The organism is Streptomyces sp. NPDC002573 (assembly GCF_042889625.1).
In the GTDB taxonomy this organism is placed as follows: Bacteria; Actinomycetota; Actinomycetes; order Streptomycetales; family Streptomycetaceae; genus Streptomyces; species Streptomyces gibsoniae.
The window spans coordinates 1-81,492 of the sequence record NZ_JBIARC010000039.1 but is presented as its reverse complement, the minus strand read 5'-3'; the positions used below and the strand labels follow the sequence as shown (position 1 = coordinate 81,492).

The 81,492-nt window shown below is 66.7% G+C and carries 48 protein-coding genes and 6 pseudogenes; 23 read left to right on the top strand and 31 right to left on the bottom strand.

Annotated elements, in window-relative coordinates:
* Window positions 1-330 precede the first annotated feature (330 nt).
* A complete protein-coding gene (locus tag ACFYX0_RS30545; protein ID WP_388974827.1) occupies window positions 331-684 on the bottom strand; it encodes a hypothetical protein in 354 nt (117 codons plus the stop codon).
* A 340-nt stretch (window positions 685-1,024) separates the two neighbouring features.
* Window positions 1,025-1,432: an isochorismatase family cysteine hydrolase gene (locus ACFYX0_RS30540; RefSeq protein WP_388974837.1), complete on the bottom strand. Its 408-nt coding sequence runs from the start codon at window positions 1,430-1,432 to the stop codon at window positions 1,025-1,027.
* 736 nt (window positions 1,433-2,168) lie between these two features.
* On the opposite strand from ACFYX0_RS30540, the gene ACFYX0_RS30535 reads away from it, so the two are divergent.
* Window positions 2,169-3,419, top strand: a complete 1,251-nt coding sequence (locus tag ACFYX0_RS30535; RefSeq protein WP_388974825.1) for a S8 family serine peptidase — start codon at window positions 2,169-2,171, stop codon at window positions 3,417-3,419.
* Window positions 3,420-3,466: 47 nt separating this feature from the next.
* Here the strand turns inward: ACFYX0_RS30535 and ACFYX0_RS30530 are convergent.
* Window positions 3,467-3,595: pseudogene (locus tag ACFYX0_RS30530) on the bottom strand (transposase); the annotation flags it as partial.
* Between the two features lie 751 nt (window positions 3,596-4,346).
* On the opposite strand from ACFYX0_RS30530, the gene ACFYX0_RS30525 reads away from it, so the two are divergent.
* From ACFYX0_RS30525 to ACFYX0_RS30515, 3 genes are all read left to right on the top strand, one after another.
* Window positions 4,347-5,027 carry a TetR/AcrR family transcriptional regulator gene (locus ACFYX0_RS30525; protein ID WP_388974823.1) on the top strand — a complete coding sequence of 227 codons (681 nt, stop codon included), beginning with the start codon at window positions 4,347-4,349 and terminating at the stop codon, window positions 5,025-5,027.
* Between the two features lie 272 nt (window positions 5,028-5,299).
* Complete coding sequence (locus tag ACFYX0_RS30520; protein WP_388974821.1) at window positions 5,300-6,787, top strand: APC family permease; 1,488 nt, start codon at window positions 5,300-5,302, stop codon at window positions 6,785-6,787.
* Between the two features lie 110 nt (window positions 6,788-6,897).
* Window positions 6,898-9,063, top strand: a complete 2,166-nt coding sequence (locus tag ACFYX0_RS30515) for an AMP-binding protein (RefSeq protein ID WP_388974819.1) — start codon at window positions 6,898-6,900, stop codon at window positions 9,061-9,063.
* A 484-nt stretch (window positions 9,064-9,547) separates the two neighbouring features.
* On the opposite strand, the gene ACFYX0_RS30510 is transcribed toward ACFYX0_RS30515, so the two are convergent.
* Complete coding sequence (locus ACFYX0_RS30510; RefSeq protein ID WP_388974835.1) at window positions 9,548-9,784, bottom strand: transposase family protein; 237 nt, start codon at window positions 9,782-9,784, stop codon at window positions 9,548-9,550.
* Window positions 9,785-10,006: 222 nt separating this feature from the next.
* Between ACFYX0_RS30510 and ACFYX0_RS30505 the strand changes: the two are divergent.
* From ACFYX0_RS30505 to ACFYX0_RS30495, 3 genes and pseudogenes are all read left to right on the top strand, one after another.
* Window positions 10,007-10,376: pseudogene (locus ACFYX0_RS30505) on the top strand (transposase); the annotation flags it as partial.
* A 597-nt stretch (window positions 10,377-10,973) separates the two neighbouring features.
* Window positions 10,974-12,293: a hypothetical protein gene (locus ACFYX0_RS30500; RefSeq protein WP_388974817.1), complete on the top strand. Its 1,320-nt coding sequence runs from the start codon at window positions 10,974-10,976 to the stop codon at window positions 12,291-12,293.
* A gap of 156 nt (window positions 12,294-12,449) precedes the next feature.
* A pseudogene (locus ACFYX0_RS30495) lies at window positions 12,450-13,657 on the top strand (transposase).
* A 190-nt stretch (window positions 13,658-13,847) separates the two neighbouring features.
* Here ACFYX0_RS30495 and ACFYX0_RS30490 read toward each other — a convergent pair.
* Window positions 13,848-14,540 carry a response regulator gene (locus ACFYX0_RS30490; protein ID WP_388974815.1) on the bottom strand — a complete coding sequence of 231 codons (693 nt, stop codon included), beginning with the start codon at window positions 14,538-14,540 and terminating at the stop codon, window positions 13,848-13,850.
* 409 nt (window positions 14,541-14,949) lie between these two features.
* On the opposite strand from ACFYX0_RS30490, the gene ACFYX0_RS30485 reads away from it, so the two are divergent.
* Together ACFYX0_RS30485 and ACFYX0_RS30480 are read left to right on the top strand one after the other, a co-directional pair.
* On the top strand, window positions 14,950-15,270 hold the full coding sequence (locus ACFYX0_RS30485; RefSeq protein WP_388974813.1) for a hypothetical protein: 321 nt from the start codon (window positions 14,950-14,952) through the stop codon (window positions 15,268-15,270).
* A gap of 103 nt (window positions 15,271-15,373) precedes the next feature.
* Window positions 15,374-16,169: pseudogene (locus tag ACFYX0_RS30480) on the top strand (transposase family protein).
* Between the two features lie 63 nt (window positions 16,170-16,232).
* Here ACFYX0_RS30480 and ACFYX0_RS30475 read toward each other — a convergent pair.
* From ACFYX0_RS30475 to eccD, 11 genes are all read right to left on the bottom strand, one after another.
* Complete coding sequence (locus ACFYX0_RS30475; RefSeq protein ID WP_388974811.1) at window positions 16,233-19,643, bottom strand: right-handed parallel beta-helix repeat-containing protein; 3,411 nt, start codon at window positions 19,641-19,643, stop codon at window positions 16,233-16,235.
* A 114-nt stretch (window positions 19,644-19,757) separates the two neighbouring features.
* The gene (locus ACFYX0_RS30470; RefSeq protein WP_388974809.1) at window positions 19,758-20,819 is read right to left on the bottom strand and encodes a hypothetical protein; all 1,062 of its coding nucleotides are present in this window, start codon (window positions 20,817-20,819) and stop codon (window positions 19,758-19,760) included.
* Between the two features lie 55 nt (window positions 20,820-20,874).
* Window positions 20,875-36,234 carry a hypothetical protein gene (locus tag ACFYX0_RS30465; RefSeq protein WP_388974807.1) on the bottom strand — a complete coding sequence of 5,120 codons (15,360 nt, stop codon included), beginning with the start codon at window positions 36,232-36,234 and terminating at the stop codon, window positions 20,875-20,877.
* 9 nt (window positions 36,235-36,243) lie between these two features.
* Complete coding sequence (locus ACFYX0_RS30460; RefSeq protein WP_388974806.1) at window positions 36,244-36,546, bottom strand: WXG100 family type VII secretion target; 303 nt, start codon at window positions 36,544-36,546, stop codon at window positions 36,244-36,246.
* Between the two features lie 182 nt (window positions 36,547-36,728).
* On the bottom strand, window positions 36,729-37,163 hold the full coding sequence (locus ACFYX0_RS30455) for a YbaB/EbfC family nucleoid-associated protein (protein WP_388974804.1): 435 nt from the start codon (window positions 37,161-37,163) through the stop codon (window positions 36,729-36,731).
* Window positions 37,164-37,190: 27 nt separating this feature from the next.
* On the bottom strand, window positions 37,191-38,963 hold the full coding sequence (locus tag ACFYX0_RS30450) for a hypothetical protein (RefSeq protein WP_388974802.1): 1,773 nt from the start codon (window positions 38,961-38,963) through the stop codon (window positions 37,191-37,193).
* A gap of 122 nt (window positions 38,964-39,085) precedes the next feature.
* Window positions 39,086-39,661, bottom strand: coding sequence for a hypothetical protein (locus ACFYX0_RS30445; protein WP_388974800.1), 576 nt, complete (start codon window positions 39,659-39,661; stop codon window positions 39,086-39,088).
* A 94-nt stretch (window positions 39,662-39,755) separates the two neighbouring features.
* Window positions 39,756-40,055, bottom strand: coding sequence for a WXG100 family type VII secretion target (locus ACFYX0_RS30440; protein WP_388974799.1), 300 nt, complete (start codon window positions 40,053-40,055; stop codon window positions 39,756-39,758).
* 7 nt (window positions 40,056-40,062) lie between these two features.
* Complete coding sequence (locus ACFYX0_RS30435; RefSeq protein ID WP_388974797.1) at window positions 40,063-40,416, bottom strand: WXG100 family type VII secretion target; 354 nt, start codon at window positions 40,414-40,416, stop codon at window positions 40,063-40,065.
* Window positions 40,417-40,559: 143 nt separating this feature from the next.
* Window positions 40,560-41,972: a type VII secretion protein EccB gene (gene eccB / locus ACFYX0_RS30430; protein ID WP_388974795.1), complete on the bottom strand. Its 1,413-nt coding sequence runs from the start codon at window positions 41,970-41,972 to the stop codon at window positions 40,560-40,562.
* A 54-nt stretch (window positions 41,973-42,026) separates the two neighbouring features.
* Entirely contained in the window at window positions 42,027-43,394 is a 1,368-nt protein-coding gene (gene eccD, locus ACFYX0_RS30425; protein WP_388974833.1) for a type VII secretion integral membrane protein EccD, read from the bottom strand.
* 157 nt (window positions 43,395-43,551) lie between these two features.
* Between eccD and eccCa the strand changes: the two genes are divergently transcribed.
* The 7 genes from eccCa to ACFYX0_RS30390 all read left to right on the top strand — a co-directional run bounded on the left by eccCa (window position 43,552) and on the right by ACFYX0_RS30390 (window position 54,120).
* Complete coding sequence (eccCa, locus tag ACFYX0_RS30420; RefSeq protein ID WP_388974793.1) at window positions 43,552-47,532, top strand: type VII secretion protein EccCa; 3,981 nt, start codon at window positions 43,552-43,554, stop codon at window positions 47,530-47,532.
* Between the two features lie 748 nt (window positions 47,533-48,280).
* The gene (locus ACFYX0_RS30415) at window positions 48,281-49,783 is read left to right on the top strand and encodes a hypothetical protein (protein WP_388974791.1); all 1,503 of its coding nucleotides are present in this window, start codon (window positions 48,281-48,283) and stop codon (window positions 49,781-49,783) included.
* Between the two features lie 722 nt (window positions 49,784-50,505).
* Window positions 50,506-52,182 (top strand): ATP-binding protein, encoded by a 1,677-nt coding sequence (locus ACFYX0_RS30410; protein WP_388974789.1) that lies wholly within the window; start codon window positions 50,506-50,508, stop codon window positions 52,180-52,182.
* Window positions 52,182-52,595 (top strand): roadblock/LC7 domain-containing protein, encoded by a 414-nt coding sequence (locus ACFYX0_RS30405; protein WP_388974787.1) that lies wholly within the window; start codon window positions 52,182-52,184, stop codon window positions 52,593-52,595. The genes ACFYX0_RS30410 and ACFYX0_RS30405 overlap by 1 nt, the downstream gene beginning before the upstream one ends.
* On the top strand, window positions 52,592-52,963 hold the full coding sequence (locus ACFYX0_RS30400; RefSeq protein WP_388974786.1) for a DUF742 domain-containing protein: 372 nt from the start codon (window positions 52,592-52,594) through the stop codon (window positions 52,961-52,963). Before ACFYX0_RS30405 ends, ACFYX0_RS30400 begins: the two co-directional genes overlap by 4 nt.
* On the top strand, window positions 52,941-53,564 hold the full coding sequence (locus ACFYX0_RS30395; RefSeq protein ID WP_388974784.1) for an ATP/GTP-binding protein: 624 nt from the start codon (window positions 52,941-52,943) through the stop codon (window positions 53,562-53,564). The genes ACFYX0_RS30400 and ACFYX0_RS30395 overlap by 23 nt, the downstream gene beginning before the upstream one ends.
* Window positions 53,557-54,120, top strand: coding sequence for a GAF domain-containing protein (locus ACFYX0_RS30390; RefSeq protein WP_388974782.1), 564 nt, complete (start codon window positions 53,557-53,559; stop codon window positions 54,118-54,120). The genes ACFYX0_RS30395 and ACFYX0_RS30390 overlap by 8 nt, the downstream gene beginning before the upstream one ends.
* Here ACFYX0_RS30390 and ACFYX0_RS30385 read toward each other — a convergent pair.
* A complete protein-coding gene (locus tag ACFYX0_RS30385; protein ID WP_388974780.1) occupies window positions 54,059-55,333 on the bottom strand; it encodes an acyl-CoA dehydrogenase family protein in 1,275 nt (424 codons plus the stop codon). The genes ACFYX0_RS30390 and ACFYX0_RS30385 overlap by 62 nt on opposite strands.
* 329 nt (window positions 55,334-55,662) lie before the next feature.
* Here ACFYX0_RS30385 and ACFYX0_RS30380 point away from each other — a divergent pair, with 329 nt between their 5' ends.
* Together ACFYX0_RS30380 and ACFYX0_RS30375 are read left to right on the top strand one after the other, a co-directional pair.
* A complete protein-coding gene (locus ACFYX0_RS30380) occupies window positions 55,663-55,806 on the top strand; it encodes a DUF6221 family protein (RefSeq protein WP_388974831.1) in 144 nt (47 codons plus the stop codon).
* A 786-nt stretch (window positions 55,807-56,592) separates the two neighbouring features.
* Window positions 56,593-58,992 carry a hypothetical protein gene (locus tag ACFYX0_RS30375; protein WP_388974778.1) on the top strand — a complete coding sequence of 800 codons (2,400 nt, stop codon included), beginning with the start codon at window positions 56,593-56,595 and terminating at the stop codon, window positions 58,990-58,992.
* Window positions 58,993-59,211: 219 nt separating this feature from the next.
* Here ACFYX0_RS30375 and ACFYX0_RS30370 read toward each other — a convergent pair whose 3' ends face one another.
* Together ACFYX0_RS30370 and ACFYX0_RS30365 are read right to left on the bottom strand one after the other, a co-directional pair.
* The gene (locus ACFYX0_RS30370) at window positions 59,212-59,805 is read right to left on the bottom strand and encodes a transposase (RefSeq protein ID WP_388974776.1); all 594 of its coding nucleotides are present in this window, start codon (window positions 59,803-59,805) and stop codon (window positions 59,212-59,214) included.
* A gap of 92 nt (window positions 59,806-59,897) precedes the next feature.
* Window positions 59,898-60,224, bottom strand: a complete 327-nt coding sequence (locus ACFYX0_RS30365; protein ID WP_388974774.1) for a hypothetical protein — start codon at window positions 60,222-60,224, stop codon at window positions 59,898-59,900.
* 119 nt (window positions 60,225-60,343) lie between these two features.
* On the opposite strand from ACFYX0_RS30365, the gene ACFYX0_RS30360 reads away from it, so the two are divergent.
* Entirely contained in the window at window positions 60,344-61,993 is a 1,650-nt protein-coding gene (locus ACFYX0_RS30360) for a helix-turn-helix domain-containing protein (protein ID WP_388974772.1), read from the top strand.
* Window positions 61,994-62,705: 712 nt separating this feature from the next.
* Entirely contained in the window at window positions 62,706-63,398 is a 693-nt protein-coding gene (locus ACFYX0_RS30355; protein WP_388974770.1) for a LuxR C-terminal-related transcriptional regulator, read from the top strand.
* 577 nt (window positions 63,399-63,975) lie between these two features.
* Here the strand turns inward: ACFYX0_RS30355 and ACFYX0_RS30350 are convergent.
* Window positions 63,976-64,383: pseudogene (locus ACFYX0_RS30350) on the bottom strand (transposase); the annotation flags it as partial.
* A 359-nt stretch (window positions 64,384-64,742) separates the two neighbouring features.
* Between ACFYX0_RS30350 and ACFYX0_RS30345 the strand changes: the two are divergent.
* Entirely contained in the window at window positions 64,743-64,961 is a 219-nt protein-coding gene (locus ACFYX0_RS30345) for a hypothetical protein (protein WP_388974768.1), read from the top strand.
* A gap of 117 nt (window positions 64,962-65,078) precedes the next feature.
* On the opposite strand, the gene ACFYX0_RS30340 is transcribed toward ACFYX0_RS30345, so the two are convergent.
* From ACFYX0_RS30340 to ACFYX0_RS30330, 3 genes are all read right to left on the bottom strand, one after another.
* A complete protein-coding gene (locus ACFYX0_RS30340; RefSeq protein WP_388974766.1) occupies window positions 65,079-65,267 on the bottom strand; it encodes an ATP-binding protein in 189 nt (62 codons plus the stop codon).
* A 45-nt stretch (window positions 65,268-65,312) separates the two neighbouring features.
* Complete coding sequence (locus tag ACFYX0_RS30335) at window positions 65,313-65,807, bottom strand: SpoIIE family protein phosphatase (RefSeq protein WP_388974764.1); 495 nt, start codon at window positions 65,805-65,807, stop codon at window positions 65,313-65,315.
* A 93-nt stretch (window positions 65,808-65,900) separates the two neighbouring features.
* Window positions 65,901-66,131, bottom strand: coding sequence for an EamA family transporter (locus ACFYX0_RS30330; RefSeq protein ID WP_388974762.1), 231 nt, complete (start codon window positions 66,129-66,131; stop codon window positions 65,901-65,903).
* A 234-nt stretch (window positions 66,132-66,365) separates the two neighbouring features.
* On the opposite strand from ACFYX0_RS30330, the gene ACFYX0_RS30325 reads away from it, so the two are divergent.
* Entirely contained in the window at window positions 66,366-67,631 is a 1,266-nt protein-coding gene (locus ACFYX0_RS30325) for an IS701 family transposase (RefSeq protein ID WP_388974760.1), read from the top strand.
* 266 nt (window positions 67,632-67,897) lie between these two features.
* Window positions 67,898-68,050, top strand: a complete 153-nt coding sequence (locus ACFYX0_RS30320; protein ID WP_388974829.1) for an IS3 family transposase — start codon at window positions 67,898-67,900, stop codon at window positions 68,048-68,050.
* A 595-nt stretch (window positions 68,051-68,645) separates the two neighbouring features.
* On the opposite strand, the gene ACFYX0_RS30315 is transcribed toward ACFYX0_RS30320, so the two are convergent.
* From ACFYX0_RS30315 to ACFYX0_RS30280, 8 genes and pseudogenes are all read right to left on the bottom strand, one after another.
* A complete protein-coding gene (locus ACFYX0_RS30315) occupies window positions 68,646-69,272 on the bottom strand; it encodes a sigma-70 family RNA polymerase sigma factor (protein WP_388974758.1) in 627 nt (208 codons plus the stop codon).
* Window positions 69,273-70,545: 1,273 nt separating this feature from the next.
* Window positions 70,546-72,411: an APC family permease gene (locus ACFYX0_RS30310; protein WP_388974756.1), complete on the bottom strand. Its 1,866-nt coding sequence runs from the start codon at window positions 72,409-72,411 to the stop codon at window positions 70,546-70,548.
* An 859-nt stretch (window positions 72,412-73,270) separates the two neighbouring features.
* Window positions 73,271-74,209, bottom strand: a complete 939-nt coding sequence (locus ACFYX0_RS30305) for a hypothetical protein (RefSeq protein ID WP_388974754.1) — start codon at window positions 74,207-74,209, stop codon at window positions 73,271-73,273.
* A gap of 82 nt (window positions 74,210-74,291) precedes the next feature.
* Window positions 74,292-75,737 (bottom strand): APC family permease, encoded by a 1,446-nt coding sequence (locus tag ACFYX0_RS30300; protein WP_388974752.1) that lies wholly within the window; start codon window positions 75,735-75,737, stop codon window positions 74,292-74,294.
* A gap of 171 nt (window positions 75,738-75,908) precedes the next feature.
* On the bottom strand, window positions 75,909-76,484 hold the full coding sequence (locus ACFYX0_RS30295; protein WP_388974839.1) for a hypothetical protein: 576 nt from the start codon (window positions 76,482-76,484) through the stop codon (window positions 75,909-75,911).
* Window positions 76,485-78,740: 2,256 nt separating this feature from the next.
* Window positions 78,741-79,052, bottom strand: a pseudogene (locus ACFYX0_RS30290) (ricin-type beta-trefoil lectin domain protein); the annotation flags it as partial.
* 799 nt (window positions 79,053-79,851) lie between these two features.
* On the bottom strand, window positions 79,852-79,989 hold the full coding sequence (locus ACFYX0_RS30285) for a hypothetical protein (RefSeq protein WP_388974750.1): 138 nt from the start codon (window positions 79,987-79,989) through the stop codon (window positions 79,852-79,854).
* Window positions 79,990-81,252: 1,263 nt separating this feature from the next.
* Window positions 81,253-81,492, bottom strand: a 240-nt coding sequence (locus tag ACFYX0_RS30280; RefSeq protein ID WP_388974748.1) for a glutaminase, incomplete at its 5' end; no start/stop codon positions are given.

Sequence of the window (81,492 nt, the reverse complement as noted above, 5' to 3'; positions counted from 1 at the left end):
CGTTCCGCATGAGAGCCCAGATCACGCTCGCGCCACCTCCACGCCGGACACCACCTGGGCAGTCGACAGGCACCCCCCAGACTGATCCCGGAGCAAACCCACCCCGGTTTTGATGTCATCGAGTTCTCTTACGACGCGTCATCAGTGGTTCGCTTCCGCTCGCCTTCGTGACCCATACCTGACGCGCTCATCGGCACGCCGTTTCCGCAACGCTCACCACCCCGGCTCATTCACCGACGCAGCTTGCGGTGGTTTGAAGCCCCCTCCTGCAAGGCGACTCCGGAGGACCTACCTCCATCTCTCACACAGCATCGCTCCAGCGGCATCGCTCTACATCCGCGCACCGCCTTCACGTTCGTGGCACACCGGCATCGAGAAGTTGTTGATCACGATGCGGCCGGTGCGACGCTCCAGGATCGGCAGGAGTTCCACGGCGGTGGCGTGGTCGCTCGCCTCGGCGTGGACGCTGGCCGACAGCTGGCTCCTGAAGGCGCGTGCCACCTCGCGGAGTCGGTCCAGTCCGGTCAGCCGTACCAGCAGGATGAAGGGACCGAACACCTCTTCGCGCATGGCCGGTTCGGCCAGCATCTGCTCGCCGGTGACCTCGTATACCAGGGACTGGCCCTCCCATGCGGCGGTCGGAGCCGTTTCGGCGCCGATCCGGGTGGCGCCGTTGTCCTGCATCCGCCGCACTTGCCCGTGTAGGCGTCGTGGATGCCAGGCGTGAGCATGGTCCGTGCGTCGGTCTTCGCCACCTCGGCCGTTACCCCGTCCCGCAGTTCGTCGAAGCCGGGCCCGTCGATGGCGATGAGGACGGCCGGCTTCGCGGCCCGCTCGGCCAGTCCGGTATGGCTGAAACTGTCGAACGCCTCGTCGGCCAGGCGGACCGCGCGGTCGACCTCGGCCGCGCCCCCGAACGCGAACTCCGGCTCGATGACCTCGCCGGTGGCGGGGTTGAGCGCCTTCATCGTGCCCACCGTGGCGGCCACATCGGCCGGCCCGATCAGCAGTTCTCCAGTCAGTGTCATGACTGCGCGCCCTTGAACGCGGCGGTGACTTCGTCCGTCGTGACGATGGCATGGGCGAAGGTGGGGCCGTTCAGTTCGTGAGCGGCGTGCATCATCTCGGGGCCAAGGGCCGCGGTGGCGTCACGGACCAGCGTCACGTGGTACCCGAGCTCCTGGGCGAAACGCGCGGTGGCCTCGATGCAGGTGTTGGCCAGCAGGCCCACGATCACCACGTGGGTGATGCCGTGCTGCTTGAGCTGGAAGTCCAGGTCGGTGTTGGCGAACCCGCTCGACCCCCAGTGCTCGTGGACCACCACCTCGCCCGGCTGCGGCTGGAAGTCGTCGTGGAACGACCCGCCCCAGGAGCCCCGGCGAAGTGATGCATCTTCTGGATCTTGCGCTGCGAGGGGCTCGGAAAGTCCCAGTTGTCGTAGTCGCCCGGCTCCCAGCGACGGTGCGGCACGAACATCACGCGGCGACGCCCGTCAGGTGCGAAAGGGGAGTCTGATGCCTCAGGAGTGACATGTTGTGTCATGGCTCCTGTGGCGGTTGCAGATACCGTCGGTGGTCGGGCTGCTGGAACAGCGGGAGGTGGCTGCTCTCCGTCGGGTGGACGACTTGAGGGAGGAAGTCCACTGTATCCACGCGGAGTTGGCGGCGGCCGAGCGCGAATGGCAGGAGTGGGCCATCGCCCGCTCGCGGTTCGGCGTGGTGCTGGGCCCGGCGGACGAGACCGGGCAGGGCCATCTCCAGTATGTCGGGCTGGTGGCCGACGGGGGGCGGGCGGGAAGTTGCCGTCAGCCCCGGAGGCGGCGAAGGCGAAGTCGCAGGTGCCCCTGTGACGCGAGGGGCTTGCCTGGTCAGTGATGCTTACCCGTGATCTTGGAGACTCGATGCTTACGCCACGGGGGCGTGTTCTTGTTCGAGGCGCTGCCGGGTCTTCAGCGCGGTGAGTAGCCCCAGCGTGGATGGCGTCCGTAGGCGCCGTCGGTTGTAGAACATCTCGACGAATCGGACCTGATCAGTCACCACAACGCAGCCGCCGGACGAGCAGGATTGGGCCCACGGCACCATACTGCTGCCAATTTATTGAAGGTACGCTCCGGTGCATTCCAAGCGGGTGGCCAACACCCGTAATTTGCCCGCCTCCTAGGAGGAAAGTTGCGCAGACGCATTCTGTGCAGGGCCGCCGCCACACTCGTCCCCGCGCTAGCACTGATCACCCTGCCCTCTGCCCCGGCCGCGCCAGCCTCGGCCGTCGCCCCGGCCACTGCGAACCACGCCGCCAAGCAGATGTGCCCAGACCTGAAAACCAGGAAGTGGACCTGCGACATCCGCGCAGTGACCGACGAGACGTCGAAGGTGCGGGCCACCCCCGATTTCAGTGGGGGCGGTCTCACCCCTCTCCAACTGCGCAGCGCCTACAAGCTGCCCTACAACGGAGGAAAGGGTCAGACTGTCGTCATCATCTCGGACGGACATAGCCCGACCGCCGAATCCGATCTGGCCGTCTACCGGGAACAGTTCGGCCTGCCGTCCTGCACCACGACCAACGGCTGCTTCCGAGTGGTCGACAAGGACTACCAGACTCCGGTCACCAATCCGGGGACGTCACGGACCACTACCATCGAGACCGCCCTGGACGTGGACGCGGTCTCCGCTACCTGCCCGCTGTGCAAGATCGTCGTCGTCGAAACAGACGCGGCCGACCAGCAGAGCGCGCTCCCGATGTTCGACGGGAACTACAACGCGATCCACACGGGCGGCGCCAAGTACATCTCCAACAGCTGGACACTCGGTTCCGAATACCCACAGGAAGTCGGCGACAACGCGGCCTGGGACAACCCGGGAGGGGCTGTCACGTTCGCCACCGGTGACTGGGGATTTGCCGGAATCGGCGGTGCGGGCGTCGGTTATCCAGCGACGGCATCCAACGTCGTTGCCGTTGGCGGGACCAGCCTCTATCCCGCCTCAAATCAGCGGGGCTGGACCGAGTCGGCCTGGTCCGGCTCAGGAAGCGGTTGCTCCGCCTATGAGCCAGCCCCCGCCTGGCAGGAGGCCGAGTCACAGGCTGCCGGCTGCAACGGCCATCGCGTGGAAGCCGACATGGCGGTTGCGGCCGACCCTGACCACGGAGGCCTGGCCATCTACAGCAGCGCCAATGGCGGCTGGCTTCAAGTGGGAGGTACCAGCGAGGCCGCTCCGATCGCCGCCACCATGTTCGCGATGGCCGGTACCTCCGATCCCGACGGCGCAGCGTCCCGGCTCTACAGCCGCCCATGGGCGGTCAATGATGTCACCACCGGCAGCACCGGCACCTGTACCCCGGTCATCCTGTGCACAGCAGGACCCGGCTGGGACGGCCCAACCGGCGTCGGCTCGCCGACGAGCCTCGCCCTTTTCAACCAGTGATCCAGCGCTGATGGGCTGTCATGCACCACGTTGGTGATAGGAACTGGCTTCCCGGTCGAGTCCAGGCTCATCAAGGCGATATGCCCTGACTTGCGAGCGGCGGCCTCGATCGGGAAGTGGCCGCGGGCCTGGACGGCCTTGCGGATCCGGGCATTGACGGACTCGATGGCGCGGGTACCCCGGTATGAAGATTGGTGGAGGCCCGTTCCGGTTTCGGCAGAGACAGAGCTGGGCTCTGGTCGTACCCGCGACCGTCCGAGCCAGGGGCATCGCAGGCAGCTCTTGCACGATGGGCTGCGCGTCCGAGTTGGAAGTTCGGCCGCCGGAGCACACGGTCCCATGCCGGGAAGCGTATCTCAGCCGTCTGATCCATACAGAGGTCGCGAGAGGGTGCAGACGCTCGCTCGCGGGAGGCATCCGGCACTGTGGCCGGGGGCTTGACACGCGACCAAGCAGGCACTAGACAGATGAAAGCAAGTAATTGCTTGGAGAATACGCTTGCACACGACGCCGTTCCATGGGGTTCCTGATCGTGCTTGCGGCTCTGCAAACCCACGGGGAACCTGCTGGAGGCGAGCGCAGGGCCTAGCGTCTGCCGCTCTTCGCCGGCCACCAGTGGCGATGTAGCACCCCGAACCAATGACCGTCCCAGGCTGTTCACTCGTTGCCGATCCGAAAGGGCCGTGCCATGCACCCGTCAGCGACTTGGTCCAAAGGTCCTCGCCCGAGACGGCGGGACGCAGGTGCGAACCGGGCTCGGTATCCGCCGACCTTCGGACTCCGCTCAGGCTGTTCTCATGCACACGACGCATGAGATCTGACCCGGTGCGAACACAACAGGGCCGGAGCTGGAGGGTGGCTCCGCACATGACCGGCCGACATAGCGGGCACCTGCGAGTGGATCGGAGTTTCGACAATATGGTGGGCATGTCTGGCGATCAGTCCTCAAGCTCAGCGCCGAGCGCATCGCGAGAGCGACGCCGTGCTCCTGTGCAGGCGCGGGCACACCGGACAGTCGAGAAGATCCTCACCGCGGCGACCGAAATCCTCATCGAATCAGGCCTGCCGTCGTTGAACACCAACGCCATCGCCGCGCGGGCACAGGTGAACGTATCGACGCTCTACTCCTACTTCCCCGACAAGATCTCGATTATTCGGGAACTCTTCGAGCGGTTCGAGGATTTGCGTGGGGAGTACGTTCAGGGGAAATCGCGAGCTTTCGAGGTCGCGCCGGATTGGCATTCGACAGTCGACGAGGTCATTCACGGGTTGATGGACATGCGGAGAACGGTACCGGGGGGTGCGGCACTCCGGGCAGCCCTGCAGGTCGTGCCCGAATTGGAGGAACTCGACCACCAATCGACCCTGCGCACCGCCGGCAGATTGGCGCACTCGCTGCGGGTCCGGAATCCCAAGCTGGGCCGGGAGCGTGCCGAAGTCGTCGCGCTCACCGTCTCGGAGACGGTGACCCGGATGCTCGACCTGGCGCAGCGTGCGCCTGGTGATGAGGCCATCATCGATGAGCTGTCGCTGATGATCAGGAATTATCTGGCGGCCTATCTGGGCCTTGCGGACGCGTCTGAATCAGGGCCCGCGCAGCACGGCTGAGGGTTCACCGCCGGGCCCTCCGACCGGGTGGCGTCAGTGGAAGGTCGTGCGGCTCCTAGCGGCCATCACATGTCACCCTGATTTCCCTTCTGCGTCATTGAGCGCCTTCTGCGCATCCCGAGAGGGCCCCGACCGGCGACCGGGTACCGCAAACAACGCTCCGGGCAGCTCCCTTCGGCCCGTCTGCGAATCATGCGCGGCCCCTGATCGGGGCCGCCGGAACAGTTCGCCACACAGCCATCGGACATCCGACTCCGCCAGGAGGTCAGACCATGTTCCACCGGACCTCGCAAGCCTCGTTCGCCACAAACCGCCCACCGACCGAACTGCACGGCAGCCTGTCCACGCTCAAGGTGGCGGCCCTCTCGCTGGCCGCAGCCGCCCCACTCATCGGGATCGCCGGGACGGTTCCGCTGTCGATGTCTATCGGTAATGGTGCCGGAGCCCCCGGCGCCTACCTCATAGCCACCGCCACGCTGTTGTGCTTCGCCGTCGGCTATGCGGCGATCAGTCGCCGCGTGACCTCCACCGGCGGCTTCTACACGTACGTCGCCAGGTCGCTGGGACGCCCCTCGGCTGCGGCATCAGGCACGCTGGCCCTCCTTGCCTACAACGCGATGGTCGTCGCGCTGGCCGGCGGCATTGGCTACTTCGCCCGGCTCGTGGGCCAGCTGCTGCTCAATGCGGACCTGCCCTGGTGGGGCTTCAGCGTCGGATTCGTCGCGCTGATGGGCATCTGCGGCTACCGGAAAATCGACATCTCGGGGCGCATCCTCACCGTGCTCATGGCGCTCGAGTTCTCCGTACTGACCCTGCTCACGGTGGCTATCATCCTCATCAAAGGCACGGCTGCCTTCCCCGCTGCTGCGTTCTCCCCGCATACAGTGTTCTCCGGGGCGCCCAGCGTCGCGATCATGTTCGCGTTCGGTTCGTTCTGCGGTTTCGAGGCCGTGGCTGTCTACGCTCTCGAGACCAGAATGCCGAAGCGGACCCTCCCTCGGGCCATGTACATCGCCGTGGTGACGGTCGGGTTCTTCTTCTGCCTGAGTTCCTGGACGCTAGTCGGCGCCCTCGGAGTCGACCAGGTGCGGAACATCGCCGGCAAAGAGCAGGGCATGATGGTCTTGGGGGTGGCGGGTGACTTCCTCGGCCCCGCTATGGTCGCGCTGATCGCCATCCTGATCATCACTTCGGCCTTCGCCTGCCTGCTGGCCTCACACAACGCCGCCTCGCGCTACCTCTACGCACTCGGCCATGAACGCCTCATGCCCCAGGCTGTCGGACGCACGCACCCCGTCCATCAGGCCCCGTACGTGGCCAGCCTCACCCAGACTGGACTCTGCCTGCTGATCGTGACTGTGTACGCGGCAGCGGGACTCGATCCCTACCGCAACCTGACGACGACTATGAGCGGGATCTCCACCCTGGGGATCATGCTGCTGGAAGCGACGGTCTGCGTGGCGGTCATGGTCTACTTCCGAAAGGATCCGGACTGGCATTGGTGGCGCACTCTGCTCGCACCCGCGATCGCCTTCCTCGGCCTGCTCGCCTCCACCGTTGTGGTCTGGATCAACTTCAACACCCTCACAGGTTCCGATTCCCCCATCGTCAATAGCCTTCCCTGGCTCGTGGCCGCCCTCCCGCTACTCGCCGCTGCCCGCCCACTGTGGCTGCGCTCCCGCGATCCGAACGCCACTGCTGACCTCGGTACCCAGAACGACCAGGCACCGGGGGGCCCGACGCCCGTCTCAACCCTCTGAGCTCGAAGTTCGGGGCCGTGCCCGACTGTTCGTCCCCATCCGCTTGAACGATTGCCACGGTGACCGACGCCTGCTAGGGCATCGGTTGACCAGACGAGAGGACCCGATCCATGTCAATTTCGGTCACCCTGGCTTCGCTGAAGCGCTTGACAGGACAAGTGCTCTTCGTCAGTGACTGGGTCACAATGAACCGAAAGTCCGAGCATGCGTTCCAGCATTCGACGCTTCTACACGAGGACTACCTCGGCTTCCCCTCCAGTAACGGGGATCCCTGGGGTGAGGACTTGATCTCGGGGTTCCTGCTTCTCTCAATGATCATTTCCTTCCACAAGAAGTACCTGCGGATCGACCTCGCTGGAGGTTATGGCCTCAACTACGGAGTCGACAGGGTGAGGTTCGTGCAGCCCGTGCTGGTCGGCGCACGGGTGCGGCTGCGCGCAGAGCTGCTACAGCTGGAGGAACAGGGACCTGGGCGGTTCCGATGCGTCACACGCAACACCCTGGAGGTGGAGGGCTCCGACAGGCCGGCAATGGTCGCCGACTGGATCTACCTGCTGATCCTCCCTCAGTCCGGTACGGCCGAAACTCCCATGTCCACTCCTGAAGCCGTCGACCCCAGCACTCCGGAGGTTCCACAGGTGGAACGTCCGGTGGACTTCCTGCAGCACTGGGCACGGATCACCCCTGATGCCGAACTGGACGTCTTGGGGTCAGCCCGGCGTACCTACGCGCAGGGTGCCCAGGACGTACACAACTGTGCCGCGGCCCTAATCCAGTCTGGGGTACGACGAGGCGACCGGGTCGCTGTGCTCATAACTCCGCGACCCGAGTTCCTCACAATTTTCTTCGCCCTCTCAGAGATCGGGGCAGTCTGGGTTGGGCTCAACCCTCGCCACACCGTACGCGAGTTGCTCCATGTGGTCGCTGACAGCGGAGCTTCCTTCCTGTTCACCCTCACCGAGCACCAGGGCCGCAGCTATCGGACGACCGCTCGCGTACTGTCGGACCGCGTTCCGGGAATGCGCCGGGTTGTCACAATCGGGGACGGCAAGCCTGCAGGGCTCGCACAGGCCCTGACGCCCGACGGCGCCGCTGAGCCCGCTGCCAGCCCTGCCTCTCTTGCTGCGGTCCCCTTTGAGACATTCCTCACGGAGGGGGCACAGGCTCCTGCGGCCGAGTTGGCCGAGGCCCGCCTGGCCTGTCGTCCGGACGACGTGGCCGCGCTCGTCTACACCTCGGGTACCAGCGGTCAGCCGAAGGGCGTGATGCTCTCCGCCGAGGCCCTCACCCGCGGTTGCCTGCTGCAGGCCGCCTGGTCTCCGACACCGCAATGTCGTGCCCTCGCCTATCTGCCGGTGAACCACGTCGGAGGGATCATGGACCTCGGCCTGCTGCCGGTGGCCCAGGGCGGCTGCCTGGTGTACCAGGAGCACTTCGACCCTGATGCGACGCTCGACATACTCCAGCGTGAACGGATCACCCTATGGGGCGGGATTCCCACCATGTTCCAACTCGTCGCCGCCCGACCCGGATTCGAATCCGCCGACCTCGGCGCCCTCCAACGGATTGCCTGGGGCGGTGCACCCATGCCGGCCGAGCTGGTCGCCCGGCTACGCCGCACCGGCGCCCAGCTCGGCATGGTCTACGGACTCACCGAGGCATGCGTGTCCCTGTGCAACCCGGATGCCGACGCCGATGACGAGACACTGGCCACCACCATCGGCAGGCCCGACCCCCGGTTGGACTTCCGAATTGCGGACGCCGAAGACCGACCAGTGGCAGTCGGCCAGACCGGTGAGATACAGACCCGTCATGCCTGCCTCATGCAGGGGTACTACGGCAGCCCCGAGGCAACGGAAGCTGCGTTTACGGCAGACGGCTTCCTGCATACCGGTGACCTCGCGATCTGGCTCCCAGACGGCAACGTGCGACTCATTGGGCGGATCTCAGAGATGTACAAATCCGGTGGGTACAGCGTCTACCCACGCGAGGTGGAGATGGCGCTCGAACGCCACCCCGCAGTGGCGGCTGCGGCAGTGGTGGCCGTGCCCGACCCTCTCTACCACGAGGTCGGGATCGCCTTTGTGAACCCCCACCCGGACTGGTCCGTGGAGTCCCACGAGCTCGAAATCCTCTGCAGGCAGGTGCTGGCAGACTACAAGTGCCCCAAGAGCTTCGAGATTGTGGCCGCGCTTCCCATGCTTCCCAACGGGAAGATCGACAAGCTGACTCTCGCGGCACAAGCACGGGACCTGCGCCTGCCGGGCCGCGATTGACTCTGCTGCTTCGCCGACAGGGGCAGTGAAGAGCCCCGCGTTCTTGGATAGGGAGCCATACGACGAGGCGCAGATCTTCGAATTCGGCGTGAACCTCGCGCAGTAGGCGGCGTGCCCCGCCCGCAGACGTCGAGCAGCGAGGCACCCGGCGCCGGCGGCGTAAGCCAGATGTCGTCGCTGGTCGGTGGGACGGCCGGTACGGTGTTCTCGAACCCGGTCCGGACGCAGGCGTGGTGGGCGGAGACGGTCTTTTCCACTGCCTCGCCGAGGTTGTGCCAGATGCCAAGCGTCGGCGACCTGCACCGAGTCGCCCTTGCGCAGCGCGAAATCGTCGACCCCGAGCACGCGGATCTGTCCGACGGGTTCTTCCGGTGCGGCGCGGACCAGGCGTAACAGGGTGTCCTCCGCGACGCGCAGGCCCAGCATCCCGGCCAGGCGGGCACCCGCGCGGCCGGCCAGTGCGAGAGCGATCGAGGTCAACCGCTCACGACCCAGTGGCGTGTAGCGGGCATGCGGGCTCGAGCCCCGCGATCTGCTCGGCGAACGTCACCGCCGGGCATGCCTGGTTTGGGCACTTGAACCGCCGCACGAGCAGCTCGATCACCACTCTGGCGCCACCCGAGGAGTCCGCGAGCCGTCGCCAGTACCGGCCGTGCACCCGGCCCGACGCACTGCCGCAGTGCGGACAGTCCGCGCCCGCCGAGGGGGACCGCGCATGCATCGTCACTCCGGCCACAGCTTGCTCGACCAACTCCACCACGACACCGGCCAGATGAGGGAACAACACCTCGAGACTCCGCGAAGAACACGCGCACCGTGATCACGGCCGCCACTGAAACCGACAGCGTCACAAGATCAGCGCCAGAGCCGAATTTCGTAATCGCCTACACGGTGACGCCGAGCAGGGTGTGTTCGGCCCGGTGACCTCTGACCCGACCGTCACGACACCGCCGGCCGTCCAATCGCGAAACTGGAACTACCGCACCGACAGCGCGCACGCGCCGAGGGCCTCATCCACGCCGCCCGCGCCACCGGCCTGCGCAACGTGTTCCTCCACCGCACCGCAAGAAGCAGATCTGGCTGGAGACCATCCAGGCCACGCTCGAACTGCTGACCTGGATGCCCATGCTCGCCCTTCCCGGATCCGCCCATCGCTGAGAGCCCAAAGGCCTCCGGCTCCGCCTGTTCTCCGCGGCCGCCCAGCTGGTCACCACCGGCCGTCGCCGCTTCCTCCACCTCGCCTGTCACTCACGTGGGTCACCGTGATCACCTACGATCTCAGCCGGCTCCACTCTCTACCGGTCCCCGGCTGAAGAACGACAACAAGGCGCACCGCTCAAATCGAAGACCTCCTATGGCTCCGACAGTCCGGATAACCCCGAATAGGACAAGCGCGAGAACAACGTCCCCTTCCCCGGGGTAGGGAAATGGGGCCCTAGACCCATTATCACGGCCTGAATCATGCACTATTCTCGCTCTAGCTAGGCGTACCTGATACACCGACGCAGCACCGGCGAAAACCATCTCCATGGCGGGCGCATTCTATGACAACCGTGGTGCGGTCACTGAAGAACTCAACGCGAATTCTGGTCGCCTTGAATTGAGCCGCTCAACGCTCATGTCCACGCGATGGTGGAGGTGGCGATTCCTTGGGCGCATTGACTTCCCCGTCGACGACGCCTGAAAGTTAAGTTCCCTCGATTCCCGCCAACCAAGAATACGCACTTCAGGAGGAATTGATGAATCCTTCCAGACGCAATTTTCTGGCCCTCGGGGCAGCTTCGTCCGCTGCGATTCTCCTGAGCTCAGGCCCCGCATGGGGAAGTTCTGCCGGCGTCCTGGCTGCGCCCACGTCAGCTTACCCGCTGAGCGGGTGCCAGGCCCCTGACCTGTGGGATGATCTGAACACGATGGTGAACTTCGGTCCCAGGCTCACGGGTTCGCCAGCACACCACAACTACATCAACTGGCTCGCGGAAGGTATGCAGCAAGCAGGACTCTGCCCCCAGCGCACCACTCAGTACTTCACCCGGTGGGCATATGGTAACGCCGCGCTGATCATCAACGACGGCGTCACTCCCGGAGCGATCAATGTCGGCGACTTCTACCCCTACTCCGGCCAGACCCCGCAGGGCGGAGTCACCGGCCAGCTCGTCTACGTCAACGCCGGATCGTCGCAGGATCTGTCCGCAGTGAACCTGCAAGGCAAGATTGCCGTTTTCGAAATCGGACCGCTCACCGTCTACCCCCTTGCCGCCTTCGATCAACAGATCGTGAGCACGTACGACCCCGACAAGACTCTGCAGCCCACCGAACCGATCAGCTTCGCCTGGGCTACACCGTTCCCGCTCCTGAACGCAATCCAACAGGCTGGTGCCATTGGAGCAATCATGCTCGTGGACAGCTGCCCCGGATTTGTGGCCAACCAGTGGATTCCCTCCAGCCTTCCTATCCAGGGCACCCCCGCAATCACCCTCGACCGTGACGCGGGAGTGGCGGTGCGCAACGCGGCAGTAGCAGGCGGCGTCCACGCCACGTTGACTCTGACCGCCAACGAGAGCTCCGAGAGCACCGACATGCTCGTGACGGTGATCCCCGGCGCAAGCGACGAGGTCGTCATCCTCAACACGCACACCGACGGCCAGAACGCTATCGAAGAGAGCGGCGGCGTCATCCTGCGCTCCATCGCGTGCGACCTGGCCAAGATCCCCAGGAGCCACTTGCCGCGGACGTACGTCATCGTCCACGCCACCGGTCACTACCTGACGGGCGCCGGCGGCCTGAAGAGCACCCAGCTGTTTATCGACACCCGGCCCGACCTCATGGCCAAGGCGGTCGCTGCCTTCACCGTCGAACACATCGGGGCCCGTCAGTGGATAGAGCAGGGCGACGACTATGTCAGCACGGGACTCACCGAACCGCACGTACATGTCACCACACCCGTACCCGCATTGCAGAGCCTTTGCGCCAAAGCTTCACGGGACGCTGACTTCCGGCGGACCATGGTCTTGACGCCCGGAAGCGGCGGCGACCTCTACGGAGAAGGCACCGCCCTGAACCAGGCTGGCGTCCCCACGATCCAGACAATTTGCTCTCCCCACCGCCTGGTCCAGGTGGACCAGCAAAGCGTCGTCAGCAACGAGATCGATCAGACCCAGTGGCAGCGCGGCGTCAGGTTCGCCTACGAGGTCGCCGGAGCCCTCTCTGTCATTCCCGCCACTCAGCTCTAGCCTCCCGCTTTCACTTGGGAGAGGGCGATCACCGTGCCGTGAACGCGAAAGTGCCTTCCGACCAGGGACGATGAGACTTGTCTAGAGTCGCTGCTGTCACGGTTGGAAGGCACTCTCTGCGTGAAGGCTATCGGTTCGCGTCCCAAAGTCCTTGTCATGGCGAATGGTTCGGGGGCGGTGGGGCATGCCGGTGCACGGAGGCTCGCGGATCTTGCCGAGGCAACCGGGCTGACGTCCGCGTACGACGGATGAGCTCCAGCCTCTGCGGCCACGTGGGACCGGGCACGATCCCGGCCGCATCGCCGTGGACCTCACGGTGATGATCGCCGACGGCGGCGAGACCATCACCGATCTTGCGGTGCTGCGGGACCAGGGCTAGGTGTTCGGGCCGGTGGTCTCCACGGCCACCGCCTGGCGGCTGCTCGCCGAGATCGACGACACGGCGCTCGCCCGGGCTGCACTCCGCCCGGGCTGAGGCTCGGGAGGTGGCCTGGCTGCAGGCCGCCGAGAAGGGCAAGGGCATACCCACGGTGCGGGGAGGCGGTCGCGAGGTGCCCGGTCTCGTGCTGGACCTCGACGGCACTCTGCTGACCTGCCATTCCGAGAAGGAGTCTGCCGCGCCAACCTACAAGGGCGGATTCGGCTACCACCCGCTGCTGTGCTTCCTCGTCAACACCGGCGAAAGCCCTGGCCGGTAGGCTGCGTCCCGGCAACGCCGGGCGAACACCGCGAGCGATCAGATCACCCTGCTGGGCGACGCCCTTGCCCAGATGCCCGACGCCCACCGCCACGGCACCGACATCCTCATCCGCACCGACAGCGCCGGATGCTCCAAGCTGTTCCTCGCCCACATCCGAAGCCTGCACGAGCGCGGGATCCACTCGTACTTCTCGGTCGGCCATGCGGTCGCCGACCCGGTCCGCCGGGCGATCCCTGCCGTTCCCGACCGGTTGTGGCGCCCGGCCCCCGACCAGGACAGCACCCTGCGCGAAGGCGCCGAGGTCGCCGAGGTCGCCGAGCTGACTGGCATGGTCGACCTCGCGGGCTACCCGGCCGGAACCCGGATTATCGTCCGCCGCGCGGGATCGGAGGCTTCCCCTCCCGCCAGTTCACCATCAACATGGTCTGGCTCGAGCTCGCCCTGACCGCCGACGATCTGATCGCCTGGACACAGTTCCTGCTGCTGACGGTGACCTCGCAGCCGCCGAGCTGAAGAAACCGCGCTACCGGATCCTCCACGTCGCCGCCCGCCTCTCCCGCGGCGGCCGCCGCATCCACCTGTGGATCTCTTAAACCTGCCCTGGAGAAACGGACTTGCCGCTGCCTACCACCATCTCGCCGCATTGCCCCGACCCGCTGGCTGACCTGCACATCCCTGACCACCCACGATTCGAATGACCTCGGAGACCCCCGGCCACCACGCCGGTCCCTCAGCACGCCCAGCTCGCAAATCGCGGCTCAGACACCGGCAAATTGACGATCAACAAAGGCGGCGCCGCGAGGCGGGCCGGGTGGGTCCCGAAGTGGCAGCGGCTGGCGCCGGGGAGGCGCAGATCAGCCGACCTCGGTGACATCCGCTCCCAGCCACAGGGCTACCGCCGCGGCTCGGGTCCGAACCTGGAGTTTTGCGTAGATCCGATTCACATGATTCTTGACGGTCTTCTCGCTGAGGAACAGTATGCGGGCTATCTCAGGGTTGCTCATCCCTCGAGCTATGTGCTCCATGATCTCCAACTCACGCCTGGAGAGTTCCTTTCCCCGGTCACCCCCGGATACGCCAACACAAGTGGACCGCATGGAACGGAGATTGTCCGCTAGCGCATTGATAGCACTGGGCGACAAGTGAGCCCGTCCTGTCGCCGTAGCAAGGACACTGGCGACCAACTCAGCGGCATTGAACTGGCGGTGCACCAGATAGCCCCTCGCGCCGGCCCGGAGCGCCTGGTCGACGACGAGGGGTGCGTCATTGTTGGTGAGCATGAGAACTTTGCAGATCTTGGAGAGTTCCGGGAGGGCGTACAGGCCGTCATACAGGGGCATGTTCAGATCCAGCAGCGCGACATCGGGCGTGTGCTCGTGGGCCAAGTCGAGGGCGTGGCTCCCGTCCCGGGCCTCACCGACCACGACGATTCGCCCGTCGTCGGTGGTCAGAAGGCTGGCGAGTCCCTTGCGTACGACGAGGTCGTCGTCGACCACCAACACCCTTACCGGTGCTCCCCCTCCCTTAACTTGCATGTCACTGGTCATCGATTCGCCTATTGAGCTTTCTTCTGGCGTGCGAGGGGACGCAGACCGCGCAGGCGGCTGCGCTCGGGCAGAGTTTCAGCGTGCCCTCGGCGGAGCAGCGAATGATCTGCCAAGCGGCCAGATCCGAGGCTCTCGCACACCGTGGAACGTCACTCTTTGCCTGCCAGCCAACCCTGGGCCAATGACCTTGGAAAATCAAGCCACAGAAGGCGAAATCCTTAGTATCTTCGATCAATTAGGCCTCTGGGCCTATCAATCTGGGCCCTACTGGGCCCTACTGGGCCTGCTGACAGCTCAACCCAAGCACCAGAATGGGACACGAGCTGCACTGCCACCCACACGGCAAAACAGACATATAGTCAGATCGCCTGTGAAGCTTGTATTGAGCAGCAATCAGGAAAGGGCATCGATGTCGAACTACACCACGGTCGACCCCGCGCATCTGGAACAACTCGCCCGACAATTTCTCGAGGCAGGCCGGGATCTGTCCGCGCGCATCGACCGGTATTCGGCGCAGTGCCCGGATGCGTCAGGCAGCTACGGCACTCTGCCTCCGGCGGCGGCCGCCGAGGAGCAGCACGACGCCAATACCCAGGACATGGTCGCTGCGCTGCGCCGGTTGCGGGATTACTACGACCGTTACGCCGAAGACCTGCTGGCGTCAGCCGCGCGCTGCCGGGCGACCGACGAGGCGAACGCAACCGCAGTGACCAGCCTGCATCGCAGCTGACTGAGCCTTTCCCGGTAACCGGCGGTCGCTGAGCGGGATCGCGTCCGCGTGTCTCGTGGTGCACTCCCAACTCCGGGCAGGAACCAGTGTCACATACAGCGCCGTGCTCGACGTCCGGCGCTCTACCGCCGAGCACCTGGCCCTGCGAAGCCACCGAGCCGAGGTCGGCACCCGCCGCGGGCGCCGCGCCTTGGGCTGCTTCAAGCAGGCCGTCCTGATCCTGCGCTGGCTCCTCGACGGCACCCGCCTGTCCCAACTCGCCCGCGACGACCCCCTGTCCACCTCCACCGCCTACCGATACCTGCACGAAGGCTGACGGTCCTGGCGGCCGGGGCACCGGACCTGGCCACCGCGCTGGAACGGGCCGAGGCGGATGGCCTGACCCACCTCAACCTGGACGGCACGGTCATCCGCACCGACCGCGTCGCGGCCGGCCCGGGGGCCCTACGGGGCAGACCTCTGGTGGTCGGGCAAGCACAAGCATCACGGTGGCAATGTGCAGGTCATCTCCGCCCCGGACGGCCGGCCGATCTGGATCTCGCCGGTGCGGCCCGGCCGCGAGCTACACTTCCTGCGCCCGCCACCACGGGCTCGTCGATGCTCTGAACCTGCTCGCCGACCAACTGGGCACACCGACCCTGGTCGACCTCGGCTACGAGAACACCGGAGACGGCTCCCGTCACCCGGTCAAGAAGCCCGCAGGCGGTGAACTCACCGAAGCCCAGCACACCTTCAACAGGGTCATCCGAGGCATCCACGGGATGTGCGAACGCGCGAACGCCCTGCTCAAGACCACCTTCAAGGCCCTGCGGCGGGTCAGCCTCGATCCCAGCCGCATCACCCAGATCGCCGCCGCAGCCCTCGTCCTGCTCCAGCTCGAATACGACCGCACCATCTGAACGATCACTCACAGGCATGATCGCTTACCGGGAAAGGCTCTCTGTGCTGGCCCGGCCGCGCATTCAGCTGTCGGTCTCGTCCACTGAACTCTGGGCCTGAGCCTCGAGCAATTCGGGGCCCGCAGCGCCAACCATCACCAGGTCATCCACCTGCAGCATACGCAACTCGTCCTCGGTTGCCCATTCGACCGTGTTGAGCCTGCCCGCCTGGCGGGTCACCATGGTGTCCAGCACCTGGCGGGCATAGCGGCCGTTGCCGAAGGTCCGGCCGCGCCGGACCGCTTCGAACTGCTTCAGCAGTGCCACCCGGGCCCCCTCGGAGCACACGTACCCGGATCGGGCCGCATGCATTTCGAGGATCGTCACCAGCTCCGCCGGCGTGTAGTTTTCGAATTCGATCCGCCGCGAGAATCGCGACGACAGGCCCGGGTTCGAGGCGATGAAGGTATCCATCTCCGCGGAGTAGCCGGCGACGATGACCACAACCTCGTCCCGGTGGTCCTCCATCAGTTTTACCAGGGTGTCCACCGCCTCACGGCCGAAGTCCGTTGTCCCAGATCCGGATGGCACGAGGGTGTAAGCCTCGTCGATGAAGAGCACCCCGCCGCGCGCGCTCTCGAACGCCTCCCGGGTGCGCTGTGCGGTATGCCCCACCCACTGCCCCACCAGTTCTGCCCGGGACACCTCGACCAGTTGGCCGCGGGTCAGAACGCCGAGCGCACGCAGCAGACGGCCGTACAGCCGCGCCACCGTGGTCTTACCGGTGCCTGGGGCGCCGGAGAAGACCAGGTGGCGGCTGAGCGAGGGCTCCGGCAGTCCCGCGGCCCGCCTTCGGCGGACCGATGCAAGCAGGTTCACCATGTCGGCGACCTCCCGCTTGACCTGCGCGAGCCCCACCATGCCGTCGAGTTGTTCCAGAAGCTCCGTCAGATCAGCCTCGTCGGCCGCCCCGGCCTGCGCCCCGGAGACCGCGGGCATGGCGACGTCCTCGGGCAGCAGCCTCGTCAGTTCCCTCGTCGGGATGTCTGGCATACTCACCAGCCTCTGGGCCTGCCGCTCCACCATGTACTCGAACGCCTTCCGAGCGGTACGGCCGTTACCGAACTCCTTGTCGCGGGGCAGGGATTCGAAGTATCGGTTCAGAGTCTGCCTCGTCTCGCCCACTAGCTCATAGCGGTGCTTGCCACACATGTGTTCCACTATGGTCACCAGTTCGGAAGCGGTGTAGTCCTCGAAGTCCACGGTCCGGGTGAACCTCGATGCTAGGCCCGGGTTCGAGGCCAGGAACCGTCGCATCTCGTCGGAGTATCCCGCGACCACCACGACCACATCTTCCCGATGGTCCTCCATCAGCTTCACCAGGGTGTCGATCGCCTCACGGCCGAAGTCGGGGCCACTGCCGTCCTCCCCGGAAACCAGGGTGTACGCCTCATCGATGAAGAGCACACCGCCGCGGGCCTCCTCGAACCGCTCGGCGGTCTTGATGGCCGTCCCGCCGACGATCTGCGCCACCAGGTCCAGCCGCGCCACCTCGACCAGGTGGCCACGGCGCAGGGTGCCGAGCGCAGCGAGGATCTGCGCGTACAAGCGGGCAACGGTTGTCTTCCCGGTGCCGGGCGGCCCGGCGAAGACGAGGTGCCGGCTCATCGGCGGGGCGGGGAGTCCGGCTTCTCGTCGACGCGCGGCCATCTGGTTCAGATTGACGAGGCTGGTCACCTCGTGTTTCACGGCCGACAGGCCTACTAGGGCTTCGAGTTCGGCCACCGCCGTGCTCAGCGGGTCGGTGTCGGGGAAGCTGCCCAGGACTATGCCGGCAACGGTCGGCGGGGCGCCGGGTGCCGGGGATGCGCCGGTGGTCGCGGCCGCGGCCAGGGCGCTGTCGGTGTCCGGTGCGCCGTTGCCGTAGCTGGTCAGGTTCTCTACCGCCAGTTCGGTGTCGGGCACCGTGCGGCGCAGGCCCGCTCCGGTATTGTCCCGGACCTCGCAGTCCCGAACGGTGATCGAACCGGTGGCTTCGATCAACATGCCGTCGGCGCCGTTGGAATGCACTTCGCAGGAGGTGACAGCACCCCGGGAATTCCCGGCGAAACGGACGCCGCCCTGTTGGCAGCTGTGCACCTTTGAGCGGACAAGAGACAGCTCACCGTCGTCCTGGACGATGACGCCCTGCGCGTCGGCCTCGGACACCTCGCAGTCGCGCAGCACAGCGCGTCCCTGTGTCCCCACCAGCACCCCGGCGTCAGCGCTGCCGGAGAACCTGGTCCCGTTCACGTACGGGTTGCCGCCGCTGGAGACCGCGAGTCCAGCCAGTTTCGTGTGCTGGATCTGCGAGTCCTCGAGGCGTCCGCGGCCCTGCTCGGCAACCAGCACCCCGTGGCCGTCGCAGCTGGAGACGGAGACCTCGCGGAACAACGGATTGGCTCCAGTGCTGATCCCGATGCCGTGCCGCTGCACGTTGCGAACCTCCAACCCGGTGAAGGTTCCGGCCGACTGCTCCCTGACCGCGACCGCGAGATCCCTGCATTCCCGGATCCGGCAGGAGGTGAGGACCGGGTTGCTTCCCCCGGTCACCCAGACGGCGACGTCGGCTGCCTCCCGCACCTCGCAGTCCTCGAAGGTGCCGCGCGACCGGTCCGCCACATGGATGCCGTTGCCGCCCGTGCGCACCACTCGGCTGCGCAGCACGGTGGGCTCCGCACCAGCCGTGAGGACGATGCCGTGGCCGGCGATGTCCGAGATCTCGCAGTCTTCAATGGTGGCGCGTGCTCCTCCTGCCAGATGGAGGGCGGAGTCCTCGGTGTCGTGGATGCGGGTTCGGACTAGCGCGGTGGTGCTGCGGTTATCCAGGCCGACGGCGGGGCCGAAGGCGCCGGAGAGGTCGCAGTTCTCGATTCGCCCCCGGGCCTGGTCGGTGCCGCACACGGCGTTGCCCTGGACGTCCCGGACGGTGCACTCCCTGATCACGGGGTCGGCTCCCGAGGCGATCACCACTCCGGAGCCGCCGATCTGCTCGATTACGCAGCGCTCAATCAGGCCGTCCGCTTGCTCCACCATCACGACGCCGGACCCCCCGGGGTTGTGGACTAGGCAGTCGCGCAGCATCAGCGAGGACTGGTTGCGTGCCACGACCGCGGCCCACGAGTCCGATGTGACGGTGCAGTCCTCCATGGTGAGTCGGCCGGCGGCCGCGTCGACCGCCGCGCTTCCGGAGTTCCGGTTGCGCAGCACCATGCCGCGGAGTGTCAACGCCTCTGCGGCGAGCAGGACAGCGCTGTCCTCGGCTGCCTCCAGGGTGACAGTCCCGCGGCCGTCCTCGGCGGTGATGCTCACCGGGATGCGGACCACGAGGCTCTCGCGGTATTCGCCGGGCATCACATTGATCATGGCCCCGTTGCCTGCCTCAGCGAGGGCCTGGCCGATGGTCGGGTAGCAGCCCGGCTCGTGGCGCGAGACGTTGAGGATGCGACGGCTCACCGTCCCGCCTCCTTCTCCTTGGTCGGCTCCGTGCAGGTGGGTCCGGGTGGGTTCACGATGGTTCTCCAGCTCAGCGGTGCCGGCCCGTAGCTGCGCGGCAGGCCAGGGAAGGGATCAGCGGGGAACGGGCTCTGTTTCCCCGGTGGTTGTGACGGAGCAGTCCGAGCCGGTGAGGAAAGCCACGGCCCGGTGCCGGGCGGCGGTGTCCACCGTGGGAGCGCGGTAGTCGGCGGCGCGAATGTGGGCGAGCAGCGCGCTGGGCGGCTCGAGCCCATACTCCTCCAGGTAGTACGTCGTGGCGTCGGTCCAGATCCAGGTGCCGTCAGTGCGGAAGTCCACAGGTACCGCTTTGCTGCGGCAGGGGTCCAGGACGTCGTCCAGGCGGTCGGGGGAGATTAGCAACGGCTCTCCGGCCCATAGGTAGTCGGCGACCTGCAGGGCCTCCACGAGGTCCATCCTGGGGTGGTGGGGGTAGAAGCACGGCCCGGCCAGCCCGTCCGCCTCGTCAAAGACCGGGGCCAGCAAGGGGGGCGGGGCCGGCTGCGGCGTCCACAGCAGGCGCCCGCGGCTGCGGGCGAGCCTCTGGTACAGAGGGAGCTGGTCGCCGATGGCGTACGTCTCCACCTGCGGGTCCGCGTCACCCGTCGCCTCAAGGCTCCGCTGGACGATGCCGGTGAGGCGGGGCAGGTCCAGCCTCTGGATGGCTTCGACCACGTACACCCGCTTTGGCGGCTGCGCGCCGCTCTGCGCGGGCGTGCGCCAGCTGCGCCACAGGCTGCGGACGCCGGAGGCGTCCGCAACGGCTTCGATCGCTGCGACGTCCGGGGCAGCCAGATCGTCGCGGATGGGGTCGCCGCCGCGGACGCCGTCCAGCAGGGGCGCAAAGTCATACGGCGGCGGCAGCGGGTCCGGACCGGCGGGGGGCAGGTCGTCCAGAGGCGAGGAGTCGTGGCCGTCCGCCTCCAGTAGCTCGGCCAGCAGGTCTTCGTCGGCCTCAGGCAGCGGTACATCGCCCAGCAGCAGCTCGTGGAGGAGATCCAGTGCCATGTTGCTCCGGTGCCCGCTCGCGAGCCGGGATCTGGCCCGGGCGATCGCCTGGTCGGAGATCCTGCCCGCGAGCCAGAGCAGCATCTGGTGGCATTCGGCCGCCCAGGTCGGCCGTACCTCGAGGGGCACCGAAGCGTCGTACGCGGGCGGAGTATCGGTGCGTGAACCGTAGTCAGCCGTCTTGTCAATCACGTCCATCGCCCGCCTCTGCCGGGTTGTCGGGCTCGAGGAAAACCCAGGTGCTGCCGCGCACCGGCCAGTCCAGGACCACTGATCCCACTTGGTACGCCTGCGTCATCGGGATGACGAGGCTGTCGTTGGCCGCTCCGCCGCCGAGCAGTCCGAGGTCGAAGCCGGCTCCGGAGGGAAATTCCATAACGATATGCCCGGCCCGGATCTCGGTGGGTGGCACGGGGAGGCCGAACAACGGAAGCTCATTGCGCAGCCATGCCTGGACGCTGCGGAGGGGGTCCTGGCCCGGCACCGGCTCCAGTGATACGTACACCGGAGCGTGCAGCCGCGACCGGCCGATCATCTCCGGCGTCATCAGTCCCGCGGAACTCGCTGCCATGATCTCGCGCCACTGCCGCGCCCCAGGCGGGTCCACTGGCCGGGAGCCTTCCACGGTCGCAAGCCCGGGCGCAGCCGGGCCCGCTGCAGCTTGGCTGTCAGCGCTCTCGACGGGGCCAGCGCCAGGTGGTGCGCTCGGCTGCCGGTGGTCGGGAGAAGGGGCCAGCTCGCCCCCCGGCACCGGCTGGTCCGGGACGGGCTGCCGCGCCGGTCCCGAAACCGCGATCCCGGCGGCTTCCCCAAGGCGATCGCCGGGATCCCCCACCGGATCAGCCTGCGGTGGGGAATCCGACGACCTGGCACCGTCCATACGCGCCGCCCCGTCATGGAGAGCCAGGCCTGGAGGCCGGTCCGTCGGGGCGCCGCGCTCAGGCGGCCCAACCGGCGCATCAGCCGATGCCCGCGACCCAGCAGGCAGGCCCTCGCCTGGCGGCATGCCGAGCCTGGCGGCCAGAGCTCGGCCCGACCGCTCGCCGTGGCTGAGCGCCTCGGCCAGCCGCAGCCGCAAGCCCTCGTGCAACTCCCGGGCCAGCACCGCTGCGGGGTCGTCACCGACGAGCGGCCGGACCCGCAGCAGCTTGTTCGTCCGCTCGATCAACCCTGCCCGCTGCTCTACAGGCAGCCGCTCGAACCGAGCCCGTACCACCTCCAGGGGCGGCTGACCGGCCGTCCTGACCAGCAGTGCGCGATCCGCCGGATGATGCAGGGCCAGCACGTCCAGCAAGGCTGAACCGGGCACCCCGGCACCCGCAACGTCGGGAACCTCGGAGACGAACCTGCGCAGTTCCTGAACAGTCACCGCGCGTCCCCCGCCATGCCCTCGCCGCTCTGCCAGTACGGAGGACATGAGCCGGACCGCCGACAGATCGTCCACCGTCACCTTGCGAAGCGAATCCAGTTTGCGCACCCCTACGTACAACCTCATGAGCTCACGTGCGTCCTGACGACCGAGGACCCGATCCGCCAGCCAGTTGATCGCCTCCATTGGGCCTCGCTGATCACCGGGCGGCGCCGGGTCGACCGCGGTCCGTGCGAGCTCGCGCATTCCGGCCAGGTCCTGCAGCACATCCCGGTGCTCCCGGGGTAGCTGCCAGGCTTCTCCCGGCACCGGCGGCGGAGGCCACAGCTGTGGGAGGAACTCCTCGAACAGCCTGCGTACCTCGACCAGCTCGCGAACCACACCGAGATCGGCGGGCCTCCCCAGCAGCTCTGCCGCATAGATCCGTGCGCGCTCCAACGTGAACTCCCCGTTGCCGGAGTGCGCCGCCACCTCGTCCACCAGAGACGGGTAGTCGTGCAGCGTCGAAAGGCCCGCCAGCGCTGTCACCGCCTCCTGCGCGGGTAGCCCCTCCATCGAGTCCAGCAGTCTCGACACCGGCGCCGTGTGGTTCACGGGCTCCCCTACAGCGGTACCCCTTTTGGGAATCGACGGATGCGGCGAGACGGTGCTCGCGGCGAATCGCCGCAGGTCTCCGGTAGTCGGGACGCCGATCACCGCAGGATCGAGTTCCGCCCGCACCGTCTCCAGCGCGTTCCACACGGCGAGCCGCTCGGCGGTCGGCGCGCGGTCCGGTTCGAACGACTGGAGCCGCTGGTACGACGCGTAGACCGCTCCTACGTCGTCGCCCTCGGCGGTGCTCCCGGGGCGCAGCGGCCGATCGGCAGTCAGCACTTCACCGTGCAACGGATCGTCGAGCAGCGGCAGCGCCGTCCGGGCGACACGGTCGACCACGCGCAGGGCCGCTGTATCGGAGACGGTCATGCCGAGCTCCTGCGCCAGCAGCACGGTGTTCACCATTCCTCGAGCAGCCTCCTGCGGGGTGTGGACCGGGCGCCCCGTAACCCCCAGGACGCCGCCGTCGGTCAACTCACCGGCCAGAGCGAGGAGATGTCGGGCCCCGGCTGCAACCCTGGCCTCGTGCGGGCCGACACCACCGGCGTCGTGCGTCAGGTCGGCGATCAACTTCAGAGCCCGCAGCGTGGCCCCGGGCTCCAGGACCTCCATGAGATCCAGCAGCCGCTGGAGCGCAATGCCACGGTCCAGCTCGCCCAGCAGCCCGGCGGCGAACTCCTGTAGGTCGCGGGGAGCGGGGCGGCCGGAATCCCGGGACTCAGCCACGGCGAGTTCGACATCGCGGTAGGCCCGGAGCCGCTCCATCGACCAGGCGGGACCAGGCGCGGCCAGACGTGCCCGCTCGAACAGCTCCAAAAGCTCCGACACGTCAGACCGGTCGAATCCGAGAGCGGCTGCCATCCGCAGTGAGTCCACCGCGTCTGCCACCTCGAACCGCTCCCTGTCAGAGGGATCGAGTGGCGTGATGAACGGCAAAAGCGGGTCTGGGGCGTCCGGATGGTTGACCTGCCATCCGGGAGGTAGCTGGTGGGCGAGCTGGTGGAGACCCAGCAGTACGTTGTCCAGGCCGGTGTGGTGCCTGCTCGCGGCGAGTTCGAGAGCCACATCAAGGGTCCGCAGCCGGGACAGGGCGATGTCATGGTCCTGCGACGACAGCCGGAAACCGATAGAAAGCTGGGTACCGAAGAGCCGCCCGTAAAGGTCGTGCATGACCAGGACCCGCTGGACCTGACCCGGGGCCGGCGGGCGGTCCAGGACATGCGCCGCATACTCGCGGATGTGCATGGCGTCTACCGGGTACACGCCGCCAGCGTGCTCGCGCGCGCCCTCCACCACCGCCGCTAGGCCCTGCAGGGGCGGCAGTGTGCCGCCCGGCGGCATACCCAGCGCCTCCGCCACTACCGCGCGGACCGACGCGGGGGTCATCACATCGCCACGGTGCAACTCCGCCACGGCCAGGGCCAGCTGTCCGTATTCCTCACGGCTTATCAGCGGTAGCTCGGACAGTTCCGGCAGCCGCGCGTCGATGGAATGCCACCAGGCCCAGTCGGCACCGATCTCGATGGACGTCCGGGATGCCAGCAGCCTCAGGTTCTGCCATGCCGCGGGGGTGACCGACATCGGTGTGTGGAGATGCCAGACCAGGTAGTCAATCGCGTTGCGCTCTTGCTCGCTGCGCAGTTCCTGAGTGGCGAGTAGGAGGTCGACCGACGGGGGGGTCCCTTCGACCAACTCTATTTGCAGGGTGCCTCGCGAGTACGGGTGCTGATCGACCAGGTAGTCGAGCAGCTTCGGGACGGAAGGGTCGGAGTCGGACCACAGCGAGCCGGCCATCCACTGCCGGGTGGTGAAGTTCTGTATCGCCTCCCGCGTCAGCGGCTGGTGCAAGGGCAGGCTCAACCGACCTCGGATGGCCGCCTCAAACTGCGCGAATGCATCCAAGCGCCGGGCGCTGTACCTGCCGCTCGGGTCGATCGCCTGGGCCCGCGCGAGGGTGTCTATCAGAGCATGTGGGTCGGGGCGTCCGATGAGGCGCAGCGCCGCCGCCTCCACGCGCGGCGCGTCCACCACTGAGCCCGGCGGCATGACCCAGCCTGCGAGTGATCGGAAGCCATCGGGGTTCATGCTGGTGAAGCCACCGCCGAACAGGTGGCCCTGTGCGGGCTCCCGCGCATGTTCCCAGACTTCGCCCGCCGCACCGGTCGTGTCGTCGTGACTGGCAAAGCTGCCGCCCGCATCGCGGCTGATCCAGGCGATACGGTCCAGCGTCCTCAGGTCCGCGACGTGGGGGTGGCGGATTCCCAGGTCATGGGCGAGGCGCACGGTGAGCACCACTGCCGCGGCGTCGGTATCGCTCTGGCCCGGCAGCTGTGCGTTGATGCCGAACGATGTACCGGAACGGATGTCGTCTGCGAATCGGGCCAGGGCGTCGACCGCCGCGGCGTCGCCCGTCACGTGGGCTGGTCCGGCCCCGGTCAGCTCCAGGGCACCGGCCACTGCCCGAAGGTTGCCCACCGGCGCTGGGTTCACCGACGTCGCCCCTGTCGTCTCTGTTGTTCCTGGAGGAAGAATCCTGCGGTGCACGGAGTGCAGCACCGCCACCTCTCGCACTTGGCCCGGGGCCTGCGGGCGGTCCAGGACATGCGCCGCGTACTCGTGAACCCGCTCGGAGGTGGCCGGATACCTTCCGCCCGCATGCTCGCGCGCGCCGTCGACAACCGCTGCGAAGCCCTCTAGCGGCGGCAGCACGCCGCCCACTGGTACGCCCAGAGCCTTGGTCACCGCCGTACGGACTGCAGACGCCGACAGCGGGCCCTCACCGCCGCTCAGTTCCAGTGCCGCGAGCAGCAGGTGCGGCCGTTCGGCGTCCGGTACCTGCGGCAGATCCGCCAGCAGGGTGGCCAACAGTTGCCGGACCGCGGTGGCCGGGGGTTCGACCGGTCCGCGTGATGAGTCGCGGTCGAGGTGCGAGAGCAGCAGGCCCAGGTTCTCCCGCGTCGCGGGGGCAGCAGCATCATCGAATCGGAGGTGCCGCGCTGTCAGGTCGATGCGCTCTGCCAACGTGCGGGCAGGACGGGGCGCGGGGGTCGGGGCGTCCGGCCCAACCGGCAGGTCCATGGCGGCGCCCTGTTGAGCCTCCAGGTCGACGGTAGAGGTTCGGGCCGGGCCGTCTGCCTCGCCTGCCAGGGTTGCGGAATCACTGTATCGGTCCGGGTCGAGAGCTGCGCCGATGTCCATCCGGTTCGCTTCCCGTCCGGCAGGCGTGGGCATGTGCGCTGGGACGGTACCGCTGTTGCTCGGCCCGGCGGCCGTGAGGTCTCGCGCCAGCGCGGCCGCTCTTCCGCTGAGGTGATCTGGCAGGGACTGGACGTTGCCGCCGCCGGGGAGTCCGCCCTTGCGCGCCCCGGGCGACGGGGCGAACGTGTCCGCCAGGCTGTGGGCGGCATCGGGGCCGTATCGGTGCAGGACGTAGGCGACGGTGCGCAGCTGAGTACGGACGGACTCACCCGCCTGCCGGGCGGCCGAGTCGCCGGTGACGGAAAGGGGGCTGGTGATACCGCGTGCAGCAAGGATGGAACTTGCCTCCAGCATCCGATCCTGGTAGGCGGCTCCCGGGAGCTTACCGAGCGTCTTGTCGATCAGTTCGGGTGTCAGTACGACCACGTTGTCCGTGGCAGCTACCGCGGTGCGCTTTCGTTCAACCGGGATGCCTGAGGGCATGTCAGGCAAAGGCGTGTGCCCGGTTGCCGGTGCCACAGGCGGCCGGTGGTTTCCCGCCGGGTCGAGTGCCGAGGCCCGTGCCGCCGCGGAGTCGTCTGGACGGCCCGCGCCGTCGGGAGCGACACCGGCCGGCGCTTCGGGTACCAGGGCCTCGGTGAGCGACGGTCGGACATGCCGCGGCCGCGGTAGGCGATTCGGCACCGCTTGTGCCTGCGGCTCGGACGGCGGCCTAACGGTGTCCTGGCCCGCGAACTGCTCGGCGAGCGCACGGGTCTCGTCCCGGCCGGCCTGGTGCAGCTGCCGCTCGATGCGGACCAGTTGCTCGTGCTGCGGAGCAGGTGCAGGCGGGTGCCCAATGTCGCGGGTGATGGTGATGGCCTCCGACAGCAGGCTGCGCGGGCTGCGCGCGCCGTGCTCCAGTTCGTCCGCTATCCCCATCAGCCGCTCCCGGTCGAGCCGGTCGGTCTCCGGCATCTGACCTGCCGCCCCGCGCGGCTGCGGTGCTTCACCGGCCGCTCTGATGATCTTGGCTGCGTCAGCCAGCAGTCGTGCTGCATGGGGCGCGCGGTCCAAGGCCCGCACGCCCTGTGCCACCCGGTCGGCCCAGCCCTTGCCTCCGGGCTTGAGACCGCTACTCGCGAGGATGGCGGCGGCCTCGAGGGTGAGGCTTCGGTACTCGGCCTCCGAGCGGCCGAGTGAGGCCGAGTTCCAGGCCGGAGAGGCGCTGTCGGGCAGCGGCAGCCCCAGGCGGCGCGCATAGTCGGGGTGGATCATGAGCTCTGCGGACTGGTCCATGGCAAAGGTGAACCGCTTACTTTCCCGCCCGTACAAGACCGGGCCGCGCCGGTTGGCGGATTCTAGAGTGATCGTGTAGGCGATACCCGACCGGACGCGCACGTACGGTTGGTTCGGACGTTCGATGTAGGTGCCTTCACCGACAAGCGCCTGGGTGGTGGCAGAGCCACCGAAAGTCCTGGCCTTGGTCCGGCCCACCGCCACCGAGGTTGCGAGCTGCCGGGAGTCGGTGGCCCCGGGCGCAGCAGTCGGCGATCCGGTCTGCCCGGTGGTGCCGGGGCCGAAGCCGATCCTCGAGGTCTTGCTGCGCTCAGTGGCCGCAGTCTGCCGGGTGCGCTGATTCTCCTCCAGGCTGTGCGACACCTCGACCGTGTCAAGTACCTCGGGGTCGTACAGCCTTGCGTGCAGGGTGATGGTTCCGTGGGTATCCGTGAGGGTGCCGCCAGGTCGAACTAGGACCGGCGACCGGTATCCGTCCCTGCTGAGTGCCTGACCGATGAAGCCCTTGAGGAAGGAGTACGACAGCACCTTGCGTAGCGCTTCCTCCGAGCCGGTACCCCATTCCGCCAGCAGCTCGGGGCCGCTGAAGCGAACCGGGCTCGACGCGTCTGATGTCGAGAGCAGGCCCATGAACTGCTGGTGCATATCACGTGTCGCTTCGTGGGCGATCTCAAACACCGCAAGCCTGGCGGCCACCGCCTCCGGCGTCACCACGAAAGGCGTGACCGTGCGAGCGGGGTGGTACGCCTGCCTCCCGGTGTAGGGCAGGTCCGGGAATAGGGCTGGCATCTGGGCGCGTGGGTCGGCCAGGTGCTCGACTCTGCTCTCGCGGACGCGGTGCGCCGAAGGGTTGCCCGGGCCGATCAGGGTGTTGGGGACCGCGACCCGATGACTGATCTGCCATTGGTACCGCGCGCCCGGGTCGTCTGTGCGACTGTAGCGGACACGGTCAGGCAGCCCTCCGAACGTCCGATTGAGGATCAGCGGGAGGGGTTGCACGACCCGCCTCACGGCCACGTCCAGCTGAAGTTGGCCCCGGTACAGGTGTGTCCCCGGCTTGAACATCACCATGTCGAAACTGCTGGCTCCCTCTCTGCGAATAACCGCCAAACTCCCGGTCGCGCTCGTGGACAACACCGTGTTTTGCGACTCGTCGCCGAGCCTGCCCCCATCCGGTATGGCTTGCCCGCCCAAATTCAGCGACAACTGTGCGGTTCGGGACTCGCCCCTGGTCGCCTTGGTCAGGTCGAACGGATTGACGTACGTACCGACCGACATGCCCGGCACGAATTCCTCGTGCCGCAGATCACCCACGCGGGTCGCCCCGATCAGCACGTAGTAGTCCGAACGCGGGCCGAGCGGGGTTAGCCGCAGGCCTGTGCTGAGCAGTTGGTCGAGCCGGGCACGGAGCAACGCAGGACTGAGGAACTCGTGGAGCGGCTGGACGACGCGGCTGTCGTCGACGAACTTCAGCTGGGTGGACAGCGCCGCCTGTTCAAGCCGGCGCAACTCCGGCACCTCCGTCTGCAGCATCCCGGTGACAATGTGGAGCAGGACGTTGCCACCGCTAAAGGTCTCGCTCCCACCCACCCGAGGAAATTCGAGACGCTCGATCACCGAAGCCATCGGGAGCCGCTCAAGCGGAAGGGCCTCAGGGACACCGGGGGGCCGCAGCCACGGGCCGGTCGGCTTCGGCCTGAGGAACTCCAGCCCGTCCTCGACGCGGACCTGCGCCACTTGCCGGTGCTTGTTCGTCAGCCGCCGCCCGAGCTTCTCCGCCCAGCTCTCGAACTCCACGGTGTACACGGTGTGGGCGAAACGGTGCTCGTGTTCGAGCGCGGGGCTCTCGGAGATCACCGAGCCGGTGGTGACCTTGTGCAAGGTCTCGACTGTCTTGGTCCAGCCCCGGCTGTAACTCCCGGTCGGTCCTGCGGTCATGCGCCCGCTGGTAGTGCCGGAGCCTGCCGACTCGACCTTGCGTGCCAGGCTGATGCCGAAGCCTCCGCCGTGGGAGGCATTGTTCGTCAACCCGGCCCGCACCTCGGGCGTGGTTTCCGAAATACTGGTTCGGCCCGCCTGGACGACACCGGGGACTACCGTATCGGAACGCAGCAGGGTGGGCGTCACCTTGACGGACACGACGGCGACCCGGTCCTCCAGCACATTGCGGACGCGCCGCACCCAGCGCGTCATGGTCCGCGTCCCCCAGAGGGACTCAACGCGCTGCTCGTGGTCGTCGCGGGTGCGCCGCGTCTCTGCCTGGGTGAGGCCGGTGTCCAGCCCGTGCTGGTAGAGGGCGGCCACCTGGTGGGGGTCGGTGAGCTGCTCCACCAGCGTGTGGCTCTCGCCTGGGGAGAGGGTGCCGGACTTCCGTAGCATCGCCAACAGGGTGTCGGCGAGTTCGGGTGGGGCCACCGCGGACAACACTCGGTCGCCGGGTTGGATCGACTCTGCGAGACCCTCCGCACTGGGAAGCGACTCACCGAAGGCAACCGTGGCTCTGCCGATCGCAGGCGTCTCGAGGCTGGCGTGCTGGGGCGGCTGCGGCCGGAACAGAAGGTTCTCGGGAACCCAGTACGAGACAAGCCCGCCCTGGACGACATCCGTCAGCTCGACGGGCTCAGTCCTGGGCACGCTCGAGAAGACCTTGGTCGCGACGGCCCTTGCCTGGGCGGCCCAGGTCGGCGAGGCAGCAGGTGCGCCTGGTTCGCCCCGCGTGTCCTCACCCCTGACCACTGCAGTATCGCGGCCGTGGGAGGTGCCTGCCACGCTCGCAGCGCTGTCTGCGGGATTCTCTGACGCGCTTGCATCGCTCGATGCCGGCTCGGCACCAGGGATCCGCGGGGGCTTCACCGAGGGCGCCTCGAAGGTCAGCTTTATCTCGTAGTCGGTCCGGTAGTCGAACCTGCGCGTCGGGCCGCTGTGCACTAGATCGTCCAGGGCGAAGACAAAGTCTGCCGTGGCCATGCTGTTCCCGATACCGCGCGTGTAGCCGTAGCCGGCGGAGATGCCCAGCTGCCCCAACCGGTCGCGGGTCAGCCACCCCAAGCCGGCCTTGAACGCAGCGTCGACGCCGAGCTTCCCCGTCGTGGACAGCGCATCCGCGTGGTCGATGTTGTGCATCACCGACCGTGACACCTTCACCGAGCGGTCCTCGAAGCGGCTGGTCGCCAGCAGCTCACCGTCCCGCCTGGGCACGACCGTGACATGAGCCGACGAACCGTCCGGCAGGACGTAGAGATTCTGCAGGCCACGGCCGCCGAACAGCCGGGCCCCCTGTGCGTCGAGCCCTCTCGAGGAGAAGTGGGGTGCCAGCAGCCGCTCCACGTGGTGCGCGTCAAGTCCTGCGAAGGGGGTCAGTCCGATGCGGCGCCGGGCGTCATTGATCAGGCCTAGCACTCTTTCGCCGATCTCCGCAGTTGCACCCCCCCGCAGTTGGATGTGGGACGATCCGATACCCACGCCTGCACGGATAGCCGGCGGCAACAGGGCGACCTCTTCCGGCGGGACCACCGCCCGTACGGGGGGACGCTCTGGTTCCTGGCGCCCCGCGGCCGAGACCACCAGTTCGAACGACTTCGCCTGGTCGGCGGGCATTCGCACGATGACAGTGCCGTCCTGGTGTACTTCCCCAGGAACGTTGGGCAGATCTGTGCGCAGCTGCACAATTTGGCGAATTGTCAACTCAAGGGCCACCGTGGGTCCCTGGTAGGAGAGCTTCTGCCACAGACTGATACCCCGAAGCACTTCCGAGCTGCTGGAGAGCTGCCCCGCCACCCCCGCCTTAGGGGTCATCCCGATGCCGTGGTTGTGGCCGAACCCGGCACCCGCGTCGCCGATTACACGGTTGACAGCCACGCTCACCGCCGCTCCGGCGGTGTCCGACACTGCGAGCGAGGAACCGCGGTAAACGAAGTTGCGCTGCTGGTTCCAAATCGGGCCCTCGATCTCCGACTGGTCCAGCCGCCGGATGGAGCGCAACTCGCCGCGCACCTTCAGACCCAATGACCCCGTGGCCAGACTGAACACCTCCGAGGTGTGCCCAGGGCCAGCGAACTGGTCGAAGAACCTCATCTGTGTGCGTTCACTGAGCTCTGACTTAATCCGCCACGATGCCTCGGACCCGGGTGGTGCGGCCCCCTGCGGCAGGCTGTCGAGCACCTTCTGCTGCAGTGCTTCTAGGCCTCCGATCGACTCGGGGTCGGTGTGCTGCAGCCACCAGGCGTTCTTGAGCCGCCGTCGGGTGGCCGCATCCGGCTCGACCCTGGGCGGCAGGCCCAGGCGGGGTCCATGTTCGGGAGCGGGAATGCGCCCGTGAGTATCGAGTTGCACCTTCGGGGTCGCCAGCTCCGGGAAGCTCACGATCACCCCGAGGTGAGCGTACGAGGGCTCAGGGGCGGGCTGCACGGTGTCTGCGGGGGTGACGGTCACACGGACACGACTGCCCGGTATCTGGAAGTAGACAGAGCCGCCCTCTGGCACCGTTCGCCGGGACAGGGATTCGCTGGTCACGGATTCACCGAAGGTCCGGCCGCGGCTAGCGCTCAATGTCAGCCCTGCGGAGATGGTGGCCCCTGAACCAGGCGGCCCACTGCCCACCGTGCCCTGCACCGGCAGCGAGGCGTCCCACGTGATGGTCGTCGACCGGCTCCAGTCGGATTTCAGGGATTCACCGGGATCCCAGGACTGGCCCCACCGCTCGCCGCTGCGCAAGCCGCCTTGCACCAGGTCGCCTGATATGAAAGCAGCGCCCCGGTGGGCCAAGTCAACACTGGCCGTTACCGTGAAGCTGCGGCCGTCGCCAGGCACCACAGTGTGGCTGGCATCGCCGTGGACCAGCCAGCGGCCCCATTCCTGCGGGCCGAGGCGAGCGGCGTCCTTGTCGAATGCTGCCATGGCCAGTGCGGTGATCTCCTTCGGATGGCCGCCGACCGCCACCGCGTCGCGAATCGCCATCCGGACGTGTGCAGCTACGTCCCCGAGGTTGTGGATACGGCCGGTGTAGCCGAACTGTCCGCTGAGCGCGAAGCCCGCCGGTGGACGATGAACCAGGCGGACCTCCCCGGCTGGAGCCGCAACCGCATGGCCAGCTTCACCTGCTGCCGGATCGGCGTGATCGTGAGCAGACTCTGTCAGGTGCTGCGCCGCGGCCTGGCCCTCTGCGCTCGCACCGGACTGAATCGGATCGTCTGGGGCACCCTCCAGCGAGTGGGGCTGAGCCGCCGCGGGGTCGGGCACTGGTTGGATGACCCGTGGGTCGCTCGATCCGAGAGGCTCCTTTCTGTACTCAAAGCTCTCCGGCAGAGGATGCGCGTCCACGGGGTCCGGAGCGGCTGACGAGGCGTCCGCCACGTGGTTCGGCTCCTCGTGCGGCCGCAGCCGCTGGGGGTCGTGGTGGGGGGCGGGCTGTTGGTCCCCACCACGGAGTGTGGACGGGCGTGAAGAGGGAGAGGTGGAGGACACGTCGTCGGTCGCAGTGCGCGATCGGGGGCCGCTGCCCTCGGGGTGGGACCGGGAGTTGTCGGGCGGGGCCTCGGCATGTGTTGGCCGCTCCGCTGGAGGCCGGGGCGTTGTCTGCTGCGAATGCGCCTCGGACATCGATTCATGGTCCGGGGAGTTAGGTGGATCGCGGAGTTCGGTGACGGGGTTCGGGTGCGATTCGAGTGGCACGCTGTTGGGTCGGTATTCGCGCCAGGCGGGGCCGTTCACCGTTTCAGTTGGGGAAGTGCCGCGGACGGTGAGGCGCAGGTGTCCTTCGGTGTCAGGGGTCCAGGCCCCCTCCGCCACTCGCAGGTGCAGATGGTGGGTGTCGGCGATGCGCTGGAGTTCGTGCTCGACCGGGTCGAAGACATCGCCGGCCGAGCGGAAGGCGAAGAGTGAGTCAGCTGCGGGGTGGGACAGCACGAGGGCCACCCGTCCCGGGGCCCCAGGTTCAGCGGCGAGCCGCCCCAGGAAGTCGTCCAGTGCACGGCGCGTGGCGGGCGCTGTGGGGTCGGCTTTGACGAAGACGGCGGGGCTGTCTCGGTCGGGTGGTGCTGCGTGCAGATCCTCGGGGTCTGGCATGCCGGGGTGGAGGGTGCTGGCAGTGGCGTCAGCAGCGTCGATCGACACCCCCGCTGGGATCGACCGGAGCTGCACTTCCGCGTCCGGGTGGGCGGTGTGGAAGGAGTAGACGGCCTTGTCGAGGGGCGGTTGCCACCCTGGGGCCGGGGACAGCGCCCCGTGCGGGCGGGGGTCCGTCTCCGGGCCGAAGAGAAGCCAGTGCCGCCCGGCACCCCTCACGAGCGCCGCCCCGCCGTCGAGCACCTTGATCGCGCCGTTGGGCGCGAGGATCTCCACGCTGTAGCGGGTCTTCAGCGCGTTCAGGAACGCGGCTCCCTCGCCGTCTGCCGCGTAGTCCCAGGCCAGACGGATCGACTTGGTGGCGGGATGGGAGGCCAGCAGCCGCACGGTGCCCTCGACCCGGCCGCGCACTGCGGGATCAGAGTGATCGCCGTGCACCAGGACGGTCAGTCGTGACGGGTCGGCGCTGAGCCGTCCGTCATCGAACACGGCCTGGCCCGGCTGCGGCTCCGCGAGAACCAGTCCGTAGTTCGTCCGCTGGGCGCCGGGGGGCAGCAAGCCGTGGCGCTGGGTTTCAGTGAGCACTTGGTCCCAGCCTGGCGACGGGTACAAAGCCCCCATCGGCACGGCTTCAAGGGGAACGTTCTCGGGGCCAGGAGAGTCCCTGGTGGCAAGCGGCGGGTTTTTGCGGGTTATACCAAGCCACTGGTGAACCCCGTGGTCTTGTGTCGCCTCGGGAGCGCCCTGCCTGGGGCTAAGTACCTGGGCGTGGCCCTGGTCCACACTGACCGGTCCATTCGCTGCGACCACCTGCCGCACATCGCGAACCGATGTCATCACCTGCTCGGCGTAGCCCAGTGCGTGGTCGGGCATCACTAGGCGCACGCTCTCGCGTGCCTTGATCGGCAGGCCCTCGACGAACGTGCGCAGAGCGGACGCGGCGTGGGAGCCGGTGACAGTGAGAGTGATGCGCTCCGGATCCGGTGCAACAGAGCGGACAGCCAGTGCTCGGGCCGGGTCCTCCATGACCGTACCGGTGTGCAGGAGGTACCCCGACGCAATGCGCTCCACCCTGACCGGGCCGAGCTTGCTGGTCAGTTCACTGGGTACCCCCGCGTGCCAGCCGGCCCGCCCCAGTTCCCGCTCCCAGGTCGCGGAGTCCACTGCCGTCCCGCCCAGGCGTATCCGGACGCGGTCCGCTGGTGCGACCAGCGGCACGGCGCCTGCGATCCCGGAGTGGTCGACTGGCGGGGACGCCGTCGACCCTGCGGCGCCGTCGCGAGCTGCGGCTGAGTGCACTTGCTCCCGCAGACCCGCCTGGTCCGCCGGGACCGGCATGCCGTGGCCGCCTGCAACCAACCCGCCCGGGCCACCTCCAAGACCGGGTGGCCCCTCAACAGCCGTATGCCATGATTCCATCGAATGCACCGACGCACCCGACGAGCCCACGACCGGCCCACGAGTCGTCTCCCGGAGCGCGGCAGGCGCATCTACATGCGACAGGTCCGCTCCCGCAGCGCTCATCGGATGACCGTGCGGAGCCGTCCCCACCTCTGCCGGGTGCCCAACCGAGTGAAGAGGCAGGCCGTCTGGCATCGGCAAGAGATGTACGAACTGCCCGTGTGTGCTTCCCGCCGCGCCGTTCCCCGGACCACCCACGTACAGTCCGCCCGACGGGCTGGACAGCAAGGAACCGGTGGCGCCGACCACCTCCACCCGATGCTCCGTAGCGAACCGGCTCAACGCCGGAAGGTCAGCTGTGCTGATCGGGGCAGTCAACACCACTTGTGTCGGGGCACGCTCTGGCCGCGTCACTGACTCGCCCAACCCCTGCCACGCCGAGTGCAAGCGGTCCGCTGCCACGCCAGGTGCCTGGTCCGGGGAGCCCACCACCAGCCGCCGCCCGCCATCTGGTGCGGGCGGCAGGTTGCGCACGGCTGAGGCGAATGCCGTCTCGACTTGCTGTCCATGGGACCGTATCCACAAGTTCCCGGCAAAGGTCTCCTCCACCCGGCCCGCCCCGCCCGGCAGCTCGAACCCTCTACCCGAATCCGGCACCACTTCGAACGGCTTGAACCGCCCGGCCCCCGGTCCGACCAGATGCGGCAACGACTCCGACAGTCCCACCGGCTTTCCGTCGGCTCTGGGTCCGTGTGTTCCGGCGGCGCCGGCCGCGCCCGCCGTGAATCCTGCCGGATCCCAGTTGGCCTTTCCCCCGGCCGCACTCACCCCCACCTGTACCGAGTAGTTCGTAAGGCCGAACTGCATCACCTTGCCCGGCAGACTGTATGCCCATGCCGGCCCCGGCCCCACAGACGCCGTCACATCGCGGGTACCAGACCCCTCAACCAGCGCTCGACCAGCCTGCCCCCACTTCGACCGCAGCCACAGTTCAAATCCCGGAAACGCAACCCCCACGCCCAGACCAACCAGACCGGCCAACGCACCGATGCCCGCCGACGACAACAGACTGGATGGATCGAACTCATCGGCATCACCTTTGGCGATCACGATCCCTTGAGCCAGGGAATCCATCCCCGCCATGAACGCCGCCCCCGACGCCGCAGCCACGACGGCCCGCACGAGCCACCGGCCCACCTCGCTCAGCAACTCCACCGCCAACGCCTCAACCGACGCCAGCCACCCCAGCGACGCACCCGCCGTCAACGGAGCAACCGCCAACGCCCACGCAGTCGCCGCCACCAACCACGCCGCGATCATGATTGCCTGAACCTTGGCCTTCTCGACCTCCGCAGCCGTCTGATGCGCACTACGCGCCAACTCCCCGCAGTAACCGGCCAACGTAACCAGGCCCTGGTCACCCATTAGGGAACGCCACACCTCATCGTGCTTCTCCCGGGCATCTCCCTCCCATCCCGCCACATCCACCGCCTGCGAGGACATCACCGCGTGCAATGCCACAGCGTCCCGCGAAGCCTGTTCCCACCGAAGTCCCAACTCCCGCAGAGCATCCTCATCCGCAGAAGGCCACACCCCGACCAGATATTTGGCAGCCACACGCAGCCCGTCGGGCAACTCCAACGACACGTCTTACACCGCCGACTCGGTGTCGGCAGTCTCGTAGTTGACTGCGGCGCCGCGCACGGCTTGACTCATGTTCCTGAGGCCTTCTCCGAATGTCTCAAAAGCCTCGAGGATCTGCTTGCAGGCCGGCACGTACACCTGCTCAAAGGCCTCGGCGTAGGCGTCGTCGTGCCCCCAGGGTTTGCCCAGGGTGTCCAGAGAAGTCCGCAGATTCTCTAGGGCAGCCCTTGACGCATCGGCTTGTTCGCCGAGATTTTGGGAATGGCTCCTGAGAGCTCCTGTGTCAACTGACATGTAGTCGGCTTCCATCTGCGACCGCCTTTACCGGATCAGCTCCTGGAGGGATTGCTCTGACCCGACGCAGAGCCGAACGGAAACCGTGCCGGGTCAGGGGCAGGTCTCTGCGCAAATATGCGCGCTCGAGATGGGGAACCCTAGACAGGGATCGCCCATGGCGCATAGGGACTGAGGACCCAAATGTCCGTAGGCCCTCAGTCGTCCTCGTCCTCGGAGTCGGCGGCGACTGCGATGGACGACCACGCGTCGCCCTTGGCGAACGGCTGCCCTGACATGATGTCCTTCACATCGAATCGGCCGGCCAAGACGTCATCGATGCTCATGCCTGCGGGAGCCAGCGGAGCCACCAGCTCCTTCATGCGATCCAGGGCATCCCTGCGGGCCCGCTGGATCGTTTCCAGGACGACACTCTCCAGCTCGGACGGAGCCATGGCTCGATAGGCGTCTGTGTGGAACTTCAGATGCGTCACGTCGCCTTGTGCACTGACGGTAGCGGTCAGCAGGTGCCGGGGGGACGTGGCCGATGCCCATATCGACTGTATCCTGCTGTGCAGTGACGTGAAATCAGCGAGACGGTTTTCGAACTGCTGCTGTATTTCTTCCAGATCCAAACCCGCGAACGGTTCCATGACGCTCGTCCTCTCTCTCTGTGTTTTTCACCGCTGAGCTGTACGGCCGATCGAGCCGTCTCCAACCTGTCGGTCAGCACCCCACACGCCGTCGTCCTCAAGCAGCCATGTGGTCCGCTCCCTCTCTCCACCACCCGGCCGCTGCCCAAGGCCGGCACCCATCGGAGGCATGTACGGCATGCCGCCGTACATGCCTCCGGGACCAGCCGCCGCTCCTGCCGCACCCGCCAGTCGGCTGGCAACTCCGGCCTCGGCAGCACCTTCCTCGGCGGCTGTCCGTGCCGCCAGGGCGGTGGCGCCTTGCGGACCTGCGGCTGCCACACGGGCGCCGACCGAGTCCAGGGCACCGGCGGATCCGAGCGCGCCTCCCCGGGCCTCCTGGGCCGCCGCAGTCATTGCCGCAACCTTCGGGTCCGAGCGAAGGAGGTTGGCGAACTCTTCTTCGAGTGCTGTCGGCTTAGCTGCAGTCTTGAACCGGGACGGCCCGGGCAGAGCGACACTCTCAATGCTGGAGTCGAGGGTTGGCAGTCCCGACTTGCCGAATCGTGGAGGGACAACAGGCTCGGTCTGGCCCGCACGGCCCAGGGTTGGCGGTCGACCCAACGTGCTGGGAAGGCCTGGCTCGTCGGGGAACGTGGGGCCGGAGCTTGCTGGCAGCTTGGGCAAACCGACAGTCTCAGATCGCGGACTCAGCTGAGTCCGCGACCCGAAAACGGGCAGGAGTGGCATCGCGGGCTCAGCAGAGCCATTCGGGACGGCCAACGAGTCATGGGCCAGATCACCTGGTCCAGAGGCGGAACTTTCGAGCCCGCCGAAGTTCGGCCCTGCAGGCAGATCCGCCGACAGGCCGCGGGAGGAACCGCCGAGGGCATCCAACCCGCCCAGGCCCAAGCCAGGTACCCCGAACGCTGCGGACGCCCCTGCCAGGTCAGCGGCAGGGTCTCCGTTGCTACCGGGCCCCCCGGAACGCAAGCCCTCGCCGAAGTCCGGCCCTCCCACCGACTGGTCAGCGCCTCCTGGCCCACCAGAACCCAGAACCGCATCACCAAGGTTCTGCTGCTGCGTCCTGTCGAAGGTATTCCGGAGCGCGTCGCCTGTCACCGGCGACGAGAAGTTAACACTTCCACCTGTCCCAGTTTTAGGGAAGTCCGCCGGGCCCAGCGCCGTCATCCTTGCCATCTCCACGCTGTACACGGTCGCCAAGTTGTTGAGGGCCTGTCTCATCCTGGCCGTCATGGGTTCCGCCAACGCCGGGTAATCCCCCACCCGGTAGTACGTCATGCCGTCGTCGTGCGTCTCCACAGGAGCAAGTTTGGGAGCCACTCCCGCGAACTTCATCAATGGGCCGTATTTGCTCCACCACTCGCCGAGGGTGCGGCACGCAGTCGTCCAGACCTCCTGGACGTAGTCTGCGGTCTGCGCCAATGCGACGCCTGTGGCGTGGACACTTTGCTGGTGCTGGTACAGGGTGTCGGCTTGGTCCTGCAGCACCATGTTCGCCGCCGTGAGGAAGTCGCTGACGGTATCCGCCGTCGGTCCCTTCCACCAGTAACCCCGCTTCACCTGTTCAACGAGGTCGGCGATCGCCGCACCGGTCTCGGCAAAGGCAGCGCCGGCGTCGCCGATTGTCGTACTGGCTCGCAAGAGGGACTGAGGATCTGGGGGATAAAAATTCTCATCCCCGGCAGCATCCTTGGGCTGGTAGGCTTCGAATTGGCCTGTGAAAACGTGCAGTATCTGCCTGAAGTCCCAGGTACCGTAGTCACGGTTAGTCGGGATATCATACGAGGTGTTGGCCACCGTTCGCACCTTCCGAGCCTAGTTGTCGCCCTTTGGCGGCGGCTAATGGAGTATCGCCCGTGCCCAGTTGCGGTGGTGAGCGTCAGTGCATCTAAGCACTGCCCGTCGTCCAGCGGGCTCGGTCAGTTAGTCGACACCTGCGCGGAGTCCGGAGTGCTGACTTGAGGAGAGTCAGGCATCGACGTTGAAGCGGATGAAGCCGGCAGTGCAGACCCACTGAAGGATTCGCCGATGATCCTTGAAAGTTCGTTAACGAGGTTATCGTTCAATTCTTGGGTGGTGTCATACCGCCTGAGGACGTCATCGAGCCGACGGCAACAAGTATTTATCTGCTCTTGCACACGGACGCCGTTGTCCAAGACGTCCTTGATATCACCCTCTCCGCTGTGGCCGATCTTCTTGTCCAGATCCATACCGTGCGGGAAATAGCCTGCATGGGTTCCAGTGATGCTAGCGAGCGGAACCTGGGCACGATCAATCGGGGCCACACACTCCCGTAGTGCTTCGATGAAATTCGCGAGCACGTCGCGCGTGACGACAACGTCCCCATTTCCGGCCGGGCGTGGGGCGCGCCAGATCCCGGGAACAGGAGGCGCAGGGGCCTGCGAGGCCCCTGCGGGGACCGTCGGTGTTGGGGCCCCACCCGCCTGCGCGAGGGCGCGGCGAAAGTCCGCTAGATCGTCGGCGTCGATTTCCATGGTTACTCCTCGTGCTATTCGTCGCTTTGCCCGCCGGAACGGCGGCGCCCGGGGGCTGTCGCCTCCGGGCGCCGTCGTCAGACCCGCTTGTCGCTCAGCGCCCGAATGTGAACATGGCAGCGTTCTTGAGCTCGGTTGTCTTGGTGTTTTGAGCCACTTGCTCAAGCACCCGGCCCGAGCTGTTGAGCGTATCGCTAAGTCCCTTACACGCGTTGTTCCACTCGAGCTGAAGCGGGTAGTAGTGCTGCACGGCATCGCCGGACCAACGAGCGATGAGTGCCTTGACGTTGCTGTCCAACTGATCGAGCTGCTGCTGGATCTGGGCGTTGGCCGCGAAGAGGTCGGCGATGACCGTATCCACGGATTGGAATTTCATGCTGTACTGAGTGGTCATGAGTTCCTCACATTCCAGAGCCGTGAGCGGGATCAGCCATTATCGGGCGGAGGCCGTCGACGGTCGCCAGGTTCTCTGCGCTGGCTCGCTCGTAGAAAGCAGTGTTGTCTTTCAGGATCACGTTCATGGCCGAGAGTTTCTGACGGATCGTTTCGAACTTGCTCGTCCATTCCGCCATCAGCCTGTTGTAGTTTGTGGCCGTCTCGCCGGTGAAGGCCGTGCTGAGCACGGCCAGCTGGCCCTCGACGTTTGCCCTGATCTTCAACAGCGCCGCGTCGGTGTCCTCAAATCGGCTCACCGCCTGGCGCATGGCATTGGTGTCGACGAAGTTGAAACCGCTCGACGTATCGGGTGACACCACGGGATACCACCTGGCTTCCGGGGTTGGGGAAAGGATCATTGCGGCGCGGAGCCTCTGATGTCACAGCAACATAGAGGGATACATGTTTACGAAGGAGGGCCTGTGGGCCCAATTTTCCCCGGGACTGGGATGTTTTACAGCAATTAATGTTCCCCATTGAACGTTGGCTCTCGTTCAGCGGCTTTCGGGTCTAGTACCGGCCCGGTCGGCAGCAGCGCGAGGAGGGCGGCCGGCACCAGCACAACGGGTGAGTCGCTGTACCCGAGCGCCGCAGCGGAACCTGACGAGACGAGCGGATACTTCACACCGAGGTCGGTCACCAGGTACACGGCCGAGCTGGGCGCCCCGTGGGTGGCCGGGCTCTGCGCCAGCATGCCCCCACCCGGCGCTACAAGCACCCGGACAACCCCGGTGTCAGCCGCCGACCTGTCTTCGGTGAAGCCCATCCGGACGGTCGCGAGCACCCCGTCCTGGCCGAGGACCAGACGCAAGCAGGGGGTCCAAGGGTGGTCAGGGAGAGGGCCCACGAGCGCGGGTGGCATGAGCGGCAGGGCGCCCTCAGAGACCTTCTGGCCGGAAACTGGCATCGCCGCGGCATCCGAGGCACCCACCGCGACCGCGGTGACCTGGCCGTTTGTGTAAGCCTGCCGACTGGCGGGGTCGCCGAGCAGCAGCGCGGCCTGCGTACCCGTCAACGGTGCGAGGCCGTCCGCGAGCACCAGAAAATAGCTGCTGGTAGGCCCGCCGGTGCCCTTGCCTACCGACAGCACCTGCCCGATCCTGGTCGCTTGACCGCGGATTCGCGGGCCGCTCTTGCCCCGGTGCGGCACCGCGGGGGCCCGGAGAGCGGGGCCGGACGGCAGCGCTGATAGCCACTGGTCGGAGACCTGCCACGGATCAGCACTGCCGTAGCCGAGGGCCACCAGCGCCGCCCGGTCGGGGATGCCCAGCCGCGTGTCGTGCCAGACGAGGTATTGTGCGCCGCCCGGGGTCTGGACCAGTACAGCCTGATCGGCCGACGGCGAAGTCAGCGGCCGGGCACGGTCCAGGGACACGGTGGTCCGCATGGCCGGGGATCCGGCTGCGTCGGGCGCAGGGGCGGAGCACAGCGTCCACTGGCGGCCGCCGAGCCTGGTTGGGTCGGGCAGGCCATCCGGCGCGCCGGGGATACCGACCGGCGCACCGCGCGGGACTCCACCGAGCGAGCGCTGCGGCACCTGGACGACCTTAGCTGCGGAGCCCAGGAGCAGCCGTGCGGACGCGTAGTTCAGAACCGGGTGCAGCACCTTATCCATCAGCACGTATCGGGTGCCTGTCTCCTCCTCCACGATCACCGTCCCCGGTTCTCGCCAGGCGGTGCCTGAGCCCGGGCGAACCAGCCCATATACCCCGAAGCCGACCAGCAAGAGCGCGGCCACCACGACGCTACCGAGGGTTGCCGTGGTGAACCGGCGCATGGGCGTCTCGGCGGCATCGGGCTCGCCTCGAGTCAGAGCCGACACTACCCGCCCTACAACGAACAGGTGGGCCTGGAGCTGGTCTTGCTTGCTCTGCATCGCTCTCTTCGCCTCGTCGGTGGTATAGGGCGGTGTCCTGAGATCCGGCTAACCTCAGCCGGTCAGGCCGTGCACGTAGCTGTACAGTCCGAGCACCTGAAACAGAAGTGGGATTAGGCTCAGCGCGGCGCCTGTTTCGCAGAGGTCGGCGGCCCGACCCCAATAGGGCAGGAGCCGTCTCCCGGGCAAGGTGCGGGAGCCGACCACCAGCAGTGACGCGGCCGCCAGCAGGCCCACCAGCTCCCCGGCGACGCGGGGGCCGACCGGCAGCCGCGCCGCGAGGCTCACCGCGAACAGCAGCAGACCCAGCGCCGCCGGGGCGAGCGCCGCCAGTCGCTGCCAGGCGCTGAGCAGGACCCGACTGCGCAGTAGCAACACGACGCATCCGGTGACGCCGAGCGAGGTATGTGCCCAACCTGGCACTGTGAGAAGCCGGACCAGGCAGACGATGCAGACCACGCCGATGGCGCAGAACAGGCTTGTCATGAAGCTGTCGGCCACTCCCACCTGTTCCAGCAGCGGCTCGGCTGGGACCGGTTCGATGTCCTCGTCCAGGTCTTCGGCTCCGGTCGGCAGGACGTTGACACGCAGGCTCGTCAGCCGAAAGGCGGCCATCGGTAGGGCCGGGGCCAGCACGAGCGCGACTGCCAGCAAGACAGCCGACGACTGAGTGGCAGTGAACCATCCGGCAACCAGCGGTAGGGTGCCGAGGATCACGGCTGCGCTGACCGCCGCGGCGCCGACGAAGAGCGGACGGGAGCGCTCGACCAGCAGCAGCGCCAGAACCGCTGTGACAAGGGCGGCGCACCCGGCCGTCAACAGTCCTGACGCTCCCGGACGGATGACCGCCGAGCTGTCCCCGGAGACCAAGACTCCACACAGCGCGGCATAGGGCAGAGAGGCGGCACCGAGCATGGTGCCTGCGGTCGAGTCCCCGAGTCTGCGCTCCAGAACTCCGCCGGTGAGGACCAGCAGCGCAGCGGCCCCGCCGGCTGCCGCTGCCCGTGGGGTTGCGGAACCGGCGGGGACCAGGACAGCCCAGCCTGCGGCCAGGAAGGCGAATGCGGAGCCTAGCAACAGTTTGCGGGTTGTCTCCTCCCGCCAGCGGTCCGGCCGGGCCCGGATGCCCATCGCGATGCCGTCGGCGAGGTCGTCGAAGTCCATCTCCGGCAGCGCCTCGTCCCGTGGACTGAGCATCACTATGTCTCCGTCGCGCAGGCCCAGTGCTGCGGGGGTGCGATCCTCGTCGAGCGGAGCCCCGCCGAGCCTCTGCAGGACCCAGCCGCCATGCTCCTGACTGGCGTCAGCGAGGTCATCCCCGGCATGCCGGAGGAGCGCGGGGAGCAGGTCGCAGACGGCGACGCCCGCGGGCACCGCGACCTCCGCCTGCCGTCCCCGGCACACCACGACCAGCCTGCACATCTCTGCTGCCGAACTGCCGATCACCTCGGTGCACCCGCTTTCGAACCTTCGGGGGCGTCGGGCACGTTCCTGGGAGTGGTGGCCCGCCCCAGGGGCGTTGTGCCCCTCAATCAGTAATCGGCTGGGGATACCCCAGAGGTTCAAGGAGGCCCCTTCGGTGACCACGGTAGTTTTCCGCCGCCCTCCGCGCAGGACGGGTCCAGCGCTCCCCGAGGGCCAGATCGACCTTCAAGAGCCGCCGATCCTGCCGGAGAAGCAGGGCGGCGGACTGTCGATGGCGATGATGTATCTGCCGATGGGCGTGTCCTCCGGCGCCATGATGCTGATGTTTGTTCAGCCCGGAGCAAAAGCCATCACCTACCTCACTTCCGGCGCGATGACGGTGTCGATGGTGATGATGTTGTTTGGGCAGCTTGGCAACTCGGCGGGAGAGCGCAAGCGCCGACTCAAGGGGGCACGGCGGGACTATCTGCGGTACATGACGCAGTCCCGCCGACAGGCTCGCCGGACAGCCAGGCGGCAACGGGAGGCGATGTCGTGGCTGCACCCGGACCCGGCGGCCCTGTGGTCCGTGGCAATGAGCTCGCGTTTGTGGGAGCGGCGCATCACCCATGACGATTTCGGCGAAGTCCGTGTCGGCACAGGTGAGCAGCGGCTCGCCACCCGGCTCCAGGCGCCGCAGACCAAGCCCATCGAGGATCTGGAGCCGCTGTGCGCCTCGGCGCTGCGGCGCTTCATCCGGGCCTACGCAGTTGTACCGAGTCTACCCGTGACGATCTACCTGCGTGCCTTCGCCCGGGTGCTGGTACGCGGGGACGAGGAGATACGGCGTGGCGTGGTGCGTGCCATCGTGGCCCAGTTGGCGGCCTTCCACGCACCTGACAATCTGCGGATCGCCGTGTGCACGGACGACGCACACGGCGCCGAGTGGGACTGGGTGAAATGGCTGCCGCACGCACTGCATCAGGACGAGCACGACGGCGCCGGCCAGGTGCGCCTGATCGCGGACAGTTATGAGGAGTTGGAGCGGCTACTGGGGGGCGAGTTCACCGATCGTTCCCGCTTCGACCCGTCGGCAGCACTGCGCAAGGACGAGCCGTACCTCCTGATCATCCTCGACGGCGTGCCGCTGCCGACCAAGACCCGGATGGCGGGCGCGGGGATGTGCAACACCACGGTCCTGGATATCTCGAATTCGCTGCCCTGGAAGGCGCACCAGGCCACGCTGCGGCTCGAGGTGAGCGCCGAGCTCATCGAAACGGTCGGTACCGACCGCACCGGCAAGGACGTCACCACGCGCGTCGGCCGCCCAGATGTGCTGAGCGCCGCTCGGTGCCGCACACTCGCCCGTCTGATGGCCGCGTACCGGATGAGCACCTCCAGCGAGTCTGCCGACCCGCTGACCACGGACCTGGAACTCACCACCTTGCTGGGTGTGGGGGACGCCCGAACGTTCGTCCCCGAGTCCTTGTGGTCCACAAGATCGCCGCAGGACCGGCTGAGCGTGCCGATCGGTGTGAGCGAGGACGGCACCCCGGTAGAGCTGGACATCAAGGAGTCCGCCCAGGGCGGCATGGGGCCGCACGGGATGCTCATCGGAGCGACCGGCTCCGGCAAGAGCGAACTGCTGCGGACGCTGGTGTTGTCACTGGCGGCGACTCATTCCTCCGAGGTACTGAACTTCGTCTTGGTCGATTTCAAGGGTGGCGCGACCTTCGCCGGGCTCGACAGCCTTCCGCACACCGCGGCAGTCATTACCAACCTGGCTGACGAGCTGCCCCTGGTGGACCGGATGCAGGACGCCCTTCAGGGCGAGTTGGTGCGGCGCCAGGAATACTTGCGGCGCACCGGCTACAGCTCGTTGTTTGACCACGAGCGGGCACGAATGCAGGGAGCCCCTATCGATGCCCTCCCGACCCTGTTCCTGGTGGTGGACGAGTTCAGCGAACTGCTCAACACCAAGCGGGAGTTCATCGACCTTTTCGTGATGGTGGGGCGGCTTGGACGGAGCCTGGGCGTACACCTGCTGCTCGCCTCTCAGCGACTGGACGAGGGTCGGATACACCTGCTCGAGTCTCATCTGTCCTACCGCATCGGCCTGCGGACGTTCTCGGCGTCGGAAAGCCGGAGCGTGCTGGATGTTCCGGACGCATACCAGCTCCCCTCCGCGCCGGGCAACGGCTATCTCAAGTCGGACCAGAACCTCACCCGGTTCAAAGCGGCCTACGTGTCCGGGCCGTACCGGACACCCGAGCCCAGGCGCCCCCCTTCAGTGGTCGAGCGCCAGGTCGTGGCCTTCGGCTCGAGGATTCTCCAGGTCTCGGCGGAGCCCGACATGCCGCTGCCGCAGGCCGATCCGCCGGAGGGTGCTGAGCTGGGCCAGGGGAATGTCCCGTCCCTGTTTGATGTACTACTCGACCGCCTGCGCAATTGTGGGCCGCCAGCTAGGCAGGTGTGGCTTCCCCCGCTGGCCGACCCGCCGAGCTTGGACCATGTGCTTCCCCCGCTGTCGCCGGATCCCGAACTGGGTCTGACGGCGGCAAACCCGGAGTCACGCGGCGCATTGGCCGTGCCACTGGGCATCGTGGACCGGCCCTTCAACGGGGTGCGTGAGCTCCTCGCCGTCGATCTGTCCGCCGCAGCGGGTCATGTGGGCATCGTCGGGGCACCGCAGAGCGGCAAAAGCACACTGGTCCGCACGTTGATCACCGCACTGGCCCTGCTGCACACTCCCTGGCAGGTGCAGTTCTACTGCCTGGACTTCGGCGGTGGCACGCTGACCGGGCTGACCGGTCTGCCGCATGTCTCCGGCGTCGCCACCCGCGTCGAACCGGAGCGGGCGGGCCGTATCCTCGCCGAGGTCGGCCAGCTGATCGCCAGCAGAGAGCGCCGGTTCGCCGAGCTGGGCATCCAGTCGATGGCCGCCTACCGGCGACTGCGCCTTGAGCAGCACTTCACCGAGGACCCTTGGGGTGATGTGTTCCTGGTCGTCGACGGCTGGTTCACACTGCGCCAGGAGTTCGAGGACTGGGAACCGCTCATCACCGACTTCGCCAACCGGGGGCTCGGTTACGGTGTCCACGTGGTAGTCACGGCGAGTCGATGGTCGGAGATCCGTCCGTGGTTGCGCGACCTGCTGGGCACCCGGCTCGAACTTCATCTGGGTGACACCCTGGAATCGGTGGTGGGGGGCCGTGCGGCGGCTCGTGTGCCAGCCGTGCCCGGCCGGGGCATCACCTCCGAAGGACTTCACTTCCTCACAGCCCTGCCGCGTGCGGACGGCTCAAGCTCCGTGGAGGATCTGGCGGAGGCAACCGGCTCTCTGATCGCGGAGATCGCCCAGGCCTGGGCCGGCCAGCCGGCGCCATCGCTGCGCGTACTGGCTCACCGGATACCAGTGGCGGAGCTGCCGCCGCCCACCGAAGACCTGCAAGTTCCGCTGGGCTTGGACGATCAGCGGCTGGAACCGGTATGGCACGACTTCAACGAGCAGCCGCACCTCATGGTCTTCGGTGACACCGAGTCTGGCAAGACCAACCTGCTGCGGCTCATCGCCAGGTCCGTTGTCCAGCGCTACTCCCCACAGCAGGCCCGCATCATGACCGCCGACTACCGGAGGGATCTGTACGAGTGGATCCCCGAGCGAACCCAGCTCGGTTACGCGGTCTCCGAGTCGGCCCTCGCAGACCTAATGGCATCCACCGCGGAGACGCTGCGGGGACGGCTGCCTGGCCCCGAGATCAAACCGGAACAGCTGCGCCTGCGAGACTGGTGGAGCGGACCGCAGCTGTATGTGCTGATCGATGACTACGAGCTGGTCGCTGGCGGCCTGGGCGGCGGTCCGCTAGCCCCGCTGTTGGGCCTGCTCCCCCAGGGTGCAGAGATCGGGCTGCATCTGGTCGTAGCCCGGTCGAGTTCCGGCGCCTCGCGGGCGATGTCCGATCCGGTGATCAGAAGGCTGTGGGAGTTGGGTACGCCCGGACTCATGCTGTCGTGCAGTAGGGAGGAGGGCTCCTTCCTCGGCGACGCCCGGCCACGTCAGCTGCCGCCCGGAAGGGCTCAGCTGGTGACGCGCCGGCAAGCTCCGGTACTGTTGCAGACCGGGTTGGTGACGCCTGCCGATCGACGCAGCCGCTAGCGGTAGTTCGTTAAATTCCGCAGTAGAGATCAATGAGCAGTTCCCTGCCGGCAGTACGATCACATCACTGATCATCAGGCACCTGCTCTCCGAGCGCCCAGCGTTCCTGCGCGCAATGGCCGCGACCTCGGCCGTCGGAGCCTATTGCCAGGCCCAAACCAGCGGACACTGGACGAGGTTCGAAGCCTCTATCCCATCCATGGCCTCAGCAGAGAACAGTGGGTTTTATCAACGTCCAGGGAGGCAAATCGTTCATCGTGTCGGCTGCGATCGACGCGGTCTCGGACGCTCTGCACCACGTCACTGCGGGCACCCTTGCGGTGAACGCCTACACGGAGCTGGACGACGTCGGCGCCGTCCTCGACCACAACGTCGTGAAGGCCGCGAGGGGCCCGCCTGACGTATCTCTGTCAGCTGGGCCTCTACGGCCTCACGGGCGACGTGCTGCCACAGTTCCGTAAGCTCCACAGGGGCCACTGGAACATTCCGAGGGCGTAGAGAACTAAGCTTCATCGAACACGGGTATGGCGTTCGGATGCTTCGCGTTGTGGACAAAGGCACGGCAGTTGACACCCCCGAGGATCTTGCCAAAGCTGTCCGCCTTCTTAGATCCCACTCGACCGTATTGTCGCTGGCCGAGACATCTGCATCTCCCCGCGAATGCGCCTCAAATGGACATCAGGATCGACCCGTCGCGCTTGGCCTGAATCGTGGCCTCAGCGGTTCGTAGAATAGGAGAAGGAAAATCATGGAAACGCTGACGCGTCCAACACTGCTGTATGCCGTGCTGGAAAAGCGCCAGTGGCTACGGTTCGAAGTATTTCAGCGGCAGCTGGAGGATGCCGGGGCTCGGGCGGCAGAGCATTATCGCAACTCACGCCTGGCCACTGTGAACGTCACAAAGCTCACTTTCAAACGTTGGCTTGCCGGAGAACAGGAGCCGCGGGGGGACGCGGCCACAGTGCTCGAATTTTGGCTAGGGCATAGTGTGAAGGAACTTCTGGGACCTGCCCCGAAGCGAAAAGTCGTCCTGGCGCGGGTGCCACACGATGCGTCGCTTGCCGCCGTGCACAGTTTCGATGTTCGGTTCGACAGTTCGCACCTGGCTGTCAATGGACTCTTGCCGGGTGCTGGAGGGGTTTGGCATCTCGACGGGCTACGGAACTTCGACGGAACATCGGTCGCAGTCCAGATGTATGAGGCAGAGCCCCGGGGCGACACAGTGGTCATAGGGCCTGAGGACCGGGAACACCTCAGATACTTCATCAAGGCGCGTCGGCGGGCTCTGTTGATTGCGGCCTTGGGCGCGCGGGGAGCGGATGACCTGTATGTGCTTGATGTGGCGCACGCTCGCCGCCAACTGCTGATGCCAGTCGATTCACTGCCGATTCCCACCGCGTACAAGCTGGACGAGTTGGTCTATGGCTTGCTCTGGGCGGCACTCAACGTAGACGATAGTCTCCTGGCCGACGACCAGGCACTCCACGTTGAGCAACAGCAATCGGAAGCCCATCTCGCTCAACCGCGGTCTGCTGCCGCTCGCGCCGCCTACCCGGAGCTCACGGACGTCGGAGCCGTCTGGCTAGGGTCCCATGTATGCGCCTCGTATCTGCGGCGTCACCTGAACAGTGCGGACACAGCCCCAGTGCTGTGGTCGAGGGTTCAGTACGGCGGGCAGGCCGCAGGTTGGTTGTTGTTCACCGAGCGGCACCAGGTACTGCAACTGATGCAGGAGCGCGCGGCCGGCGCCGAGGGTGCGGCATGTTGTGTCTGCTGCATCCCCGAAGCCGCGGTCAAGAACAGCGAGCGGTACGAACGGCTTTTGCTGCTGCTCACCATGGCCCTGATGGAGTCCTACGGCCTGACCGTGTACATCTGCACGGAGCAGGCTTACTCCCATACGGCGGAATTCGTCCTCGCCCCGCAGAGGCTAGCCGTGGTCGCTGACTGGCTGAGTCCGGACGCCGTCTGGCACGTCGACAACACGAGCAGCAAGAACGAGATCAACTCCCTTGCCCATGCCCTCGATCACGCGCGCGCTCATAGCATCACCTCAGCCAGCACATCACACGAAAGACTCCGTCAAGCAGCCAACTACCTGGAATGTGAGTGGGATTGGCTCGTCAAACGCAGCCGTGAAATAAGTGCGTATGGCATCGGCGGCCTGCTGCAACTTCGAAGCCACCTGATCCAGCCCAGCGGCGTCGAGCGTGCTCTTTCCTTTCTCAGTGAATCCGCCTCGGCCGGGTAGAGCCTTAGCGAGTGCCGTGCAGGTCGCTCCGGAAAGACCTCGCAGTTCACCCGGTGATCGTCGCAGGACCGGAACCAAAGTCCTTCTGGAACAACAAGGTGAAACCTGCTGCGAAGAAGCTGCGTGACGGGTTGGCGAAACAGGAGTCGATCCAGCCCACCGCCACCTGCTACTACCGAGAGACCGAGGTATCGCCGCTGCGCCTTCGATTGCGATGGGGCTCGAATCATCGGTACTCCGGCCCCAGGCGGATGTCGGCCGTGTCGAATCCACATCGTTCGCCCGGGCTCTCGGCTGACAAGCTATCTCAAACGATGCCCAGGAACGGGTTCTGATGAGCCTGTAGGTGAACATGTAACCCGAAACGACTTCCGAACGATCCGACTCGCACTGGCAACGATCAGTGGCGTCGACCAAGCTGTGTGGTGCTCCTGATACCGCAGGCAACAGATTTCCGCTCGGAGAGATGTTGGCGAGGTCAGCTCCCGAAACGATGCGGCTGCCTTGTCGTGCATCTCCCGGCGGGGAAGTCAGATCTCGTGAGGGTTCCCGCTGGATGCGGTAGACCACTCTCCCGAGCGGCTCCCGTTTGACGCAGCGGTCGGCGTTCGGCCTGAGCGGTTGACGGCATCTACTGCGACACCGGGCCTAACCCGTAACTGCTGATGAGCTATGCGGTGTCGGGGTTAAGGGCCTGCCCACCAGTCTTTCCAAGGACATCGATGTCTGAACTCTCCCCACCCGCCCCTGCGGATGCCGGCCGCCAAGACGCTCGGCACGCCGCACGCGACAAGGCGGCGGACGCATACGGTCTTCGGCGGCGGCTCGTACGGGCCGTGATGGTACCAACGGCATCCGAGATCGTGTTTCTGACCGCTGCGGTGATCTTGGACCCGGCCGCCAGGCTCTCGGTTCAGACCGCGACCTGGCTGGCCGTCAGCATGACAGTCGTCGGGGGCAGCATTCTCATGATGGCCTACCGGCACATTCTGTCGATCGCCCGGTCGGTGGAGGAAGAAGACCGGCTGTTCGGGGAATGGCTCGCGTTCCTGCGGAAGGGGGTGAAGACAGGCAGCCTGGCTCTCCAGGAGTACGCGGAGGCCGTGCGTCGAGGAGACCGCTCTGCTCCGCCTCCCGCGCCCGCCCTGGTGGAAGGAAGCCACACGTTCGCTGAACTGGCCCGGAGCTTCGCGGAGTTTCAGGGAATCGCGGTGGCTTCGGTCGCTCAGGCGATGCAGCAGCAGCATTTGGCGGTATTCGTGAATGTCGCCCGCCGACTCCAGTCGTACTGCGAATCGGCCTTCAGTCGTCTGGATCCAGTGCTGCGGGACGAGGAAGATCCGCACCGGCTCACCGAGCTCTACGGCGTCGATCACCAGATCACGCAGATCGTCCGGTCGGCGGAGAGCATGCTGGTGCTCGGCGGCGACCGGTCGCACCGCATCAGTCAACCGGTTTCCATCAAAGCCGTGCTGCGCCATGGGATCCAGGAGATCCAGCACTTCACTCGCGTCCAGGTCACCGAGGCGCCCTCCGCCCTTCTTCAAGGTTTCGCGGTCAAGGATGTCACGCATCTGCTGGCCGAGTTGCTGGAGAACGCCACCAGGTTCTCCGACCAGGACGTCTGGGTGCGAGCCGAGCACGTCCCTGACGGACTTCTCGTCGAAGTAGACGATCGTGGGCTGCCGATGGAGCTTGCCGAGCGGCGCAGGCTCAACACTCTGCTGCGGGAGCCGGACCAGTTCGACGTGGCTGAGCATCTGGTTCAGGACGGCCGCAGCGGCCTGTTCGTGGTCGCACGACTTGCCCAGCGCCACAGGATCAAGGTCGAGCTACTGCGCAACCGGTACGGCAGTACCCAGGCGGCTGTGGTGATTCCGCATGCGCTGCTCGCTCCTGAGCAGGCACCCCTCTCTGCGCAGAAAAGCACTAGCGACGCGCCGCAGGGGCCAGCCGTCTCGGCGGCAGAGGCTCCCATACCCGGGCATGTCCTGCTCGCGCGAGGGACTGAGCAGCCGGTGGCTGGGCCCCTTGTCCGTCGAGCCGTAGCCCATCGTCCCCACCTGACGGTTGCCGAGGGCGAGCACCCAGCAATAACGGGCGCCGCCAAGGTCTCAGCACGAACCGGCAGTAGCGATGCCGTATCTGGGACACCCACCGATGCCGTGGTCCCAACTCCGGGCCGGAAGCCGTTGCCCAGGAGAACGGGCGGTCACATGGCTCCGCAACTTCAGCAGGCCTCGGAATCCGAGCAGCAGCAGACGACGCACAATCCGCAGCTCGCGGCCGACTTCGCTCGAGGGTTCCGTGCTCCCGTCACCGACGAGGGCGCTGAGCGCTCCACCCCACTGCCTGCTCCGTCTCGCGCTTCTGCCCCCACCCACGAGGAGATGTCCTGATGAGCGGATCGAGCACAACCGAGATCCTCGAGGGGTTGTTGGGAGGCTTCGTCGAGCGGGTCGCTGATGCACAGGCCGTTGTCGTCTCCTCGACTGACGGAATCCGCATGCATTCGTTCGGGATTGACAGCAAGGATGACGCCGACCAGGCCAGCGCGGTTTCAAGCGGCATGTTCTCGCTGGCCAGGGGAGCCGATCGCCTTTTCGGCAGCAGCCCAGGAATGGCCCGTCAGATTATGGCGGAGGTCGACGGCGGGCTCATTTTCGTCACCCGTCCCGCCACGGGCGCCCTATTGACCGTCCTGGCCTCCCACAAGGCGGACCTAGGGCTGATCGGCTATGAGATGAACATGCTCGGCCAGAGCATCGGCTCGCACCTTGCGACCGCGCCGCGCAATGCCGCAATCGGATGATGGCGGCCCCCGGCCAACCGCCCTTCATCGACGACGGCATCGCGGCCCTGCGCCCTTACGCGATCACGCAGGGGCGCACCGCGCCGACGCACGACCTGGACCTCATCACTCTGGTCAAGGCTCGCAGTTCTGCCCGCAATCCGCCTCAGGGCCTGGTGGAGGAGGCCGTCTTTCTCCTGTGCCACCCCGAGGCTTGCTCGGTGGGAGAACTGTCCGCGCGGCTGCAGCAGCCCGTACACGCCGTGAAAATCGTGGTCAGCGACCTTCTCGATCAGGGCTTCCTCATTCAGGCCATGCCCGACAAGACCGCAGAGGCCACCGATCCCGCCGTCTTGGAGGAGATCCTTGCAGGACTCAGAGCACTCTGACCCGCCGCTGGCACCGTGGAAGATCCTCATCGCGGGTGGATTCGGAGCCGGCAAGACGACCCTCGTGGGGGCGGTCAGTGAGATCGAGCCGCTGACGACCGAGGAAACTCTCACTCAGGCCAGCGCCCGCACCGACAGCCTGCAGGGCGTGGAGTCCAAGACCACCACCACTGTGGCCCTGGACTTCGGCAAGATCACCCTCACCCACCAGCGGATGGTGCTGCTTCTCTTCGGCACGCCTGGTCAGGAACGCTTCTGGTTTATGTGGCCCGACTTGGCCGAGGGTGCCGTTGGCGCGATCGTCCTTGTCGACACCCGTCGCTTCGCGGACTCCTATCCCGCCGTCGAGTATTTCCTCAGCATCCAGCTGCCCTTCGTGGTGGCCGTGAACCGCTTCGCCGACGCAGACCGCTACGAGCCCGAAGAAGTCCACGTCGCGCTCGACCTGCCGCCGGACACCCCCGTGGTGCTCTGCGACGCCCGCAGCACCGTCCAGGGACGTCAGGCGCTGATCACCCTTGTCCAGCACGCGCACGCCCTCGCCGTCCGCAACAGGCCATCCGCCCCGCTACCCTCCCTCTCCAGGAGCACTCGTGTTTGACGCCACCTTCGGCACCCACCAGTTGGCCCGTCTGCGTGAGCAGACCCCGGCCCGGCTCGCTTGTGTCCACGTTCTCGGCCTGTTCAGCGAGCCGGATCCGGAATTCGATCGTTTTGCCTCCACCCTCGCGCGCGAATCAGGTACCGACGAAGCAATGGCCATGGTCAACTTCCTGGGAGACCGGCAGTACTTCGCCGGCCTGTGGGTACCCCCGAGCGCCCGCGACAACGGCACGGTAACCATGTCCCGGGTGATGTCCCTGGAGCACGGCTGGTGCCCCGAGGTCGTCGACCGTGGCAAGGCCCTGCCCCTGTACGACGTCTGCCTCTCTCCCCGGTTCCGCACCAACGAAGTCGCCAACGAATTCGGCATCCGCACCTACATGGGGGCCCCGCTCTTCGACCCTCAGGACCGCACCCTGCCGATCGGCACGGTCTGCGTCATCGGCACGCAGCCCCGGCCCAAGGAAGACGGCGATCAGATGCTCGCCTTCATCAAGGAACGCGCCCAGCAGGCGCAGTTCCTCCTCGACCGCCGGGTCCAAGAGTTGCTGTAACTCGGCCGGCCGTTGCCGCTCCCACCATCTTGGTGGGAGCGGCAAACAGCTGCGACCACTCGGGCTGCTGTGCCGTGCCCAGGGCGAACCGGGCCAGCCGGAGCCTCTGCACATCCGAAGTGCCGGCTGGGGCGAAGATCGCGTGCGCGTCCCGGAAGTACCGCTCGATCGGGCGGTCGGTGAACAGGCCGCTGGCGGCATGCACTTCAAGGCCCAGCTTCGCGGAGCCCGTGCCAAGCTCGTAGTTGACGAGTTTGGCGTTCATCAGCTGCCCGTCACACTGGGTCCCCCGGTCCAGCATGTCGGCTGCGGCATACAGCACGGTCTGGGCCGTCATCAGGTTTGACACCATCTGGCCCAACCGCTGTTCGACGGAACCCAGTTCGCTTAGCGACTTGCCGTAACGCTGGCGCTCGGCGGCGAACGCGAGGGTCGTCTCCACGGTGGCCCGGTGGACACCCAGGGAGACCGCGCCCAGGTTGACCCGCCCGTTCAAAACACTGGCGGAGTCAGCGACGTCCCGGCCATCGCCCACAGCACCGAGCAGGTTCTCCTCCGGCACCCACACGTCCTCGAAGACGACCGTGCCGAACGAGAACCCGGCCAGTGCCACCGCTGGCACCTGCGGTCGCACCGACACGCCGCCCCGCTCGCTCTCGACCAGGAATGCGGACAGGCTTCCCGGACCGGAGTCGGCCGTACGGACCACCACACAATGCAGGTTGGCGACGTGGCTGTTGCCCACATGAGTCTTCACCGCGTTCAGGACCCACCCGCCCGGCCGTCGGCGGGCTCGGCCCTGCATGCCCCCGATCTGGCTACCCGAGACCTCCTCGGTGACGTCGATCGTGGGCATAATCTCGCCGGCCGCGATCGGCGGAAGCCAGCGGCGCTTCTGCTCCTCACTACCGAAGTTGTCGATCATCGCAACCGGTAGCTGCGACGCCTGAGCCGCGGCCCCTAACGCCCCGCACACCCGCGCCAGCTCCTCGATGACGAGTACCTTCGCCACATGCCCCGCACCCATGCCGCCATACGCGGAGTCGATCGTGACACCGATCCAGCCCCTCCGGGCGATCTCCCAGGCTAGACCGCGTTCCACGCCCCCCGCAGCCTCGATGCGCGCTACGCGCGGCGCCACCTCGCGCTCGGCGAACGCCCGGACCTCGGCCTTCAGTTCGTCATGGCGCTCAGTGTTACCTTGGCCGAACACCAGCGTCCTCCCTCACACACGACTTCGGCCCCGCAACCGTGCACACCACGGCGTACGCACCGGCCGCAGACCCGACAGGCCGACGACGGCTTCTCCCCATGGCGCTTGCGCGTTCTGGAGGATCGGCCCCAAACGAGCTGTGCTCCACCCCGGCTGATGTCCTAGGCGAGCACACCTCTCACCGTGACGATCTATCGCCTTCGTTGCACCACTGCCCTCGCATCGTTCAAGCATCGTTTCTCCTGGCTCGTGACCCCAGCGATCAATCTCTGGGACAGAAAGCCGCAATTTGTCGGAATTCCACGCTCAACGTGTAGCTCCAACGACCGCTGAACGATCCCCCCCGGCTGGCCCGGGAGTACGAGGCGATGGATCCCCCCGACACTCGCTTGGCTGGTCTTCGTTATGCCCTCCGCGTGCTCGCGCAGTCGTACGCCGAGCACCGCGATTACCGGGCAGAGTGGCGACCCTAGAACCTGGTCCAAGAGGAAGCCATGGAGCGTCACAAGATCTCCGACAGAGCTGCCGGCACGCACCCGCGCGCTCATCCCCCATGCACTGGGGGCACCAAGCACCGCCGCCGAGGACAACGCCCCTGCCAATGAACGAACGCCGTGAGGGAGTCATATTTTATTCCTCCAAGAAGGGGAGTTCGCGCCCCTATTGACGGCGATTTAGAGAAAGAGCTCAAACGGCTAGAAATCGGAGCTGATCCCTTTCATGCCCGCCTGTCCATTTCCGTCAGCGTGTGATCTGCCCGCAGCGCGAGTTGGCGTCAGCTCCACACGAAGGGCGGTCCGGCACCCTGGCGTCGGGAAGCAATGTTCCTGTGCTGCTTGGCCCAGATGTTCTCGATGCCGGAGAAGTTGACCCGATAGCGGTGCCCCCGGCATCTCATCGGCTTGCGGACCCAACGACCGCGGTCTCTTCTGCCGCCCCGCCCTGCGCTGCGCCCGTGTCCCGAGCAGTCGGTAATCCGGCACCGTGACCCGCGATCTGCCACGGGCAGACTGCGGTTCACGGGCACCCGCGCGGGTAGATCGTTACTCTGCGTACCACCCTGCCGCTTGCTGCCCGCCCCCAGTGCCGAAATATCCGCTACGCAGAGATGAACAGCTCTCGAAGCCTTAGGGATACATCCGTGCACCGCTCTTCCCTGGCGCCGCCGCACAGCATGCTGCTGGTGTGAAGTCACCCAAAGCACGCGCGGGGCGCGCTGCCCACGGCGAGGTCTCGGCCGCAGTCGAGAAGCAGCAGTGATGGCAGCACAGGGCGCCATCCTGGACGAGCGCGGCATTCTCTTCGCCGTTGGTCTACCCGACCCTGGCGGGCGGCCGGATTTGCTCCACGCCCAAGCCCAGGCGCATTTCGACCTCGCGGCCGACCTTAAGGAGCACCGCCGCCACCTGGACGATCTACTGACGCACTCGAAGGGCATGTGGCAGGGCGAGGACGCCGACGCCTTCCACTTCGTAGGGGCTCAGCACTCCGCTGCCCTGGCACGGGCCGCAGAGGCGGCGTCGGCAAACGGCGAGGGGCATCAGGAGCACGCGGAGCAACTGAGTGCGGCCCTGGAGATTCTTCAGGAGCTGGCGATCCAAATCGGTGCCACGCTGGCCTTTATCGCGGCGGCCGCGTTCTTTCCGCCACTAATCGCGGCGGCCGAGATCCAGCTCGCGATGCTCGCTGCCAGCGCTGGCAGGCTGATCCAATGGGTGGCAAGCCTGCTGTCAGCGATCGCCCGCTTCTTCGTCCGGGCGAGGATGTGGATCGACCAGTTCTGCAAGCTGGCCTGGCGTACCGAACGGCTAAGCGTGGGCTACGGCAAGATGGCGTTCGAAGCCACCCGGGACATGGGCGTCGACGTGTCGGCGAACCTAACCGCCCGCGGTATCGCCCACAAGGACATCGACATCACCATGCTATGGAGCGCGCTCGGCAGCGGGGTGGCTGGCGGGGTAGTGGCCGGTCTTGAAGGGCTCGGGCTGAAGAAGGCCCTGACCGTGTCGGGAGAGATCAGGCGCGGCACGGACGGCCTACCCGAGTTCGTGACCCTGGGTGATCAGGCGAAGAAATGGGTGAACTCGATCGGCAAAGAACCGTCTCGACACAGCTCTGCCGATAAGGCCGCCCCCTCCGGTCGCACGGCCGACGCGGGGAAGCCAGGCGACTCGGCCGCGCAGGGTATGCGGGGCGATGCGCGCTTGTCCCCTGTGATCGGCACGCCCACCAGGATCGGAACGCCGCACGAGCCGTTGAGCCGGATCGGCAGCGACTTGGAGAAGGCCACAGCGGTGGATTGGCCCCTGGGGTTGAGCCGAGCCGCGACCGACAACGCACCGCCGGCCGTCCGGATGGGCGAAGGAGCCCGGATTGGGTCCGCGCTGAGCCCGCAGGTCCCGACCCGCGAGGAGATCGCACTCGTACTCGGCGGCCCAGTCCGCCAGCCAACCGCCAGTACCTCGTCCGCGGCCGGTCGCTCCCTAGACCAGGTGCATCCGATGGCCAAGAACAACGAGCCTGCGGGGACGATTACTAGCCACCGCGAGGCCGGAGCAGGCGGTACGGGCCGGCACGAAGCGCCATCGGCGCCGAAGACCGCCGCCTCGGGCAGGGGCATCGCCTTCGACCGGTTCGTACTGTCCCGGGCCGAGACCCGTAAGCTGGGCATACACGGCCTGCCGGGCGAGGGCGCACCGCTGGCCGCCTCCGTGACCCAGGCACGAGCCGTGCACACGGCCGCCGCCGCCACACAGCGGCAGGCTGAGCAGGGCCTGATCCGTACCCGTGAGCGGCTGCTCGCAGCCGACCGTGACGTCGCCGTGCACACCGGCAAGCTCGGTGACGCACAGGCGCGCATATGGGGCTCTGAGAGCCAGCACGAACTCGCCCGAGTGTCTGGGGACCACGAGTGGGCGGCAGCCACCAATCAGGAACTCAAGGAGGTCCGCGCGCAACGTGACTTCCATCAGCGGGCACTGGCCTCCGCGCGTGGGATGCGGGACGCCGCCGCCCGCCAGGCTCGATCCGCGCTTCTGTCCACCTGGGATGCCGCAGAGGCCACGGCCTCCGCGGAGCAGCGGCTGAACGTGGCGCTGGCCAGACACAATGCCTGGAAGGACTTCGTCGCCGCGGGAGAGGCAGCCCGCCGAGAGACCTCCGGTCCGGCGCTCTTCGCCCAGACGTGGCGGCGCAACACTTGGAGGGACGGCTTGCCGACGGGGTACAGGCATACGGTGCGGGGAGGAAAGGAGCAACTCTCGCCCACCGACTGGACCACATCCGCCGTCGGCGGGCTGCCCGAGCAGGCGCTCAAGGGCTTCGGGGTTCCCAAAACTTGGCAGGAGACCGTGTTCTACGAGGTCAGTAAGGGCTTTATCAAGGGAGCGGCTGGGAACGCCATCGCCACGGGCATCATGGTAAAGCCTGGCGTCACGGATCCGCGGGTGTGGATCAGCGTTCCCATCTCCGGTGTGGGCAATGCCGCCCGGGACATGTTCAAGGGCTCGGCGGTCAATCGGCTGTTCCCCGACAAGAGCATCGAAGACGCTCTCTTCCGAGCCGGTGCGAAGGGTCTCGACAAGCAGGTGCAGCGGACGGTGATGGGCCAGATCGCCCCCGCCGTCCAGCGGCCGGAAGCGACTGCCGCCAACCATTGAACTGACTCTGATCCGAAAATTGAGCATGCGCCCAGGTCAGCGAGGTGACTGGTGGGGTGGGTTTCCGCGGCTTCGATGGGGTCGAAGCGGACGGTGTAGCCGAGGGCGTTGGCCTGTCGGGTGATGTGGCGCGCGGCGCGTTCGGGGTCGTGTTTGGCGTAGTAGTCGCCGCCGAGGTCGGCGTAGGGGGTGTAGTGGGTGGGCATGTGCCAGCCGCGGTCAGGATGGAGTGTTCGAGGGTGACGAGCGCTTTCTTTTTGCCCAGGCGGGGTGCCAGGCGTCGGTAGCGGGCGCCGAGGTAGGTGGTCTCCCGGGTGCGGGAGGCGGCCACAGCCGAGGGGCCCAGAGCGGCCCCCAGCCATCGGTTGCCGTGCCGGCGTCGGCCGGATTTGTATCTGCCGGCGGATTCGTGGTGGCCGGGGCAGACCCGGCCCAGAACGCGAGATGCCCTGCGGTGCGGAAACGGGTCATGTCGCCGCCGGTTTCCGCGATGATCACCTCGGCGACCCCGCGACCGACGCCGGGGACGGCCGCCAGCAGTTCAAGCTGCCGGGCAAAAGGGCGCATCTCCTGCTCGATCCGCGCCGACAGGTCCCTGATCGCCTCGGTGAGATGGTCGATCCGCTCCAGGTGCAGGCGGCAAAGGAAGGCGTGGTGTTCGCCGAAGTTCCCGGTCAGGGCCTCCACCAGGGCGGGGTTCTTGGGGCGCATGCGGGCCTTCGCCAACCCCGCCAGCATGTGAACGTCACGTTCACCGGCGATCAGCGCCTCCAGCATGGCCCTGCCGGAGACGCCCATGATGTCGGTGGCCACGCTGGAGAGTTTGATCCCGGTGTCCTCCAGCTCCTTCTCCAGGCGCTGGACTTCGCGGGAGCGTTCCATGGTCAGGCTGACGCGGTAGGCGGTCAGATGTCGGGGGCAGCAAGGTGGAGTCGGCAGGCGCAGTCGAGTGCGTCCGCGGGCGTGCCTGTGGCGCTGCCGGTGGGCAGCAGGGAGTCTTCGTAGCGGTCGCTGCTGGCCAGGTAGAGGGCGAAGCCCCACCTGCCGACGGCACCGGCATAGCGCAGCCGCATCAGCTTGACCCGTGTGCCATGGGCCAGTTCCGCCTCGACGTAGGCGAAGGCTCCGCGATGGCGGACGTGCAGCTGATCGATCTGCGGCCAGGTGGTACGGGCGCGCTCGCCAAGGCGCGCCTCCACGGACAGGCGGGTGTGTTCCGAGGGCGTGGGCATGGCACCCATCCTGCCCGGCAGGCCGGGCCCGGGGACGCGGCAGGCTACGGCCTGTCCTTGATCCGCTTCTCTCGATCGGCCTGTCTGCCTTGCCTGTTGTCGCTGCCCGTCCGATCATCTTGCGTGCTGCCGAGCGCGAGCGGCTGAAACTGATGGCCTACGGCCACAAGACTGAGTACCGGCTGCGGATGCGCGCGCAGATCGTCCTGCAGGCCGCACGCGGACGCTCCAACGCGCGCATCGCCCGGGAGAGCGGCCTGCATCTGGACACGGTCCGGTGCTGGCGCGGCCGGTTCGCCGACCAGGGCCTGGGCGACCGCGATCGCTCGGGTCGCCCGCCGGCGTTCACCGCGCTCCAGACTGCCGAGGTCAAGGCGGTGGCCTGCCGGTTACCCGCTGAGACCGGCGCGCCGCTGTCGCGCTGGTCAGCGCCCGAGCTGGCCCGCGAGGCCGTGGCCCGGGGCATCGCCACCTTCGTGTCGGCCTCCACCGTCCGCCGCTGGCTCGCTCAGGACGCGCTCAAGCCCTGGCAGCACCGCTCCTGGATCTTCATCACCGATCCCGACTTCCGCGCCAAGGCCCAGCGCGTGCTGGACCTGTACGCCCGCACCTGGCAGAGCCAGCCGCTCGGCGAGGACGAGTACGTGATCAGCGCGGACGAGACGACCTCCATCCAGGCCCGCTGCCGCTGCCACCCCACCCTCGCCCCCGGCCAGGCCCGAGCCATGCGCGTCAACCACACCTACAGCCGCGGCGGTGCCCTGGCCTACCTGGCCACCCACGACGTCCACGCCGCGAAGGTGTTCGGCCGCACCGAGCCACGTACCGGCATCGCCCCGTTCATGAACCTGGTCACCCAGGTCATGACCCAAGAGCCCTACGCCAGCGCGAAGAGAGGTCCTGCTTTGGCCCCAGGTCCGGGAACGGGCGATCGGCTGCCCCGGCGGCCCGTGTCGAGTTCGGACCGTGGACTAGATCTAAGTAATTACTTGGCTATACGCTACGTTGTCGTGCAGCCCCGTCAATCAGTCGGCGGGTCGTCATGTCCCTCCCCTCGCCGAAGAATCCACATTGGCGAACCCGAGGTCCTGCAACGGCCCGCGTACCTGTGCGGGGCGGCACGAGGCTGGGGAGGAGCCGAGCTTCGCGCCCACGCCCTGCAGCATCTCTCGCCGAGCGAGGCCAGACACCGACTGGCGCCCGCTGGGACCAGTGACACGAGTTCTTCAACATCGATCCCGACCTCCGCTGCCGGGACTACGCCCGCCAGGAGGCGTCTCGATGACCCTGCCCCGCTTCGAAGACACTGTCGAGGAAGAGCTCATCCGCGTCGACCAAGAGCTGCACGAGCTGTTTGGCCCGGACGAGTCGAAGTGGACACCCGGCCAGGTGCGTCACTACGTCACCGCCCTCGCTGCCGCCCGCATCGAAACCGGATGGGTGGTGGCCCGGTGGTGGTGAGCTTGTCCGTGACCCGCTCCCGTATCGCCGACGTTCTGACCCGCAGCGCGGACCTTCTGGAGGCGGAAGGCTGGGACCCCGAGCGCAACTCGATGATCTTCGCCATCGACCGCGCCGCCGGCTACGTCCCCGGCAAGGGCACGCCCGACGCCGAGCAGACCACACTCGGCGCGTGGGACGCCCTCGTCACACACCTCGGGCAACAGTTCGCCTTTTGGTGGGAGAAGACTCCGGGCCGCACCCAGCTGCAGGTCGTCACCGCACTCCGCGCTGCAGCTGAAGAGGTGAGGTCGGCATGTCCGAGCTGAGGTTCGAGATCGACGGCCGACCATTGACTGGCTGCCACTGGATGCCCACCTCCTCCGGACGCGTTGCAATGCAGCCAGTGCGCCCAGCGGTTCAGCAACGGGTGACAAACTGGGCCCAGGATGTACCCCGGACCGACTGCGACACCGGCAGCATCCGACGCGCACACTGCGCCGCAGAAGCCACTGGCGGCCGAGATGACTGGCGTGATGCCGGACGTTTCGACGTGGGCAACCCAGGAGCCTGGGTCTCCGGGTGCACAGCCTGGGACCCAGGCGCCCCTCTGCCGGTGGCAGAGCAGACCATCCGCCCCGACCGGCGTCGCTGGGGCTCTCGTTCATTGGCAGCCCCGATGCGTCGCACCGAAACAGCCCGATGTCCACACCGTCGTCGGGCTCGGCCTGGCACCGGTTTCGGCGGTCCCACTGGCACGCCCACCGAACCGGCGCTTGCTGCTTTCCGACGCGTGGAGACCCACCAGCCGCTGGACCGCTGGACACGGAACTGTGCAGTTCTGCGCGGCGCAGGCGGCCGCAAGACCGCCGAGTCCCACAATATGCGCCGCCGGTCCCCGGCCCTGCGGCCGGGTCTCCCCGAGTGGGCGGCTGCCGCCCACTCGGAGCTCACTTTCCGCGTACCGCCGGCGCCGCCGGAACAGCGCTGCGCGCAGGCGGCCGGACGCACTTACATCTCGTCATCCGGGAGCGAACAGCCATGACCGATCTACAGACGCGGCGCCAGCTTGAAGTTCTCGTCGTGGACGATAGCTTGGTGATCCGGAGAGGACTTGGGAACCTTGTGGGCACCGAACCGCTCCTGTCGGTGGCCGGGGAGGCCGAAGACGCCACGACCGCACTGCTCCTTGCCAAGCGAGTACGCCCCCACGTGGTGTTGTTCGGGAACCAGATGCCGCTCGCCGTGTTGCCCGAGTTGACGTCGATCTCCCGCGTCGTCGTGCTCTCCTTCACTGCGGACCCCGCCACCATCACCGCGGCGATGCTGCTCGGGGCCTCCGGTTTCCTCATCCACGGAGACTTCACCTCCGAGGAATTGCTGCGCGCGGTCAGGGCCGTCGGCCCAGACTCGACGCACCTGTCCCCGCTGGCAGCGGCCTGTATGCTCCGCCCCCTGCGCGAGTCGGACAGCGCCCGGACGCTGGCCGCCAGCCACCTGACCGTGCTCTCTCGACGGGAGCAGGAGGTGATGGTTCTGATTAGCAAGGGCCTCTCCAACTCCCAGATAGCGACCATGCTGTTTCTGAGCGAGAAGACAGTGAAGAACCACATCAATCACATCTTCGGAAAGCTACAGGTCCACAACCGTGCCGAGGCGATGGCGCAGTGGCTCGGGACAGCGCAGCCGGGCGGCGCGAAGGACTGCCAGGACCGCCCATCCAGCTGCCTTTAGAAGCCGTTGTCAATCCGAGCGTGATGGCTTTGTTTACGCAGGTCAGGCTTGTTCTCGGCGGGTGGACGGCAGGGATGGCGGTGTCGTGTCACCGCACCGTCGGAGGGCTGGATGCCGCCGCCCATGGGACTGCTGGAGGAGCGGGAGCTGTCCGCGCGTCAGCGCCTGGAGAAGTGCCGCGAGGAGGCGGCGCGCGCTGCGGCCGCGCTCGCCGAGGCCGAGCGGGCCTGCGAGCGCGCGGTGATCGCGCGGGAGGAGTTCACAGCGGCGCTTGCCGAGGCCCGCGGGGCGGACGGTTCGCCGCGGACAGCGGGGGGCGGACGGCGGCCGCAGCGGACGCCACGATCGTGCCCGATAGGCGGCCGGGCCTTCAGCCGACCGTCCTCGCCCCGGACTACCAGCGGATCATCGAGGTCCTGGAGGCGGCGGTGCAGGAAAGCACCGGGCCGCTGAACTGCCAGTAGTTCGCGGCCCACTTGGGGTGGGAGACGACAGCTTCCCGGGGTGGAGGGGGTGCGAGCCAAGGCCCGGCGGGTGGCCGAGCGGGGCTGGCTGGTCAAGGAGCCGGACGGCCGGTTCAGCGCCGTGCGGCCAGGCGGCGGGGCATGAGCGCGGTCATCGACCAGTAGATCATCGCTTCTGCGGCCGGGGTGGTGCGCTCCCAGTCGCGTGCCAGACGACGAGTGCGCAGCAGCCATCCGGTTGGCACCGCGAAGCCCACCGTGTTCTCCGCGCGCTTGACCACCTGCAGCACCAGCCGTAGTGCGGCACCGGCCCATTTCACCAGCGCCCCGCTGTAGGAGTTGTCGGCCCAGATCAACTTCAAGCGGTAGTACCGGGCGCGCCGCTGCGGCGGCATAGCGTGCGCGGCGTCGCGGTCGGTGGTCGAGGCGGCGGTCACTAGTACGGCCAGCAGCAGCCCGAGACAGTCGACCACCAGGTGGCGCTTGCGCCAATTGATCTTCTTTCCGCCGTCAAAGCCGCGCGATTCGATGGCGTCCCGCCAGGTGGTGTAGGGGATCAAGGCACCGGAACCCCCAGGCCAGAGACGGTGGATCCACCCGATCGGGTGTCCAACTCAAGTCAGCAGCACACTCCTTGGGCTGCCGGCTCCGCATAGATCGCTACGGACCTCGAACCGGAACGCTAGCGCTTGATCCCCTACACCACGTCGCGGGACAGATAGTGTCCCTGCTCGTGGTGTAGGCGATCAAGGCGCCGGAATCCCCAGGTCAGGGGCAGTGACTCCTCCGGGCCCGGGTTTCAACTCGCCTCAGCAGGGCTCCTCTTGGGCTACCGCCTCCGCGGAGATCGTCCAGGGCCTCGTACCGGAACGCGTGACGCTTGATCCCCTACACCACGACGCGGGACACGACCGCGGGACACGACCCGCGATTCGGCACCGACCACGGCGTCGGCCTTGACCGACTGGGAGCGGCGCTGCTGCTGTGGTGGGGAGTGCAAGCCCAGTTCGAGGAGCGCTTCGGAGCCGAAGAGGCAGCCCACATGCGTGCGTCCCTCGAGGAGGTCGTCCAGACCGGTTTCATGCCTTGGGCCGAGTGAGGCAGGGCTTCTACCGGAAGACAGCCCAGGTCGTCGGGTAGGACCGGATTCCTGAGCATCGGACTGCCCTCCAGCGCTCGCCGCACCAGATGCGCTCGTGGACGGCGCAGGGGAACATCATGGCTCAGCTTCCGCGATGGGCATCTCCACCGAGACTGTCTTGCCCCGACCGTTCGGGGAGCTGTTCCATGATCCGGACAGAGCCTCCACGATGAGCAGACCGCGGCCGTGCTCGGCCTCCACCTTTTCCTCCTCGCGCAGCGCCAGGAGCGAGGGAACCGGCGGGTTGCTGTCGGAGTCCCGCACCTCCAGCCGGACGGATCGGCGAAAGCCCGCAGGCGCACTTCGACGTCACTGCCGGCGTGGATCAGCGCGTTGGTCACGACCTCGGAGGCGATGAGCTGAAGGGCGTCCGACATGTCCGCGAGTTCCCAGGAGGACAACCGGTCGTGAACGAAGTCGCGCGCCGTTTTCACCCCTTGCAGGTCGCGGAGAGATGTGCAGGTTCCCCGTCCGCGGACCGTCCTCGCCGACGGCGCCTTCATAGCGGGCCACGAGCAGTACCGCGTCGTCGCGGCAGTGCTGGGGGCTGGAATGGGAAATGAGGTGGTCGGCCAACCGCTCGAGATCGGTCCCGGCCCTGCGACTGCTGGCGCTGAGCAGCGTTCTCGCGTCGGCGCCCGGGTCGCGTGCCGTGCAGTCGCTCAAGCCGTTCGAGTACAGCATCAGGACCGAACCGGGCCCGAGAGTGTGCTCACGCCCGCGGTAGGCATCCGGCATCGTGACGCCCAGAGGCACGTTGGCGGGCGCCTCCAGGGGGCGGACACTCCCATCGGGCCCCAGCATCAAAGGCTCGGTGGGTGGCCGGCCAGGGCGGGAGGGATGAAGGGCCGGTGGCCGCCGCGCACTCAGAGGGATGAACCGATGGGGGGACTCTGCTCACGGTTCGGTGGCGGGCACCCGGCCTTCATCCTTCCTCCCCTGCATGTGCGGTTCCACCAGGAACATGGCCGCGAGGACGAGGCAACAGCCAATAATCTGCCGGGCGGACAGGAACTGACCGGCGAGGAGGCCGAACAGGGCCGCGAAGACGGGTTCCATAGTCATGATGACGGCGGCCCTCGCGGCGCTGAGCCTGGTCTGTGCCAGTGCCGCAGCGGTCGCGAGCACGCCGGCCCACGGCAGCCCGAACCATGCTGCCGGGGTCAGCGGTACGACGTTCAGCCCGGCCGGCGCCGCGACGACCTTTGGTTGAACCTGGTCAATACCGAGCTCTGCGCTACACCGAACGTCTCGAACACGAGGCCGCCGTGGCCTCGGTCGGCTCCAAGGGCGACTCGTACTACAGCCGGAGATCTTGTGACGGAGCCTGCGTGGTGTCGTTGACCGGGCATGATGCTGGGTGTGACGGCTGAGCAGATAGCCGGGTGGGATGCCGAACTGTCCTCATTGACCGGTTCGTTGGGGTACTTGTTCAACCGGCCGGAGCCTCGGGTGGTGTTCGCGCAGTTCGTTGAGGGGCTGCTGGCGGAGTTGCCGAAGAAGAACGGCTGGACGCTGTCGGAGCGTGCCGGGCATGTGTCTGCGGACCGGATGCAGTGGCTGCTGAATGGATCGGTGTGGGACGCCGACCGGCTGCGTGACGCGGTCCGCGATTACGTCATCACGTATCTGGGCTGCAAGAACGCCTCACTCGTCATCGATGACACCCAGGCGCAGAAGAAGGGCACCAAGTCGGTCGGGGTGGCCTTCCAGCACTGTGGGCTGACCGGAGATGTCCGCAACTGCCAGACCATGGTGATGCTCACCTACGCCACCGCCGCCGGGCACGCCTTCATCGACCGCCGCCTGTATCTGCCCGAGGAATGGACGACCGACCGCGACAGGTGTCGTGAGGCCGGGGTGCCTGACGAGATCGCCTTCGCCACCAAGCCCGAGCTGGCCATCACGATGCTCGAGCGAGCCCGCGCGGCCCACGTGCCGTTCTCCTGGGTGCTGGCCGACGCCGGCTACGGCCGTGATCCGCAGCTTGGGGCCTGGTGCCACGGCCACGCGGTGCCGTACGTGTTCGGCGTCCCGGTCGACCTCCCGATCGACGGCCCGTCGGGCAAGCCGCGGCAGCCGGCCGTGAAACGCGCCGACGACTTGCTCCACTACGCGAAAGTCCGTGACCAGTGGGAACGCCGCTCCTGCGGCGACGGCGCCAAGGGCGAGCGACTCTATGACTGGTCGGCCTTCGCCGTGCAGGTCAAAGACGAGAACCCGGCTGATGGCTTCACGCACTGGCTGGTGCTGCGACGGTCCCTGCACCCCAACCGACGTGGCAAGGACGGGCAACTTCACCGTGAGATCGCCTACTTCCTCGTCCATGCCCCCGTCGGCACGACGGTCTCGGAGGTCATCGCCAGGGCCGGTGGCCGCTGGCAGATCGAGGAGGACAACGAGATCAACAAGCAGCTTGTCGGCCTGGCCCAGTACCAGGTCCGCAAGTGGACCCCGTGGCACCGTCACGTCACCGCCTGCATGCTGGCCACCGCGTTCCTCAGCGTCCAACGCGCCGCCATCCCCGAACCCGACCAGACCCTCGAACCCGAGCCGGATACCGGCCCGGAGCAGGCCCCCGATCAGGGAAAAGCTCCGAGCATCGACGAGAGCGAGGCCGCTGGCTGATCCCCGCCCCGCTCCTGCGGCCCTCCATCCACACCATCCGGCACTGCCTGGCCGTCACTCACCTCAACCCCCACCATCCTGTGGAGACAGTCCTGACCTGCGAGTTATGGCGCCGACTCCACCAGACCCGCGCCATGGTCAGTCACTACCGACGCCGCGGAGACCCGCTCCCGGACCGCCTCCGGCCCTGGGCCCACCACCGGCCGATCCCACCCATCACCGACCCTCAAGATCCCCGGCTGTAGTACAAGGGACCGTGGACCGGCATCAACGACATCGAGATCGCGGTCGCCGAGTACATCGACTGGTTCAACCAGCGCCGCCTCCACGGCGAGCTCGGCCACAACACCCCCGCCGAACACGAGGCCGCCCACTACCTCGCGGCCGAACCCCCTACGTCACTCCAGAAAACCAGCTAACGCAGTCTCCACGAAACCCGGGGCTTGACATATGCGGCGTGGAGTCCTGGACGACGAGGAGGTCGAGCCCCAGACAGCGGCCACCCCCAAGAGCGACAGACTGGCCAGCCCGTTCGACATGCCAGGGGCGGTCGCCGCGGTTCGCACGGACAATGTGGAGGAACGCGTCATTCCCATCCGATCGATGCGGTGCAACCAACTCTGCAGTTGGAGGCCCACACTCATTCGTAAAGACGGTTGGCGGTGCACGCCTAGTTCATGGGGCACGGCGAGAGCGTGAACCTCTGGGACCAACCAGCTGTGCGACCGAAGCCGCCGCGAAGCGACAAGTAGCTCTCTATAATCAGGGTGACGTTCGGTCGGGTAGAGCGATGCGTGCCCACTCACGAACCACGGACCCTCGGAGACCCCGGCCAGCGCGTCGGGGTCTTGGCATGCCCGGCGACCGCACACGGCCAGGAAGACGTGGCCTCGGCTATCAACCCGGACCAGCCCGACGCAGCTGAAAGGCGGAGGCTAGTGCGGTACCCACGTGTTCGACGCTGCGATTACGGTAACGGGTCTGAACTCCAGGCCAGGCGAATCATGCACCGGTTTATCCGTCATCAAGCCAGCCCGTGATGACCATGCTCCGACGCAACACCCTGAGCGCGTAGTGGTTGCGCGACTTGACCGTCCCTGTCGGCACGCCGATTGCGCGCGCGGTCTCAGCGACAGAATGATCCAGACAATGCAGGCGTACGATGACCTCTCGATGCTCGGGTGAGAGCTCCGCCAGCGCATGTAGCATGGCGCGGGCAAGAACTATGCTATCCACTTCGTCGGGCGCCGGGGGCAAGGCTTCGACCAAGACAAGTTCGGACTCGTCCGGGCGCGCACTCTGCGCCCGATGGCCATCAATAATGATGTTGCGGGCCACACGTAGTAGCCAGGCACGCGCCGACTGCTGCTGGACGCGGAGCTTCGGTGCATTCTTCCAGGCGCGGAAAAATGTCTCCTGGACCACGTCCTCTGCGCTTTCTCGATTCGTTCGTCCGACTTTCATCGCGTACCGCAAGAGCATCGCCGAATGGTTCACGTAGAGATCGCCGAGGAAGCTATCATCCGCCCGGATGTCGTTTTCCAATTCCTTGCCCATTTGCTTGGGTGACGATTCATGAAGACGTTCTTCGAACTTCGCCGAAAATGTCGGTCTAGATTTCACGATATCATCCGCCGTCATCGAAGCCCTGATTAGACGGATGGGTAGGACCGTCGACTCCGCCTGGTCGAAACTACGCCGCTGCGTTTCCTGCTAAATCCACGCCCGATTATGCCAGGAGTCGACAGCGAGGTTGGGAACACTCGAAGAATTTCCCTTAAAATAGGCCTGTAGACCCGGCCCGCATGGGCCCGCAGACCCGGTTCACGCAATCGGATTAACGAGTTCGGCCTGGCGGTCGACGGCTCATTGACGTTTCCTCAACGGAGTTCACGTGGCTGCCTCTATCCCGTGCTTTGCAGCCGGGGCGTCCGCCTCCCGGGTCGTGGGCAGGGGCGGCTTGAGTTACGGCCAGGGCCTGAGCGGGCGCCCTGGGGAGCCTGGCAAGACCCGCTGGCGGGTGCCCGGCTCGCGCTGTTCGACCTCCACCATCGGCCGGAGCCGGCCGCGTGGACCTGCCCCGTAGGACAGCGGCGTACCTGGGCGAGACATCGCACCCCTCGGCGTGTTCAGGGTCGGTGGTGGATTGGGGGGTGGCCAGCAGGGGGCGTGCTGGGCAACGATCTCGCCGCCGAAGGCCCGGACCATGATTTGTCGTTCTCGGTGACGATGAAGTGATGGCTGATCGCGGCGGAGTGGACGGGCGTAGTTCCAGGTATCGGCACGAACATACTGGTCCAGCCAGGCTGGGTGAGCACAAGGCCCGGTTTCTTTGTCCATAGCCCAGCGGGATTCCCGCCTCGAAAACCGCAGGTCGCACCGGCCGGCGAATCGGGCCGTTAGCGTCGACCGACACAGGCGGGCCGCAGCTCACGAATTCGGTCCTTGAGGATGGCCATCACCCGGACCCAGCAGATCCGCTCGGCGATCAGCGTTGCTGCGTTATGCCGGGTCTTCTGGCTCGCAAGGGCCCGCTGGGCCGCGTCTTGGAGGTGCCCAGATGCCGCGCGATGCCCTTGAACATCGAGGCCAGAGTCAGAAGAAAATCACTAAGCGGGTCAATTTGATACCCTGTCAGGGGATCAGGATCAGTTGTGTCAAGAGTGTCATTCGAGCACCAGCCCAGGAACGTGCCGGAGTGAGGCAGAAGGCCGAGGACCCCTATGCATTCGCGTCCTGCGCCCGCGCAGGGGCGACCGCGGAGAGGTCTTCGGCTTGCTGGCCCAGACGCTAAAGCGCCAAGGTCAGTCACCGCCGGCGTCTTTCGTGGCGGCTCTGCTGTCACGAACGGTTCAGTGCGGCCGACGTCGCCGCTTGTCCTTGCCGCTCTGACGGGTCTGCGACGGCGGGTTAATCATCGCTCGGGACGGCGCCGGAAGAACGCCGCAATCCGGTATCTGCTGGATGCCAAAGTCGAGTTCCGTCGCGGAGATTGTCCACTGGCAGCAACTTGGGCAGAGCCTTCCTGAAGGTCGGGAGAGTCGTAGCGCGTTGCCGGGGGCCTGAAGTAGTCGCCAAACTCCGGTGCGGATCCGTCGGGAGAGTCGAATGTCCCTTCGCGGGCTGCATCGCTGAGGTGCGGTTGAGTGGGCGGAGTTGTTTCCTCATCCATGGCAAGGGCGAGAGACTCCTGCACAACAGGGGCTGCCAGACAGAAGCAGATGGCCAGGACGTAGATCGCCAAGCTGAAGGCCGCGATCACCGGGAAGGCCCCTGCAAAGCTGATCATCTTGAGGCCGCCGCCGAACGGACCAAGCCAGCTCAGCAGCGCCAGCCCGACAAGCCACGGACACACCCACAGGCCCGCGCGCAGATCCCGGGCAAGGTTGCGGGTGGGCTTCCGGAAGGACTGAATGACGAACAGTAGGAAACCGATCATGATGGCGACGAACAGCTTCCTGTCTGTCTCCCAGCCGGTCCAGAAAACGATCAGGTTGGAAGAGTAGAACGCCAGGAACGGGATGACGTCCCCACCCGGAAGCCTGAACGGTCGCTCCTGCTCCGGTGCCCGACGGCGGAGCGCGGCGACCACCAGCGGTCCGGAACCGAAAGACAGCACCGTGGCCGAGGTGATGAAGCCGACCATCTTCTGCCAGCCCGGGAAGGGCATGAAGAAGATCAGGCCCGTCACGAAGGTCAAGATGATACTGACCCACGGGACACCGCGCCGACTGAGTGCTGCCAGTCCTTGGGGTGCATTGCCGTTCTTGGACATGGCATATGAGAGACGGGAAGTGACGGTGGTGTAGATGAGGCCGGTGTCGGCAGGCGAGACGACCGCGTCCGCATACAGCAGCGTGGCCAGCCACGGCAGGCCCAGGAGGGTGGCCAGGGCCGCGAGTGGCCCGAAGGCATTGGGAAAGTCCAGGGCGGACCAGCCGTGGCTCAGCAGGCTGGTGGGAAGTGCACCGATGAAGGCGACCTGTAGCCCCACGTAGATGGCCATGGTGATGAGGATCGATCCGATCACCGCGATGGGGACATTGCGGCGGGGGTTCTTGCTTTCGCCGGCGAGATCGACCCCTTGGCGGAAGCCGAAGTACGAGAAAACCACCCCGGCCGTTGCAATGGACGTGACGATGCCGGAGAAGCCATTAGGGGCGAAGCCCTGGGTGTGGAAGTTCGCCGGGTGGAAGGCGGTGCCCACGAGCGCCACCACGACCAGCAGGATGATGATCAGCTTCCACCAGACGAGGATGGTGTTGGCCTTCTCGAAGAGCTTCACGCCGACGACATTGATCACACTGAAGAGGGCGAGGAAGGCGATCGCCACGGCGAGACCGCCGCCGGTTAGCACCGGCACTCCGGCGTCCAGTCTCGTGAGCCATGGCACGTAGTAGGTGGCATATTGCAGGGCGCCCTCCACCTCGATGGGGGCGACAGAAGCTGCGGCCAGCCAGTTGATCCAGCCGGTGGTGAAGCTGGCGAACGATCCGAAGACCAGGTGGGGGAAGCGCACCGCACCTCCGGACATTGGCAGCATCGCGCCGAGTTCGGCATAGGCCAACCCGATCAACATGATCATGATGCCGCCGAGCATCCATGAAACGATTGCCGCTGGCCCAGCCTGTCGCGATGTACTCAGGGCGCCGAACAGCCAGCCGGAGCCGATGATGGAGCCGACGCCCGTGAAGAACAACCCGAGGAGTCCGACGTCACGGCGTAGCCCGCCGGGGGATTGCCCCGCTGGGGCCTGTCTCGGCTCTTCCGTCAAGGTCATGGTGAATCTCTTTTCATGGGAATGAACGGGGGTACCACTGAAGCCGAATCCGGGCGCCGTTACATGCGAAGAGTTCGGCTGAAATCGAAGTCGCCGTTCACAGCTAAGGTAGGTGAGTCCGGCCTTCGCTCGACGCCTGAGGAGTCCGCAAATTGGTCTTCGGCAGCTGCGCCTAGGCTCTCAGCGCTAGTTATTTCGTCGAATCAGATTCCAGCAGTCTTCTGCTCCACCGCTATCGATTGCCATCCAAACGGAGTCCCTTGCACAGGAAGTAGCACTCCATGAATTTTCGGCCCGCCAGGGCCTCGCGCTTGGCCATACGAGTGTCAAGTTGCCCCCTGGCCGTTTGAGGGTCCCTTGAGCATATTTGGGTCCCAGGGACCCAAGGGTTCGGGACTCGAGGTTCAGGTTGGCGTCGCCGGTGTTTAACGCCGATTCAGACTTCACGCGGCGGGATTCCTTTCGGTAGCCGGCGGAAAGGGTGTCCATTCACGGCTTGGCAGGCGGTGGTGGGTGGGAGCGATGGGGTGCCGGTGAGCGCGTCGCGGACGGCTCGAGATGGCGTCCCGCTTGGTGCGCGACAAGAGACACGACCCCGCTCGACGCAGCGGGTCCTTGCTCTGTTACGGGATAAGATCCGCCGTGCACACGGCCACAACGCGCAACCGACCGCGGTCGGGGTGCATTCGCAGAACCTGAAGACCTCGGGCAACGTGGCGGAGCCCAATATGGGCATCGGCGCTGGCAGTTATATGTGCCGTCATGGGGAGTGGCTATCGATTCTCCGCGGTCCCCGCGGCTTTTGGTGCGCTGTGGTGTCCGGTCGGGCCGAATTGAACGGTCCGCCCTCGTCCGCGCGTTACAAGAGCCGGTCATGCCAGTGCGAAAACATGTGGACGGGATCGCCGCGTACGCCCCACGGCCAGGTAGTGACGGTGCCGTCGATCGCCCGGAAGGCGTCGGCCGCCTCCTGCATACGGCCAGCTTCCACCAGTGCATACGCGAGCAAGTTGAGGTCAGCTAGCGCGGCTGCGTGGCTCAGGAAGCCCGGCCGGGTCCAGTGAGCTGCTGCCTGGTCCAGCACCCGCTTTGCAGGGGGGGCCGCCCAGTAGTGGCGTGACGTGATCCAGCCGATGTTGCTCTTCAAGACCGTCCGGTGGTAAACGTCCGTCAGCGCGGCCAAGTGCAGACCGATCGCCGGAGCGTCGGGGGGCAGATCCTCTTGGGCTTCGTCCACAAAGTCGAGCAGGCTTGCGACGGAGCCGCATTCTTCAGGAGAGAGGTAGCACAGCATCTGCCGGTACGCCTCGCGGTGCCAGGGGTCGCGCCTTGTGATCTCTCGCAATACCTGCATTACCTCATGCGGGGATCGCTGAAGGCGCCGCTGTACGGCGAGGAGTGCGACCCATGGAGTCGGGTGTCCAGGCATGAGTTCGGCGCTCCGCCGACAGGTGCGCTCCAGATGTCGCAGGATGGTGAGGTCGCCGTTCACGAGCGCGAGCTCCAGAGTCGACCAGGCATTGAGGACGAGCGCATAGGGGTCCTCTGCGCGCTGACTGCACCAGGCTTCGAAGAGGCGGTGGTTGCCCGTCCGGGCAAGGACACGCACTCGATGCGTGCATCGATCCCAGTCCTCAGCGCTCTCACGGAGCAGGTGCTCGACTGCCGCGACGACGAAATCCTGCTCCGTCGGGCGGATAACCCCTGATGCGCGGCCGAGCATCCGGCCGAGTTCGAAGTCGCCGAGCTCCGGAACAAGACGAGGGACGGCTCTTCTGCCGCGTCGGAGGAGTTTCACGGCGTGGTGGCGGAGTAAATGGAACCAGTCGCATTGCTGGCCGACAGCACAGTTCGGCGGCAACGGGTCATCGCGGTCTCCATTACGGGCGTGTGATCGATCTGGGGGCAGTATCACGCGCCTCCGCCGGGTGGAAGGTGGCAGTGGTGTGGAGTGGTTTCGCGGCGGCCAGGCCCGCGTAGATGTGGGGCCTGTGGTAGCGCAGCCAGAGGCCGTAGCCCGTACCGACGATCACGGCCAGACCGAGCACCGAGGGCATAGCGTTGATGACTGCGTTGTCGGTCCCGACGAGAGTCCTGTAATCGACGACGAACAGTACGATGGCGAAGAGCAAACCAACCGCGCCGATGGCGGGCGCAATTCTGGTGCGCCACAGCCCTGGGATAGGGTGCCTGTGGAAGTACACCAGAATCGCCACGGCTGCGATTGCCTGCAACCCGAGGACGCCGAGGGTGCTGAGTCCGACCATTGAGGTCGCCAGGTTGATGTACGGGTCCATACCAGCCCAAGCAAAGGTGATGACCACGGTGGCAGCAAGTGCGGTTTGGGTAATACTGGCGTTCGAGGGCGAGTAATGGCGCCGGTTGAGTCGACCAAGTGCCGCCGGGAGTAGCTTTTCCCTGCCCAGGGCAAACAGGTAGCGACTGGCGGCGTTGTGCACTGCCAGCATCGATGCCAACAGCGAGGTGGACAGCAACACGGCCATGACATTGCCGAGTGACGTGGATGCGTAAGTATCTGTGAGATCGAACAGCAAGGAGCCCAACTTGGCGCCGGCGGTCGAGCGGGTCGCGTCGGGTCCGATTGCGCCGACGGTTATCCAGGCTGTGGCGAAATAGAACACGCCGATGATGATCACTGCCAAGTAGGTCGCACGAGGAATGCTGCGGGTCGGGTCGGTCGTCTCCTCGCCGTAGAGAGCGGCGGACTCGAAACCGACGAACGAGGTGAAGGCGAACATCACCGCGATCCCGAAACCTCCTGAGAATACGGTGCCCGGTGCCAGCGAGGTCGCTGGCAACGCGGCCAGACCGCGCTCGGCCAGCACGGAGATATCAAAGATCACCACAATCGCCATCTCGGCGACCATCAGGATGCCCAGAATCTTGGCGGACAAGTCCACCGACCGATACCCAAGAAGGCCGGTGATAGTGATCCCGGCGCTGGCGTACAGCACCCACGATCCGTGTATTCCTACCGCGGTCAGTATCAGACTGGTGAAGTACCCGAACGCTCCGGCCAGTCCGATCGAAAGCGCAGAGTAGGAGAGCACCGCCAGCACGGCGGTGCCCACGGCGACCGGTTTCCCGAGACCCTGCCCCACATACGTATAGAAGGCACCGGTGTTGACCACCTGCCGGCTCATCGCCGCGTATCCCACGCTGAAGCACAGCAAGACTGCCGTTGCGAAAAGGAGCACCCCGGGCAGTCCGGCCCCGTTGCCGAGGGCCAGGGCCAGCGGCAGGTTGCCCACCGTGGCCGACAGCGGGGCCGCAGCGGCTATGACCAGCACCACAATCCGCCCCACGGAAAGTCGCTGTGGCCCCGTCGGAGAAACACTGTGCATATCGTTCGGCTCCGTCGGAGTTCAAAGATCAGGGAGTACTCAGCAGAGTACGGGAACAGTCCAACTTCAGCAGTCGTCAGTGGGAAGAAGAAGAGCCCAGGGGCCCAGTCCCGCGGTGCTGTAGAACGCCGGTCAGGGATTTAGGTTGCTCCCGGCTCGTGCTTCGCTCTGGCTGGTTCCCGAACCGCCATCGGCTATCTTGAGCAGTCGTGATCGGATGGCCATGTCTTCTTCGTCGAGCTCACCGAGCTTGGAGGTCCGGTCAATCTCGGCCTCACTGCACTGCTCTGCCGCCGTAAGCTCCCGGAGCAGAACCCACAACCGCTTTTTCCCGCTGTCGTCGGCCAAGTTCTCTGCCGCCAGAACCTTGAACTCACTGTTGCCGGGAATCAGGATCGTGGCCTTGCCAGTGCGCAGCGCATCGGTGCGCCGACCGCCGACGGACCAGACCAGAAATACGGTGTCGGTTCCGGCGGCCGGGGCCGGAGCTGGGACAGCCCGGATAACTTCAGGCTGGAGGACCACCTGGCCCGGCACATAGCGAGCGGCTTCAACGCTCGAGATGCTCATGGTGTACTGCGCAGCGCCTCGGTAGGACGGCAGGCGACGCAAGCCCGATGCGACGCAAGCCGCCCAGGCCGCAGCGAGGTCCGCGGGAAACTCGTTCAGGTGTTCGCCTGTCGGCCACTCATTGCGCAGGAGGGTCATCACTGCGACCAGGTCGCAGACGGCGGAGTCCGGTCCGTCTCCCGACAGTGAACGCAACCCAGGTTGCGTGGCAAGGACACGGACGACGGAGCGAGCGTGCAGGTCGTATCTGTGCTGGAGGCGCTCACGGAACAGGGAGCGCTCCCTGGGAGTGCTCCGGTGGCCTGGCCGTATTCCAGGAGGAGCATGCAGGACGCGCTCGCGTGTCCCCTGCTCTCGGACAGATTCGTGGGCCATTTCCTGCGCCGGTCCGGCTGGGGACGTTTGTTCCACAAGCGAGGCCCCCGACACCCTTGCTGCGACAGGTGGGGCGGCACTGTCCAGGCCCAGGCGTCCGGCTTCAGTCCCGGTCGTTTCACTGTCACCCGATGACAGTGCCGTAGAGCTCACTGCCCTCGTCTGCGGTGCGATGTGTCCCCGGCTTGTGGACGTCTCGGGCAGGGAAGCGGATGGAAGCCTCTCTTCGGCGTCCGAGGTCGGCGCCTCGCACAGCGTCTCCGGGTTGATGCCATCCTCCGTGCGTACGCATTGAGCCGCAGCATCCGCTCCGTGCAGATAGATCGACAGCAGTCGCAGCTCGCGGTCGGCCACCGACGTTTCCGAAACCACGACAAGTGTCCTGCCCTCCGTCTGCCATCGCTCACGCACACTCCACAGCCCTCGTGATAGGTCCCACAGGGTGCAGCGGCTGATACCAACGCAATAGGGCGCGCTGGGTTCTCCAGACGACCTCATGACAGCGACTCCGAACAAACCGGGGCGCCAAGCCGTGCCACGCCAGTCGTCAAATTTCCGCAGCAACTCCTCGGCGCCCTGCTGATCGTGCTCAACGAGAGCGAGCCCGCGGTCGTCCACACTGCGAGCTTCCACGATCGCGGGAGCTCCGGGGGCCGCTCCCAGCACATGCTGAGCGGAGCTGACGGGAAACCGGCTCAGCCGAGACAGCTGGGCGGCGGTAAAGGGATACGGGCCCGGGACATTAACCGCCGGAGCCCAGGCGCGGCCAGCCCGCTGCGGGCGCATGGCCCACCACCTGTCCCGGTCGCCTCCCGTGAGGACCGGAGTCTGCAGGTAGTCGGCGACCAGCTGCACGGCCCAGCCACCGATCTGCTCATTGCTGACCATCAGAACCGGCCGACCGCTCCATCCCGAGTGTTCCCGGATGAGCTCAGCAAGCTTAAGTGGGTCGAACAAACGCGTCCCGATGCGGAAGCACGACGATGCCGCTTCATAGCGAGTGAAGACGGTGAACAACTGCGAGTGCGGTTGCCACCAGGGTGCCAGGCTCTCGTTATCGAGCCGATGCTCCGGGGCGTCGAACACGACACCACCCTTGATCACACGGCAAGCGGTCGCCGACTGCTGGCCAGCCCGGTCCATGTCGAGGGCCCCGGTGGGATGCTTCCCCTGAAGAACCCCAGGAGTAGGTTGCCCGGTGTCGGTGGGACGGCGCAGACCCAACCGACCCCACATTCGTGGACGCCCCGAAAAGTTGAGGAGACCGGTGTCCAGCTGAGTCTGCGATCTGGACTGCGCGGCATCCGGGCTTGCAGATCGCGGGCCTGGCCTGGTCCGGGACAGTCTGAGGCGTCCCACCGAACGTGCCGGTGCCGGCCTCCCAACCTCGACCGGCAGCTGCGCGGCACTGCTGCGCGGCCCTGACGAATTTGCGTCGTCTAGGGCACCGGACCCCTGCTGTGCAATTGGGACAGCGCTCGCGACAGCAGGCGTCCTCTCGTTGCCAGAGCCCAGTGGCTGCCGACGGTGACGGCCGACCACCCGGGTGGAACTCGCACGCGGTCCAGTGGACGATGACACCGCCGGGCGTCGCCCAAGCCACTTCCGAACCGGGAGACGCCAGGCAATCAGACACCCCAGCGCGGCAAAGACGCCAAAGCCGATCACGAGTGAGGTGCCCGAACGTGAGGATGGCGTCAACTGGACATCCCCCGCCCAAGGCTGGACGCGTGCCGACGGTGTGGGCTGCGACGGGGCGGGCGGCACCAGGAGAAGTCCCGGCTCCAGCGACGCCGTGGTGTGGGTCACCGCTGGGGCCGGCTGCGCCTCGGGGGAGGGCCTCTGCAACTTCTCGGGTCGTGCAGGGGAGGCCGACGGCGCGCGCCTGCTCGGGCTTGACGAATAGGCGGTCCTGGTGCGGTAGGTCGGTCTTGCACGGACGGTGGCGGTCCGTGAGCGAGCGGCAGTGGGCGCGATGCGCGCGGCAGCCGGTACGGAGCCGGGGTCGTCGGTGCAGGTCCACAGCTGCATAGGGTTGCCGTTGGTGGTCTTTGAGTCTGTATCGTCCAGGCACTTGCCCGGACTGTCCACGCTCTGCACCTGGCCTTGCCTACCGATTGCCCACTTCTGGGCGATACCGCCGCCGCACCGCAGGAAGCCCGGCTTCGTCCCGTTGTCGTGATGCCCGGCCTTGGAGTCCAGGCAGTACCTCACCCCCGCCCCGTCGGAGAACCAGTACGTCCAGCTTCCGTCGTGATTGTCCTGCTGGTTGAATGTCTGAAGGTTCGCATTGGTACCGCAGTCCCATAGGACCAGCGCACTGTCCTCCATCCGGGAACTTCCCACCGGGAGGCCGACGCTGAGGCACTTTCCCCCGCCGGCCGTCAGGACATGCATCGCCAGCCGGGCGCCCCCGCCACCGCTGCTGGCCCCGAGCGGACGGCCCGAGTCGCTGTACACCTGCTGGGAGGCGTTCAATTCAGCAGCCGAGGCGCTCTGTCGATTGGCCACCGACAGTACGAGGAGGAGGGAAAACCCCGACGAAACAGCAACGCGGATGGTCGTTCTCAAGGCTCGCCTTCCTTACACGGTCCTGCGGCGAGAGCGCTCGCGCGGAAAAAGTGAACCGCGCCTGGCACAGCCTGACCAAGGGCCCCCAGACTCAATCCGCTGTGGGTCCATGAGCGTCGTCGCACCATGAAGAGCCCAATGTCGGGTCCCAGCACGATGCTGCTGATCGCAGGCCCTCTGGTCTTCTTGAGACGACCTGTGACCATGGCCGCTCCCAGAACGCACACGCTGGAGTTGCGTCAGCGTGCGGTGCGGATGTAGCGGCAGCCGAGCTCAACCCCGCCATCCGCCCTCGCTGCGCGAATGGATCCGCCAGGCTGAGGCGGATGTCGACGAACGGGATGACCAGCTGACCGAAGTACCGCAACCACCGTGATCTACAACTGAAGGGTCTGCGCCGCGCCCATTTCGCTGCAGAACCGGCCTTGCTCGGCCGTACGCACAGTCCGGTTTCTGTCAGACCGCCCGCCCGGCGCGTTTGGCAGAAACCGGACTGCGGTTCTTCCATCGGCGGCACCAAACTCGCCTCCTGCTGCGGCTTCTTGCCGGGCCTGCAGGCTCAGTGGGCGGGCACCCATTCCGGGCGGCAGGAGCCGCGGGGGACGGGGATGTGTCGGTATGCGCCTGGGGTGTCGAACATCTTCACCTGGTCGGTGATGCCCTGGTAGTGCCCGAGGGGGCTGCGCGGTGAAGACATCGGGGTCGGGGTAGGCATGGTGTTCGCCGGTGCCTGCGGTCTCGGTGGCGTAGTCCTGGTCGAAGATGCCCATGGACAGGATCCACAGGGCGACCCGGGTGAGGGAGACATGCACGCGGTAACTGCCACCGTCGACGGCACGGCGCCGTAGGGATTCGACGACGTCAGCGGTCAGGAACCAGGAGATGAGGTAGTTGTTCACCAGGGAGATCGGCGGCAGGGCGGGCTTGTCATCATCGCCTTCCGGATTCAGCAGTCCTGTGAGTCTCTGAAGCCAAACAAGTTCTCAGTATGCAGGCAGAGTTGCTGGATATCTCGGCCGCGGCCACGGATGCGGACTGGGCCGCGGAGCAGTCGGATCGGCTGAGGAACTACTGCTGGAGGTCGGCGTTGTGTTCCTGCGCGTGGAGGTGTGGCGGCGGGCCGCGTCCTGCGTCCGCGCGCTGCTGGCACCGCTCTCGCGCAGGACGGCTGGCAGATGGCCGAGCATGCCGGGGACGTCAGGCCGTGGAACCAGCATCACCTGCTCGGCGGGGCGGCGTGGGACGAGGATACACTGCGCGACTTCCCCCGACGCTACGTCATCACCGGGCTCGCTGACGACGGGCGGGGGTGGGCCCCGGGCGGCGAAGGGCTGGCGGTGGACGAGACCGGCCTCGCCAAGCGCGGCACGCCTCGTCCGCCGTGGCCAGGCAGCACTCCGGGGCTCTGGGCCTTCGCCTGTCAGATCGACGTGATGATGTCCTGGGCCACCAGGGCTGGTCAGGCGCTGATTGACCGCGAGTTGTATCTGCCAGGAGTGGATTCGGGACCGGGAGCACTGCAGGGGCGCTCACGTCCCCGACCTGGTGGATTTCGCGGTGAAGTCCCGACTCGCCGAGGCGATGATCGACCCGGCCCTGTCCGACCTGTCCGAGGGGCGGATGTGGGTGGCCGCCCATTAGGTCTACGGCCGCGACGGGGCGCTGCGCCTTCCTGGAGCGGCGCCGGCTGCCATATGCGGCGGCGCGTAGGCCAACCAGACCGTGCTGGCCAAGCTGGGCTGGCGGCATGCCGCCCGGTTGGTCGATCGTGCCGCCGTCGAATCCGACCGCGTCGAACTGCCCGCTGGGCACTCCCAACTGGGCTCGCGCCTGTGTAGGTGGTGGGTGCGGCGCATCCCCGACCCAGAGACGGATGCCGGGGACGGGGCGTGGGCACGCTAATTGATCGTCCCCCGCCGCCCGGAGAGGTCGAGGAGCGGGACTACGGCCGACGGCTCGTTCAGAATACGGACAGTCCGGTGAGGGTCGTGAACCGGTCCAGTGCCGCGACGCCCGCCACCGAGTTGCCGCGCTCGTCCAGGCCCGGGCTCCAGACGCACAGCGTGCAGCGGCCGGGCACGACCGCGATGATCCCGCCTCCGACTCCGCTCTTGCCGGGCAGGCCGACCCGGTAGGCGAAGTCACCCGCCGCGTCGTAGGTGCCGCAGGTCAGCATCACCGCGTTGATCTGCTTGGCCTG

What these genes read in the sequence shown, in the direction of transcription:
- ACFYX0_RS30295 (WP_388974839.1), bottom strand. Translation starts at nt 76,484, where the DNA reads ATGACCCTCCTGCGCAATGAGTGGCCGACAGGCGAACACCTGAACGAG.
- ACFYX0_RS30365 (WP_388974774.1), bottom strand. Translation starts at nt 60,224, where the DNA reads ATGCCCACGCCCTCGGAACACACCCGCCTGTCCGTGGAGGCGCGCCTT.
- ACFYX0_RS30500 (WP_388974817.1), top strand. Translation starts at nt 10,974, where the DNA reads ATGGTGAACTTCGGTCCCAGGCTCACGGGTTCGCCAGCACACCACAAC.
- ACFYX0_RS30400 (WP_388974786.1), top strand. Translation starts at nt 52,592, where the DNA reads ATGATGGCGGCCCCCGGCCAACCGCCCTTCATCGACGACGGCATCGCG.
- eccD (WP_388974833.1), bottom strand. Translation starts at nt 43,394, where the DNA reads ATGTGCAGGCTGGTCGTGGTGTGCCGGGGACGGCAGGCGGAGGTCGCG.
- ACFYX0_RS30405 (WP_388974787.1), top strand. Translation starts at nt 52,182, where the DNA reads ATGAGCGGATCGAGCACAACCGAGATCCTCGAGGGGTTGTTGGGAGGC.
- ACFYX0_RS30335 (WP_388974764.1), bottom strand. Translation starts at nt 65,807, where the DNA reads ATGCTGGGGCCCGATGGGAGTGTCCGCCCCCTGGAGGCGCCCGCCAAC.
- ACFYX0_RS30520 (WP_388974821.1), top strand. Translation starts at nt 5,300, where the DNA reads ATGTTCCACCGGACCTCGCAAGCCTCGTTCGCCACAAACCGCCCACCG.
- ACFYX0_RS30410 (WP_388974789.1), top strand. Translation starts at nt 50,506, where the DNA reads ATGTCTGAACTCTCCCCACCCGCCCCTGCGGATGCCGGCCGCCAAGAC.
- ACFYX0_RS30515 (WP_388974819.1), top strand. Translation starts at nt 6,898, where the DNA reads ATGTCAATTTCGGTCACCCTGGCTTCGCTGAAGCGCTTGACAGGACAA.
- ACFYX0_RS30375 (WP_388974778.1), top strand. Translation starts at nt 56,593, where the DNA reads ATGGCAGCACAGGGCGCCATCCTGGACGAGCGCGGCATTCTCTTCGCC.
- eccB (WP_388974795.1), bottom strand. Translation starts at nt 41,972, where the DNA reads ATGCAGAGCAAGCAAGACCAGCTCCAGGCCCACCTGTTCGTTGTAGGG.
- ACFYX0_RS30445 (WP_388974800.1), bottom strand. Translation starts at nt 39,661, where the DNA reads ATGGAAATCGACGCCGACGATCTAGCGGACTTTCGCCGCGCCCTCGCG.
- ACFYX0_RS30460 (WP_388974806.1), bottom strand. Translation starts at nt 36,546, where the DNA reads ATGGAAGCCGACTACATGTCAGTTGACACAGGAGCTCTCAGGAGCCAT.
- ACFYX0_RS30310 (WP_388974756.1), bottom strand. Translation starts at nt 72,411, where the DNA reads ATGACCTTGACGGAAGAGCCGAGACAGGCCCCAGCGGGGCAATCCCCC.
- ACFYX0_RS30525 (WP_388974823.1), top strand. Translation starts at nt 4,347, where the DNA reads ATGTCTGGCGATCAGTCCTCAAGCTCAGCGCCGAGCGCATCGCGAGAG.
- ACFYX0_RS30510 (WP_388974835.1), bottom strand. Translation starts at nt 9,784, where the DNA reads ATGCATGCGCGGTCCCCCTCGGCGGGCGCGGACTGTCCGCACTGCGGC.
- ACFYX0_RS30490 (WP_388974815.1), bottom strand. Translation starts at nt 14,540, where the DNA reads ATGACCAGTGACATGCAAGTTAAGGGAGGGGGAGCACCGGTAAGGGTG.
- ACFYX0_RS30545 (WP_388974827.1), bottom strand. Translation starts at nt 684, where the DNA reads ATGCAGGACAACGGCGCCACCCGGATCGGCGCCGAAACGGCTCCGACC.
- ACFYX0_RS30485 (WP_388974813.1), top strand. Translation starts at nt 14,950, where the DNA reads ATGTCGAACTACACCACGGTCGACCCCGCGCATCTGGAACAACTCGCC.
- ACFYX0_RS30440 (WP_388974799.1), bottom strand. Translation starts at nt 40,055, where the DNA reads ATGACCACTCAGTACAGCATGAAATTCCAATCCGTGGATACGGTCATC.
- ACFYX0_RS30415 (WP_388974791.1), top strand. Translation starts at nt 48,281, where the DNA reads ATGGAAACGCTGACGCGTCCAACACTGCTGTATGCCGTGCTGGAAAAG.
- ACFYX0_RS30285 (WP_388974750.1), bottom strand. Translation starts at nt 79,989, where the DNA reads ATGTCTTCACCGCGCAGCCCCCTCGGGCACTACCAGGGCATCACCGAC.
- ACFYX0_RS30355 (WP_388974770.1), top strand. Translation starts at nt 62,706, where the DNA reads ATGACCGATCTACAGACGCGGCGCCAGCTTGAAGTTCTCGTCGTGGAC.
- ACFYX0_RS30315 (WP_388974758.1), bottom strand. Translation starts at nt 69,272, where the DNA reads ATGACGGCGGATGATATCGTGAAATCTAGACCGACATTTTCGGCGAAG.
- ACFYX0_RS30455 (WP_388974804.1), bottom strand. Translation starts at nt 37,163, where the DNA reads ATGGAACCGTTCGCGGGTTTGGATCTGGAAGAAATACAGCAGCAGTTC.